Source organism: Bacillus sp. 0102A (genome assembly GCF_036765155.1).
GTDB classification, from domain to species: domain Bacteria; phylum Bacillota; class Bacilli; order Bacillales; family Bacillaceae; genus Bacillus; species Bacillus subtilis_G.
Map to the genome: position 1 here is coordinate 1 of NZ_JBAIZW010000001.1, position 114474 is coordinate 114474.

A 114474-nucleotide genomic window follows, 5' to 3' on the forward strand; every position below is an offset into this window, starting at 1 on the left:
AAAAAAAGCAATACAAAACGCTAGAGAAGATCTACACGATCTCTCTAGCGTTCAGCTTTTCAAGCATACGTTCAATTCCTTTGATTTGGTGGCGGCGAAGCATGTCAGCCGCCTGCTCCATTTGCAGTGTAAATAGAGCGTCTTTCAGCGTGCAGGCCAGCGGCACCGAGCAATGAATTTCCGCAAGCTTCCTCGACATCTCCAAATCGCTCAAACCTTGCTGAATTTTCCCCTGCTGCCCCTTGGGAAGAAGAGAAAGATTTTCTAATAAACGGTCAATCGTTTCGTATTCACGAATCAGTTTATAAGCTGTTTTTTCTCCAATTCCTTTAACGCCGGGATAGTTATCACTCGAATCACCCATAAGCGCTTTAATATCAATCAAAGCTTTCGGAAGAACGCCTGTTTCTTCATAAAAAGTCTCTTTTGTATAAACTTTATAATTTCCGATTCCTTTCTGGAGCAGGGCCACACTCACTTCATCCGTTAACAGCTGAAGTAAATCTCTGTCTCCTGTTACGATCGTAATGTCAGCTTCATTCGCATACAAAGCGGCAAGTGTTCCGATACAATCATCCGCTTCATACCCGGCAAAGCCAATATTCATGATACCAAGCTCAGCGGCCGCTTCCTTTGCCAAATCAAACTGCGGGATCAGCTCCACAGGCGGTGCGTTGCGGTTCGCCTTATAATCTTGGAACAAGTCATTTCGGTACGTTTTGCTTCCCATGTCCCAACAGCAGACGACGTGTGTCGGCTGGAATGTTTCCACCGCTGTAATCAAGTGCTTTAAAAATCCGTTGACACCGTTCGTCGGCACCCCGCTGTCATTTATCATAAAGTTGCGGTGCACGGCCGTGGCAAAAAACGCCCGAAATAACAGAGCCATGCCGTCAACAAGCAATAGTTTATTATGATTCATAAGATAACTCCCTTTTCTTTCATTCCTTCTATTTTACCATAAAGCAGTGCAAATAAAAAACAGCATCTCTTCGATTAGAGATACTGTTTTGTGTATCATCAGTCGTTGTGTCTTTTGTTGCTGGCGATCAGCTTTTCAGCTTCGCGTCCTGCGTAAGAGTCAAAATGGGTTTGAAATCCATTTTTCTTTTTGGCATTGTTATTCGCCTGTGCGTTTCTGTTTCCCAGCTTTGTTCTGCCCAACATGAATCCCCCCTTACGTCGGATACATATAGTATATGCTTTTACATGGGATTCACTCGCGACAGGATCATCCAGCTTACATACGGCTTACGTATTCTCTGACCATTTCTTTTGATACAAGGCGTCTTGTCGGCACGATGCCCTGTTTGGCAAGCTGATTCATTTGCTCGGTAACTTCATTAATCGCGTCTGTAGTAAAAGGCTCATCGTTTTTGCATTTTGAAACCGCTTCTTCAATGGCCATTTCACGCATGTTTTCAAGACGCATAAATGTTTTGATATGCTCGTGCTGTTTTGATGAATGTGCTGAAATTGCTTTATGTACCTCTGACATGAATACTTCATCTCGCTTTTTTCTATTTAGTCTATCATGACTTGAAATACAATCCAACTGAATTTTACATTTTTATTGTATGGTCTGATCTTTGCCAAGAGATGCACGCTTGGTATGCCTTTTCAATCTCTTTCGCATGTTCCCCTTCCGCATATCCTTCTACATACGTATCTTTTTGATCCTTTATTTGTTCCATTGCTTTTACAGCCATCTCTTCCTGTAAGCGACTGAGATGATCTGTGTAATGAGTGATAAGGCTTTCTTCTTCATTTCTCACCCAAGCCTCTGTGATTTTCGCGAGTTTCATCCGTACAGCTTCGATGAAGGCCGCTTTTCCTTTCTGTTCAAAAAACTGCTTCGGTGATTTGACTTCTTTTTGTTCCTGCTCGAAGGCGCGTTCATCTAAATCCGGTTCAACCTCCTTCAGCTGTATACCGTTGAAATGCTGATCACCCGCATACATGGAAAAATAACCATCTTCATTTAATGTTTTTTGAAAGCTTTCCAGCCATTCTTCGGCAATATGCCGCTCGATGAAACCGCTCATGCGAACATCAAGCGTTTTAATTTCCTGAACATATTCAAACTGATATTCATGTAAGGCGGTTTTCATCGCCTTAGCGACGTTCTTTTTCCAATCTCCATTCTGAAGCCCGGGATGAAATGCCGATTTTAATAGATCATTGGCAAAAAAGGATAATCGCTGTGTAATGTGATAAAGCTGCTCTTTGGTGTCTTTTTTTACTTTCTCAATGATGGTTTCCGAGTTCCTCCGTTTCTCGATCTCAGCTGCTGTCCGCTCAAATGACAGCATAAGGCGCTGTTTCTGCGCTTCCTTTTCTTCCTTTGATTGATGCTGGGACTGGTGAAGCTGGAAAACAGTTTCGCATAATTTCTCTGCTTCCGAACTGAGCTGTGCAGCTGACGTTTTTTTCACATCCACTTCGATAAAACAGTCTAAATGTTTTCTGACGTTCGGGAACTGGTTATAAAATGATTCCGGCTTTCCGAGCAGTTCCTCCTTGCTTGATACGGTAAAGAGCCGAGGATCATGAATTCCTTCTTTTACAAGCTCTGCGCTGACATAATCGTTCACTGTTTCAAGCTCTGTTTTATCTTTCGCAAGGTCTGCTGCATTAATAATGAAAAACATTTTATCCATACTGAGCGATTCTTTTACCAGACCAAGCTTTCGCAAAAATGAACGGTCCCCTTTCGAGAAGGAGTGCTGATAATAGGTTATATAAAAAAATGCATCGGCATCTTTAATATATTGGAACGCCAGCTCTGTATGCCGTTTATTCATGCTGCTTGCACCGGGCGTATCAACGATTGTAATCCCTTTTTCAGTGAGCGGGCACGTATAATAAACCGTTACCTCTTTCACAGCGCAGGCCGTTGTCTCCTCTGCCACATACGGCTTTAATTCAGACAGCGGAATCGTTAACTTCTTTTGTTCCTGTATATATGGCTGATGCTTTTCGTATGCAAGCAAGAAGTTATTGATCAATTTGATGTGTTCTTCCTGCAGCCGGCTTTTTTTGGCTGCCTTTTCCCACTTCTCTGTAAAAGAACTGCCTGTTGGCTCTTTTTGTATTCCGGTAAGCTGCAAAATGTCTGACGTTATGTCAGCCTCCGTCTTAAAGACCACATCCGCTGTTTTATTGATGTTGCCATTGGTTGGTTTTGTGATTTTGTTAATTGTGGCTGTGGTTGGCGTTGGTGAGGACGGAAGCACCCTTTCGCCGACAAGCGCATTTGCAAATGATGATTTCCCAGAGCTGAATCCTCCAAAAAGCGCAAGTGTAAATTTCTGTTCCTCAAGCCTTTTAATCCTTTCCCGAAAGGCTGAGATTTGCTTTGACAGCATGCTAATTTCGCCTAAAAGGTCAGACAATATGTGAAAGCGTTTGATCTGGTCGTGAAGCGGCAGTTCTTGCTCCATTATTTCTGGTTTTACATTTCGCTGCCGTGTCTGTTGACTTTGGTTTCGTTTCTGTTCCGGAGCCGCCACTGTTTTTTTCTTCGTTTTAAACCAGTCGGTGTTTATGTGCATTGGACATGCGGATTCCTCTTCCCAAATGGCCCGCATGCGATTGGCTTTCTCGCGGGCATTATTCTCTAAACGGTCCTGTTCTTGAAGAATGGCAAGTTTTTCTGATTCATGAATGAGCCGGTCATTGATCGTTTCCAAGTCTTTGGAAACACTCTCTTTCACCATCGCAGTAAGCGCCTTTATGATGTCTGCCGCTTCTCTTTTCGCCTCTTTGCGGATGAGCTCTGCCAAATCTTTTGTATATTGCAATACATATTCAGAAGAAAAAGCTGCACCATGCTTAACCGCGCGTTCTATGATGTCAGCTTCAAGCGGCGTGGAATAGGCCTGTATCAGCTTTTCACTTTCAGCTGTATGAACATGAAATGCCTTGGCGAGTTGATGGAACGTGTCTATTATGTGCCAATCCGCTTCGGCCTCTGTTCGTTTTGACACATCAGAGAAAAAAGCATTTCTTCTTCTATCTCTTTCCTGTGCAGTTTTTGCTTTCGAAAAGAAAAAACCGGTTTTAAAGGACGGCTCTCGCGATTCTAAAAATGCAGTTGCCAGTTCACGCATTTCAAAAGGCGTCAGGTTGGCGTTCTTTAAAATGCGATTGACTTCTTCCAGCATCCTGTTTTCTGCCTCGGTCGCTTGCTTTGCCGTCTCATCCAATTGATCACGCAGCGATTGGACCAGTTCAGCTTGTGTGTTAAGCTGTTCAGTAAAGCTGGGACCATCTGTTTCGTCTTTTAAAAGCATCTCCGTATGTTCGTTAAGCAGATTGCGGACTTTTTGTTCTGTTAAAGGCTGGAGATTGCTTTTTGATTGCTGTTCTATTCTTTTTAATTCTTCTCTTAGAGCCCCAATCTGATTGAACGGATGGTTTGGTTCTGTCACTGACGTAAAATAGAGCGCGTCCTTTGAAATGCCTTCATTGCAAAGCATCTCCTCTACCTGCGCTTTATAATCTTCAAAACGCGTTTCCGCCTCATCATGGCGGTCAATTTGATTAACGATAAAATACACATCGGGAATGCTTTCTCTTATCGACCTGAGAAACTTTACATTTTCCTCAGCGTGTACGTGATTATAGTGAACGACGTAAAACAGCGCATCCGCCTGATGGAGAATAGACGCTGCCGACAGAAAATGCGCATCATCTGTTGAGTCAATCCCAGGGGTATCAATGTACGCAACCCCGGCATCGATGTCAGTATATCGATCAAAAATTTCAACGCTTTCAATCTGCTCCCCATCTTTGCAATATTGCTGCACCTTGTCTTTCCGATAAGCCCCCTCCAGCTCAGCACATGCTCCATCTGTTGTATGAAGCCGAACACGCTTTTCCCCGTTTCTGATCACAACAAGGTTAGCGCTTGTCGGAATCGGGCTTGTGGGCAATATATTCTCCATTAACAAGCAGTTCAGCAGTGAGGATTTACCTGCCGAATAGTGCCCGGTAAACGCGATATAAACCTCTTCATCAGCCGCTTTGTTCATGACCGCAGCTAGTTTAGCAGCTCTTTGTTCATCTTGATTCTCGATAAATTGCTTATAAAGTTCCCCAGTTTTGTGCAAAAGCTCTTCTCTGTTATATTCTGTCATAATTCTGAACCCCTTTGTGCCGTTTCACTTGTGAATCTTTCGAAAGATCTGAATACATTCCCTTTCATTTTACACAAAAATGAGCCAAATTTCTTTAAGAGAATAGAAAAAAAGCCGCCATTACGGCAGCTTCTATAAAAGAAAATCTGCAACTTTGACAAGTTCCAGATTCATTAAACAGATCTATTAGAGATTCCTTTTAATACAAAACCAATTAATACACTATATGTACAAACCGCCCCAAGCAAAAACAGCATTGTCATTTGCTTCACCATCCTGATTGAGAATCTTTTTCAAATTCATTTTAACACGGGTGAGAATGATTTTCAATCTCTATTTTATACTGAATTCCTCTAATGCTTTGTCTTCTGCACGAATTCTGACGGTTAACAACACGGCATTGACAATGGAAAACACACACATGGTGACGTACGCTTGATACAGCAGCGGAATCAATAAAATTTCTAGTATAACAACGGTATAGTTTGGATGCTTCATCCATTTGTAAGGGCCTTTTTTTACAAGCTCAGCACCTGGAACGACAAGGATTTTCGTATTCCAATATGCTCCTAAGGAACAAAGTGCCCAATACCGTACTGCCTGCACGCTTAAAATAGCCGCAGCGATACCGATCCACCAGCTTGACGGCTGTTTGTTCATCAGCAGCACTTCTGCAGTTAAAGACAGGAAAAAAAGGATATGCATGATGATGATATACGGATAGTGGCTCTCACCGAATTCGATCGCCCCTTGTTTCTTTACCTTTTGTTCATTTTGTCTGGCTACTGCCATTTCAGCTGCTCTTTGAGCAATGAGAATAGCGATCAACAACCAAAACATGAGTCAAGCCCCCTTTTCCCAGCTGAATAACAGCAGCTCTGACGAAAATCCCGGCCCTAATGCGCCAATCAGTCCCCGTTCTGCTTCGTTTTTATGCCCGTTCAGCAGATGCTCTTTGATCACATACAATATTGTGGCTGAAGACATATTTCCGTGCTTTTGCAATACGCTTTGTGCAGATAAAAGCTTTTCTGCTGTCAGTTCAAGACTTTCGATGTATGCATCAATCACCTTTTTTCCGCCAGGATGTGCTAAAAAAACACTGATATCACTGAATAACAGCTGATGTTTGTCCAAAAAAATCTGTACATTTGTTTTGAGCCATTTTTCCACCAAAGTCGGAATATCTCTTGAGAAAATGACTTTGAAACCTTGATCAGTAAATTCCCAGCCCATGACATCTTCTGATTGTTTCATTAAAACGGATTGGGAATCCGTTATCCTCGGCACAAGTTTTAGTTTCGACATCGTGCGGTCCGCATTCTCTCCGCATAATAATGCTGCCGCAATGCCGTCCCCAAAAAGTGAGGTGCCGATCAGATTGCTTTTCGTTTTATCTTCCGGCTGGAATGTCAGGCTGCACAGCTCAGCAGCAATGACAAGCACAAAAGCCTCAGGGTATGCTGTACAGTATTCGGCTGCGCGCGCTAGTCCGCTGGCTCCTCCTGCACAGCCGAGACCCCAGAGCGGAATTCGCTTCGTATATGGAGAAAACGGAAGTTCATTCATGAGCCGCGCCTCGATGCTCGGTGTGGAAAGACCCGTGCTGGAGACGAAAAAAACAGCATCCACCTTCTCATAAGGAATGGCATCTTGAAAAAACGCAGGATGAGAGAGGCACTCTCTCACCGCTTCTCTGCTGTGTTTAAGTGTTTCTTCTATGTATATTTGATTTTTTTCTTCGAAGCTGTGGCCTTCTTTATACCATTCAATCGTCTTGACAAATTGTCTCGATTGAATTTGCCCGTTTTTAAAGGAGGTTAACAGCCGGTCAATATCTTTAAAGGAATGCTGAAACATGTAGCGGGCGAACTCAGCCGCTTTCTCTTGGTTTACATCGTACGCAGGAAGACTTGTTCCGACGGATAAAATAAACGCCATGTGATCACCTCTTTGCATACATTGTGCCGCAACCATCCTTTTTATATGCAAAAAACTCCGCCGCGGCGGAGTTTAGACTGCTGTTTTTCGCTCAGTGATATCAGCTTTTTGTTCTGTTTTTTTGGCTTTAGAAAATACGTTATATATAATATTCAAGACTACTGCAGTAAAGCTGCCGGCGACAATGCCGTTTGTTGTAAGAAGCGTTAAGGCACTCGGAAGCTGCTTAAAAATATCCGGCACAACTGTCACACCAAGACCCAGACCCACTGAGCAGGCAACAATCAGCAGATTTTCTTGTTTTGCAAAATCAATGCGGCTGAGCATTTTGATTCCGTAAGCGATCACCATCCCAAACATCGCCACCATTGCCCCGCCCAGAACAGCAGATGGAATGATGGTCGTGAAAGCAGCGATCTTCGGAAACAGCCCAAATGCCATTAAGATCACACCCGTGACAACAATTACGGCATTTTTCTTAATTCCTGTAAGCTGCACAAGTCCGACATTTTGAGAGAATGCCGTGTAAGGAAAAGCGTTAAAAATACCGCCCAGCAGCACAGCCAGTCCTTCAGCGCGATAGCCTTTAGACAAATCTTTCTCTGTCAGACTGCGGTTCGTTAAATCACCTAAAGCAAAGTAAACACCAGTTGATTCTACAAGACTGACAATGGCCACGATGGTCATCGTAATGATAGGCGCTGCGTGAAAAGACGGCGCTCCGAAGTAAAACGGCTGAATCATTTGAACAACTGCCGCGTCCGATACGTTATCAAATTGAACTTTCCCCATAAAATAAGCGATGAAAGTCCCGATCAAAATACCGATCAAAATCGAGATGGATTTGATAAAGCCTTTCGTAAAACGGTATAAAAGCACAATGACACCCAAAACGATAAAGGCGAGTGCAAGATTGGAAAGATCTCCGAAATCTGCACTTCCTTCTCCCCCGGCCATGTTATTCATGGCTACCGGCATAAGGGTAATACCGATAATCGTAACAACTGAGCCTGTCACGACCGGCGGAAAAAACGATACCAGCTTTCCAAAGAAAAATGAAATCAGAATGACAAGAATACCTGAAGCGATAATACTTCCGTAAACCGCGGAAACCCCGTATTCAGATCCAATCGCAATCATCGGCGATACAGCCGTAAATGTACAGCCAAGCACAACCGGAAGCCCGATTCCGAAAAATCGGTTGCTCCATACTTGCAAAAGTGTAGCCACACCGCACATAAAAATATCAATCGATACTAAGTAGGTCAACTGTTCGACAGTCAGCCCCATTGCTTTTCCGACAATCAGCGGAACAACAATGGCACCGGCATACATGGCGAGCACATGCTGTATTCCTAAAGACAGCGTTTTGCCGAATCCGTTTTTCATGAATGAACCTCCTGTACGAAGGACACTTTTCCTTCTTCTAAAGATTGAATTCTTGCCAAAGATTCCACTCTGTAGCCAAGGTTCACTAGTTCTACTCTCCCTTGTTGAAATGACTTTTCAATGACAATGCCAAGCCCCCCAATAGAAGCTCCCGCCTGCTTCACAATCGACACGAGCCCGTGCGCCGCTTGTCCATTTGCCAGAAAATCATCGATAATCAGCACATGATCCTGATCCGACAGGTGGGTTCCTGATACTGCGATTTGGCTTTCTGTTTGCTTCGTAAAGGAATATACAGACGCTGTCAGCAAGTTATCAGTGAGTGTTAAAGATTGATGCTTTCTGGCGAAGACAACCGGCACACCCAGCTGCAAGCCTGTCATCACAGCGGGAGCGATTCCGGATGATTCGATTGTCACAATTTTAGTAATACCGTCTTTTGCAAATCTCGCTGCAAATTCGTCACCGATTTTCTGCATAAGCAGCGGGTCGATTTGGTGATTCAAAAAAGAATCCACTTTCAATACCTGATCAGATAATACGACGCCTTCTTCCTTTATTTTCCGTTTCAGTGCTTCCATTCTGTCTTACCTCCGTTATGAGAATAAAAAAAGCATTGCCCGCTCAAAAAAAGAGCAAGCAATGCTGATATAACAAAAAACCGTACACATGCGGTCTCATTGCTCACTCATAGTCGGACATTTATGGTGCCCGGTAGAAACTTGCGTGCCATATCCACGCGATTATATGAGTGTTCCTATGATATTATAATAAATTATATCAAGATTCTAATCTCTTGCATAGACAAAAAAGCGAAATTCCCGAACTTTATTTTTATTTTCTGTTTAATCATTCGTCTTTTAAGTTTTTTGATCGTAAAAAGCCTGACGGCCGCGCCGCCAGGCTTTTGATTACGACAGATAGAGATTTGAATATTTGTTTGACAAATATTCAATCAAATAGCGTACATTCAATTCTTCCCCAGTTGCATCTTTAATAATCTCTAACGGCTTTTTCCGTTTTCCGTGAATGTGCACCTTTTCCGTCAGCCATTGTTTAATCGGATGGAATTCCCCTCTTTCCAAGAGGGTGTCAAATTCAGGAAGATCCTCAAGCATTTTTTGTTTCAGCTGGGCCGCATACATGTAGCCGAGCGCATAGGATGGGAAGTAGCCAAAATCTCCTCCTGCCCAATGGACATCCTGTAAAATCCCCTCTGCGTCCGTCTGCGGTGTAATCCCTAAATAATCTTGGTATTTTTGATTCCAAAGCGATGGCAGTTCTTCCACAGACACTTCATTGCTGAAAATCGCTTTTTCAATTTCATAACGGATGATAATATGAAGAGGATACGTCAATTCATCCGCTTCAACCCTGATGAATGAAGGCTTTGATTCGTTGATTGCCCGGACAAAATCATCCAGAGAAATGTCCTTGAACTGTTCAGGTGATGCTTCTTGAATCTTCTTATAGTACGGTGTCCAAAAATGCTTGTTACGGCCGATAAAATTCTCGTAAAATAATGATTGTGATTCATGGATTCCCATTGATGCGCCATCTGACAAGTTCGTGCCGCTCAGTGCTTCGTCAATATTTTGCTCGTATATGGCGTGACCGCACTCATGAATGGTGCCAAAAATCGCCGTACGGAAATCTTTTTCATCATATCTCGTCGTAACCCGGACGTCTCCGCGATTCATCGTGGTCGCAAACGGATGAACCGTTTCATCAAGCCGTCCCCCATCAAAATCGTAGCCAAGCTCCTGCAAAAAATACAAGCTGAGCTCTTTTTGTTTTTCTTTAGGGAACGCTTTTGAAATAAAGCTTGTATCCGGTTTATTTCCGGAAGCTGTCACTTGTTTAACAAGTGGAATAATCGCTTCTTTGAGCTCAGCAAACAGCTGATCAAGCACCTTTACCGTGACACCCGGTTCAAACAAATCAAGCAGTGCATCATAAGGATGCTCTTGATAACCCCAATATGTAATAAAACGTTTATTGAATTCAATCAGCTGCCCTAAATAAGGAGAAAACAAGCTAAAATCAGATTTTCCTTTCGCTTCTTCCCACGCGGTTTCTGCCTTTGAACATAGAATCACGTATTCCTTGTATTCAGCCTCAGGGATTTTTTTATTTTCTTCATACTCTTTTTTCGCCAGCTCCACTGCCTTTTTCGTATCTACAGCTAAGTCATCAAATCGTTCATACAGGGCATCAATAAGCTCCTTCATCCGATCTGATGTCTGGATATTAAATATATCTGTTGAAAGCTGGCCGATACTTTCGGCACGATCCTCTGAGCCGTTTTTTGGCGCACCTGTTCTGGAGTCCCAGTGCATTAACGCAACTGCTTCGCTATAATGGGCGATCCTTTTTAAAAGATCAAAAAATTCTTTTTTATATGTATGTATCTCCATAACCATTCCCTCCCTATTCTAGCCGTTCCATTACAGGCTAATGGAAGGGTGTATGAAAGTCAAATTGTTTATATAAGAGGCTGCCGGTATTTATGACGGCAGCCTTCTATGTTTAGTTGATCGTTATTTGATTTTTTGGCGGCGGTGTTTTCCGCTTTTTTTTATTAATTTTTTTATCCACCCACACTGTTGCCAGCGGGGTTAGCAACGAGGTGACAATCACGCTTGTCGCTATGATAGCAGTTGCTGATTCGGCAACTGGCGCAAACGAAGCATTCGCTTCCGCTAATGCGTACGGCACGGCTACAGCCGCACCCGCCGTAGAAGAAGCAGCCACGCCGGCGACACCGTCTCCCCGCGCGACAAAACGATCAAGCAAAAACAAGGAGCTGCCCGATAAAATGACGACAGAAACACCAATAAAAATCCCAAGCAGCCCTGATTGGATCAGCATTCCAAAATTCAAAGTATTGCCGAGCGAAAAGGCAAAAAACGGGATGATCGCCGGCACAACCTTGCTGAATAAATCTCTGAGCTCATGATCAAGATTTCCAAGTATACAGCCGAGCAAAAACGGGATGACCGTCGCTGCCAGCGTTTCCCACGGGAATGCCGCAAGCCCCGTTACACCAAACGTCACCATGGTCATAAAAGGCCCTGATTCTGTACTGATAAACGCGAAAGCCCCCGCATCCTCTTTTCTTCCCAAATGGTTCATGAGCGCCAAATACAGGCCGCCGTTCGTTTCATTCATCACCGCAACAATTGCTAAAACAGAAAGCCCTGCAAAAAAACCGGATTGTATGCCATTATCAGGAATAAATTGTGCTGCGATCACGCCGAGAAGTGCCGCAAATCCGATCTTCCCCAATAATAATGTGATTCCTTTCCTTGCAATATAGCCTGAAGAACGAAAATCAATCGTCGCCCCTACACAAAAGATAAAAACACCCAGTATCGGCAGCGTTCCGGTAATCAAAGCACCCGTAAACCCTCCAAAGAACTCCGCTGTTTCAGGCGCAAACGTATTGAGCGCCGCTCCCAGAAACAGCGGAATAATCATCATTCCTCCAGGTACCCGTTCAATTGTCGCTTTGATTTTCATATGTGGATTCTCCCATCTCCGGTTATGAAAAAACAATACCCTTACACTTGGAAAACAGCCTGCAAATCCTCTTTTGAACAGCTGTCCAGCTGGCTGCCGACACCAACGGCGCCTGCTCCGGCCTTGAGCCAATCCGGCACTTCAGACGGATGTATCCCGCCTGTTGGAATAAAGGTCACCTGCGGGAAAGGGCCTGCTAAATTTTTCATAAACGGGATGCCAAACACACCGCTTGGGAACAGCTTTAATGTAGTATAACCGGATGTCAGCGCTTCCATAATTTCGCTTGGTGTCAAAACACCGGGGATATAATGTGTCTTCCAAAACGAAAGATGTTCAGCGAGGTCAGGTGAAAAACCCGGACTGACAATAAATTGCGCACCAGCCTCGGCAGCTTCTCCCGCTTGCTGCGCAGTGATGACTGTGCCCGCGCCGATTAAGATATCTTCTCTGTCACGGAATGATTTGATAATATTCGATGCCCCGGGCGTCGTATAAGTCACTTCAACTGCACGAACCCCTTTATCTAGTAAGCTCTCAATCTGCTGACAGGCCCCCTGTTTATCCTTGGATCGAATGACTGCAATCAGCCTTGCTTCATTCAGACGGTTTTCAACGTTTTTGGACTCCATATTAATAATCCCCTTTCTTTTGGTAAACCGTTCTTTGAGCAGATAAAAACGCAGCTAATTTCTCCCTGGTCGGCAGGCCGTCCATATCCCCCGGTGCCTGCACTTGCAAAGCGCCAATCGCATTTCCTCTTTGAACCGCATCCTTGTACGGCAAACCGTCAAGGATGCCGCTGATCACACCGACTGCAAATCCGTCTCCGGCACCGACCGTATCAACCACCTGTTCAACCCGGAAGCCTTCTGCAAATCCTTCACTTTCCCATGTTTTAAAGTAAGCGCCTTCTTTTCCGAGTTTAATAGCAACAAAGCTGACACCTTTTTTCAGATAATAATCAGCAATACCTTCAGGTGTTTTTTCTCCGGTCAACAGCTCCCCCTCTGCGATTCCCGGGAAAAACCAATCTGCAAGCCCCGCCAGATCATTGATCGTTTGGGCCATCGTTGCTTGATCAGGCCAAAGCGAAGGCCTTAAATTGGGATCTAAGGATACCGTTTTCCCAGCATGTTTCAAATCCTTCATCACGTGGTAGGAAAAGTCTTTCATTTCAGCGGATAAGGCTGGGGGAATACCTGTCACATGCAAATGGCCCGCGCATTGAAAATAATCTCTCGGATATTCAGCAGTCGTTAGAGTGCTTGCAGCTGAGTGTTTCCTGTAATAGGAAACTTGCGGATCGCCTTCTTTCACTTTTGACTTCAGCAGCAGGCCGGTGGGATTTCCGTCCTGCGAGCGGATTACGCGGGACACATCCACTCCCTCTTTTTTAAGCTCCTGTAAAATAAATGTTCCGAGCTGATCATTGCCGATCTTGCTCATCCATCCCACCTGAAATCCAAGTCTGGCCAGGCCGCAAGCGACATTGCTTTCTGCTCCGGCCAGCCCTTTAGAAAAAGTGGATACTTCATGAAGGCCTCCGTACTCATTTGCATAAAACATGGCCATCGATTCCCCAAATGTCACCGCATCAAGCTTCATCTCTCCCAACCTCCTCTTCAGTTGAGGGCATCTAGGATTAAAGTGACTGTCTCATGATGACTTCCGCCTCTAATTCAATGGTTTGAGGCGCTCCCTTGTCACCTTCAATCCTTTTTAATACACGTTCCATCGCCGTCCTACCCATATCATGTGACGGCTGGGCGATCGTTGTAATGCCCGGACCGATCAGTTTATACCATTCAGTATCATCGAACCCTGCAATCCCTATATCTTGAGGGATGAGCAGGCCGAGCTCTTCCATACAGCTGATGATTTTCAGCATAATTAGGCCGTTCAAGGCCAGAATCGCTTTTTTTTGCTCCGGCATCTCCTTGTGAAAAGAACGAAGCGCCGCCTTAAGCTGCTCCTTGTTTTTTACGTCAATTTCATACATTCTTACAAGCCCGTTCACATTTTGAGCCGAAGCCATTTCCTTGTACACAGCTGCTCTTTCTGCACGAGGGCTGATAGATGAAATCGGTTCGCTAAACAGTGCGACATCAGTGTATCCTTTGCTGTAAATCTTCTGAAGTATCTCTTTTGTGATCCTTCTGTTGTCAGTTGTTACCGTATCCAGTTTCAGATCCGGAAGTTTCCGGTCAATTAATATCGTGGGAATTTGCTGCTCTGCAAAGGTGTGCAGTACATCCTTGTTTTCTCCCGTTGCGTTTAAAATCAGCCCTTCAACCGAATGGGCTTCAAGCTTTAGGAGCATTTCCCGCTCTTTTTCAGGACTATTATCTGTGTTGCACACCATAATGCTGTAGCCGTATTGATCACAAACCTCTTCGACTCCCCTGAAAGCTGCGACTGAAAAAGGATTTGTAATGTCAGCTACAACAAATCCGATTAATTTGCTTTTTTTTATTTTTAAACCCTGTGCCATTTTACTTGGCCGATAATTCAATTCTGCGATTGCCTTTTTAATGTTTTTCACTTTTTCAGGAGAAATCGCATCAATTTTTCCGTTGATATAGCGGGAAACTGTCGATTTCGAAACTCCTGCACATTCAGCTACATCTTTGATAGTCGTATGGCCTGTTGTTTTCTTTTTCATTCAAGTGCTCCTGTATCATCTTATATTTGAAACCGATCCCAAAACCGTTACAACACAAGAATACCATATTTTTAAAATTCGGAAAGAGTTTTTTCAAAAATGTGCCGATTAACAATTTTAACATTGACTCCTTTCACTATTTATCCTAAAATTTTCTTTGAAACCGTTACCAAAATATTTTCATTCAAGTGATGCTGAAATTTTAATCAAGGGGGAAACACAATGGAAAATCGTTATTCTGTACACCCTGAACAAGTCAAACGCTTTACAACAGATGAGCTTCGCAGTCATTTCTTAATGGATACTTTGTTTACGGAAAACAAACTTACGATGTATTACTCACACGAAGACCGGGTTGTCATCGGCGGAGCAGCTCCGGGGCAAAGTGAACTGAAGCTTGATGCCGGAGATTTCCTTAAAACAGACTTCTTTTTGGAACGGCGTGAAATCGGGATTATTAATGTTGGCCAGCCTGGCGCTGTCAGGGTTGGTGATGATGAATATGTGCTTCAAACAAAGGATTTTCTTTATATCGGAATGGGCAATCAGGATGTAACGTTTACAAGCCTGAACGGAGGCAAAGCTAAGTTTTACTTCGTCTCCGCTTGTGCTCATCAAAGCTATCCGACACAAAAAGCCGCTCTTTCCGAACTGACACCGGACCGCCTTGGCGATGAGGCAGCCTCTAATGTCAGAAGTCTGTACAAAGTCATTCATCAAGATGGCATTAAAAGCTGTCAGCTTATGATGGGAATTACGATGCTTGAACCAAACAACAACTGGAATACCATGCCGGCCCACGTCCATGACCGCCGGATGGAGGCTTACCTTTATCTTGATCTTGAGAAAGATTCGAAGGTGTTTCACTTCATGGGCCAGCCGGATGAAACGCGCCATCTTGTTGTCGGAAATGAACAGGCTGTCCTTTCTCCTGCCTGGTCTATTCACTCTGGCGCAGGAACTTCGAACTACAGCTTTGTGTGGGCGATGGCTGGAGAAAATTACACATTTACGGACATGGATGCCGTCCCGATGGATGGGCTGAAATAAGATGAGTTATCTACATGATACCTTTTCATTAGAAGGAAAAACAGCGCTGGTGACAGGCCCGGGAACAGGGATCGGTCAAGGAATTGCCAAAGCGCTGGCGGGGGCTGGCGCCGATATTATCGGCACATCACATAAAAGCAGCCTGACTGAAACACAACAGCTTGTGGAACAGGAAGGCCGTACCTTTACATCTTTTACATTGGACATGAGCAAGCCGGAAGCGATAAAGGATTCTGCAGCTGAGCTGTTTGAAAGCCGCCAAATCGACATCCTTATCAATAATGCCGGCATTATTCACCGGGAAAAAGCGGAACATTTCGCAGAAGAGAACTGGCATCACGTACTGAATGTCAATCTAAACAGCTTGTTTATTCTGACACAGCTGGCAGGCAGACACATGCTGAACAGAGGTTATGGAAAGGTTATTAACATCGCCTCCCTTCTGTCTTTTCAAGGAGGTATTCTCGTTCCTGCATATACGGCGAGCAAACACGCGGTTGCCGGTTTAACTAAATCATTTGCAAATGAGTGGGCAGCGTCCGGCGTTCAGGTTAACGCTATCGCCCCTGGTTATATTTCTACCGCCAATACACAGCCTATACGCGATGATGAAAAACGAAATGAAGAGATTTTAAAGAGAATTCCCGCCGGCCGCTGGGGCAAAGCGGATGATATCGGCGGGACAGCAGTCTTTCTGGCATCCCACGCTTCAGATTATGTAAATGGGCATATTTTGGCCGTTGACGGCGGCTGGCTGGCCCGCTGACAAAATAAAAAAGCTGACGAATACGATCGTCAGCTTTTTTCTATTACATCATTTTCGGTTCAACAGGCAAAACCTTTTTGACTTCATCAATGATTTGTTCATTTTCTCCGCCAGCGTAAATGTGGATCGAGCCGCTGTCTTGATTCGAACGGATCAGACGCCCGATGCCCTGCCGCACGCGTAATAACATATATGGCAGATCAACTTCTTCGAACGGATTTTTTTTTGCCCCGTTGCGTTTCGCTGTAAATACAGGATCATGAGGCGGGAATGGCAATGACCAAATGGTCACATTCTTTAATGCGTCACCGGGAATATCGAGTCCTTCCCATAAGTGAACCGAACATAGTACGGTTTCCTCTTTCTCTTGGAATTTCTCCACTAAGCCGCTGATTTCCTCATCGCCTTCAAAGTAAATCGGATACGGCAGCTCCCAAGCCGCCGACAGCTGCTTAAACTCGTTTAATTCCTCAAAAGAAGGGAAAAGCATCAGCGTTCTGCCTTTATAACGCTTGATCGTTTCAATCGTTTCAGCCGTTTTTTGTTCGGCTGTCATATCTGTTTTCGCATATAGATTAACGGTCATTTGCTCGTCATAATCATAAGGAGAATCAACGGTTAACGACAAATAATCGTGAATCCCCAGACTGTCAGCAATATAATCAAACGAACCGCCTTCTGACAGCGTAGCAGAAGAAAAGATATAAGGAATTTTCTTAGAAAACACTTTTTCGCCCAGCACTTCCGCTACCGTTCTCGGCATGACAACAAAGGTTGATTCTGCTTCCTTTTTCTCCAGCCAGCTGATCGCATCCTTTTGATATAGAGATAATGAATACGCCATTTGTTCAACATATTCTTCCACAACTGACAGCTCGTATTGATCAATCGTGTACATCTCAGACTCGAACACGAGAGCCTCACCGATTTTATCAAGCAAACGGCAAAGCTCGTCCGCCGCCTTTTTGACACGCTGGTCATTTTTTATTTCTAAACGGTGTGAACCAGCTACTTCTTTTGATTCTTCAGAGAGAACATAGAAAAATTCATCGTTTGCAGCAAGCGCATCTTCAATCAGTTCAGCAAACTCTTCTCTGATGTCATTTTGAAGCAAACGTTCCAAAAACAATTCAAGAGTAGACTGCTTCACTCTGTAGGTTAATGCTTTTTGTGCAGCAAACTCTAACAGATGCCCTTCATCAAATACAACTGCACTATGATCAGGCAAGAGCGGCAGCTGGCCCTCTCGTTTGCGCGATTCTTCCGTCCATACATGCTCCATATAAAAATCATGGGAACAAATGATCAAGTCGGTTGACTTACGGTAATAATCTCTGGAAAGCGTCAAACCGCATCTGTGTCTCATATCACAAGTCAGACAATCCTGAAACGAGTCGTAGCTTACTTCAGACCATTCTTCATTCGATAGATTAGCGTACTGCTTACGGTCGCCATACGGATAAAAGCGCTGCATCGCCTGTGATTCATGGACAAATGACGGTAACGACTCATAAAGATCCAGCCATTTATCATCATCAGATCGCTGCATCGTTTTTTCAAGCTTCTTTAAGCATAAATATTGCTCATGTGACTTCGACAGCCTTGTATCAATTTTCAGATCGAGATGCTCAGCCAGCTTTGAAATATCGCCCTCTTTTTTTACTAGCTGTTCGATTAATGTTTCATCAGCACAAGCGATAATGGCAGGTTTGCCGACATATCTAGCATAGCTGATCGCGAAAAGAAGATAAACCAGCGTTTTCCCCGTTCCCACTCCAGCTTCGGCAAACATGACTTTTTTCTCTTTAAACGCCCGCTCCAGCTGAAAAGCCATAAATACTTGCTCATCCCGAAGATCAAACCCTTTTTCGGGAAGGATATCGTAAAACACGTCACCAATCCAATTGTTCAATTCTTCATAAAAATTCTTTGTTTTCGTTAAAGAAAAAGGCAAACGTGATGTTGTCACCTAGTTCCAACCCCCAACTATTCAACATTCAGACCACCAATAATATCATTTCTCACTGATGAATACAATAAAAAAACTTGGCATTGCCAAGTTTTTTTGAAGCTTACTTTCGATTGATCACATGCGAAGATAAAAAAGGATGGTCTGTTGAATAAATATGTTCCACCGCTTTTTCTAAATCGTTTTGCGCATGGGAAATCACGGACGGAGACAAATCAGCTCCGAGTTCGTTTAGCTCGTTTGCTGTTGCGTCAAGCGCCCTTTGAATAAGATTAAAATGTTCGCTGTTCAGCATGAGATCACCTCTGATGGAAATAATCATCATTGTATGCGAACTTTTCATTTTATATACATGCTTCCCGCATGTTATCACCGAAACATGCGCAAACTACAATTGATATTCCGGCACCCGGATTATCCGTCTTATCAACAATATTCTATCAGGGAGTGATGTTGGCATGAGTTATAGAAACCGATTAGATCAGCATTCTGAACTGTTTCACCACAATTGGACGCGGCCTAAACGTTCTAAGTCTCAAGTAAACGGTCACACTGAAATGTCCCAAACCAACATTATTTTGAGAAGCAACGCGAAAGCGCACCGTTGGTAACGATAGAATATAGCTGAAAGACGAAAGAAGACGCATGCAAAGCGTCTTCTTTTTATTCGGTTTCTGTTTTCGTGCGCTGCGGCCTTACTTTTGACCAGTATTGATAATAATCCGTTTTAATAAATCCGTTAAAGAGCTTTCGTTTCTTCGTCGCTTTTCTGCCGTATGCTTCCTCAAAATTCTCATTTGATGTCAGCATATACACAGACCAGCTATCAAGCGGTTCGAATGCCTGTCCCATTTCTTTGTACATCTGCTCAACGGCTTTTTTCTCGCCGAGACGCTCTCCGTATGGCGGATTACCGACAATTACCCCAAACTCCAGATTTGTCGTGAAGTCTTTGACCTGCATCTGCTTAAACTCGATTAAATCTCCCAAGCCTGCTTCCTCTGCATTTTCTTTTGCGATTTGCACCATGCGGTGGTCTATGTCGCTTCCGAAAATGGTAAGCGGCTGGTCATAATTCGCCTTTTCTTCGACTTCAAGCCGTGCTTTGTCCCACAGCTCTTTGCCGATCCATTCCCAATCCTCCGAGGCAAAATCGCGGTTAAAACCCGGGGCGATGTTTTGGCCGATTAACGCGGCTTCGATCGCAATCGTACCGGAACCGCAAAAAGGATCAACAAACGGTCGGTTCGGGGTCCAATTTGTTAGTTGAACTAAAGCGGCAGCAAGTGTTTCTTTAATCGGCGCGCCGCCCTGATCGACACGGTATCCTCGTTTGTGGAGGCCTGTCCCTGAGGAATCGAGCGTTATAACCGCCTGATCTTTCAATAAAGAAATTTCGACCTTATACTCGGCACCTGTTTCTTCAATCCAGTCATTGGCTTTGCCGGACTGAACCTTGAGCTTTTCGACAATTGCTTTTTTGACGATCCGCTGACAGTCAGGAACGCTTGCAAGTGTTGATTTCACTGATTTTCCAATGACAGGGAATTTCCCGTTTTCAGGTATAAATGAGCGCCAGTTAATCGCTTTCGTTTTTTCAAACAGTTCATCAAATGTTTTCGCTTTAAAAGAAGCAACCTGAACCTTTATGCGGTCGGCTGTTCTAAGCCAAAGGTTTGCACGGCAAATGGCAAGCGCATCACCTTCAAAAATAATTTTTCCGTTATCAACCTTGCATTCGTATCCTAAGTCTCGTACTTCCTTTGCGACAACAGCTTCAATGCCCATCGGCGCCGTTGCAATTAGTGTATACTTCTTCATCGTATCACCCTGTCTTTTAAAGCTTTTCTCTTTTCAAGATAAAAGCTCTCCTTATACGGGAGAGCTTGTTTTCATCATTTTAAATGTAAGTGGTCTAACGTTCTGTAAGCCATGTTTTGTTCCGTCGTACTGCAAGCGGCTCATCACCTCGTACTCAGGCGGCAATCATCTATCTACAGAAAGTATTCTGTCCTTCTCTCCGTTGAATTCCGTTAAGAAGGTTCCCCTACCAAAATTTGGGTTTCTCGCTCGAGGGGTTTACCGCGTTCCACTCTCACCATTTCTAGTGAGACTTCGTCACTGTGGCACTTTCAAGGATACTCAGCCATATCCAAAGGACGTAGGCTTTTTTCCTGCCGTCGGCCTATCAAGGCTGCCCTAGCTTATGACTTCGCTAGGCACGAACACTACGGGCATCTCAGCACCGTGCGAGCATGGACTTTCCTCTACAGATTCAAGATCTGCAGCGATTACCCGAACGTTAAGAACATAAATTATTATATAACAACTGATTGTAATTTACAAGTGCCATTTTTTTCAAGCACGATCAATCATAAAGTTTGCTGCCAAAAACATGTTTTTCTAAGTTAGACAGCCGTTTTAAAATATCAAAGTTCGTTGTGTTAGATTGCACTGGCTGTTTTTTGCTGGCTTCTTCAAGCTGTTTTTTCAGCTGCAGATTTTCCTGCTGCAGTTCTTCAATTTCTTGATGGAAGGTTTCATAATCCTTAATAATCATATCTAAAAATTTGTCAACGTCTTCTTGCTTGTAGCCTCTAACGCCTGTTTTAAATTCTTTTTCCAAAATTTCTTTCGCAGAAAGCTTTACTTTATCAGCAAGCATCTTTTTCACCTCGTATCGTGAATCATCAACTATATTTTTTCAGAAATCTGTACGGTTGTCAAATTTCTCTTTCTTTGTTATGAGTAGCTGTCTTCCTCTACTGTCACTCTCAAGTCATCCATTGTAATAAAGTAAATGGGGTAGCCGTCCTGTTCGCGTCGCTTTTCCGCTGTCTCAAGCATATACTTTGGAGACCCTTCCATTTCCGAATCATATAAAAGCATAAGCGCATCTGATTTCTCAATGAAGAACTGATTTTTTTGTTTAAACTGAAGCGGGCTTTCATATGGCCTGTGAGTCAGGCTTTCTTCATAGTCAGCCTGTGTCAGAACAGCTTCATAAAGCTCTTTATTAGGTTCTTTCCAGTTCTTTTCCTGATCGTAAAAAGGGGTAATCACAGCTACCTTTAAATCAGGGTATTCCTCCTGCAGATCATAGGCAGCTTCAGCCGCCCAGAGTTCGGCTCCTAGCTGGCCCGAAATTAAAATCCATTCCAGTCCTTCATCTAAAAAAGCAATTAGCCGGTTCTTAATGACTTTTTTTATGTAATACAACGCTTTGTCATCCTGTTTAAAAATCCCGAGTTCAAATGGCTTGTATCCTGTTACTGCCAATACTTTCATTATTTCACCTGCTTTAAAAAATGGGGCTCCCCAGTGGGCCCCATTTTGATGTGCTGTTGTTTCCACCATCAAGCTGCACGTTTCCATACTAGTCGAAGAAAGGTCTTCTCGCTTGAAAATGTTGATGTGTAGCCGTATCAACGTTTGAGAAAGTGTGTGGAAAGTAGTGAACGTGCTGAAAATGCTGGTGATTTACGTTTGTTGTGTGCTGTGGGTGAATATGCGGCACGATAGTATTTGAAAACGTATGGTTTTCACAGCAATGAGTAGGATGGACAATCGGCGCCATCATGTGCGGTCTGCAGTGATGCATGATTAAATCCCCTTTCCATAAACTTTATTACAATACTAAGTTATGAAAAATAGGGGGTACATGTTCTGATGCAATGACCTATTTTAAAAGTGTGCAATTAAGCTGTCTTTAAAGTTTGAAAATACGAAAGCAATCAAAAAAACAACGACAAAGAACAAATAAAAAACACCCTTATACATACCAACTCTCCCTTTAAAAATAACTAACGTCATTTTACAGGATTCGCCGGTATTCTACAACAAAATCGATGTGAATCCAGCAAAAAAAATTCTTGGCGAAAGAAGTCGTCTAATGCGCTTTCCCGGGGAATATTTAAGAGGAATATTTCCTCTTCAGCCGCGCAATTCTCACATGCAGATTTTCAACTTCTTTTTCTGATAAAAACGCCTCATCGCTAAGTAATTGTTCTGCTATACGCAGGGCTTTTCCGAACTCTTTTTTCTTATGCTCAAAAAATTTCGCAAGCTCTATCACAGCTGTGTATCTGCACTTCTGATTTTGGGAACGGGACAGCTTTTCCCAAAGCGGCACTGCCTCCTCTAACCGGTTTTGTTTTTTGTACAGTAGTGATAAATCCAGCCGGGCCCTATCCTGACCCTCAAACGGCTTTTCTTTAAGCCTTTCCAGCTGTTTGACCGCTTGATCCGTTTCTTTATGGGCCATAAACCATTTCGCCATCGCATAAGCTTCACTGTGCTCTTTTGGCGCATGTGATTCAGAGAGAATTTTTTTAGACATATGAATGTACAATGAAATGAGCGATAGCACATCCATTTCATTATGATGCAGAACACCTTTTAGAAGATCCGGCTCTTGCGCCTTGATAAAATGAAAGTAAAGCATTGGCGCCAAGTAGCCCGGTGTATCTTCTTGCCTGCGGATGCCGAGCTCCTCTTTTTCAACCGTGCCAAGCGATACGCGGTCCATTTTGTGTTTCCACAAGCGTCTTGCTCCGTGCAACAGGTCAAAGTGGCCGAACTCCGGAAGTTCCGGAAGTCTGTCGCGGATCAATGTGTGCCTTGTTTTCACCTGCGGCCAATCAAAGGCTTTACCGTTGTAGGTCACGAGTGATGTAATGTCAACCTCGCTTAAAAAGCTTTGATACAAGGCGACTTCATTCCCCGGCTTGGGCAAGAGATGCTGTTTGACTGTCACTCGGTCTTCATATACTCTCGCATGCCCAAGCAAAGCGGCGCCGCCTCCAAGACCGGTTGTTTCCGTATCAAAGAAAAAGAGACTGTTTTTGTTATACCCTTTTGCTGACAAAGTATGCGACACGCAGCTTTGATTCCACAATGCAATCACTTCATCAAGTTCAGAAAAACGGTATAACCCATGCCGGTGAGAAAGCGGATATTCTATTTCTCTAATGAGGCAGTACTCATCTTCGAAGAAAAAAGGCTTCATGCCAAAAGCCTCCCACTCTTCTAAAAATGGAATTTCAGCATGGTTCTCAACGAGTTTGTTTTCTTGTTCGCCTTTTTCTATTTTATATTCCCCTTCATCAAGCACCATATGCTTTTTCATTCGCTGGAGTTTCCCTTTTAATGACATACTCGACCTCCTTCCTTTACGACATTTGATTCAGCAGCTGCAAAATTCTTTCCTTTGCTTTTATTCCTTCTATTTCGGTACCTATACAAGACGGACAGCCGTCATGACAAGGACATTGTTTAATAAGCTGTTTCGCCGCTTCGTTTATGTCTGAAAAACGTTTGTAGACTTCCTCCGCCAAACCGATACCGCCCGGATAATGATCGTACAAAAAGATGGTCGGCAATCCGGTATGGGCCGCTTTAATTTGAGAAACGACATGCACATCGTTTCGATCACACATGATATACACAGGGACAATATGCTGCAGCACATTCGAGATGCCAAGAAGGAGCTGTTCCAGCGTCTTTTCCCCGATATCTTCGTCTGCTGTTTTGATTTCGAGCCAAGCTGCACTTGTATGCAGTTCTTCTTCCGGCAAATGAATAGGGCCTGAGCCAATATTTTCAAAGGTGGTCATTTTAATTTTTTTAAAAATGGTCGGCAGAGCATTGACAGTGACGTCACCATAGTGCAATGACATACTGCTTTTTTCGTTCGTTTTATCAACTTCTAATACTTTCAGCTGAACTGCCAGATTAGCATCCGTGTAATACTCGACATCGACGTTTCTGACATAAGCCTTTTTATGGTCCCAATCAAGCTTCTCTACTTGATATTGCGTCCCTTCATGCAAATAAATCGCTTCATCATGTAAAAGCGTCATCGCGCTAAAACGATCCATTTCACCGATAATCCGCACATTTGCAATATCTGACTGATCAACAATGACGACATTTTCTTGTGAAGCGGAACGTAAACTGATATTTGATGCGGGGAACGATTCACTCGCCCAATGATACCGTTCGCCGTTGCGGTGAAGAACGGCCTCTTCCTGAAGGTACTCAAGAATATCACTTACATCCATCGGCCCAAACTCTTCATCAGCTCTAAAAGGAAGCTCATAAGCCGCACACTTTAAATGGTCTACTAAAATAATCAAATTCTCCGGATTGATTCTTGCAGATTCCGGCGAACGGTTAAAGAAGTATTCGGGATGCCGCACAATATATTGGTCAATCGGCGTTGAGTTGGCGACCATGATAATCAAAGACTCACCGTGCCTTCTGCCGGCTCGTCCCGCCTGCTGCCATGCACTTGCCACACTTCCAGGATAACCCGTCATCACACACACTTGCAGCTGGCCGATATCAACACCAAGCTCTAAGGCATTCGTACTGACCACTCCTAAAATCTCGCCTTCTCTCAGACCTCTTTCGATTTCTCTTCGCTCTTTTGGAAGATAGCCTCCCCGATAGCCTCTGATTGACTTTGTCCCAATCTCTTTTTTCACAAGCTCCTGAATATGGCTTAAAATAATTTCCACCCGGACTCTGCTTCTGGCAAAAACAATGGTCTGCACTTTGTTTTTCAGGAACTCTTTCGCCAGTTCATTCACTTCTGCTGTTGCGCTTTTTCTAATATTCAGCGGTTTGTTCACAATTGGCGGATTATAAAACACAAAGTGTTTCCGTCCGCTCGGGGCTCCGTTGTCATCAACCAGCCGCATCGGTTTTCCCGTCAGCTGCTCCCCCAATTCCTTCGGGTTGGCAATCGTTGCGGAAGTACAAATAAAAACCGGATCACTTCCGTAAAACCGGCAGATTCGCTTCAGCCGCCGGATCACATTCGCCACATGGCTCCCGAACACACCGCGATACGTATGAAGCTCATCGATGACGATATACTTAAGGTTTTCAAACAAACTGACCCATTTCGTATGATGCGGAAGAATGGCAGAATGAAGCATATCGGGGTTTGTAATGACAATATGGCCTGCTTTTCTCACCTTTTGCCTGATTGCCGGAGACGTATCCCCGTCATATGTAAAGCTTTTAATATCAATGCCCATTTCATCAATGATTTCATTTAGCTCGCTCTTTTGGTCTTGAGCCAGCGCTTTAGTCGGAAATAAATATAGCGCCCGATTTGTTTCGTCGCGGGCGATGGACTGCAACACTGGGAGGTTATAGCATAATGTTTTTCCTGATGCGGTTGGCGTTACGGTAACGATGCTTTCTCCTTTTTGCACATATTGAAAAGCGGAATATTGGTGGGTATATAGTTCATTAATGCCCCTTTTCGAAAGGGCTGCTTTTATTCTTTCGTCTATACTTTCAGGCACCGGCCTTGTTCTTGCTTCACGAGGCTCAATTTCATGCCAATTCACAACGTTTTCATTTCCTTTTAACTCAGAAATGAGCTCAGTCAGTGATTTCCTTTTCATTCTTTACACCTCTTTGTCAAATACAGTTTACCGAATATTTGTTTGCATGGCTAGGTGCAAATTTTATACAATCGAATAAAAAAAGCAAGGCATGCGCCCTGCTTATTTCGCTTTTATTGTGAGAAGCTTTGTTTCTCCTTTGAGGGCAGCGTTTTCGCCTGCCGGCACAATTGATCCTACAGCCTCACCATTCATGATAACGATCGGAATGACCGTGCTGCTCGCTTTTTCTTTAATTAATTCCAAGTCACACGTAATCAACGGATCACCGATCTTCACTTTATCCCCTTCTTTCATGTGGGCAGTAAATCCTTCTCCGTTCATATTGACTGTTTCCAGCCCGACATGAATTAAAAGTTCAATTCCCGATCGAGTCCGAATGCCCACGGCGTGTTTGGTGTGGAAAATCTGAATCACTTCACCTTCAACAGGTGAAACGATTTCACCGTTTGATGGTTCCACCGCTATTCCTTCCCCCATCATTTTCTGTGAAAAAACAGGGTCCGGCACATCAGTCAGGTCCATTACCGTACCATCTGCCGGAGAATAAATAACCTCTTCTGCCACTTTTTCCTGAGTTTTGCCCATTCCGAATAATTTTTTCAGCAATGTGTTTTCTCCCTTCTCATTCGCCTCAACCATTATCCCTTCAATCACCACTATTTAACCACACTTTCAATTTTGCTTCAATTTATAACAACATCTGGCACAGGCGCATAATCTGGTTAAAAAAGGCGGTGGCAAATTTGGAACTCTATGATGACAAAAAGAACGAACTTCAAAAGAAAGAAGAAATCATCGCGCAGGCAATGGACCATCTTTTTCAATCCTCAGCATTCGGCAACCTATTAAACGGATTTCAAAACTTGATCAACTCGAGTTTAAAGGATGTACAGACGACCATACGTGTCAGAGAAAGAGATACCGGGCTGTATGTCGATATCACGATTCCGGAGACGTTTCGAGATGGCGAGATCGTCGTTGATATTAAATCGAGGTATCTGCATGTAACTCTCCAAGAGAAACAAAAACAGCAAAATGAGGCCACTTTTACAAGCATGACCAGAACGGTTCAGCTGCCTTATGAAGTACACCAAGAAGATATGGAAACATCTTGGAACGAGCAGACAATGACACTTATCTTCCCAAAAAAGAAGCATGAATGAGTGATTCATTCATGCTTCTATCATTTAAAAAAGCTCGTAAATCCCTTTATTAAAGATCCGACCTGATTCATTGCACTCATCACTTGACCTGTCGTATCCATCATTTTATTAAAATCAAACTGCCCGTTGGCTTTTTTGAACTGCGACATGATACTTTGAAATTGTGAGGGCTGCTGCTGGTTAGGCCTTGGGATTGGATAAGGGTTGGAGAATACTGGAGGCTGCGTAGGCATCGGCTGGAGCGGAGAATGCGGCTGATAAAAATCCTGCTGTCCATAATGCTGCTGCGGCCAGTATTGTCCATGTGCTGCCTGCTGATAATATCCTTGCATTTGCTGAGGATAATAATAGTCCATTTGCCGAGGATAGCTTTGAGAACTCCTGTTCATTGCGATTCCCCCTAAACTCAACATGTTTCTCTTCTATATATGTATGAATGAAGTCTATTGGTTGTGTCACAGGTTCTGATTCGTGTTTGTCAAATTGTGTCGAAAGTTTAAATTTTTTAAAAACAGAAAAAAGTCGAATCATTATGGTACCATATTTTCAATACAGATGAGAGGGGATGCACCATAATGAACGTATCATACTTAAGCAAACGTTTTGCAGAAATGAAGAAATATGAAACAGACTGTATGAATAAACTGATGGACTTTGCCAAGTTCCTCTATATTCAAGGACATCTCAGCACAACTGAGTTTCGTAACAGTATGAAGGTTCTCGAAGCAAATGGAGCAGAAAGCCCGGCATATGAGTTGAATTAACGTCCGGCCCCCTATAACAAACTTAAAAGAAGACAGCCTTTACCGGCTGTCTTTTCTTGCAATTTCATCCTTTACCGCGTGCAATGTATAAAGGACTGACTCAGTGATGTCCTTGAATCGTTTTTTATGAATATGATGAACATATGATTGAAGGACCAGTTCCAGGAAATTGTCCTTTACGGTCTCAATTTGCTCTCTATGCACATATTTCGGACGGCGGGCTTTTACCAATTCAAGCGCCCCTTGCGCCCAGCGAGCCGCCAGATCATCATTCTCTTCAACTGCAGGCTTTATCGTCTCAAAAAAATCATATGAAAGATTCTTGTCTTTTCCTTCCTGGTATCGATCAGCGCCATTTTCAGCAGCTTCAATCATTTGCTCGGTCATTTCCAGCAATGTTTGTGATTGCAACATCCTTCACCTCAATGAATATCGTACCAAATTTCGCCCGCAAATTCAGCCGATGCGGTATACCTTTTCAAATGCATACCTGTGTTCAGGTGATTGATGCAGCTCATTTATACAAATATGAAGGTCCATGATTTCTTCTTCCAGCACACCCAGGCGATCGTTTTCCTTTTCCCGCATCTCAGCCTCCCATGCGTTTAAGGAATGGTTCAGGCTTTGGTCGGCTCGGGTTAATTCATCTTCTATATCAGAAAGCATACGGAGAATATCTGTCTTGCTTACGTAACCGGACATTCGTGTACCTCCCTTTCCTTGTCTCTCCCGGTTAAGATTCTTTGCTCTTCAGTCTCTTTCCTTCCTCATGACAAAACTAGAAGCAAATCGCCAAACAAACAGGTTTTCCACGGAAAGCTGAAGTTTTCGACAAAAACAACCGCAAAAATTGTATGATCCTCCCCCTTAATGCAAACGATACTTGTGAGGAGGTGCCGTATGAAAACCAGACCGAAAAAAGCCGGCCAGCAAAAAAAGACTGAATCAAAAGCAATCGATTCTTTAGATAAAAAATTAGGCGGCCCGAACCGCCCTTCTACGTAAGAAGCAAGGAAATTCCTTGCTTCTTTATTTTTTCAGCCAATGCTCGACCGCAAAAAGAGCATGAAGCTGGCGTTTTTTATGCAGATACCAGTCTGTCAATTCAATCTGCTTCGGCAATTCCTCACGTCTAAAGAACGCTTTCTTGATCTTTCCATGAAACCAATCCGTTTTCTTTCCGTCTAATGAGTGGATGAACTCAGGGTAACATGTCCTTAACATAGGAGATGTTCTTTTTGTGATCCCGATCATTTTTTCCATATCAAAACGGGATCCTGTGTGCGGCACTGTGTGCAAAAAGTGATAAAAAGAGGAGAATAATTCGGGGCTGAACAGCAATTGAGACAGCTGCTTTCCCAGCCTTATCCTTTCCTCTGTCTTTGAAAAGCGTTTCACTGAAATGCCGTAAAGAAACCCGTCTGAAGAAGGAAAAATAACGGTGTTAAAATGAAACCAGTCACTTAAATAAAAAGGAATCGTGTCAAAAACGTTCTTTTTAAACGAAGGATTTTGTATAATAGGTGTTTGGATAGTGTTTTGTTCATTTACAATGAGGGCATACATCAGCCGCTCCGTGTTTCGCTCATGCCAAAAATGGGCCCATTCTTCCGTCATAAATTGCGAGACGCCAAACACATGGAGATGATGGAACAGCGGTTTCCCGATTTTTTTTGACCAGTGGTACAAAAGAAGCTGCGGATAGGCATCCGAAAAAATAAGCCAGTTCGCTCTTTCATAGGCTAAAAAGAACCACTTTTGCTGTCTCTCACGGAGTCCAAGCTGAAACAGACTGCCTTTTAAGTCAGTCATTGACCAGCCGGCATTGCGAGAAACAAAAGATGCTAAGAGCGACCATTTGATTTCCGGATGACAGTCATAAAATGCTTTATATGCGTTCGTTCTTGAAATGTTATCTGCGTTTTTTGCTTTTGTCTGCCGTTCAATCCGGCTAAGAAGCTTTCTGATGGCCTGTTGTTCTTGCACGTACATTCACTTCCGTCACGAATAGTTTAATAAGGAGGATGAGAAAGTGATTCGGTATCCTAACGGAAAAACGTTTCAGCCGAAACATTCGGTTTCATCCCAAAACAGTCAGAAAAGGGCCCCGTCCTACAGTAATCGCGGAATGACCCTCGAAGATGACTTAAACGAAACGAATAAGTATTATCTGACAAACCAAATTGCCGTCATACACAAAAAGCCGACACCTGTTCAAATTGTAAATGTCCATTATCCAAAAAGAAGCGCCGCGGTGATTAAAGAAGCTTACTTTAAACAATCATCGACGACAGATTATAACGGGATTTACAAAGGGCGGTATATTGATTTTGAGGCGAAAGAAACGAAAAACAAGACCTCTTTCCCCCTGCAGAATTTTCATGACCATCAAATCGAGCATATGAAGCAGGTAATGGCTCAAGACGGCATTTGTTTTGTTATTATATCCGCTTTCGACCAGGTTTATTTTTTGGAAGCCGATAAACTGTTGGATTTCTGGGACAGAAAAGAAAAAAACGGCAGAAAATCAATTCGAAAAGATGAATTAGAGGAAGCGGCGTATCCGATTTCTCTTGGATACGCACCTAGAATTGATTATATTAGTATTATTGAACAGCTTTATTTTTCGCCGTCATCTAGTGCGAAAGGTTGATTAACGAAAGGTTGAGATGTGATGTCAGATCAATTTAACAGCCGTGAAGCTCGACGAAAAGCGAACAGCAAATCGAGTCCTTCACCGAAAAAAGGCAAGAAACGAAAAAAAGGCGGATGGTTTAAAAAGACCCTTTTTACTTTACTCATTCTGTTTGTTTTAGGTGTAGTCGGCGGTGCCGTCACATTTGCTGTCATGGTTTCCGATGCGCCAAAACTTGACGAAAACAAATTAAAGACGCCTTATTCTTCGACAATATATGATAGAAATGGAGAAGAGATCGCTGAATACGGCTCCGAAAAGCGGACCTACGTCTCAATAGATGAAATTCCTGATACTGTAAAAGAAGCTTTTATTGCGACAGAGGACGCCCGTTTTTATGAACACCACGGGATTGACCCTGTCCGTATCGGCGGCGCCGTAGTCGCCAACTTTACAGACGGTTTCGGAGCTGAAGGCGGAAGCACGATCACCCAGCAGGTCGTCAAGAACTCCCTTCTTTCTCATCAGAAGACGCTGAAACGGAAGGTACAGGAAGTGTGGCTTTCGATTCAGCTGGAGCGCAATTACTCTAAAGACGAAATTTTAGAAATGTATTTAAACCGGATTTATTTTTCTCCTAGAGCATATGGAATCGGAAAAGCGGCGGAGGAATTTTTCGGCGTCACAGATTTAAGCAAATTGACTGTGGAACAAGCGGCGACACTTGCGGGCATGCCGCAAAGCCCGACAACGTACAATCCCGTTAAAAACCCGGATAAAGCGGAAAAAAGGCGGAACATCGTACTCAGTCTGATGAAAAAGCAAGGATTTATTTCCGATTCTGAATATAATAAAACCAAAAATGTCGCGATGAAAGACGAAGGCGTTGTGTCACAAAAAGAATATGAAAAAAACAATTCAAACAAATACAGCGCGTTTGTTGAAGAAGTCATGAAAGAAATTGAAGAAAAATCTGATGTCAATCCAGGAACTGACGGATTAAAAATTTATACGACATTAGATACAAAAGCACAAGACAAACTAGATGAATTAATGGACGGAGACACCGTCGGATTTACTGAAGGCATGCAGGGCGGCGTTACCCTTCTCGATACAAAAAACGGAGAAGTCCGCGCGATTGGTGCTGGGCGCAATCAGCCTGTCGGAGGCTTTAACTATGCAACTCAAACTAAGGCACAGCCTGGTTCGACCATAAAGCCGATTTTAGACTACGGTCCAGTTATTGAAAACAAAAAATGGTCTACGTATGAACAAATTGATGACTCAGCTTATACGTATTCTGATGGAACACCGATCCGTAACTTTGACCGCAAATATAAAGAACTAATGTCTATGCGCCAAGCATTGGCACAGTCTCGTAACATTCCTGCTTTAAAAGCCTTCCAGGCAGCTGGTAAAGATGCTGCAGTAGACTTTGCAAATGGTCTTGGACTGGGATTAACAAAGGATAATGTATCTGAGGCCTACTCAATTGGCGGTTTTGGTGGAGACGATGGTGTTTCTCCTCTAACTATGGCAGGCGCATACAGCTCGTTTGGAAATAACGGAACGTATAACGACCCGCATTTTGTGAAGTCCATTGAATTCAACGATGGCACAAAGCTTGACTTAACACCGAAATCAAAATCAGCAATGAGCGATTATACTGCGTTTATGATTACAGATATGCTGAAAACAGCTGTTAAGACAGGTACTGGACAGCTTGCACAAGTACCTGGAGTAGAAGTAGCCGGTAAAACCGGGACTACAAACTTTGATGAAAGTGAAGTCCAAAAGTACAATATCGCAAGCGGCGGTGCCCGAGATTCTTGGTTCGTCGGTTACACACCGCAATATACAGCAGCCGTCTGGACGGGTATGGAAGAAAACGATGCTGGAAAGAAATCACTTTCTGCTGAAGAGCAAAAAGTCGCAAAACGAATCTTCGCCCAGCTCATTGCCGATGTCGATGACGGAAGCGGATCGTTTGAGAAGCCTGACAGCGTAGTTGAAGCCACTGTAGAAAAAGGCTCTAACCCGGCAAAACTGGCTGGGCCGAATACGCCAAGCGATAAAAAACTCACGGAGTACTTTGTCAAAGGCACTGCACCTTCCACTGTTTCTAAAACGTATGAAAAAGAAGAAACAGATAAACCGACTGGCTTAAACGTGAAATATGATAAAGACAACCAATCTCTGACATTAAGCTGGAAATATGACGGTGATGCCACCTTTGAAGTGAAGCAGTCTGTCGATGGCGGCAGCTACTCCGAGATTCAGAACAGTTCTGCAAAAGAAGCCGTCATATCCGGTGTGCAGCCTGGATCTGTGTATAAATTCCAAGTAACAGCCATCAGCGACGATGTCCGCAGCGATACAGCCGCCACTTCGTATGAAGTGCCGAAGGCTGAGGATGAAGAAGATAAAGACGACGAAGAGAAAACCGATGATGAAAAGCAAGATGATGAGAAGACTCAGGATGACACACAAACTGATGATTCACAAACAGATCAAGATCAGACAGATCAAGATCAAAAAGATGACTCAACAAACGACCAAGATAAAAAACAAGACAACCCGAACACCAATCCGTCCGACAACAGCAATCAAGACCAAACCAATGATAACAGCAACAATAACAACAATCAGAATAAGTCGGATGGTGATTCGAACTCAGATACAAATGATTCATCAGGCTCTGATACAAATAAGAACAAAACAGACAAACCTGACAAAACACAAACGAACTCATCATCCACAGAAAAAACAAACTAAACAAAAAGCCATCATCCTTTTGGGTGATGGCTTTTTCTTCGACATAAAAACCTCCCCCTTTTTAAGGGGAGGTTTTATCGATTCATCGCATGGTATTTATAAAAATGCTTTTTCATTTCAGCAAACAGCTCATCAAGCTGAATAAAGCAATGGTATTGAGTCGGCTTTAGAAGAATAAATTCTACTCGTTCAGGCCAATTGATTGGCTTCACGGGAAATGATTTTTCCGTCAGTTCTGGCCAATCGAGCGATTTTACCCGCTCACCCGCTGTCCAGTGAAACGAAGCAAGTAAACATACAATGCCCTTTAACATGTCGTTTTGGTCACATCTTGATTTCCGTGTTTGAAAGACTGGGAGAAGTGATTCTTTGATGTCTTCCCATACTTCAAATAAAAGCGGGACGTACTTGCCGCTGTCCTCCCATGGCAAAACGCCTTGAGACTCCATGCAGAGGTCAACATACACAGGGTTGATTCTCAAGGCTTCTGATATATCCAGGGAGTTCATCTGGCCAAGACTGCTTAAGTACTGCTCATAGGAAGCCAACACGTCTTTCGCTTGCGTCATCGTTTCACCAGTCCTTTTTTATCTCTCTTCTGCCCTTCTCTGCACAAAGACAGCAGCGGACATTCCGCACAGCGCGGAGACTGGGCCTTACAGTGATATCTGCCGAAGAAAATAAGCCGGTGATGGGTAACAGACCAGTCTTCTTTTGGCACCTTGCGCATCAGCGTCTTTTCCACTTCCAGCACCGAGTCTTTCCACCGGCAGATTCCCAAACGTTTGCTGACTCTCTCCACATGGGTGTCTACAGCAATGGCCGGCACGCCAAAGGCAACAGATACTACGACGTTGGCGGTCTTTCTTCCGACACCAGGCAGTTTGACAAGCTCATCGCGGTCTTTCGGCACTTCTCCGCCGTAATCTTCAATAATCATTTCACTCAATTTTTGGATGTTATTTGCCTTATTACGATACAAACCGATTGATTTAATATCCTGCTGAAGTTCTTCCAGCGAAACAGCCAGATAGTCTTCCGGCTGTTTATATTTTTGAAATAATGTTTTGGTCACCCTGTTTACAAGTGCATCTGTACATTGCGCAGATAAAGCGACTGCCACCACTAATTCAAAAGGATTGGAATGAACCAGTTCACACTCTGCGTGGGGAAACATGTCGCCTATCTTGTCCAAACAGAATTCAATTTGTTTTAGATTTAACACGATTGTCACCTTTTCACTTTATTGTTCAAGCCAATTGTAAAAAGGAACTTGCCTTTTATACTCTTTTTGTGGTTCAGTCTGCTTGGTTTGTACCCGCCGGAATTTCTGGCTGTGGATTTTTGCCTGCTCCACAGTTTTCAGCCCGTTTTTCTTCCACTCAAACAAAATCCGGTCAATGTAGCGGAAACTGAGTTTCCCTGACAGTACCGCCTCTTTTAAGGCGTGTTTGATCAGCTGTGCGTCATGCTGATCTTGATCCTGCCAAATGGCCAGTGTTTCACACTCTAAAGGTGATAACGGCCTTGCGAACTCTTCCTCAAAAATGGTATAAAGGCTTTTTTGTTCCCCTTCTGTTTTTCTTTCCTGCGTTTGATTCTGTGCAAGCTGTATATACTCGTACAGCTTGCCCCATAAAGGCTGAAGAGAATATTTCTCAAATTTGATACCGTTTTGGTCTTCACATTCTTCAATAAACAGAAAACCTTTTTGAATAAACATCCGCAATCTGTTTGTGCATTCTTCAACAGAAATTGACATCCCTTCTTGCAGCTGATTCGGTGTAGGAAAATAAGATCCTTTTTCTAAATGCATTTTAATTTTTAAGAGCAGAATAAGTTCTGTTTCGTTAAGCCCGAGCTGTTTATAATGCGTAAGCAGAAGATTAGGGATTGTTGACGTTCCCTGTTCATGCATATCAATAAATTGCTGTTTTTTCATCGTCACACCTCTTACTGTAAAGGATCATGTTTTCCCCTTTACTGTAAAAAGTCTCCCTTGCAGGAGACTCTTTTTCTTGTTTCATTTGAATGTATTATGGATATAGACGGTTTAACAGTCTTGGGAACGGAATGGTTTCACGAACGTGAGGCGCTCCGCTGATCCAAGCTACTGTCCGCTCTAATCCAAGGCCGAAGCCTGAATGAGGAACTGATCCATATTTTCTAAGTTCAGCATACCATTTATATGCGTCAGAATCCAGTCCATGTTCTTTAAGACGCGCTTCCAAAAGCTCCATATCGTGAATCCGTTCAGATCCGCCGATGATTTCTCCATATCCTTCCGGCGCAATCAGGTCAGCGCAGAGCACGACATCCTCGCGGTCAGAAGCCGGCTGCATATAGAATGGTTTTAAGGACGTCGGGTAGCGAGTGATGAAAACCGGTTTGTCATAGTGTTCCGCAATCGCTGTTTCATGAGGCGCCCCGAAGTCGTCTCCCCACTCGATATCGTCAAAGCCTTTTTCTTTTAGAAAATCAAGCGCTTCATCATAAGTGATTCTTGGGAACGGAGCTTTGATTTGCTCAAGTTTTGATGTGTCTCTTCCTAATGTGTTTAATTCAATTTTGCAATTCTTAAGCACGGATTGCACAATGAAAGAAACGTAATTTTCCTGCACTTGAAGGTTTTCTTCAAATTGTACAAACGCCATTTCCGGTTCGATCATCCAGAATTCGATCAAGTGGCGTTTTGTTTTAGATTTTTCCGCTCTGAATGTCGGCCCGAAGGAAAATACTTTTCCTAAAGCCATTGCCGCAGCTTCCATGTAGAGCTGGCCGCTTTGAGACAGGTAAGCATCTTCCTCAAAGTACTTTGTTGCAAAGAGCTCTGTTGTTCCTTCAGGTGCGCTTCCAGTCAGAATGGGCGGATCCACTTTTACGAAGCCTTCGTTATTAAAAAATTCATAAGTCGCGCGAATGATTTCATTACGGATTTTCATGGTGGCATGCTGGCGTTTTGAACGAAGCCATAAATGTCTGTGATCCATCAAGAATTCTGTGCCGTGTTCTTTTGGCGTAATTGGATAATCAGTCGCTTCGTGAATGACTTCGATACCTGTCACAGCTAGCTCATAACCTAGCGGAGAACGCTCGTCCTCTTTGACAATCCCTTTTATATAGAGTGACGTTTCCTGCGTCACTGATTTAGCTGTTTGGAAAATACTGTCTTCCACTTCCGCTTTGACTACGACACCTTGAATAAAGCCGGTACCGTCCCGCAGCTGCAAAAACGCGATTTTCCCGCTTGAACGCTTATTAGCGACCCAAGCTCCGATCGTTACTTCCTCACCTACGTGTTTGTACACTTGGTTGATTGTTGTTTTCAACATATTTCCCTCCAAAACAAGAAAGACATTCGGAAGCCCATTGCCCCTCGAACTCTTTTATCATCACTTTATTATACCCGCTCTTAACTAGCCGGGTCAATGCAGATAAAAAGCGGCTTTTCTGTCAGCCGCTTTTTGATCTGTTAGCTATGTTTTTCTACAAAACGTTTGATTCTCTCAACCGCTTTTTCAAGAAGTTCTAACGATGTTGCGTAAGAAAGGCGTACATTATCAGGAGAGCCAAATCCGGAGCCAGGAACAATCGCAACTTTTTCCTCCTCAAGAAGCGCTTTAACAAATTCGTCTACATCTTTGAAACCGCAAGTTTGAGCTGCTTCTTTTGCATTCGGGAACAAGTAAAAAGCACCTTCCGGCTTCACACAGCTGAACCCGGGGATCTCTAAAAGCTTTGCATAGATCGTGTTTAATCTATGTTCAAACGCTTCTCTCATTTCTTCCAGCGGCTCAGAAGGCCCGTTATAAGCAGCAATCGCTCCGTACTGTGCGATTGATGTCGGGTTTGACGTGCTGTGGCTTGCAAGGTTAGTCATTGCTTTAATAATGTCTTCAGCCCCCGCCGCATAACCGATTCTCCAGCCCGTCATGCTGTGTGACTTCGACACGCCGTTAATAATAACCGTTTGCTCTTTCAGGCTGTCAGACAGCTGTGCAATGGAAACGTGTTTCTTTCCGCTGTATGTAAGTTTTTCATAAATTTCGTCAGACACAATCAGGATGTCATGTTCAAGGCACACTTCACCGAGCGCCGCCAGTTCGTCTTCCGTATACATAACGCCAGTCGGGTTGCTTGGAGAATTGATGACGATCGCTTTTGTTTTTTCCGTGATCGCATATTTCAGCTGTTCAGGAGAAATTTTGAAATGATTTTCCTCAAGCCCTTCTACATAAACAGGCTTTCCGCCAGCGAGTTTCACCTGCTCCGGATAGCTCACCCAGTAAGGTGTTGGAATAATGACTTCATCTCCTTCATCCAAAATCACTTGGAAAAGGGTGTACAGAGCATGTTTGGCACCTGTGCAGACAATCATTTGAGACGGTTTGTATTCAATATTCTGGTCACGTTTAAATTTCTCTGCAATGCTGTTTTTGAGTTCAGCCAGACCACCTGAAGGCGTGTACTTCGTATGGCCTTCGTTCATAGAACGTACAGCGGCATCAATGATGTGCTGCGGTGTATTAAAGTCAGGTTCGCCTGCCCCTAGGCCGATAACATCATGGCCTGCCGCTTTCAGTTCTTTCGCTTTTGCTGTGATTGCCAGTGTGGTAGACGGTGTTAATGCGGATACTCTTTTTGCCAGTTTCAACTTGAACTCCCCCTAATTCGTCTTAAGGCGTCATATTTTTGAGAATCTTTCCAGTTGTAAAGTCCACATAACTTAAACTGTATTGACCTTCTTTGTCTAAGTACGTTACTTCCCAAAGCAGGACATTTCCCTCTCTTGCCAGATGAACCTCTTTTTGCTTTGAAACCAGCCCTTCATCCTGTATGATTTTCGCCGCTTTGTCTTCGGAGATTCCCTCTTTTGCTTCTTTTGAGAGAATTTTTGCTTTTTTATCGGCAGGAACCCAGACATATAGTTTGCTTCCTTTTTTGTCCGTTCCCTTTACAACATAATATTTTTCTTTTCCGACAAATGTTTCGACTTGATCAACGTTGGCGAGATCGGTTTCTTTTTTAGCTTCAGCAGCTGCTGCTTCGTGCCCCTCTTCCTTTTGTGCCATGGCTGATTTATAAATGCTTGCCGAGACAAGAAGTACTGCTAAAAAAATAATACCAAAAATGGCGGTAAATATTAATGCTTTTTTTCTCATCTTCTCACCTACGTACGATAAATGGTAAAAACGGCTTGGTTTTTGTTTTCTTCATCCAGCGCAAGGCCGAACATCAGATTATCTCTTTTCAGTGTCCGATTCAGTGTGTCTACAATTTTATAAAGGTCATCAGAATGCTCTACATTAATTGTTGAAAGAATCTCGATTTTGCTTTCCATTTTTTCATCCTCCAGTTTGAACAAATATTGTTAGTCATACTCCATTTCAGGACACGCCATACTAGTATCACAGAGCGGCAAAACCGCTTTTAAATAAAACACCATCCTACTCCCACACCGCAAAAGCCGCTTTATGCGGCTTTTATTCATTTTCCCCTGCAACGTAAGCCTCAAGCTCGCTGTCAGTCATTTCGGATACGTAAGTTGTCGGCAGGGCATCAAGAAACAGCCGGCCATAACCTGCCGTTTTAATCCGTCTGTCCAATATGACAATCGTCCCTTTGTCTCCCGCTGTCCGCAGCAAGCGGCCGATTCCTTGTCTGAAGGTCAGCACAGCTTCCGGAAGTGATACTGATTGAAACGGATTCCGCCCTTGTTTTCGGGCAAGCTCGCATTTCGCAGCATGAAGCGGATGATCAGGGGACCGGAATGGAAGCCTTGCGATCATTACCGTTGTCAGCTCATCACCAGGAAAATCAACGCCTTCCCAAAAGTGATTTGTACCAAGCAAGATCGCCTGATTGGATGTTTTAAAAGTTTTCATCAGTTTGCCTGGACTTCCGCCTGAAATTCCTTGCGCCAAGAGCTGAATGCCGGAAGTACTCATCGCTTGCTTCAGTTCCTGATGAACCTTTTTCAGCATATCATGAGACGTAAACAGCACAAGGATTTTGGGCTGTTTTTCCTTTGCCATCAGTTCAATATAACGGGCCGTATCCTGTATAAATTCAGTTTGCCCTGTATCTTGGATTGATTTCATTTCTTTTGGAATCATCACCCGCATACGCTCATCGTAAGAAAAAGGCGACTCAATTCTCAATGTTCGCGGGAAAAAGTCATCCAGTCCCAGACGTTCAATCATAAATTGAAATGAATCTTCGACAGTAAGGGTTGCAGATGTCAGCACCACACTGTTTTTGCGCGCAAAAAACTGATCAGCGAGGAGTTCACCAGGTTCAAGCGGCTGTGCGTAAATGGCTACTGCGTTTTTTGCTCCCTTTGCGTCTATTTCAACCCAAACCGCTTCATCATCATCAGACTCAAAGAACAGCTTCTGCAACGTTAGACAGTAATGCTGCAAGCCTTTCATGACTCTTTGATATTCATCGGCTAAAAAAGCGGTTTTGCTCTTCATACTCGTCAGATGTTTTTCCATCAGAGCCGACTGTGCCTCAAAAAGCTGCTGCAAATGTGTCAGCATGGAACAAAGCCTCTCTGCTCCATCCGTTAAAATAGGCCAGCTTTTATCTTGGCTTTCTTTGTTCACCTTATAGACTAGACGGTTTAAGTCTTCTTTAGGTTTTCTTCGTTTTACAAAAGAATGCACAGAGCTGAAGAAAGCGTCACTTTCTGCTTGGATGTGCTGAATCCACTCTTCCAATTCGAAAAAAGAATCAACGGGCAGGCTGTTTCGCTGAAATAGCTGTCTCATCTTTTTTAGAAGCCCCTGTTCCTTCAGAGTGCCGATTCTGTTCAATTTAGAATGCAATTCTATATATGTGGCTCTTTTTCCTAAATGTTCGCTCGCCGCACGTTCAAAATGATGGGCTTCATCGATAATAAATGTGCCGCTTTCAGGGAGTCTTTTTTTCTGGCTGCCTTCATCGGTCAGCAAAAGGGAATGGTTGGTAATCACCAAATCGGAACGCATGGCAATCTCCTTGGCACGCTCATAAAAGCCGGTCACACTTTCATGGCGACTTCTTTTATAGGAGCCATCGTCATAAGCCAATCTGTCCCACAGCAATTTTCCGCCTGAAGGCAGATTCAGTTCAGCTACATCTCCTGTGTTTGTCTCAGTCAGCCAAACGAGGAGCTGTGCCTTTGTCAATACGGCATCATAATTATCATCTTCTTCATGAAGCACCTGCTCGAATTTATACAGGCATAAATAATGCGATTGTCCTTTTAAAATCGCCGCTGTTACCGGAAATGGAAACAGATCTTGGACAATCGGCAAATCCTTTGTCAAAATCTGCTGCTGTAAAAGCGTTGAATACGTGCTGATAATGACCGGTTTTTTTGATTTCTTGGCAAAAAGCGCAGCCGGAATGAGGTAGCCAATCGTTTTTCCGATTCCCGGAGGAGCTTCAATCAGCGCATGCTCACGATTTGCAAACGCTTCAGCCACCTCTTTCATCATCATCATTTGGCCGTCTCTTTTTTCATAACCGGGCATTAACGCAGACAGCGCTTTTTCATTGCCCGCTTCCCAATTTTCCATCTCAAATGAGAAGTTCCCGTCTTCATTGACACGTTCATCGATCGATTCAGGTTCTCTGACAGAAAAGGAAGAAAAGCGCGCATAGCCGGGTATTTCGGTATGTTTGTTTTCATAAATGAACATATCCAACAAATGCGTCAGATCACTGATAAAATGCTGCGAAAGTCTTCTTAACTGTTTTAATGTCGGATCAGGAAGCTGCCGCAGCTTTTCAAGGATTTCCAAAAAAATAAGCCCTGTCACTTCAGCGTCGCTGTCAGCCCGGTGCGGCTGATCATGCCGCAGTTGAAGCTCCTCGCTTAATTCGGTCAGCTTATACCCTTCAAACCCTGGAAAAACAATACGGGAGAGTTCGACAGTATCCAGCACTTCACAATCTGGGAGCTGAAAGCCCGCCTTATGTAACTCATACTTGACAAATCCAAGGTCGAAATGGATATTGTGGGCGACAAAATAAGCGCCGTCAAGCAAATGAAACACTTCCTCAGCGACAGCCTCAAACGGCTGTTCATGCTCTACCATTTGATTGGAGATTCCTGTAAGCTGCTCAATGAAAGCAGGAATGGATTTATTTGGATTAATGTATTTTGAAAACCGCTCAGTAATTTGTCCATTTTCAATTACAACCGCTGCGATTTGTATGATTTTATCGCCTTTCTTCGGCGAATTCCCTGTTGTTTCTACATCTATAACAACGAACCGTTGCTTATTCATTAAAATGGACACCTCAATTCTTGCATACGACAAAAGTGTAACACGTTTTGTACGGAAATGGAGCGGCAAAACCGTTTTACTCTCAAAATCTTAAAAGAAAACCCCCGATAAAGGGGGCTTTTCTTCTACAACATTGTACGGGCTGGTTCGTTCCCCAGCATTTGTTCAATTTTGTTTTGATCATTCAGAACAGCCACTTTTGGCTCGTGGCTTGCCGCTTCTTGATCAGACATCATTTTGTAGGAAATGATAATAACCTTATCTCCTACCTGCACAAGGCGTGCGGCTGCACCGTTTAAGCAGATGACGCCGCTTCCGCGTTCACCAGGAATAATATACGTTTCCAGACGCGCTCCATTATTATTATTCACAATTTGCACTTTTTCATTAGGAAGCATTCCCACTGCATCAATAAGATCTTCATCAATTGTAATGCTTCCCACATAGTTCAGATTTGCTTCCGTAACGGTTGCCCTGTGAAGCTTGCCGCTCATCATCGTACGATACATATTATATTCTCTCCATTTCTCGAATATCAATAATGATATTATCTATTAAACGCGCTTTTGAAAAAGCAACTGCAACAGCCAGAATGACCTTTCCTTCCATTTTGTCCGCAGGCTCGAGTTTCGGATAGGAATAAAGCTCCACATAGTCAATGGTGCCGCTTGTCGTTTCAATGATTTCTTTCGCAGCTTTTATCACCGCTTCAGGGTCTCTTTCGCCGGCTCTGATCAGCTCCGCACTTGTTTGAAGGGCCCGATACAGCTTAGGCGCTTCTTTTCTTTCCTCAGCAGTTAAGTATACATTGCGGGAGCTTTTGGCTAAGCCGTCTTCCTCTCTGACTGTATCGACAGCAACCAGTTCAATATCCATGAAGAAATCGCTGATTAAGCCATCAACAACCGCCACCTGCTGTGCATCCTTTAAACCGAAATAGGCGCGGGTCGGCTGCATAAGATTGAACAGCTTCGTCAGTACAATTGCAACACCGTCAAAATGTCCTTCTCTTGAGCGTCCGCATAAAACATCCGTTCGTCTTTCGACGTGAATCGTGACATTCTTCTCGCCAGGATACATATCATGGGCACTAGGCGTAAAAAGAATATCGACTCCTGCGTTATCTGCAAGGCCCGCATCCCGCTCAATATCGCGCGGATATGCCTCAAAATCTTCATTAGGACCGAATTGCGCAGGATTCACAAAAATACTCATAACGACGGCGTCATTTTCTTGTCTTGCTTTGTCTGCCAAGGTTAAATGCCCTTCATGCAGAAAGCCCATCGTCGGAACAAATCCGATTGACTTCCCCTCTGACTGGTATTGTCTTATGGCTTCTTTCAGCTGTGAAATATCTGTAATCTGTCTCATCTTATTTTCCTCCGTACAAGCCGTCCAGCACTGTTTGATTCATTTGAAAGGAATGCTTTTGTTCAGGGAAAGCACGATATCTTACATCCTGGACATATCCGTTGATTGCTGTTTCGATTGTTTCGTCAATTCGCGTATACTGCTTTACAAATTTAGGTGTTCTCTCTACACCGTGGCCGATAATATCATGATAAACGAGAACTTGTCCGTCCGCTTTCACACCGGCACCGATTCCGATGACCGGTATGCTTAGCATCTCGGCAATTTTGGCTGTGAGTTCTGCAGGCACACATTCCAGCACAAGCATCATTGCTCCTGCCTCTTCGCATTTTATACTGTCTTCTATTAATTTTTTGGCGCTTTGTTCGTCTTTGCCCTGTACTTTATATCCACCCAATACACCGACTGACTGCGGTGTCAGGCCTAAATGACTGACTACCGGAATGCCCCCAAGCGTCAATGCGCGAATGGATTCAAACACGCCTTCTCCGCCTTCAAGCTTCAGTGCGTCAGCTCTGCTTTCCTGAACGATAGCCGCTGCATTTTTCAGCGTATCCTCCTTGGACAGGTGATAAGACATAAACGGCATATCCGTTACGATAAATGTATTTGGCGCGCCCCTTTTAACGGCTTTTGTATGATGGATCATGTCCGCAACTGTCACGCCGACAGTTGAATCAAGTCCGAGGACGACCATTCCGAGTGAATCACCGACTAAAATCATGTCAACTCCCGCTTGTTCAGCAAGCTTAGCTGCCGGATAATCATAAGCAGTCAGCATCACAATCGGTTCTTCAGTCTGCTTCATTTTTAGAAAATCGAGTTTTGTTTTCATGTTTTCTCCTCCTCATGTTTAGAGGAGATGAGCTGCCGTTTTCTTATACAAGCCAAAAAACCTTCCGTTACACGAGAAGGATTCTTCACTTTCTAAAGTTCGGCGAGTTTCATCCCTCTGTCCCAGTCCTTTTTTGGATCAAGGCAGACTGCTGCAATGTCAATCTATTTTTATAATAGGTGCAGTTCGCAGGCGATACTGCCCAATGGAAGTATACCAAAATCAACGGTCTTGTACCAACACATTAACCTAATTCTATATCGGCAGAATAGATTTTTTTAATGTCTTCCTTCGTTTCTAAAAGAAGAACACCTTCATCATCTATACCTAACGCCTTCCCGTAAAATGTTCCATTTAATGTTCTGGCCCTCATATTAGTGCCGATTCCCAGTGCGTAGCTTTCCCATAAAAGCTTAATCGGCGTAAAACCGTGCGTCATATAATCCCGGTATCGTTTTTCAAAGGAAAGCAAGATATGCTGGATGACACCGGCCCGGTCAATTTTTTCTCCGGCGGCTTGGCTGAGGCTTGTCGCAATGTCCTTCAGGTCATCTGGAAAATCATCCGACTGCTGATTGACGTTAATGCCGATCCCGATGATGACCGAACGTACCCGGTCTTCCTCGGCCTGCATTTCTGTTAAGACGCCGACTGTTTTTTTTCCGTTAATCAAAATATCGTTAGGCCATTTTATATCCGTTTGGATGCCTGCTGCCTCTTCTATTCCCTGCACAACAGCTACTGCAGCAAGTAATGTGAGCTGCGGTGTTTTTTGGAGCGGAATGTCAGGCCGTAAAATCAGGCTCATCCAAATACCGTTTCCCTCTTGGGAATGCCACACCCTTGACATTCGCCCTCTGCCGGCTGTTTGTTTGTCAGCCACCACGAGAGTGCCCTCTGCTGCGTTATTATTTGCAAGCTCATGCGCCGTTTTTTGCGTGCTTGATAGAACGTCATGATAAATAAGGTGCTGGCCCATCACTTCCGTTTTCAGTCCGAAGCGAATTTCACTTTCACTGAGTTTCCCGGGCTTTTTGATGAGACGATATCCTTTTCTCCTAACAGCTTCTACTTCATAGCCCTCTTTCCGAAGCTCTTCAATATGCTTCCACACAGCAGTTCTGGAACAGCCGAGGGCGTCACTGATTTTTTGGCCGGAAATAAATTCATTTCCAGCCTGAGAAAATAATTCAATAAGATCTTTTCTTAATGTTGACCGCATGTCTTCAGCCACTCCTCTATGTGCTTCTTTTGATTGGAGAGCTTTCCCGTCAAAACAGCCTGCTCAATCCGCTGTAATTCTTCCGACACCCATTGTCCGGCAGGCCGGTTTCGCAGCGCAAGCAAATCCTTACCCGTGATATCAAGATCCTTAAGGCTTTTAATCGGCAGGCTTTGATAAGCGTTTTGGATGTCCTTCAATTTTTCTTCATCTAGTTTTTCGTTTTGCCGAAGCTGTGATATTTTGGCCGCTGAAAGAAGTGCTTTTTCCCCAGCCTTGTACATTGAGATAGCGTCAAGGCTCTGGCCAAACGTATAGGCAATGTGAATGGCTTCCTTCATTACTTTTCCCGGAAGCTTCCATGCTTTCAGGAAAAGCGGCGCATCTTTCAAATCTATTTCAAGATCAATTAAAAGCGCAGCCCAAAGCTCCTCACGGGATGTTAAAGAGTAAAACGAAAACTCACTCGCCACAAGCAGGTTCTCTCGTTTATGATAAAAACCAGGCAGTTCTTCGTACAACCCCGTTTGAATGAGTGTTTGAAGCGCCTGGCGGGACGCTCTTCCCTTTAGCAGTTTCTCGAACTCTATTGTTTTTCGTTCAACTGAAACATGGGTTAAGAGTGTTTTTTCCTTCGTGATCGCTTCTTCTGTTTCTAGTGAAAGCGTAAAGCCAAGCTGGCTCATAAAACGTACGGCTCTCAGCATGCGAAGCGCATCCTCTTGAAATCTGTCCTTGGGCCTTCCGACGGTTCGAATCAGCTTCTGATCAATATCTTTCTTGCCGCCAAAATAATCAAGCACTTGACCTTCCGCTGTCATGGCCATCGCGTTAATCGTCAAATCCCTGCGTTTCAAATCCTCTTCTAATGATGTGATAAAGTTCACTTCTGAAGGTCTTCTATAATCCTCATACTCTGATTCAGTCCGGAATGTCGTGACTTCATAGGTTTCATCTTCCCAGAGCACAATAATGGTCCCGTGCTCTTTTCCTACATCAACCGTCCGCTGAAACAGCCGTTCTACTTGATCCGGTGCCGCATCAGTCGCAATATCGACATCTCCGATCGTTCGTTTCATATAGCTGTCTCGAACTGCGCCTCCCACAAAATAAGCCTGGTGGCCCGCTTCAATTAAGGTGCGGAGCACGGGAAGCGCTTTGATAAAAACTTGTTCCATATGATCACTCCGGTTCTGCTAAATCGGCATAAATCTGTTCATACTGGCTGACAATTTTTTGTGAAGAAAAATCATTTTTTAGCATTTCCATTGCCGCCTTTGTAAAACCCTTGCTTAGCTGTTCATCTTCTAAAATACGCATCGCGCAGGCTGTTGCGGCTGCAACGTCGCCGACATCCACCAAAAACCCGCTCACACTGTTTTTAATAACCTCCGGGATACCGCCAGTGTTTGTTCCGATACAAGGCACTCCGCAAGCCATCGCTTCAAGCAGGACAAGTCCGAAGCTTTCTTTTTCGGACAGCAGCAGTTTCAGATCGCTAATAGAATAAAGCTCCTCAACACGGTCTTGATTTCCAAGCATTAAGACTTGGTTTTCCAATCCATATTTTCTGACAAGCTCACAGGCCGTCGACTTCTCCGGGCCGTCCCCGACTAAAAGCAGCTTGGCTTTCGTTTTGCCGGCGATATTCCGGAACACGCGGATGACATCCTGCACGCGTTTGACCTTTCTGAAGTTGGACACATGGATGACGACTTTTTCGTCTGGTAAAATACCATGTTTCTCTTTAATCGCCGCATTGTTTTTCTTCAAATACACGCGCTCATCTATAAAGTTATAAATCGTTTCGATTTTTTTCTCCGGTTTAATTAAATCGTACGTTTCAGCTGCAAGCGCTGAGGAGACAGCAGTCACCCTGTCTGATGCCTCAATGGCAAAACGGATAAGATCTTTTAGAGACGGGTCATAGCCTAGCACCGTAATATCCGTGCCGTGCAAAGTTGTCACAATGCCGATATTGCGTTTCAGCATCTGCTTTGCTAGATAGGCGCAAACCGCATGCGGGAGAGCGTAGTGAGCATGTATAATGTCTAAATTCTCCCGTTCCGCCACCTCAGCAATTTTGCTTGCCAATGCCAAATCATACGGCGGATACTTAAAAACAGCATATTGATTAACCTCAACCTCATGAAAATGAATATTGGGGTGATATGTATTCAGTCTAAACGGGATGCTTGATGTGATAAAATGGATTTCATGTCCTTTTTCAGCAAGCTGCTTCCCCAGTTCTGTCGCAATGATACCTGAGCCTCCGACGCTCGGATAACATGTGATCCCTATTTTTAGTTTTTTCATTGTTCGCCCCCAAGCACATCATGATCGAGCAACAGCATCCGTTTGGAAAAGAAACCCTCGGCATACTCCACACCCGCTTCTTTACCGTAAAGCTTTTCTCTCGCTTCAACGATCTCGATATAGCCATTCGTCAGAGGAGTTGAAACTGAACCCTTTGACGGTATAAACTGGCTTTTGTAGGCATTGAGGCTTTGTTTCTTGGCCTCTATTGTATCCGATATATCAATGACAAAATCAGGCTGATGAAAACCATTTATCATATAGTAGTAAACCTTGCTTATTTTATGCGCGGGAAGGCTCTTTTCATCTTTATATTTATGGATTCCTGCGGAAAAGATTGCTTCTTCCACCAGTGCGGCGGCATTGCCGTGATCCGGATGGCGATCCTTTTTATATGGCATAAAGACTGCTTTTGGCCGACAGGTTCTGATCACACTGACAATCGCCCGAATGGCCTGATCACTCATCATCAGGCCGCGGTCTGGAAGCGTTAGCTGCATTCTTTTTTCTGCGCCTAATATACGGGCTGCTTCAGCTGCTTCTTCTTTACGTAAACTGACCGTTCCGTTTGAAGAGAGTTCCGCCTCGGTCAAATCGCATATCATTACTTTTTTTCCTTGTTTGACAAACTTTGCGATTGTGCCGCCCATTCCGATCTCGACATCATCACTGTGGGCGCCAAAAGCAAGAACGTCAGCATTATACATTCGGCTCTTCTCCCCGAAGAAGATTGCGGAATTCGAAAACACCTTCATCAAGTGTGCGGACTAAAATCTCCGCGGTCCCCATATTTGTGGCGAGCGGAATGGAATACACATCACATAACCGGATTAATGCCGAGACATCCGGTTCATGCGGCTGCGCAGTCAGCGGGTCGCGCAAAAAGATGACTAGATCGAGTGCATTGGCCGCGATCAGTGCCCCAATTTGCTGGTCCCCCCCTAAAGGGCCGGATTGAAAACGTTCAATTTGGAGACCTGTCGCCTCTTGAATTTTCAATCCCGTTGTTCCGGTTGCGTATAGATCGTGCTGCCTCAAAATATTCTGATAGGCAGTCGTGAATTGAACCATGTCCTGTTTTTTCTTGTCATGCGCGATTAAAGCAATTTTCATCATTTATCCCCCTGTCTATTCAATAATATTTTCTAATCCGTACACAAGCTGGTCAATCTTCATGACTTGTTCAACTGACAGTTTGACGCCTGACATGAAAGAAGCGCGATTATAGGAATCGTGGCGGATCTGAAGCGTTTGGCCATCCATGCCGAACATGACTTCCTGATGTGCGATCAGCCCTGGGAGACGGACGCTGTGCAATCGAATACCGTTTTGCTCCGCTCCTCTCGCTCCTGGGAGAATTTCTTTTTCATCGGGATGTCCTTGCTGTTTGCCTTTACGGACTTCTGAAATCATTTCCGCTGTTTTAAGCGCAGTTCCGCTTGGTGCGTCAAGCTTCTGGTCATGGTGAAGCTCAATAATTTCAACATCCTCAAAGTAGTTGGCGGCCATTTTTGAAAATTTCATCATCAGCACCGCACCAAGCGCAAAGTTTGGAGCGATGATGGCTCCGATACCCTTCTCTTCTGTTAGAGACTTTAGCTCGTTTAAATCATCTTCTGAGAAACCGGTTGTTCCGACAACCGGACGAACGCCGTATTCTAATGCAATGTTTGTATGTACTTTCCCAATTTCAGGCGTTGTTAAATCAATTAAGACATCCGGCTGTGTTTCTGTAAAGCAGGCATGGATGTCTGTATAAATCAGAGCATCTGACTCAACAGGCATCACATCTGATAGTTTTTGCTGGTCGTATGTATGATCGATGGCTCCAACAAGGTCAAAATAAGGTGTGCGTTCCGCCAATTTAACAGCTTCCTGCCCCATTCTTCCACGCGGCCCTGCAATGACTACTTTAATTGTTTCGTTTGACATCATGATCTCCTCTACTTTCCTTCTTCTATTCTAGTCCAGCGATCTTTATCTCTCGTATTAAATTTATACATCACTCGGTCGTGGGCTTCCTCTAATGAAATATCAAGTGAGTTGGCTAAACAAACCAACACAAACAGCACGTCGCCCATTTCCTCTTCCATGCTTTTATCATCTTCAGTCGCTTTTTTTGGTTTTTCTCCATAACGATGATTGACTTCTCTGGCAAGCTCGCCCAGTTCTTCAGTCAGCCTTGCCATCATGGCAAGCGGGCTGAAATATCCTTCTTTAAATTGGCCAATGTAACGGTCTACCTCAGCCTGTATGTCTTTCATTGTTTTCTCACTCACTGCACGAAACCTCCTATCATCCTCTTACATGTTAGCTAATTCAGATACGTTTGACAAATGTTTAAGCACGTTTGCTGTTTTCTTTTTCATCCACTATAATATAAACGCTATCCAATGGAAGGAAAAGGGGTTTTGTGTGATGCTTGGAGAAATTAGATTAAAAAACATATTTTTCATTTTAATCGGAGCGGCAATTTTTTCATTCGGCTTGGTTCATTTCAATATGCAGAACAATCTGGCTGAGGGCGGTTTTACAGGTATTACACTTTTACTTTATGCCCTTTTCCATATCAGCCCCTCTATCTCGAACCTGGTTTTGAACATCCCGATCTTTTTTATCGGCTGGCGTTTACTTGGCAGGACTATGTTTGTTTATACCCTTGTTGGCACTGTCGCCTTGTCTTTGTTCCTCAGCATCTTTCAGCGATATGAAATACACATGCCTCTTCAGCATGATTTAGCGCTCGCTGCTTTATTTGCCGGCGTGTTTATCGGAGCCGGATTAGGAATTATATTTAAGTTCGGCGGAACGACAGGCGGAGTTGATATTATCGCCCGTTTGGTCAATAAGTATTTTGGGATTCCGATGGGCAGAACGATGTTTGCTTTCGATGCCTGTGTCATCATTTTGTCTTTGCTTACTTATCTCTCCTATAAAGAAGCGATGTATACCCTGGTGGCTGTATTTGTAGCTGCAAAACTCATTGATTTTATTCAGGAAGGCGGATACACTGCTAAAGGCGCTACGATCATCTCATCGAAAAACGACCGGATTCAGAAAAAGATTCTTGAAGAAATGGAACGAGGCGTCACCATTTTGAAAGGACAGGGTTCCTATACAAAAGAGGATATAGATGTCCTTTATTGTGTGGTGCCGAAAAACGAATTGGTAATGCTGAAAAGTGTGATTAACTCCGTTGATCCTCATGCCTTTGTGGCGGTAAGCGATGTCCACGATGTGCTCGGAGAAGGATTTACGCTTGATGAAAATAAAAATCCGCTTCCCCGCTGACATTTAATTATAAAAAGGCGGCTGCCGCCGCCTCAGATTGTTGACAAAATCCTAAAACGACTTTCGTTTTAGGATTTTGTCATCTTTTCAGCGTGATTGAAAACCTTTGAAGTCTAGGAAGGACGAGCATTGTAGCAGGCTTCCGCAGGATGCGGTGACAGCGGCGTCTGAGCAGGACGCTCTAGCTTTTAGCCGCTGATCTTTTTTTACGCGAGCACCAACGCGCAGGACTGACAACGAATGCGAGGGTTTGCCGACACGCTGAGGCAGCTACCGCCCCTCATGCTTATTTAGGGTAGTCCCGTTTTTTCAGCTTGTTTTTTTCCGCTTTGTACTTTCTGTAGCCGACATAAGTGAGAGCAGTAATAATGATACTGCCGGTTGTGATGATCACCCAGAGCAAAGACGGATCAGCATCATCCTCTTCCACCCTGTCAAATACGTTTTTCAGATCATGCTGAAGAAGGGATAGCCGTTCAAGCTTCGTGCTCTCGGTCATTTGCTGAAATTCCTCTTGCTCAATGACTTCTATATGTTTTCCGACTGTTTCAAGCTGATCCTCTGATACATCGATTGTAAGACTGGGATAAATCAAATCATATAAACTGAGAAATTCATTCCATTTTTCATGAAAGCTCGTGCTTTCATTTTTTTGAACATCCTGCTTCAGTTCAGCAAATGCTTCCATAATTGGTTTTTCCAGTGAGCCCCAAAGCGGAACGGATCGATTCTCAACCGCATCCACCAGCATTCTGAATTGCGCGGCTGCTCTGAGTTTTTGTATATCTGATGTATCAGTCTGCTTTAAGCTCCGTACCATATCGTTATAGCCCAGTGTGATTTGACGGATTTGGGCTCCGGTTAGCATGAGGTCTTGCTGTTTTTTTTCAGCGGATTTTAATGTTTTTTCAAAATAATCCAGGACTTGCAGCGCCTCTTCATATTTCGACTGGCGGGTCATTTGAAAGACTGTATCGGATAAATCATTCAATTCTTCGAGGCTTCCCCGCTCTGCAGCCTTGGCATTTCCATTATAAAAAATAAGAGCAATCAACAAACAGATCGTCAGCTTTCGTTTCATGCAGGTCCCTCCCACTCTCTCTCCTTACAGAATATGAAGAAAGGGACAAGGATAGACCAAGATTGTCTTTACATTAGGTCAAGCTTTGTTTGCTTTTTTGAAACCACTAAAAAGTAAGCCAGCCCGATTGAAAAGATGCTGAGCCAGAATGTTCCGTACCCTATATCTGTCATATAATCAGAAAGCATAGAGTATTGCGGCATCATGTCAAACAAGTAATCAATGACATCGTTATGCAGCGTCCAGACTGCAGCAATTGCAAGATGCCAAAAAGAAAAACGAAAATACGGACTGTACAATACGCCTTGGACCGCCATTGCAAAATGCGAGGCAATCAGCATATAGCCCTCCCACGTCAAGTCACCTGTTACAGCCAGCACAAGAAAATTCATAGCGACCGCCCATAGACCGTACTTTACGAGGGTGACTAGCGCAAGCGCCTCAAAGAGCGGAGCGTTCCGTTTCATGATAAAGGCGAGCAGCACAAACAGAAAGAAAAATGTTGCTGTCGGACTGTCCGGAACAAAAACCAGGAAACGGACCGGTGTCTCCAGAAGCTGCGGCAAGTACCAATAGTACCCGTAAACCGTTCCCAGAAAATTAATGGCTAAGACAAGGATCAGCAGCAGACGCTGTCCTAATACATATTGAAACCATTTCACATCATATCAACTCTCAGTCTGTAAAAAATAAGGTGTCCATATAAAAAAGCTGACGCCGGGTCAGCTTTTGATATTCAAAGTATATCCTTCCATTACACCATTTACAATATGTTATTTTGCGGTTGTTTCCGAAATAAATTTCGCAAGTTCTTCGAGCTGCTTATCATTCCCTTTAAACACACCCGCCGGCATTTGGCCTTTCCCTTCGACAGCGATTTTTTTGATTTCTTCCGGTTTCAGTCCAGTGTCCACTAATGAAGGCCCGGCCGCTCCCCCTTGAAGGTTATCCCCATGGCAAGAAATACAGCCCTGCTCCTTAAAAATCTTATATCCTTCCGCATTGGTGTCAATGTCGGCTTCTTTTGTGATTTTCCCCTGTTCTTCTGCCTTGGCCCAGTCGTGAGTCGCAACTGACTGCCACGTCAAAAATACAGCAGCGGAAATGGCCAGAAGCATCATACCGACAGCAACAGGACGCTTCCAAGGCCTTCTTTCCGTTCCTCTGTCAAGGAACGGCGCCAAAAGCAGGGCGCCAAAAGCGAGCCCCGGCATAATCATGGCGCCGACCACGGTAAAGCTCCCGGCGGCGTATTCATATTTCAACAGCTGGTATAAGAATAGAAAATACCAATCCGGCAGCGGAATATAACCTGTATCAGTCGGGTCCGCCATCCGCTCCAAAGGCGGCTGATGCACAATCGTCAAAACAAGAAAACCGATCAGAAAGACAGCGCCAACCATCCATTCCTTCAACAAGAAATTCGGCCAGAAAGCCTCTGTTTTCCCGGGATACTCCGAATAATCCTTCGGTATATTCGGCTTTTTTTCAGCCGGTATCCTTGAGTCGCCTACAAATTTCATCCCTTTGCCCCGGTGCATGTCATCCCCTCCCTTTTATTCGCAGATCAAGAGTTTAAAGCGGTCCTGAAATCCCCTGCTTTCGGATCATAATAAAATGTGCAGCCATCAGCCCGAACAATGCGGCAGGAAGAAAGAATACATGGATCGCAAAAAACCTAGTCAGCGTTTGGGCGCCTACAATATCCGGGTGCCCCGCAAGGAGTGTTTTGACTTGCGTCCCGATCAAAGGCGTGGCTTCAGCGATCTGCAGCCCGACTTTTGTTGCGAACAGAGCCTTCATGTCCCAAGGCAGCAAGTAGCCTGTAAAGCCAAGCCCGAGCATGACAAAAAAGATCAGCACACCGACAATCCAGTTCAGCTCGCGCGGCTTTTTATACGCCCCTTGGAAAAAGACCCTCAGCGTATGTAAAAACATCATCACAATGACCAGGCTCGCACCCCAGTGGTGCATCCCCCTGACAATCTGGCCGAATGCCACTTCATTTTGCAAATAATATACCGATTCCCAGGCATTTTTAATATCAGGCACATAGTACATCGTTAAAAACATTCCAGATAACACTTGGATAACGGTTACAAAAAACGTCAGTCCCCCAAAGCAATACACAAACGCAGAGAAATGATGGGCGGGATTTACATGTTCCGGTACTTCGTGATCGGCAATATCCCTCCACATCGGTGTAATATCAAGCCGCTCATCTACCCAGTCATAAATTTTGTTCAGCATGTCACCCTTCCCCCTTAGGCTTTGCTTTTCCAAGATACAGGAAGCCGTCTTTTACTTCTTGCTCATAATGATCAAGAGGCGCTAGCGGCGGCGTGCCCGGGACATTGGTGCCGTCCTTTTCATAGAGTCCGTAATGGCATGGACAAAAGAATTTATTCGGATTTTTAGGATCACTATTCCAGTTCACCGTACATCCTAAATGTTTGCAAATTGGCGAAAGCGCTACAATTTCATCCCCATTTTTGAAGACCCAGGCTGATCTTGACTCTTCTGACTCATACCAGGCATCGACTTGATTAATTTTGAAATCAAAGCGCTGCGGCTCTTTTGTCAGCTCATCTACGCTGACAACCTGAACCATATCCTGCTTTCCTGTCGATTTTAATACCGGGTCGAGTGCAAAGCGAACCATAGGCATGAGCATACTAGCCGCCATAAAACCCCCTACGCCTGTAAGCGTATAATTTAAAAATTGACGTCTGGATATATCATGTTTTCCGCCCATCTTTTCTCCCCCCTCTAGGTCACCCCTGCAAACTGACTAAAATAGAAAATATTGCAATAACTCTAGACATCCTCATAATATATGAATCTCTCAGCAAGGTCAATATAACCAAAATATTGTTCATGAGGAAATGTAAGTGTTTTTACAGAGTGCCCCATAACTGTAACAAAACGTTCAAAATTTCAGCAGTGCGTTCATCTAATATTTTTCTTTTTAAAGGATCTTTCAAATGCTCTAACGGAACAGACGGTGTCACAATAATTTCGCCTAATGCATCCTCACTTTTCCAATTTTCGTCAGCCGTGAGCAGAACAACATGCGGAAATTCTTGTATGAGTTCTTCCCGCAAGTCCTGAAGTCCTTGAACGGTTTTTTCATTTCTATCAACATATGTATAAGGGGGCAGTAAATATACCCGTCCCTTTAACTGCCTTTCCAGTTCTTCTGACAAAAGCTGCGTAAATTCGCCTTTCTCGGCCGCCAGTTTGAAATTAGCGCCTACTTTAATGTTAATTAATGGAATGACAGCGGTATCAATGTAATCTTTAGCTTGTAAATAATCCTTGGCATCAGTGATTCTCCATCTCATCGTTCTCTCCTCCTTTACAACAACAAGCCTTGCAATACGCTGCAAGGCTGTTCATATTATGTGAGCTGATTCAATTGGCGCGATAATTGTTCAAACGCTTCTTTATCATGACGATCTAGCGCGTCATCAATATCTTTTAATAATTTTTCTCTTTGGAACGTAGAAATAGCGTGCTCCAGAATTTGTTCAGCCAACCCCTGATCTTTTTTGTTCTCAAACAGATCCTTCGGAATATGCGGGTTGGACTCCAGCACCGCCGCATACTCAGGTGAGCTGTAAGCTGAACGGAAGTTAAGCTGGATAAACAAATCCTGCTGTTTATTTAATCTAATATCATGAAAAGATTTTTCCGCGTCGGTTGTCATGACATTCTCTTTATAGAACCGAAACGGAACTTCTTCAACACAATGTGTTGACATAATAATGCCTCTCGGGCAAAATTCCGCTTGTTCCACAAAATGAACCTTCTCCATGAGAGAATCATGGCTCATTAAGTAGTTCAAGATCCAAACGCACTCTCGGCGCTTTAACTGATAATGGTTTAAAAACCAACGGATAAAATCTTTTTTCTCATTGACAGAAACAGGGGTCTGCATGTAATTCCCTCCTCTATCGTTCGTATAATCTATATACTTATATGTTCCACATGAATGGTGGGTATTCCTGCTTATCTAGAAAATTCGTCCTCGATTCGCAAAATTGTTTCTTCCAGCTCTTCATTGGCTCCGTCAATTCCAAGAACCTTTTTCAAAAGCGGCAGCGCTTCTTTTTGAAGGCCTTCTTCTAACAAGAAGCTTCCGTATTCATATAAGAAATCTCTGTCATCCCGGTAGTGAAGAAAGGCAGCCTCAAAGGATTGTTTTGCTTTCTCGTAATGCTCCAATTCGGTATATGCGCTTGCAAGATACCAGTTGTATTTCGGATCTTCTTCTCCGTAGCCGCGCACCTCTTGAATAAGATCAATGATCAGTTCATAATCCTCTTCTTTATGATACACGGCAAGCAGTGTATGAAGTGCTTCGACGAAGCCCGGATCAAGCGCAAGCGCCTCCTGGAGCAGCTTTTTCCCATCTTCTGACTTCCCGATTTTTAAGGCTATTTTTGCAGCATAGAGGAAAAGTTCTTTGTTATATTCATCATAACTGATACCCTCTTTTGCCGTTTGTAATGCCTCTTCATACATTCCTTCAGCTTCATAGCTTTTCGAAAGCGGCATATAAAGTGAAGAATAAGACGGATCAAGCCCCTTTAAATCAGACAGCTGCTTAATCGCTGTTTTAACAAACCCCGCCTGTAAGGCTGTAAACCCATAGCCGAAAATCGTATTAGGATCAGGATTCTCATTAGCAGCTTTCTCGTACCACGGAATGGCATCCTCAAATTCACCTGAGGCACTTAACGATTCTGCCAGTCTTTGATGGACATTAACGCCACCGATCTCACTCTGCTCCTCAGCCGTTGTTTTAAAATATTGAACCGCTTTTGCATAGGCTCCCTGAGTAAAGTAAAGTTCACCCAGTGCGAAATCAATAATGGGTTCATTGGCCAAAATGGACTTTGCTTGTAAAAGCTTTTGTTCACTGACTTCGAATAACCCCTGCATCTGATAAAGATCCGCCATAAGCAGCAAACTTTCCGGATATGATGGATCTGTTTCCGGAATGGTTTCCAGCACAGCGAGGGCTTTTTCTTCTTCGTCAATATCTATTAAAAGTTCAGCATAAAAATTCGTCAGTTCTGTTTCATTCGGATATAAATCATGTAAGTCACTGATCAGTGTAATCGCTTTTTCTACATTGCCCCACTCGTAATACAGCTGGGCTGCGATGGCTTTATCTTCATCATGGAGCTGTTTTTCGGCTTTTGACAGAGTATTGAGGCCTTTTTCTGTTTCACCTGCTTCAACTAATTTTATGGCTTCTTGAATCAATGTATTCAAATCGGACCGGTCCTTTCTTTTCCTATACAACATCAACCATACAAAAAACTTTATTTGTTCGGGTTAATCTTATCATAATTCAGACGATTGCCCCCGGCAAATAAGATGCTTGCTGTACGGCAGGGAATTATTGAGTCTTTTTAGTTTACCAAAAGATCTTGAGATAGAAAATGAAAAAAGGAAGATCGCCCTCTGTACAGTAAAGCAGCGCTCTGACCTGCCGGCTTGTAAGTAAAGCAAATCCCCCCTTATCGTTTTTCTTTTCCCTCTATAAGACAAGCTATGTTTTTTTCCCTCGCATTATGATTCTTACAGTCATTCTGCACAGAAAATCCTGAAGCAAAAACTTCAGGATTTGTTTGATAGCTTATTTACATGCTCGAAGAAGGTTGGATAAGAAACATGAATGGCATCTGTCTGCTCAATTTCAGTCGGCTCCTCCGATATACAGGAAGCGATGCCAAGCATCATTCCGATCCGATGATCTCCATGACTGGATACTGTTGCGCCGCCTTTTAGTGTTTGTTTGCCATAAATCTTCATTCCATCTGCTGTCGGTTCAATCTCAGCACCAAGCTTACGAAGCTCGGAAACCACAGTGTCAATGCGGTTTGTTTCTTTTACTTTAAGCTCTGCCGCATCCTTAATAACGGTGGTTCCTTCCGCCTGAGTCGCAAGAAGCGCGATGATAGGGATTTCATCAATTAAACGCGGAATAATATTTCCTCCGATTTCAACCGCTTTTAGAGATGACGTTTCTATGACCAAATCTCCGTAAGGCTCCGCACTGCTGTCAGCAGACGGTTTGATGTCAAGTTTTGCCCCCATGTTTTGAAGGACGTCAATGATACCTGTCCGAGTCGGATTTAAACCTACGTTTTTCAGTACAATGCTGCTGTTTGGAACCATTGCACCCGCAGCAAGGAAAAACGCCGCTGAAGAAATGTCCCCAGGAACAAAAATATCTGTAGCTGTCAGTTTCTGGCCTCCTGCAATAGAAACGCTCGTTTGATCTTCAGAAAGTTTAACCCCAAAAGCAGAAAGCATCCGCTCAGTGTGGTCACGAGATTTATGAGGCTCTGTGACCGTTGTTGTACCCTCAGCTTGCAGTCCGGCCAGCAAAACAGCCGATTTAATTTGCGCGCTTGCAACAGGTGAGACAAAATCAATCCCTTTTAATGAAGCGCCGCTCACTGACAGGGGTGTAAATTCTCCGCCGGATCTGCCGTCGATTTTAGCCCCCATTTGTTTCAAAGGCTCAGTTACACGTTTCATAGGACGCTTTGCAATGCTCTCATCTCCAGCTACCGCACTGTAAAATGGACGACCCGCCAAAATTCCGAGCATCAGGCGAATCGTTGTGCCTGAATTTCCGACGTCTAAAAAGCTTTCTGGCTCGCTCAGGGAATCGATTCCTTTTCCGTAAATCACTACATCGCTGCCGTTTTGCTCGATTTGAACACCCATTTTTCTAAAGCAATCGATCGTGCTCAGGCAATCCGCTCCCGGCAGAAAGTTTTTAACAGTTGTTGTGCCTTTCGCCAGCGCCCCAAACATGACGGAGCGGTGAGAAATGGATTTATCACCGGGAATCTGTATTTCTCCGTTTAAAGCCTGCACCTTTTCTCTTTTCATTATTTTCCACCTCAATCAGCATAAAAAGTTTCATATTCCGCCCGGGCTTCAATGCAATGTTCAGCCCGTTTGCGGTCGTCATCAGACTGAAAACTGATCCTTAAAATCCCGTTAATATCTTCTCGTGTTTCAATTATGCGGATATTCGTAATACTGATGCGCTCCGCAGCTAATATAGCCGTTATCTCGGAAATCACACCCGGATGGTCGGGAACATCCACATATAAATCATAAAATGCAGGGATCGCACCCTTCTGCCGAAGCGGCAGCCCGTCGCGATAATCCTTAGCGTTTTTAAAATAACGAAATAGATTTTCCGCATCTTCTTGTTCTACATATGTCCGGATCGTCTCGATTTCTCGAATCCACTCATCAAAACGATCCAAGATTTTATCTTTATTATGTAATAGAATATCCCGCCACATTGCCGGGCTGCTCGATGCAATCCTCGTAATATCCCTGAATCCGCCGGCAGCAAAACGCTTAACAAGCGGATAAAGCTCTTCCGAATGATGGGTTTGGTGAACAAGGCTTGCTGCGACAATATGCGGAAAATGACTGATCACGCTTGTCACGCCATCATGCTCTTCCGGTGACATTTCCACAAAATGGGCATTCGTCCCGTTCAGCAGGTTTTTTAACTGTTCTACCGCTTGTCTTTCCGTTTTATGCCCTGGCGTTAAAATATAAAATGCATTTTCAAACAGGAACTCCTTCGCAGCAGCCACTCCTGATTTGTGTGACCCCGCCATCGGATGCCCTCCGACAAATTGATAGCGGCTAGGCAGCACTTGATCAGCATAATGAACCACTTTTTGCTTTGTGCTTCCTACGTCGGTAATCAAAAGCTGGTGTTCAATTCCTGAATGAGCCAGCTCATCAAGCATAAGCAGCGTTTGCGCGACAGGTGTCGCAATGATCACTGTAGCTGCCTCTTTCGCACCCCTAATAAACGAATCAGCACGCTCGTCAATCACACCTAATTTTAAAGCGGCTACCGCCTGTTCATCAGAAATGTCGATCCCGATAATCCGTTTGCCGGGATGCTTTTTTTTGATCGCTAACGCAATCGAACCGCCTATCAATCCGAGACCGGCGAGCAATATTGTGTCTTTCATTCGATTCATACGTCATCACCTGGTTTATAGACTAAAGAGGTGAGATTTAATCACCTCTTATAAAATTTCAGCTAAAATTGCAAGGATTTCTTCATTTTGCTCTTTTGTTCCGATCGTTATCCGGAGTGATGTCGGGAAACCTAATGCATTTCCTGACCGGACAATATAGCCTTTTTCCAGGAGAGCCTGAAACAGTTCATCGGAAGGACGGTTAAAGTCTATTAACACAAAATTTGTTTCTGAAGGGTAGCACTTTAAACCATGAGTCTGAGCAAAATCATAATATTGCTGAAGGCCTGCTTTATTTTGCTCGACACAGGACGCAATAAACGCTTGGTCATCAAGCGCTGCGATCGCCGCAGCCTGACCTAGACGGCTCGTGTTAAACGGCTCTCTTGCCGGCTCAATCTGGCGAATCAAATTCTCGTCAGCAATTCCGTATCCGACTCTGAGCGCTGCCAGGCCGTAAGCCTTTGAAAATGTGCGCAATATCATTAGATTGGAATAGTTGCTTAAGAGCGGCACGGTTTCCGGGTAATCCTCTGCTGTTACATATTCATAATATGCTTCGTCAAGCACAACGAGGACACGAGAAGGCACGCGCTCCAGAAATGCGAGTAATTCCCCTTCTGATGTATAAGTGCCAGTCGGGTTATTCGGGCTGCATATCCAAACCACTTGTGTCTGTTCGTCAATTGCTTCAAGCATGGCGTCTACATCATGTGAGCCGTCAGGACGAAGTGCGATTTCACGAACTTCAGCACCTTCAATGACCGCATTGTGTTTATATTGCGGAAAAGTCGGTGCAGCAGTTATCGTGTTGGTTTTCTCGTTTAAAAATGCCCGGCAGATGATCTGAATGATTTCATCTGAACCGTTGCCGAAAATAAGCGATGTTTCGCTGACATTGAGGTGCTCACTGAGCCTTGTCCGCAAAGCGGCGCTATACCCATCGGGGTAAAGGGCAAGCTGTTGAATCTCATGATGAAGAGCCTCTTTTGCCGCTTCTGAACAGCCGTAAGGGTTCTCGTTTGAAGCTAGCTTCACGACTTTATCCAAGCCATATTCTGATTTCACTGCTTCAATCGGCTTACCAGGCTGATAAGGCTTCAGCTGTTTTAAATGTTCTTTGATACGCAAATCCAGTCACCTCTTTAAACTGTACAAGCCGCCAAACGCCGTTGCGTAATCTTCAAACTCCTGCAGCGCTTGATCTCTCGTTTCAGCGCTGATGAGCCGGTCCTTTAGTTCTTCTATTTTTCTGACGAGCGCACTTCCCACTACGACACCGTCACAAATTTTATTCATCTTTATAACCTGTTCGCGGTTTGAAATACCGAATCCTACAGCAACCGGAACAGTACTGAGATCCTTCACTGCCCGGATGAACGGATAGACGGATGAATTGAACTCATTGCGGACACCGGTCACACCTAGAGAAGATACACAGTAGACGAAGCCCTCGGCTTGTTCAATAATGGTTTTCAAACGGCTTTCGCTTGTCGGCGCAACCAAAGAAATATACGTCACCTCATGATTTTTGCATTCCGCTTGGAGGCTGGCGCTTTCTTCTAATGGCAGATCCGGAACAAGCAGACCGTCAATATGATTTTCCCGCAGTAAAGCGAAAAAGTATTCTTTGTTCAATTGTAACACAGGATTATAATACGTAAAGAGGATAATCGGAATATTCACTCCGTTTTTTTTCATTTTTCCGCCTAATTCGATTGCCTTTACGATATTCATTCCATGATCAAGCGCCCGCTTTGAAGCTCTCTGGATCACCGGACCGTCTGCAAGCGGGTCTGAGTATGGAACACCAAGCTCCAATGCCGTGGCACCTGCTTTTTGGAGAGACTTCGCCAGTTCAATCGAAACCTCAGGCAATGGATCACCCGCTGTAATAAACGGGATAAACAATTTTTCTGGCGCTTGAAGGTTTAATTTAAACATGCGCTTTCACCTCTTCTTCCAATACACTCATTAATGTGTTGACATCCTTATCTCCCCGTCCTGATAAACAGACAAGAATGATTTGATTGCGATCCATCTCTTTGGTGAGTTTGAATGCTTTCGCTAACGCATGGGCAGATTCAATCGCCGGCAAAATTCCTTCTTTTTCTGATAAGAGTTTTAATGCATCCACCGCTTCTTCGTCTGTGATACTGTCATAAGTGACACGGCCGCTCTTATGCAAATAAGCGTGCTCCGGACCGATTCCAGGGTAGTCGAGTCCTGCTGAAATAGAGTAAGGCTCAATAATCTGCCCGAACTCATCTTGAATGAGATAAGTCAATGAACCGTGAATAACGCCTACGGTTCCTTTCGAGATAGTAGCGGCATGAAGAGGAGTATCAATTCCTTTTCCGGCTGCTTCAGCACCGATCAGTTCAACGTCTTCATCTAAAAACGACTGAAACATACCCATCGCATTGCTTCCTCCGCCTACACACGCCACTACTTTATCAGGCAGAGCGCCTTCAATGCGTTTCAGCTGATCCTTCGCTTCTTCTCCGATCATTTTTTGAAATTCACGAACCACTTGCGGATAAGGGTGCGGGCCGACAACTGATCCAATCATGTAAAAATGATCCTCGCAATGTTGAACCCAGTACCGAATCGCCTCATTTGTGGCATCCTTCAATGTGCCGTTTCCGCTTGTTACAGGCACAACTTCCGCTCCAAGCAGCTTCATGCGGAAAACGTTCAGAGACTGGCGAGCAACATCCTCCTCGCCCATAAACACAGTGCAGGAAAAGCCGAATTTAGCTGCGACTGTCGCTGCGGCAACACCGTGTTGACCAGCGCCGGTTTCTGCAATGATTTTCGTTTTTCCCATTTTCTTAGCGAGCAGCGCTTGACCTAACGCATTATTGATTTTATGAGACCCTGTATGGTTCAAATCTTCTCGTTTCAAATAAATTTTCGCACCGCCTAAATACTCAGTAACACGATCAGCGAATGTGAGCGCAGTCGGCCTACCGGAATAGTCATTTAACAGCTTGTAATATTCATTTTGAAAAACAGGATCATCCTTGATTTCTTTAAATGCGGTTTCAATTTCTTTTAACGGCTGCATCAGTGTTTCCGGAACAAACTTTCCGCCAAAATCGCCGTATCTGCCTATTTCATTTGGATATGGATACATATTGATTCATCCTTTCTTCTAAAAGCCTCATCAGATTCTGATCTTTTTGTCCGTTTTTTTCGATTCCGCTGGCTAGGTCAATTCCTGCCGGATGATATTTCAATAGGTCTGTGATGGTATCAGGATTCACGCCGCCTGCGATAAAACAGCGTTTGCCTATATCCGCCTGCTGGTATTCCGGCACACAATCCCACGAAAAAGCAACACCAGTACCGCCTCTTGCCCCTTTGACAGATGAATCAATCACAAAGCCGTCCACATCACCTTTAAAGCGGGCTATTTCTTGAGTTGTGTTCTCATGATGGTGAAGCGCCTTCCATATTTCACAATCTGTCAGCATGCGAAGCGCCTCGGCATCCTCAGGTTCCTCATCACCGTGAAGCTGAATGACGTCGAGATTCAAGTCTTCGGCAATGCGTGACATTATCTCTATCGATTCATTAACAAAAACCCCTGCAACCTGTTTTTCGACACGAACTTGACTCAGCCACTTTTTCACATCTTGCGGAGATACTTTTCGTTTGCTTTCAGCAAAAATAAAGCCCAGATAATCAGCCTGTGAGTCCGCTGCAAACTGCAAATCCTGCAATGACCGTATGCCGCAATATTTTAATGCCGGCTTCTTCACATCCTCACTCCCCAAACAAAGCATAGATTGCTTTTTGCTGTGATGTTTGTCTCATCAATGATTCACCGATAAGCACAGCTCGTGCCCCTTGTTCTTTGACGAATGTTAAGTGTTCTAAAGAACCGATCCCGCTTTCGCTGACTAGAAGTGATTCTTTCGGAACTAGAGATGCGATTTGTTCTGTCTGTTTTATAGAGGTTTCAAATGTTTTTAAGTTTCGATTGTTGATGCCGAGAATATCAGGTGTGAACACTTTCAATATTTGTTCAAGCGTTGATGCATCATGAACCTCCACTAACACGTCCAGCTGCTTTTCACCTGCTTCCAGATACAGTTCGTGAAGTTGGAAAGGATCAAGCACCTCACCGATTAACAATATGGCATCCGCTCCGATTCTTTTTGATTCCTCCACTTGTAGAGAATCAATAATAAAATCTTTTCTAAGTACAGGTATTGAAACAGCACGCTTCACGTCTGATAAATAGCTGTTTTCCCCTTGAAAAAACGGGGTGTCAGTTAAAACGGAAAGCGCATCTGCCATCGCAGTTTGATAGTCTTTTGCAATCCGCTCAGGGACAAAATCCTTTTTAATAAGCCCCTTAGACGGCGAAGCTTTCTTCACTTCGGCAATCAACCCGATAAACCGATTCGGGCTTGCCAGCGCCTCTTTAAATGAACGTTTTTCGAAAGGCTGCTCTTCCGGCAGGACCAGTGTTTTTACTTCTTCTTTCTTTTGTTTGATGATGTTTTCAAGCATAGATCTCTTCCTCTTTCTGCTTTAGTCGTTCGAGCTGCGCGGCTGCGCCTCCGCTTGTAATCGTCTCTAACGCGAGCTCCGTACCTTCCTTCAATGAGGCGGTAATCCCCGCCGTGTATATCGCAGCCCCTGCATTAAAAGCAGTAATAGATACAGCGGAACTGCTGCTTTTATTTTCAAAAATATTCTGAATGAGACAGGCACTCTCTTTCGGTGACTGCACCTGTAAATCTTCAAGTCTGCCATTTGTGAAACCGAAATCTTCGGGTGATACGGTATATTCCCGGCGCTCCCCGTCCTTTAATTCAATTACATCAGTCGGTGCTGTAATGGAAAGCTCATCTAAACCGTCACGGCTTGCTACGAACAGGACGTGCTTCGGCTGAAACGGCTCCAGCGCGCTTGCCATTAGTCCCGCTTTTTCAGCGGAATAGACTCCGATCACCTGACGCTTCGCCTGTAAAGGATTGCTGAGCGGTCCGAGCAGATTAAATACCGTTCTAAAACCTAGTTCTTTTCTTGTACCGGCTACATGTTTCATAGACGAATGATAAAGCGGGGCAAAGAGAAAACCCATATTGTTCGTTTCAATGCTGCTTTTAACCTTCTCGGGAGTAGTTTGAATCGGAACCTCTAACTCCTCTAGTACATCAGCGCTTCCGCTTTTAGAAGAGACAGAGCGATTGCCGTGCTTAGCAATTTTCGCACCGGCTGCAGAGGCAACAATTGCCGATGCTGTTGAGATATTAAAAGTGGAAACACCATCTCCTCCTGTACCGCATGTATCAACTACATCAGGAAATCCATCGACTGCAAGAGCTCGCGCCCGCATCGCATTCACAAAACCTGTAAGCTCTGCTGGCGTTTCTCCCCGATGGGCAAGAATAGACAATATACCGCCCATTTCAGAAGGAGCCATTTCCGCTGTCATCATCATATTCATCAGTGCTTCAGCCTCACCGGCAGTAAGTGTTTTTCCGTCAACGCACAATTGTAGAAATTTGTTCATCAGCTTTATCCTCCTTGCTATGGAACATGTCTTCTGCAATATGAATCGTTTTCAGCAGCGCACCCGCTTTATTGCAGCTTTCTTCATATTCGGTTTCCGGAACAGAATCCGCAACAATACCAGCTCCTGCCTGTATCGATGCAACACCGTTCTTTACACTCATGGTGCGAATCGTAATACAAGAATCGATATTCCCGTCAAATCCGATGTAGGCGATACAGCCGCCGTATGTCTCTCTCGGCGTGGGCTCAAGCTCTTGCAAAAGCTGCATGGCACGGATTTTTGGAGCGCCTGTTAAAGTTCCCGCCGGGAAAGCGGACATCAGTGCATCGACAGGATGAACACCTTCTTTCAAGCGGCCTGTAACAACTGAGATAATGTGCATAACATGCGAAAAGGAGACAATTTTGGTGAACTCCGGTACAGAAACAGATCCGTATTCTGCTACTCTGCCGACATCGTTTCGGGCAAGATCAACGAGCATGTAGTGCTCCGCTTTTTCTTTATCATCCTTCATCAGCTCAGCTTTGAGTTTTTCATCTTCCTCTTTGTCTGCGCCTCGTTTTCTCGTTCCGGCAATCGGATGGATTTCCAAGTGCCCGTCCTGAACGTGGATTAACCGTTCTGGAGAGCTGCCGACTATTTCTCTGTCTTGGAGTTTCATATAATACATATACGGAGAAGGATTGACGATCCTAAGCACTCGGTATAATTCAAAGGCCTCTGCTTTTATCGGAATCTCAAATTTCTGTGACAAAACGCCTTGGAAGATATCGCCCGCTTTTATATATTCTTTGATCTTCTCTACATCAGCCATAAAAGCCGATTTTTCATAATTCGAAGACACGGTTTCAAAGCTGGGTGTCTGATATGAATCAGCAGATAGAAACAGCTCTTTTATGTTTTTTTGATTCATCATTTTTTCAATGAGATCTTGGAGCTCCTGATGATGTTGATGAAACACATCGATTTTTTCGTTTTCTGTTTCTTGCCCATTGAGTCTCGCATATTGGATAAAGTGGACATTTTTGGTTTCATGATCATACGCAATTATGGTCCGGCAAACAAAGAGCATACACTTTTCCAATCCCGTTTCCTTTGTGTGCGGAGAAACAGAAGGCTCAATCAGCGGGATCATATCATAGCTTAGGTATCCGACAGCTCCGCCTACAAAAGGAATACCCAGCTCCGGCGTTTTGATTTTGTAGGTGGTATTCATCCAGTTCAGCACTTCTTTTAGTTCGTTTCCTGTGTATAGAGATCTGCCGTCCTGAGCAACAGCTGTAAAACGGCTCTGCTCTTCTTTTAGCGTGAGAAATGGATTCAGGCCGATAAACGAATATCTTGACCAATTGGATGTTTCATCTTTGCTTTCAAGAAGATATGTAATCTCCCTGTCGAGCTTCTCTATTATTTGAATGGGTGTCAGCGTATCGACTGTGAAGGTCTCCACAATCGGTATGGTGTGGCAGGACAAGCTGTCCTCTAAAAATGCAGAAATGTTTGATTGGAAATTCATTACTCTCACTCCTTTTGGCAAGGAGAATGAGAAGATGGCATGAGGGGATAAAACGATATAACAAATAAACCCAAAAGAAAGGCTTCTTTTGGGTAGAATAAACATACATGTCTCAGCTCAACTAAACTCATTCTCTGCTACCCTATTCTCTGACTCAACTCATTTAATCGCTTTATACACGCTCTTGTGTATTTCTAAGCTGTTCCTATCGTATTACAATTCAGTATTTTTTGTCAATGATAAATCGGGTCTTAATACGACGGCTTTTTCTAAATATACATGTCTGATCTGATCCTGAGGAACATCTGTCTGGACGGTCATCATGACTCTTATGCACTTTTTCAGACCGCCGGCCACATCCATTTCCTGCATACATGTTACCGGCACATACTGCCAGCCTGAAAGCTCACGAACAGCTTTTGCCGGAAAAACGGAGTGCAAATCAGGTGTCGCCGAAAGAAGCATTTGAACAACATCTTCGGGCTTTGTTTTGTTTTCTTCTATGATTTTCTCTAACAGCTGTTTTGTTTTTTGTAAAATTTCTTCTTCAGTATCCCGTCCAACTGTAGTTGCTCCGCGAATTCCGCGAATCATCATGATGTTACCTCCAATCGCCATTTGTTCAGCCAGCTCTCTAGTTCATTTCTGGAAAATGTGCGATCAGCAACTTTTCCTAATTCGTTGAGCACGATAAACTGAATCATCCCGCCGCGGGTTTTCTTATCATTCATCATACGATCTAAAAGAACTGAAGATTCCGCCTCTTTTTTGATTCGACTTGGATACCCCAAGCTTTTTAGCCAGCTGACCAAACGTTTTCTGTCCATTTCACAGCCCGCTGTCTTTTCGCTTAAATATAAAGCAAACTGCATCCCGAGGGCTACGGCATCACCGTGAGTGATCTGCCCGTATCCATATTCCGCCTCAACGGCATGGCCGAGCGTATGTCCGAAGTTTAAGTAAGCTCTTATCCCCTCTTCTTTTTCATCCTGCTGAACAACAGACGCTTTAATTGAAATGCCTTTAAAAATCATATCATTCAGATGATCACTTGTAATATCGTGCAATGAATGGATATTCAGCAGCTCTTCCAGAAACGCTTTGTCATAGATAAAAGCGTGTTTAATCACTTCTGCCATCCCAGACCGAAGCTCCTTTTCGGACAGAGAACGAAGGAAGTCTGTATCGTAGAGCACGGCTTTCGGCTGATAAAACGCACCGATTAGATTTTTTCCGAGCGGATGATTCACGGCCACTTTTCCTCCGACGGCGCTGTCATGCGCTAAAAGCGTCGTAGGCATTTGAATGAAATCAATGCCGCGCATAAAAGTAGCAGCCACAAAACCGGCAAGATCTCCTACAACACCGCCACCGAATGCGATGATGCATGAGGAGCGATCCATATGAAAACGAATCGCTTCACTCTGCAGTTTTGTGTACATGTCCATAGATTTCGCCTGCTCTCCGCTCGGCACCGTCACTTTTTTCACAGGCCATTTTTCTTCCAGCAAATGAAGCATTTCATCACCATACAGGCGATCCACCTCTTCATCAGTGACAAGCATAATCCGTGTTAAAGGCCTATTTAAAGAGGTTAATAGTTCACAAACCTCTTTTCTGATGCCTTGTCCGATAAAAACAGGATACGACGAGGAAGCGGTTTGAACATGCAGTGTTCTCATTAAAATTCCCTCGACAGTTTTCTCATATTCTCCACATTTTCTCTAATGCGGTCGATTTGATCTAAGCCGAATTGTTCAACGACTGCGTTCGCAATTTCCCATGCGACAGCGGCTTCAGCTACTACACTTGCCGCAGGCACTGCACAGCTGTCTGAACGTTCAATGCTGGCAGAAAATGGTTCTTTTGTTTCGATATCCACGCTTTTCAGCGGTTTATACAAAGTCGGAATCGGCTTCATGACCCCGCGGACAACAATCGGCATTCCTGTTGTCATGCCGCCTTCCAGTCCTCCAAGTCTGTTTGTAGCGCGAGTATATCCCTTTTCTTCGTCCCAAATGATCTCATCATGAACTTCGCTTCCATTTCTGCCGGCCGCCTCAAATCCGATGCCGAATTCAACACCTTTAAATGCGTTAATTGACAGTACAGCAGCAGCAAGCTTGCTGTCCAGCTTGCGGTCATAATGGACATAGCTGCCCACGCCTACTGGCATTCCCTCGACAATGACTTCTACAATTCCGCCGATGGAATCGCCGTTTGCCTTCGCTTCATCAATGGCAGCCATCATTTTGTTGCCTGCTTCTTCATCGTAGCATCTGACCGGAGACTCCTCCGTGACACGCTGCAGGTCATCAATTGACGTATATTCTGTTTTCTCAGCTTTAACTGCGCCAATTTGCAATACATGGCCCGCCACCTTAATGCCCAGCTCAGAAAGAACCTTTTTAGCGACAGCTCCTGCCGCCACTCTGACAGTTGTTTCCCTTGCTGAAGAGCGCTCCAGCACATTTCTCATATCGCGATGATTATATTTAATCGCACCGTTTAAGTCAGCGTGACCCGGTCTCGGTCTGGAAATTTGACGCTTCATTTCCTTTTCTTCATCCTCTGTAATCGGATCCGGACCCATGATTTTAGTCCAATGTTTCCAGTCGTTGTTTTCTACTGCGAGAGCAATTGGTGAACCGAGCGTGCGGGCATGGCGCACCCCGCTCATAATTTTGGCCTGGTCTTTTTCAATCTGCATGCGACGGCCGCGGCCGTGGCCTTTTTGGCGTCTGGCAAGCTCAAAATTGATATCTTCCTCCGTTATGTAAAGCCCGGCAGGCACACCTTCAATAATGGTCGTCAGTTGGGGGCCGTGTGATTCTCCGGCTGTTAAATATCTCATGACTTCTTCTCCCTTCATCGCATTAACGCTTTTAAGTAAAACTACTATAACATATTTTTCAGCAAAAAGTCAGTCTATCTTTTTTGATAAAAAAATGTATCAGCTGAAACCAGGCCGAATTTCTCAGGATTGAAGATTTGCTCGGTGCTGCCGACAAAAAGAATCCCATTCTTTTTCAGGCTCTGTGCCATTTTTGAATAAAGCTCTTCCTTTGCGCTTTCTGTAAAATAAATCAATACATTGCGGCACACGATTAAGTCAAATTCTTGTTCATAGCGGTCCGCCAGCAGATTGTGCTTTTTGAATGTAATATTGTTTTTGATTTCCGGCTTTACTTCATAACTTCTATTTGCATGCTGAGTAAAATAACGATCCTTCACAGATGTTGGCACTTCCTGTAAAGACCGCTCCTGATACACGCCTTTTTTCGCTTTCTCCAATGCTTTTTCATCAATATCAGTCGCCAGAATCTGAAAGCCGGGAAGACCTTTTTGCTGATTCAAAAGCATGGCAAGCGTATAAGGCTCCTCACCCGTTGAGCAGGCGGCACTCCATATCTTTAAAGGCTTAGAATGCTTGATTAACGGCAGAATAGCAGTCTCAAGCACTTCCCATCTTTTATAATTACGATAAAATTCTGAAACATTAATCGTCATTCTGTCCAGTGTTTCATTTAAGAGCGCTTGATCCTTTTCCAAGGCCGCCGCAAAATCCTTAAAGCTTTGAAACCCCTTTTTCTCATAAAGCGACGTCAGCCTTCTCTTCATTTGTGCTTCTTTATATAAAGTTAAATCAACACCGGTTAATTGTTTCCATTTTGTTATAAATAAGCTGTATGTATCCATCTCTACTCTCCCAGTCTCGCTGTCTTTTTGTCCTAGTATAGCTTGTTTTCTCAGAAAATTGTATTGTTTCAATAAAAAAATCAGCTTTTCAGCTGATTTTAGATCATTGGGAAGGCAGGAATCTGATAAACATTGCCATTAACCCCTTATTTACTTAATGTAAACCTTTACAAAAGAAAACGAAAACCGGCGTCATTACATAGTACCGGCCCTGCTACTTATTTTCATAATGATTAATAGATCCAGCCTGCCATGAGCTGTTGATATGATACTAATTCTTCATTCTTAAAGAAAATGTTAATCTCGCGTTCAGCACTTTCGAGAGAATCAGAGCCGTGGATGATGTTTTTTCCGACAAACATGCCATAATCTCCACGAATTGTGCCAGGCAAAGCTTCTTTAGGATTTGTCTTTCCGATCAGCTGTCGTGTCACTTCAATGACATTTTCGCCTTCCCAAACCATTGCGAATACAGGTCCTGAAGTAATAAACTCAACGAGCTCTCCGAAGAAAGGCTTGCCTTGATGTTCGGCGTAGTGTTTCTCAGCTATTTGTTCAGTCACTCTCATTAACTTGGCACCAGATAATTGTAAGCCTTTACGTTCGAATCTCGACAAAATATCACCAATGAGCTGACGTTGGACACCGTCTGGTTTCACCATAATAAAAGTCTTTTCCATCACATTCTCCACCCCATCATTATGTATGTATAGGCTTTCACACTGCACACCGAAATCGTAACATCTTTCTGACAATTAATCAATCCGGGGCGGAGAAATTTCTCAATATCTACAAAATTAAAATTTTCTTTTTCCGATATATTTTGCGATGGCCGAAAGAGACGAACGTGCACGCCCTCTCGGAAGCGTGTTTAATTTCTGGAAAGCTTTCTGCAGATACATTTCGCTTACTGCCATAGATGCTTCAATTGCATCTGTTTTTTTCATTTCTTCAATGATCGGCTCAAGCTGTTCCTGCGTTGTCTCGGTGTTAATCAATTTAAGCTGATTTTTTAATGCTGGATTTTTCAGGGCGTACAGCACTGGCAATGTAACATTTCCTTGAAGTAAATCTCCTCCAACAGGTTTGCCCAGCTCTTCTTCCGTTGAAGTAAAATCAAGAATATCATCAATGATTTGATAAGACATGCCGACGTAATACCCAAACCAGTACAGCGCCTTATGAATCTTTTCATCAGCGCCGGACGCAATGGCCCCGAGCTGGCAGCTGACCGCGATCAGGAGCGCCGTTTTTCTTTTGATGCGGCGGAGATATGTTCTGAGGTTTTGTTCCATGTTGTATTTGTCTTTGATCTGCTCGATTTCCCCAAGACAAACTTCAACAATCGTCTGCGACAAAATCCTATGAGCTTTCGGTTCGTTAATTCTCGTCATCATTTCAAGAGATCCCGCAAGCATATAATCACCTGTGTACATCGCAATGCGATTGTCCCACTTTGCTTTGATTGTCGGCTTCCCTCTGCGAAGCTCCGCATCGTCAATGACATCATCATGAACCAAAGATGCCATGTGAATCATTTCCAAAGTGACGGCGACATATTTAATCTTATTAATGTCATAATCGCCAAACATGCCGGAAAGCAGCACGAAAACAGGGCGAATACGCTTCCCTCCCGCCTGCAGCAGATGAAGACCCGCCTCGCTTAAAAGCGGGTAATCGGAACGTACGGTCTGTTCAAGTTCTCTTTCAATTACATCAATATCGTCATTTAAAAAAGAGTAGGCCATTTTAAATTTCATATCATTCACCCAAACATCTGTGTTTTCATTTCCATCCGATATGCGTGGCAGCGACTCCGCCAGTAAACGAATGATATTTGACATTTTTCAAGCCCGCCTCTTCAAACAGGCCCGCCAGTTCTTTCATTCCAGGGAATTCTCTGGCTGATTCTTGCAGCCAAGAATATTCTTTATAGCTCTTCGCAAACAATTTCCCGAAAAACGGCATAATATACTTAAAGTACATAAAGTAAGCCTGTCTGAATCCGAACGTTTCCGGCTGGGACGTTTCCAGACATACCACCTGGCCGCCCGGCTTCACCACACGTCTCATCTCTTTCAGTACGGTCAAGTAATCAGGAACATTGCGCAGTCCGAAGCCAATGGTCACATAATCAAATGTATCATCATCAAAGGGAAGCTCCATCGCATTTCCGTGCAGCAGTTCAATTTGGCTGAATCCGCCGTCTTTTACTTTCTGCTGGCCGACACTCAGCATATTTTCACTGAAGTCCAAGCCCTTGATCTCACCGCTTTTACCGGCTGCTTTTGCAAGAGCGATCGTCCAGTCAGCCGTTCCGCAGCAGACATCAAGTGCCTTGGCGCCTTCTTTTACATTCATGATGCGCATCGTTTTGTCGCGCCATTTTTTATGCTGCTGAAAACTGATGACAGAGTTCATTTGGTCGTAGTTTTTATATATTTTTTCAAATACTCCGTGTACGCGCTGTTCTTTTGAGTCCTGCATAATGGTTTACCCTTCTTCCACTTTCTGGTGATAGGTTTGGTCTTGGCTGATTGTCTTCAGGCGGTTTAATAAAATATGCTGAATAGGTGAATTTAGAGGCAGAAGTGACTCAATGCTGTTTTTCGCTTTTTTAAAACAATCTTCTAATATCTCTTCTTTTGTTTTTCCCAGCTGTATAAAACTGCCGATCACATCCAGAAATGTATCATTCCCGTTCATAAGCCGCTTAAATACAAAAAAATCACTCGACAGCTCTTTCCAGCGCGGGAGGTTGAAGTGTTCCGCCACCCGATGGAATAAAGCCGACTCAACAATGCCGACACTTTCGAAAAAATCGTGTTCATCCTTGAAAGAACGGTCATATAGCCGAATTTTGTGTTCATTGATTTCTTTGATAGCTGTAGCAAGCGTCCGAATCATGTAGATATCCTTCATTTCAGATAGTAAAGAGTAGTACAGCCCGCTGAAATAATCGCCTGCGAGAACAGTCAATTGGCGGTTTTTGTTTTCGTCTCGTTTTATGACTCTGGCTGTCGTCACTTCATCATGGGTATCAAGGGCGCTTTGTACAAGCATCGCTGTTACAATATAATTTTCTCTGTCATTGTTTTTTATGTCGGCTTCTTCAAATAAAGCATGAAAAAGAAGAAGCTTATCCTCATCAATTTTCGGCGCAGAAATATGCTTCGCTAAATAAGGATGAGACAGCTTTTGTTTTAATTTTGTGTTCAGATTGGCTAAAGTTCCGTAGATGTCTTGCAAAAATATCACCCTTGTCCCCAAATTCACATTTATTTCTTAATCTATGTATGAGTTTTATCTTTTCATTCACTTACGCATGTATCATTATAGCATAAAAAAAAGAAATTGGCTGTATCCTCCCGCTGTTTGCGAGCATTTGCTTTTAACAGCGGGGACAGCCAGCTTATTTTTTTTCGCTTTTCATTTCTCCGTATGCGGTTTGAATGAGTGCCTCTCCTCTGATTTTAATGGCCGAAGTATGCTCTGTAAACTGAGCGATGATTACTTCTCCCTTGTCGAGTTTTTCGGAATGGTGAAACTTTGTATCGGTTCCTCTTGTCAGGCCGATCACATTCACTCCGTCTTCAACCGCTTTAATGATGACAAAATCACTTGAATGCTTTTCGTTCATTTCTAGCACCCTCTATCTTTATTAGTCCTGGCGTTTAATATGTTCCAATACTTCGGCACGGGCAGCTGCATCATCTTTAAAAATGCCTCTGACAGCTGAAGTGACGGTTTTTGCACCCGGTTTTCTCACACCGCGCATCGTCATGCACATGTGTTCTGCTTCAACCACTACCATGACGCCGTACGGGTCAAGCGTTTCTACGATGCTTTCCGCAATTGTAGATGTGATGCGCTCCTGAAGCTGCGGACGCTTTGCAACGGCTTCAACGGCACGCGCCAATTTACTGAGCCCTGTGACCTTTCCGCCTCGCGGTATATATGCAACGTGTGCTTTTCCATAAAAGGGAACAAGGTGATGCTCACACATAGAATGAAACGCGATATCTTTTACAAGAACAAGCTCCTCATGGTTTTCACCGAAGATAGTCTGGAAATGTTCTTTTGGGTCTTCATTCAAGCCGGAGAATACTTCGGCGTACATCTTTGCGACTCTTTTCGGAGTATCAAGAAGCCCTTCTCTGTTCGGGTCTTCTCCGATCGCTTCTAAAATTTGACGAACAGCTTGTTCGATTTGCTCTTTATTAACTTCTTTCATGTTCTATGTCCTCCACCAATGAATACATTTAATTTCGATTCTAGCACACATGCCCCGCTAAAAGCAAAGTGAATGCCCTGTCAGGAAGCCCATGCCCTTGAAATATGAAAAGCCCCTTGGAAAGGGGCTTTTCTGTGAAGAAATAAAGTGTATGTAAGCTAGATGCATACACGATCTATATTCACAATTATTTTCCGGCAACTGCGTCTTTAAGCGCTTTACCTGGTTTGAAAGCAGGTACTTTGCTCGCTGGAATTTCGATTTCTTCACCTGTTTGAGGGTTGCGTCCTTTACGTGCAGAACGTTCACGCACCTCGAAGTTACCAAAACCGATCAGTTGAATTTTATCACCGTTTTTAAGTGCATCTAAGATCGTATCAAAAACAGAGTCAACTGCTTTTGTAGCGTCTTTTTTAGACAATTCGCTTGCTTCTGCAACCGCATTGATAAGTTCTGTTTTGTTCATGCCTTTCACCTCCTCCCAAAAGGAATACATTCAGTTCGTTTATTATCATTTCTTCACAGTTCAGTCTGATTCTAAACCTGGCCCAGAAAAAAATCAGAGCAGGCAAGAGAAAGACAATTAAACGGCTTTTTAAGAAAAACTGCACTCTGAGGAATGTTTGTCCAACAAAGTGAAGAATTTCTGTATGTAGAGTAACACATATAAAAAGCCATATCAAGCATTTTAAAGCGTCAATCCCTTGCTCGTCAAGGATTTAACGTGATTTACCGAACAAATATTCCTTTTTTTGCTTTTTTCATCCTATTCTTTGATCCTTTTCCATTATTAAGAGCAAAGAAAAAAGACCTCCCATTCTATAAAGAGGTCTTCCGGTATTACAGGATGATGGCGATTAAGCCGCCAGAGCCTTCGTTTATAATTCTTTCTAACGTTTCTTTTAATTTATACCGCGCGTTTTCAGGCATTAATGACAGCTTTGCCTGAATCCCTTCTCTCACAATTGAGCTCAGTGATCTTCCGAAGATATCGGAGTTCCAGATGGAGAGCGGATCATCCTCAAAGTCCTGCATTAAATAGCGTACAAGCTCTTCGCTTTGTTTTTCCGTTCCGATAATCGGCGCGAATTCGCTTTCGACGTCTACTTTGATCATATGGATCGATGGTGCGACAGCTTTTAGCCTCACACCGAATCGTGAGCCCTGTCTTATAATTTCCGGCTCATCGAGACTCATATCAGTTAAAGCAGGCGCTGCAATGCCGTATCCCGTCTGTTTGACCATTTTTAAGGCATCAGACACTTGATCATATTCTGTTTTCGCATGGGCAAAGTCTTGCATGAGTTCAAGCAGATGGTCTCTTCCTCTGATTTCAACACCCACCACTTCTTTCAAGATTTGATCATATAAGTGGTCCGGCGCGTACAAATCGATTTCTGCGACCCCTTGACCCAGCTCAATTCCGGCTAATCCGGCACTTTCAATAAATTCAAACTCGCTGAATTGGCCGACAACCCTGTCTACGTCCCGAAGCCGCTTAATATCCTTAACAGTTTCCTTCACGGATTCCTGGTAGCTTTCACGCAGCCAATGGTTTTCTTTTAGCACCATTACCCAGCTTGGGAGGTTGACATTTACCTCAAGCACCGGAAACTCGTAGAGGGCTTCTCTGAGCACACTCAGCACATCTGATTCCCGCATGCTTTCCACGCTCATTGCCAAAACCGGGATATCATATTTTTCGCTTAAATTCTGGCGCATGGCTTCTGTTTCCGGATGATACGGCCTGACTGAGTTGATGACCATAATAAAGGGTTTGCCAACCTCTTTCAGCTCTTCAATGACTCTTTCTTCAGCCTCTATATAGTCACTTCTGGCGATATCACCAATGGTGCCGTCTGTTGTAATGACAACTCCGATGGTCGAGTGTTCTTGAATGACTTTTCGCGTGCCAATTTCAGCAGCCTCATGAAATGGGATCGGTTCTTCGTACCAAGGCGTGTTAATCATCCGCGGCCCGTTTTCATCTTCATATCCTTTAGCGCCGGGTACTGTGTAGCCTACACAATCTACTAATCTTATATTGACATCGAGTCCGTCTGACACGTGAACAGACATCGCCTGATTCGGAACAAATTTAGGCTCTGTAGTCATAATCGTTTTGCCGGCCGCGCTCTGCGGCAACTCATCCTGCGCACGGGCCCGGTCTGCTTCGTTACTGATATTCGGGAGCACCACAAGCTCCATGAATTTTTTAATGAACGTGGATTTTCCTGTACGGACAGCACCTACGACTCCTAAGTATATATCGCCTCCTGTTCGTTCAGCGATATCCTTGAAAATATCGACCTTTTCCAAGTGAATCCCTCCCGGACTTCCTATCCTTATCAATTTTATTAAGCTCTTTCAATCAAACACAGGACACTATATGTGTATGACGTTGTCCTATTTCAATATGACATCTTTAGAAAATTTCCCATCCTCAATCTATTAAAGTATAAAAAAACCTTTCTCCCTATTTGTATGCAAGGGAGAAAGGTTCATTCCTTTTTCATATCATTTTCTAAAAAAACAGGTTCCTGTTTGTCATTTACCGTATATTTCACAGAAAACGCCGGGACGAAGGGCGTTTCTTGCCAAATCATATCCTGAATTTCAGATCCGGGCTTAAACGTTTTTTTGCTTTTTTTGAGCCAAGAAGCCAGCTCAGCCCGGTAATCGGCATATATTTCTCCGTCTCCGTCAATCATAAGCGGCAAGGAATTCCCTGAGATTGGGCTTGTCACTGTAAGAGAGCTTCCAACCCCTAGCTTCTTCTCATCAAGTGTAAATAAATCACGTGACAGCACATCCTGATAAGGCGGATATTGATGCTCCTGGCGGTACATTTGGACACGCAATTTCACATCGCGGATTTTTTCAGCCATCTTTAGATCAATCAATTTAACAGTCGGATCGTTCTCTACGTCAACAAGCACGTATTGATAGTCTCCTCCGCTTTCATATGCCGTGCTTGGAGGTTCGGCCATATACCTCGGCGCTAAACGGTTAAAGTCTATCGGATATTTTTGATACAGCGGTGTCGACATATCTTTTGTTTGAATGGGAAGCAGTCCTCCATTTGCCTGTTGGAATTCATCAACAGCAGACTGGACCTGCTCTAACTGGTCCTGATAAGGAATGGCATGTCCACTGCTTTTCCGCTCATTTGGATATAAACAGCCTGATAAAAACACGACTGCCGCAAAAATCATAGCGCACTTCAGTTTACCCATACAGCACTTCCTTTTACAGCTTTATTCATTGACAGGACCGCTGAATACCACGACAAACACAATAATTCCCGATATGAGCATACACATGTAAGCAAACGATGAAACCGCAATCTTCAGAAAACGATTCCGAAACTTAAACCGGCTTAAATAGATGGACGCTACAGCCAGAAACATCAGACCCATGGACCCCAGTGCAAACCACATTTTCATCAATGCCAGACTCAATGACCTGCGCCTCCCTAATATGTATGATGTAAGCGTTATATTTCATTTTAATATACAGCGCCGGTAAAGATCAACCAGATTTTCCATCCTTTGATAGAACAAAAAACTGAAGCAAAGAGGGGGACCTTCGCTTCAGTCAAATTGACTATATTCACCTGCACGTTTAAGAAACACTCTCTTGGACTTCGATGCTATAGTATGCGACTTGGCATTCAGATGCATCCTCTATTGCCTAAATCAGCAAAATGTTTCAGGAGATCCCAAGACTTGGGTATTCTACTGTTTTTCGGGCTTTCGTTCAATTAAGATATGCGGCCGTCAATACAATTGACACTTTTACTTCACTTGATTTTCAAACGTATTTACCAGATCCTCCATCTCGTGGGTTTTCCCTCTCGCCATTAAAGATTCAACAGCAGTTTCCACTTTTTGTCCGTTAAATAGAACTTGATGGAGTGCTTCTGTAATCGGCATTTTCACATCATATTTCTCCGAAAGCTGGTAAGCCGCTTTTGTCGTACGGACGCCTTCGACTACCATTCCCATCTCTTCAAGCACGTCTTTCAGCTTGTACCCTTTTCCGAGCAAATTGCCGGCACGCCAGTTTCTGGAATGAACACTTGTGCATGTCACAATCAGATCGCCCACTCCTGTCAATCCAGAAAACGTCAGGGGATTCCCGCCCATTTTCGTTCCGAGTCTCGCGATTTCGGCAAGTCCGCGTGTAATCAAAGCAGCTTTGGCATTGTCGCCATACCCTAAACCGTCTGTAATTCCTGCGGCAAGGGCAATGATATTTTTTAAAGCCCCGCCGATCTCAACTCCGATAATGTCAGGGTTTGTGTACACCCGGAAATTGTGATTAATAAATAAATCCTGCACCTCTTCTGCTGCCCGCATGCTTTTTGAAGATGAAGTAACGGTCGTCGGATGGCGCAGCCCCACTTCTTCCGCATGGCTCGGGCCAGAAAGGACAACAACATCTTTTCTGACATCGCTTGGGAGCTCGTCTTCCATAATCTCAGAAATGCGAAGGAGCGAATCAGGCTCTATTCCCTTGCTGACATGAACAAAGACTGCCTTTTTCGTGATAAAAGGCACAGCCTGTCTCAGCACTTCCCGAATCGCTTTTGTCGGAACCGCAACAATAATGAAATCTGCATCCGAAACAGCTTTCCCGATATCCGTTGTAGCCTCTATTGATTCCGGCAGCTTGACGTTCGGCAAATAATCCTTATTTTCATGCTGATCATTGATTTGATCAATTAGATCTGCACGGTGCCCCCACATGGTTACATTTTGATGATTGTCGGCTAACACTAAAGCCAGTGCCGTCCCCCAGCTTCCCGCTCCGAGCATAGTGACTTTTTTCATATTTGCTTCACACCTTTTTATTTTCTAGCTCTTGCAAAAATTTTGATTGGTGTCCCTTCAAAATCGAACGCATCTCTGATTCGATTTTCTAAAAAGCGTTCGTACGAGAAATGCATTAATTCAGGATCGTTTACAAACACAACGAAACTCGGCGGTTTTACCGCCACTTGGGTCGCATAATAAATCTTCAAACGTGAACCGTTATGAGTCGGCGTCGGGTTCATTGCCACAGCGTCCATGATGACATCATTTAAGACATTCGTTTGAACCCGCAGTGAATGATTTTCACTCGCTTTGATAATCGCAGGCATCAGCGTATGAATCCGTTTTTTCGTTAAGGCTGACATGAATAAGATTGGCGCATAATTAAGAAATTGAAAATGGTCACGGATATTTTCTTCAAATTCTTTCATCGTGCTTTCATCTTTGTCAACAGCATCCCATTTGTTTACGACGATCACGACAGCTTTGCCCGCTTCGTGTGCATAACCGGCGATGCGCTTATCCTGTTCAATAATGCCTTCTTCGCCGTCCAGCACAACCGCAACGACTTCTGAGCGGTCGATTGCTTTCAGCGCCCGCAGTACACTGTACTTTTCAGTCGTTTCATAGACTTTCCCTTTTTTTCGCATGCCGGCAGTATCAACAATGACAAACTCCTGCTGGTTGTACGTAAATGCCGTATCAACAGCATCTCGTGTCGTTCCTGCCACGTTGCTCACAATGACGCGCTCTTCGCCGAGCATCGCGTTCACTAGCGAGGACTTTCCGACGTTCGGGCGTCCGATCAGGCAGAATTGAACCACTTCTTCATCGTATTTCGTTTCAGGAATGTTTTTAAAATGCTCTGCAACGGCATCCAGCAAATCACCTAATCCGAGTCCGTGTGTTCCCGAAATTGGATACGGCTCGCCAAAGCCAAGCGAATAAAAATCGTAAATATCCGCTCTCATTTCTGTGTTATCCAGTTTATTAACTGCCAAAACAACTGGCTTTTTCGTGCGGTACAAAATTTTCGCTACTTCTTCATCAGCAGCAGTCACGCCTTCACGGCCGTTCACCATAAAGATAATGACATCCGCTTCATCCATGGCGATTTCAGCCTGCTGGCGAATCTGCGCTAAGAACGGCTCATCACCGATATCAATACCGCCAGTATCAATTAAATTAAAATCATAATTCAGCCACTCAGCCGAGCTGTATATCCGATCCCTTGTCACACCAGGGGTATCTTCTACTATTGAAATTCTTTCTCCCGCAATCCGGTTAAAGATTGTGGATTTTCCTACATTTGGTCTCCCGACAATGGCTACGACAGGTTTACCCATAGTACCCTTCCTTTCGATCCAGCCGCTTTCATTTTTACATAAATTTTCAACCGGTTATTAAAATCATTTCATTCACTTTTATGAAAAGAAACCCTTCAGAGGAAGGGCTTAACTCATTTATTATATCAGTTTTTACTGGGATCACAACTATTCTTAAAAATGTTTCACGATCAAATACAAGTCATCTCCAATTCTGTGCGCTATTCCATCAAGGATCGCCTCAAGATTTTTAGCGAAAAGCTCCATCTCCTTTTTGTCATTGCAAAAAAAGACAGGAGCTCCCCCCGCAGCCCGGTTTCGGTTCGTCGTAATCACAGACAAAATCATTTTCGTAAGAGATTCGCTCATTCTATCACCTTATTCTGGTTCTTGATAAATTCCGTCGGCATTCTGATCGCGTTTTCCAAAGTTGGAACATTGCTGATAATCTGAACAGCTGTTTCGGGGTGATTAATTTGCGGAAGAACAAAAACTGCCACTCTCCCGTCATTTAAATCGCGTTTTGCAATTGGAGTGAGAGACGGCTCGCCCGAATCCCGATAAACCCCGAGTACATTCGAAACATCAAATAAAATGGCCTGGCGCTGCCCTAAGTTGGCAATCGTCGCTGCTGAATTAAAGTTTTTTGGCGTTAAAATAAATCCCATGCCGTGCTTTAAAATCAGCTCCTGTTTTTCCGGAAGCCCAATATTCATCATATAAATATTATCAACAAACAGTCCCGGACCGTCAAAGTACGGCTTTATGTACTCGATATCTACAATATCCTTCAACACACTGCCCGACATAAATTTCATTGCCAGCAAGAAACAAACAATAGCCGCTATGACTGCAGCCCAAATGGATAAAAGCACATACGCAGAGGTTGTCAAAAGAGCTGTAAAGATCACGATATAATTTCTGCTTTCAAACGCAATCGCAATTCCCTCAATATATGTGCTTCCCCTTGAGACAAGTTCATACGAATCCATTTGCGTCAGTGTGTTCCGCTCCATATTTCGAACATCTCTAAATTGCGTCGCTGCCAATGTTAAAAACGTGATGGCCGTAAATTCCTCCTGCAAAAGCGCCGGCATAATAATGGCCCCTAAACCAGCCGCAATCAGCCCTAGTGCAATGTGAATGACTTTCCCATGAACATAGGTCGGATACTGGCGGTAATCCGTTTTCAGCATATAAAGCCGTGTCGCGACCCCGGCAATGACCCCAGCAATAATTGGATAAATGTAATCACTCATGACATTTTGGTAGCTCCTTTATTTGATCTTTTGCTCTTTTGACCAATCTGGCTTGCCAGCTGTTCGTATTTCGATATGCCAAACAGCAATATAATACCTGCGGAACACGTATTCAGCCATTGAAAGCCACCGACAGCCAAAGCCCCGGCCAGCTTCTGAATCACAAACGAATACACCAGTTCGCCTTGGCACATCCCTAGCACAAATAATGTAAGCTGTTTCGGGAACTCCCTTTCAACCGAAGCTGTCAAAAGCACTAATAATATTACGGCAGCCCACTCAGGTTTTATGATAAACCAAACTGGATCATATAATGCAAAAAGATAAACAAACGCATACCCGGCAATAAGCATCAGATAGACCATGAGATAACGAAAACGATACATTCTCAAATACCCTGCATAGACACACCCGCAGAAAAAAAACATCATATAAGCAGTATTTAAGGAAAAATATAAAGTGATGTCATGTATGCTTAGAATCATATTAGTCAAAATAAAGACAGAGACGGCAAATCGCCTTTTCGTCTTTTCAAAAATAAAGGTCGTCAGGACCCACAGAAACCACATTGACCAATAGTAATAAAATTGTTCCATTTTGCTTCCTCCATACTCCCAGTATGGAGTCCGAGCGCTTTTTTTAAACAATCCACCTCACAATAAGGAGTATGATCATGGGAAAAGACAGACAGGAAAAAAAACTCAAAGCTTCTGGCAGAGTCGAATCAGATCGCGACCAGTCCATTCACTATGACGGAGCAACAAGCCTTGAACAAAATGGAAAATTCAAAAAGCGAAAATCATAATGCAAAAGCCCAAAACTCATAAGGTTTTGGGCTTTTTATCATTCATCGCACACTATAGCTGGACGTATCAATCCCTCTCTCTGTGAGCCAGTGATGGGTTTCACCTTTGATCACAAGAGGTGTCTTTTGCAAATCAGTAACCGTTCTGGCGCCCAGTACGGTCATAATCATTTTTAATTCGTCAAGGATCAGCTGAACCTCCTCAAGCAGTCCTTCCTCTCCGCTTTCAGTCAGCGCTTTTAAAAAGTGTCCTGCCATTCCGGTGCAAGAGGCCCCCAGCGCTATTGCCTTTGCCACATCAAGCGCATCCTGCAGGCCTCCGGACGCCATCATTGTGCTTGCGGGAAACGCAGAGTGGATTTCCGCCAAACTTGCTGCTGTCGAAATGCCCCACGAGTTAAAAAAGGTGATTTGCCGATGTCTTCGGAGATTTTCGATTTTCGAGAAATTCGTGCCCCCGTAACCGCCGATATCTACAGCTGCAGCACCAGCTTCATAAAGCTTCCCTGCTGATTCTTTGCTCATACCGAAGCCGACCTCTTTCACAATGACCGGCACACTGACCTGACTGCAAATTTGTTCAATACGGTCCAGAGCTCCGCTAAAGCTTCTGTCTCCTTCAGGCATCACAATTTCCTGAATCACATTCAAGTGAATCTGCAGCGCGTCTGCTCCAATCATTTCCACTGCTTCCTTTGCCTGATCAGCTGTCGCCTCGCTTCCCAAGTTGGCAAAAATCAGTCCGTTTGGGTTTTCTTTTCGAACGATTTCATACGAAAAACGCTCTGAGGGATCTTTTAATGCTGACATTTGGGATCCGACAGCAAGAGGTATACCGGCCTGACGAGCCGCTCGTGCAAGTGATTGATTAATATCATATGTAAGTTGTCCGCCGCCGCCAGTCATTGCATTGATAAAAATCGGCGAACTGCTTGAAAGTTCGCCGATTTTTGTGGAAATATCTACTTGTTCTAATGCAAGATCGGGCAGACTGGCATGAACAAACGTAATATCATCAAGACCCGTGTCCCGCTTTTGTCCAGTGGACAGGGCATGATTGATGTGTTGTTTTTTCCGTTCTGCTCGAGTCACGTTTATCACCAATTATTTTAGTTTATTCAGCTTATCTCCGATCAAATCACCAAGCTGGAAGCCAGTGCTTGTTTCTTCCTTCGCCTGATATTGACGGTAATCTTCCTGATCGGCTTTAGGCGCTTCTTCAAGTTCACGCATACTTAATGAAATGCGCTCCTCATTTTCATTCACATCAAGAACCTTCACTTTTACAGTCTGTCCTTCTTCAAGGACTTCATGCGGCGTGCCGATGTGTTTATTGGAAATTTGAGAAATATGAACGAGACCTTCAACACCCGGAAAAATTTCAACAAAGGCTCCGAAGCTTACAAGACGCTGCACAGTTCCTTCAAGCACGTCGCCTGGTTTCACTTTCTCGCCGATTTGGCTCCACGGTCCAGGCAGTGTGTCTTTGATAGATAAAGAAATACGTTCATTATCACGGTCAACCGATAATACTTTCACTTTTACTTCTTGTCCCTCTTCAACAACGTCAGACGGCTTCTCCACATGGGAGTGGGAAAGCTGCGAAATGTGTACAAGTCCATCGATACCGCCGATATCAACAAACGCACCAAAATCAGTCAGGCGCTGCACTTTGCCATCAAGTACACTTCCAACTTCGAGAGACTGAAGAAGTTCTTGTTTTTTATTTACTTGCTCACTTTCAACAACGGCACGGTGTGAAAGGATCACGCGGTTTTTATCACGGTCAAGCTCTACAACGAGCAGAGACAGTGTTTTTCCTTTATAATCAGTAAAATCTTCAACGAAATGCGCTTCAACAAGTGATGCCGGAATAAAACCGCGAACGCCGATATCAACGACAAGTCCGCCTTTCACGACATCTTTAACTTCAGCTTCAAACACTTCTTTTGTTTCAAATTTTTTCTCAAGGTCTTCCCAAGCGCGGTCTGCATCAACAGCACGTTTAGATAAAATCAAAGCATCGTCTTCCACTTTTGTTACTTTCAGGTCAAGCTCGTCGTCTACTTTTACAACATCCGATGCTTTCTCTACATGAAGACTTGATAATTCACTGATTGGAATAATGCCGGACTGTTTGACATTGATAATTTCAACATCCACATGCTTATCCTCTACCTTTGTCACAATCCCTTTAACTACATCTCCAACCTCTGGCACTTGAACATCAATTTGATTCATTTCCTCTGTCATTTGAATAACCTCCTTGGTCCAAACCTACACAGCTTAATTAAAACGGTTTAAAAGCTGGACATATAACATGCCCGCTTTTAGCCGAATATGTATTAAAGAATCATCCAAAAAAGTTTTTTGAATGATCAATAAAAAGTTTTATTAGTATTAACTTCTAATAAAAGGACAGGTTTGTCAAGCAATAACATTCTTTCTTGGCTGAAAAAATCCAAAAAAGTGGCATTCGCTATAATCAGCGGGACTTTTGCTCCACTGCCTTGAGGATTTTAGCAGCTACCTCTTGAATGGAAAGAGATGTCGTATCGATTTCAAGAGCGTCTTCTGCTTTGCGCAACGGTGATACTTCGCGCTCTGAATCAAGCTTGTCTCTTCTTGCAATTTCCTCAATCAATGTCTCATAGTTGACATCGTAGCCTTTTTTCACGTTTTCTTCATAACGGCGTTTCGCTCTTTCCTCAACAGAAGCCAAAAGAAAGATTTTCACTTCAGCATTCGGCAGCACGTGAGTCCCGATATCACGTCCATCCATGACGACGCCGCCTTTTTCCCCAAGTTGCTGCTGGCGTTTTACCATTTCTCCCCTGACGCTTCTGTGCTTTGCTGCTATTGAAACTTGGTTGCTGACTTCGTCTGTTCGGATCGCCTCAGTTACATCGGTGCCGTTAACGAGCACTTTTTGTCCTACTTCTGTTGTCATCAGTTCAATGTTTGTCCGCTTTAGCAGCTCAGCCAGTTTTTCTTCATTTGCCAGGTCAATGTTTTCTTGCAAAGCCGTGTACGTTATCGCCCGATACATCGCTCCTGTATCAATATATATGTACGATTTCTTCTCAGCCACAATTTTGGCAACGGTGCTTTTCCCCGCAGCTGCCGGGCCGTCAATTGCAATCGATAATTTCTTTTCCATAATTCCTCTCCTTGCTCTTTTCTCCTCTATGGATTGTATCACGAACTTTATGAAAAAGGGTGGAAAATTGATGAATAATTAACGTTTGAAGGTTTCAATCCTATTGTTCTCCTCCATTTTATCCACCCCTTCATATTGAATCACTTTTGATACATAAGGCTCAATATGCTCATAGTGAAAAAGAATCTGGACACCAAGTAAAATGATGGCCTGAATAAACAATAATTTGATCAGCAGCCGTTCAAATGTTTTCATCGGAGCACCTCCATCAACAAATAGTATGGAAGTGTTTGCCGATGTTTATTCCATCCGTGCCTTTCTTCTCTTATTTAACTGGCGCCGGATGCAATATTGAAGCAGAAACTGCTGGTCACTCGCTGAGATTCCCGTATACTCAAGGGTCATTTTATGCTTCCCTGTTTTCGGATCATCAAAGACTCGTCTGACAACGGCTTCTGTTTCTATTTGACGTATATTTTCATTTTCAGAAAGACTGATAATCAGGCGCAATGATTCTCCGGATTGAAAGGAATGGCCATCGGCTAAAATTAAGGCGATGCCGCCCGCGCTGATATTATAGGAAAGTGTGCTGAACTCTTCCTCAGCTGCCGGCTGCATTCGCACATCCAATACCGCATCAGTTCTCACATACTGGCGGCGCTGGATCCGTTTCACCTTTTCACGGGGAGGCACTTCAAGACAGATCATTTGAAGTTTGTCCTTCACTTTACCTTTTATACGGCTTGTAAAGCGGTAAGGAACTTCGTCTTTGCCCACAAACTCTACCGTTACTTCCATATCGTTATGCAAAATCACAGTTCGCCCTGTAGCTACATCCACCGGGTACGCGATCAAAAGCTCATTGTTTTCGGTGCTTACAGCTTTACTCTTCGCTTTTTTCAATTCATTTTCTTCTATATATTCTAAATGTACATTTTCCCCAATCTCGATCATTAACTTCACTCTTTCGTATTCAATATGCTCACATTTTTATTAAAGCACGTTATGAAAAAAAGGAAAAGACATTTAGTCCTTTCCTCCTGTTTTTATAGGTCTTTATATATAGGTTCGGCATTTTTTAATTTTTCAACCTTTTCTTCCGAACCATCACTGGCATTTATATACATTCTGAATGTGTCATTTTCAATTGTCCCGAGCATTTCATAGCATAACACTTCTTGGCCAAGTTCATTTGTAATCAAAGCAAGCCTTGTTTCTCTTACTTGTACATTTTTATTTAATTTCGATTTCGCTTCTGCCTCAGTAATGGCCGGCTTAGGTATATTTCTTTTTCTGTGGGATGTTAGGAAGTCCCTTGCTGAAAAGCCGACAACCTCACCGTCATCCAAAGCCACTTTCATGCGAATTGCTTCCGGGTACATCCGGATTTTATTTTCAACAGGAACATATGAAAATACGCCGATTTTATCATATTGGGCACTTTCATCAATTTCCAAATCATCTGTTTCAAATCCGTTTTTCTTTAAAAAGGCGAGCGCGCGGTTCGACCCGTCATTCAAACTGAATTTCTGATTCTTCACTTTTCTGTTTTGGATCAAATATACCGGATGCCCGCCCTTTCTCGTAATATCCATATAAATCGCTGCTTTATGGTCTGGGTCTTTCATGCTGACGCTATATACGTCGCGGTTTGTTTTTTTTCCGCTTTTCACCACTTTAATTGAATAATTGTCATCCGGAGCAAAACGCTCAGCAATTTGTTTTGCTTCCTGTTCGGAAATTTGTTTTCCTTTAAGATGGCTGAAGCCCTTCTCTTCTTTTTTGGTGCTGGTGAAACTCGGGCCAAGGTCTGTTCCGGTGGAGAATGCACCGACATTTTTTTCGACGGTTTTAAAGCTGTTGATAATCGTATTATCGCTTTGTTTTTCGTCAGAAGCCAGTGCCATCTCTACGTCCATCCAGCGAAGGTTTTTGCTCATAACAAGGTGCTGAACATGACGCAATTCATTTTGTATATCTTCGGATTGCTGATATAGCTTATTTAGTGATGTATACTCTTTTTTATCTAGCGGCTTTTGCTCCAAATCTCTGACTGACGTTTTATAACTGAAATCGCCGATCTTTGATAATAACTCTTCTGTTTTGTTAAACGGCATTAATGTAAGCGGCAGCTGACTGACACTGTTATGGGCTTCAGATGTAATCCTCCACACATCTACCAATGCAGGTGACAGTGATTTTTGGCTGTTCATGGCGAGTGTTGTTCCGATTTTATCGTGAAGCTGATCCATCTGATAGGTAAGTTCATGGAACGCCCGCTGGTAGTTATTTTCAGCATGAAGAAGAACTGCGTCTTTTTCCTGGTGCTCTTTGTATCCCCAGTAGCTTGTACCGACAATTGCAATACCGAGCAACGCGATTAAAATACCTCTGATCATTTATCACACCTCATTTTTATGCTTTCTTATGTCCTGCTACTCACAGAAAATGTGTTTTCCGATTCTCTTGATCTGCGGGCGTCCCCAAATCCATGCGCTGGTCGCTGTATCCGGATTAAAGTAGTACAGTGCTTCCTCGGTTGGATCCCAGCCATTAATGGCATCCAGCACTGCTTCTCTTGCCGTTTCATTCGGCTGCATATAGATTTGCCCGTCAGCCACTGCTGTAAAAGCAAGCGGTTCAAAAATAATACCAGCTACTGAATTTGGAAATAACGGACTGTTCAAACGGTTCAAAATAACTGCCGCAACGGCAACCTGACCCTCGTACGGTTCTCCCCGTGCTTCCCCGTAAACCGCTTGAGAAAGCAGCCGAATATCATTGTTGGAAAATCCGCCAGGCATGTTAGCTGCGACCGCGTCCTGTTTTCTTGTTTTTGCAGGTGTGTTGTTTTGCTGTTTATCCGCTTTAGGCTGCTGCGTTGTTTTTTCCGCAGGCTGTTTCTGCCGCGCTTCTGCTTGCTGTCTTGCTTTTTGTGTTGCTGCTTTTGACGGTTTCGTCTGATGCTTCAGCGGAATTTTTCCGTAATGCGTGAACGTATTCCCTTTTTGAAGCTGTTCCATGACATATTCACGATAGTATTTAGATTTAGATATTAGGGTTTGCTTTGTTTTAGCCCCTACAAGGCCATCAACCTCTTTTAACCCGAATTGATCCTGAAAATTTCGAACTGCCCAGTACGTTCCCCATCCATAAACCCCGTCAATTTTTCCGTTATAGTATCCATTATATTGAAGGCGTGCTTGGAGTTCGATCACATCGTCTCCTGTAGCCCCTCTTTGAATGACCTGATTGGAAAAGGCAGAGATGGTTTCAGTATTGATAAACGTCGTTATTGTAAAGGAAAAAAGGATGAGACATGCCATAATCGTTCCTTTGGACTTCATCTTTTCAAGCCTCCTACAGCAAATTTTTGAGTGTAATCGTATTTTCTGTAACGAGGTTATTTTTATACACTCTTTCCTTGTTATCCCTCAGAACATAAATCTCATTTGATAAATCGGCACACAAAAAGCCGCACGGTTCTGTGCGGCTTCTATACTTGCATCATATTGACGGAACGGGCTTTTTTCGCTTTGCGCAAACCAAACCACCATAAAAACAACATAAATGGAAACATATAATAAATCCAATTGCTGAGTGCTGTCAGAATAAAATCATACGATCCATGCAAAAGTGACGGAACAGCTAAAGAAAGAATAAGCCACTTCACACGCGCCTTATGAGCGGAAAAACGGGCTTTCCCAAGGTAAAATCCCATAATAACACCTATCAAGGCATGGCATGAAACTGGCAGCAGCGCCCTAACAAACGCATGCTCCACACCGTGGCCGATTAAGTAAAGAATATTTTCGAGAGTTGCAAAACCGAGCGATACACTGGCCCCGTACACAATCCCGTCATAATGCTCATCAAAGTGGGCGTGCGGGTATACACTGACCATCAGAATAAACCATTTCAGTGATTCCTCCAAAAACCCTGAAGTCAAAAAAGAAACGAAAAAGCTTCCGCCTCCCACATTTTCTTTTTCAAGCACGTACTGGATAAACATTGTGGGAAATACAAGAACAACTCCCAGAAAAAACGACCGAAGCACCATATGTACAGGTTCATTATCATACTGATCTTTTAAATAAAAATAACTTAACAGCGCGATGCCGGGAGCGATTCCTGCAGAGATGATTGCAAACATCAGGCAACCTCTTTCCTTTATATTCCTAAGTCTATCCTACCATGTTGTTTGTGATTTTACATCTGTCTGAACTTAAAAAAACAAAAAGAGCATACGAATTCTTCATATGCTCCCCTCTTTAATAATTTTCTCTTTTGGCGATTTCCGCTGCGATATGTCCCCCGTGAAATCTGCCGTTTTCAATAAATATTTCATTTGCATTGTTCCCGGCAACAATGACCCCGGCAATAAAAATGCCTTCAACGTTAGTTTCCATCGTTTCTTCATTAAAAAATGGACGTCCTGTTTCTTGATCAATTTTAACACCCATTTTTTCAAGAAATTGATGATCGGGATGATAGCCTGTCATGGCAAATACAAAATCATTTTTAATGGTAATGAGTTCCTTCTCGCCGGAGCGGAATACCACTTCATCCTCGGTGATTTTTTCGACACAAGCCCCAAATTCCATGCGGATTGTCCCGTTTCTGACGAGCGACTCAAATTCAGGCAGGATCCACGGCTTAATGCTTGGCGAATACTCATTGCCCCTGTATAAGACTGTGACACGCGCTCCAGATTTCACGAGTTCAAGCGCAGCGTCTACGCTTGAATTTTTGCCGCCAATGACGACGACATCTTTATCAAAGTACGGATGGCCTTCTTTAAAATAATGGAATACTTTTGGCAAATCCTCACCGGGTACGTTCATATAGTTTGGGTGATCATAATAGCCTGTTGCAATAATACAATACGGTGTCGTGTAAGTCTCTTTTGACGTCTCTATAACAAATGAATTGTTTTCCGCTTTCGTGACTCTATGCACCATTTCAAACGCATTGACACGGATGTTTTTCCGTTTGACAACTTCCCGGTAATACGACAAAGCCTGAATTCTGACAGGTTTTCTGTTTTCCGTAATAAATGCCACGTCTCCAATTTCAAGCTTTTCACTTGAGCTGAAAAAGGTTTGATGCGTCGGATAATTGTAAATGCTGTTAACGACATTGCCTTTTTCGATGACGAGGGCATCAATGCCAATTTGTTTTAGGTGAATGGCAGCAGATAGTCCACAAGGTCCTCCACCAATAATTATTGCTTTTTCTTGAATCATTTCCGTCAACTCCTGCGATTGGCATTTCACTTCATATTTTTATATTTCCGAATAAAAAAATCTCCTATTTTATCATAGGAGATTTTTTATTTTTATGCAAATTATCAACTTATATCCAGCCTCTAAAGCGCGAAGCTTCAGCCATTTTGCGAACACCGACCATATAAGCAGCGAGCCTCATGTCAATTCTTCGGTTTTTAGCCATTTCATAAATATTGTTAAATGATTTGATCATCATTTTTTCTAATTTCTCTTCTACCTCTTCTTCACTCCAGTAGAAGCCTTGGTTATTCTGAACCCATTCAAAATATGAAACCGTTACGCCACCGGCGCTTGCCAGTACGTCTGGCACAAGCAGAATGTCCCGGTCTGAAAGAATTTTTGTTCCTTCAAGCGTTGTTGGCCCGTTTGCCGCTTCAACGACAATTCCAGCCCGGATATTATGGGCATTTTCTTCTGTAATTTGATTTTCAATTGCGGCAGGAACAAGGATATCACAATCCAGCTCCAGCAGCTCCTGGTTCGTAATAGTATCGTTGAAAAGCTTTGTTACGGTACCGAAGCTGTCGCGGCGGTCGAGTAAGTAATCGATATCGAGGCCTTCCGGATCATAAAGTCCGCCATACGCATCTGAGATGCCGACAACCTTTGCTCCCGCATCATGCATAAATTTAGCTAAATAGCTTCCCGCGTTTCCGAAGCCTTGAACAACGACACGCGCACCATTAATATCGATGCCTTTTTTCTTTGCCGCTTCTTTAATACAGATCGTTACGCCTTTTGCTGTCGCAGATTCTCTCCCGTGAGATCCGCCAAGCACAAGCGGCTTGCCCGTAATAAATCCAGGCGAATTAAATTCATCAATTCTTGAATACTCATCCATCATCCAAGCCATGATTTGTGAGTTTGTAAATACATCCGGTGCCGGCACGTCTTTTGTCGGGCCGACAATTTGGCTGATTGCTCTGACATACCCTCTGCTCAGACGCTCCAGCTCTCTAAACGACATATCCCTTGGATCACAAACAATTCCGCCTTTACCACCGCCATATGGAAGATCAATTATGCCGCATTTTAAACTCATCCAAATAGAAAGCGCCTTCACCTCTTTTTCTGTTACGTTCGGGTGAAAACGTATCCCGCCCTTCGTCGGACCGACAGAGTCATTGTGCTGCGCACGATAACCTGTGAAAATCTGTACTGAACCGTCGTCCATACGAACAGGTATTTTTACCGTTAATAATCTCATCGGCTCCTTTAACAGTTCGTAGACTTCTTCGGGATATCCTAATTTTTCCAGAGCCTTATGTATTACGGTTTGGGTTGATTTTAATACATCAAGTTTGTCCTCTTCTGTATGACCGGTGTTTCGATCGGCTGCCATTTGAGTTAACCTCCTAGAATCTTCTGTTTCTCACATGCTCCCTTTCAGAGAATAGTATACACCTTCATATGATCTATGCATAGAATAAACGTTATGTTTTTCCATGTTTTTTAACTCAAAAAAAACTGCTGTGAAATCAGCAGTTTTCCGTTGCATTTTTATAAAAAATGAGTCTGTATCGTCTCAACAGCATTATCGTCCATAATAAGCTTACCATACTCTTGCAAGCGATAAATCGTTAAAGTTGTCGGATTGCCGTATTCAGCCAGAACCGACACAACTCCCTCAGCCGTATGTGACCCCAGGTCTTCAAGGCTTAAAAAGTACTGTCCCTCATAGTGGTAGACAGTCCCCCCTGTGATACCGATTCGCTGTAAGCTTTCTGAAAGCTGAATGATATCTTCAAAGGAATGGAATTGATAAATGATGTCCGCGCTTTCATCAAGCTTGACTTGCATTTCGATGTAATCATCATCATACTCATCGTCTTCGGAATCTGCTTCTTGGTTCTTTGTTACGATCACAACCATCCCTTGTGCTTGGAGAGAATACACTTCCACTGCAATCGGTCCATTCGCTTCAAAGCCGAGCTCTGTATTAGCTTCATTCATCATATCTTTAAATAACTGGTGGACTTTAAATGAGTCCTTCCAGAGGTCTTCTTTTGTCAATCCCCGGTCTGTCAAATCATCGAGGGTTAAAAAGATTTTAATCTTATTATAATTCAGACGCTCAAGCCGCATAACGTTCCCTCCTGCCTCTACTTGCACACAAATCATATAACACATTATATGAGATGATGAGTCATAGGTTCTTAATTGTTATCAGTTTACACTGAGTTCACTAGTAAGACAAGCACAATGCAGTTTTTATTGCCTTATTGATTTTTGCTTTTGAGAAGTTATTCTGGCGCGCAAAGAGTTACAATATGTGTTTCTGGCTCAGCACCTAAACGAAGAGGCACTTTTGTCGTGCCATATCCGTTGCTGATCAGATACGCCGCATGTTTAACAATACCTGTTTTTCCAAGCTCATATGGGCCGAATTTCCCAAACCTGATCTGACCTCCATGGGTATGTCCGCTGAATATCGCATCAATACCGTCGGTTTCATTGATTTGTTCGTGGATTTCCGGGTTATGGCAAACCAGAATATTCAGCTGGCTTTTGTCGAGCTCTTTAATGGCTTCCTCATAATGATCCATCTCCATCTTGATATCATCAACTCCCGCAATCGCAATCGTATGCCCATTGTGCGAAAACGAAACTGATTCATTCCTCAGGCTGATGACACCGTACGCTTTGAATATCGAATACAGTTGATGCTGTCTGACTTCATAATCATTATTTCCCCACACAAACACGACAGGGACCCCAATATTTGAGAGCCGTTTGATGTTTTCCTCGATTCTCGTACTGGGCACCCCGCCCTCGGCTAAATCACCGCCGATAATAACCAGGTGAGGGGCATGACTACGCGCTTTTTTTAAAAGGTCTTGATCGATGGAACGTTTATGAATGTCCGAAATAAAAAAGATTGTAAGAGGCAATTTGCCCTTCATTTTTGATAAAAGAAACGTATGTGTTTTCAAATGGTTGCCTTTTGCTGTTGAATACATTTTTGCCGTCATAGCCGCTGCGGCAACAGTTAGCACACCGGCAATTTTCACTGATAGCTTCATAAAAACTCTCCATTCTTTTTAGAACTTACCAATAAGACGGACAATAAAAAAAAGACGTTTCTATCGTTTGAGAAAACGCCCCATTTTATTTACTTTCAAAATATAGATTAATATCATATTTGTGCTTCATCATTTGAAAAACAGACTCTCTCGCCTTCCATTTATCCGGCTGCGGCCAAAGATCAGTGCTCTTCTGAATAATTTCGCATCTCAGTTTATGGAAATCGCCCTCAGCTTTATCTTCCTTTTTCTTAAAATAAAATGAAGTGCAGTATGCAAAAGCGGTGGCCATCATCCAAAATAAATAAAAGGTACGGCTTAGCATTTCTTGAAGAACGAGCTGAGGCGCCGGGCTTTTGATCATGATCATAAGACATAATAAACCCAAGCAAATGAGTGAAGCCCATCGCCATCTGCGGCATTGCGCTGCATAATTTTCAAATTTTTGTTTTCGTTTCACCAACGCTTGGAGCATCTGTTTGGTCGGCGCATCTGTAAACTGATCGAGCTGATTCCATAAGGATTCCATACGCTTCACACCTTGTCCATTTTCATTGCTACAATATATGAGCGTGAATTAAAAAAAATGCCCTATTCATTCATCAAGGGGGATGTCCAAAACTTGTCCGGTGTATACATCGTTTCCATTCAAATGATTATACGCACGGATTTTTTCTTCTCCCGACCGGCTTTTATAATATTTCATGGAAATGCGGTACAGCGTTTCTTTCTTTTGGACGGTGTGCTTAACTACGCGTTTCGCCTTAGATTGAACTGGTTCTGCCGGCTGCTGTTCTTTTTGGGCTGCTGTTTGTTGGGAAGAGGAAGCAGCCGCGGCGGTTGCTTCCTCCTTATTTTCTGAGTCTTCTGTTTCCGCTAAAGCAGGCTGTTTTTTATCAGTTGTTGTTTTTGCCGGCTCTTTAGCCTTTGTATTCTCAGACTTTTTTTTGGACGCTTGCTGCAGTGCAGTCTCTTTGGTGTCGTCCTCTTTGATGTCTTTTTTACCCTCTGATCTCGGTACAACCTCATATTTGCTTTGGCTGCTGTCGATAAAAACATCTTCATAATCGTCACGGTGATCCGGGTGGTTTTTTAGATAAAATAAACTGACTAAAACGATAACCGGCACAAATACAAATAATACAGCGAGCACAGTGAATAATGGCGTTTTTGTTTTACCTTGCTTTTTTTTCTGTTCTCTTTGATTTTTTACAGATTGTCTTGTCGGAAGGCTTTCTCCATCATCATCGAAATATTCGTCCGCCAAGGCGGCGTTTTGATCTTCATAAAGATTCTGGTTTTTTCTTCGCTCTACTCTCGACATGTTCGTCATGTTTATCCCTCCTCACATGTTCAAAACGAATCTGACAGGCAAACACGGCATCAATGATAAAATGCGCCGTCATCGGAACAAATAAGTTACCGGTCCATTCATACATCAGTCCGAGCAAAAAGCTGATTGCTGTCACCATGATAAATAACAGCCATTTTGACAAATACCGAAAATGAAGAACGGCAAATACAAGGCTGGCCGCCCATAAACCGATATGAGTCTGCAGCACTCCTCTGAATAACATTTCTTCCGCGAAAGCAATCAGAAGCGTTAAAAATATAATATGAGGGATTGACCTCTTACTGAATATTTTTTTATTGATTCCCCCGTCATCATATAGATGGGGCGGGCACCATTTCATCACTAGCATATCAGCTAAAATCACAATAACAGCAATAGAAACACCGTACCATATGATTCGCATATCGCTAATATCCCAGAGTTTTAGTACGTCTCTGACATCCTTAAAAAAGAACAATCCTGCTGCAGCTGCGGCGATGAGGATCAAAAGCTGCGTCAAATATAACTGCTTCAGCATATCACGGTCTGACATTTGCTGAATGAAATCCTTTTGCTGTTTCAGTCCAGTTCACCTACAGTCTGCAAGCTGAATATTCGGTGCAATTCCGAACTCCAGCTGTCTAATGAAGCCTTTTTATTCCGTTCTTCTTTTTGTTCATACAAGGATAGATCGAAACCGCAATGAGAACAGCACGGGAGGTTTCCGTCCTCAGGATCGTATGATTCATCAAAATAGGTTAACAGCGATTGTCTTATACAGCCATCACGCTGAAGCAGCAAAGATACACGGCGAACTTTTTCCAGCTTAAGTTCCATGCGATAAGAAATCTCCCGCTTCACCAGTTCAATTGATGTTTTGCCCTGCATAAAGAGATGTATTATCATACGGCCTTGGGTCTCTCCGATATCATATTGCATTAATAAGTCACGCAACCTTCTCTCATCCCGCTCCTCCGTCTCCTCAAGCACACGGATCACATTGGCGATTTCTTCAGCTGTAACACTCTCCATTTGGATAATCTGCTCCTGGAGTTCAAAATCCCCTGGCGCCCGCAGCAAAATGCTGACACTCGGTTTTCCATCGCGTCCCGCTCTGCCGATTTCCTGCATAAAAGCTTCAGCCGTTTGCGGGAGGTGAAAATGGATCACATATCTGATATCAGGTTTATCGACACCCATTCCAAACGCATTCGTACAACATATCACATCAAGCTGGTTATGAATAAACTGCTGCTGAATTAAAATCCTGTCGCCAGATTCCATACCGCCATGGTAAAAGTCGGCTCTGCTGCTCGTTTTGCTTTTAATTTCACCCGCTAATTCCTCAGCCCATTTCCTTGTCGGACAATAAACAATTCCCGGACCTTGCAGGTTTTCAACCAGCTGAATGACCCTATCTATTTTTTCGACAGTATCAGCCGCATGTTCAACCCTGAGCGCGATATTTGGACGATTGACTGAGTTGAGATGCCGTTCGGCATGCTGCAGCTCAAGCAGGTCTGTGACATCTTGCAGCGTAGCCTTTGTAGCTGTAGCGGTCAATGCCAGAACCGGCGGGTGCCCAAGTTTTTTTCTCAGCTGTCCAAGCTTTGAATAGTCAGGCCTGAAGTCATGCCCCCATTCAGTTATACAATGCGCCTCATCAATAACAAATAGGCTGATCGAGACGCTTTTCAATTTCTCCAATACATATGGGGACTGCAAAGCCTCAGGAGACAAGTATAAAAATTTATAGCGATGAATATGATCTAAAACGAATTGTCTCTGCTGCATGCTAAGCATGCTGTTCAAAGCTGCCGCACGCTTTTCGCCCCGCGCCTTCAGCTGCTGTACCTGATCCTCCATTAAGGAAAGCAATGGAGAAACGATTAATACCATGCCGTCATGCATATAGCCAGGCAGCTGGTAGCAAAGCGATTTTCCTCCCCCAGTCGGGAGCATCGCAATGGTATCCTTCCCGCTAAGTATGCTTCTAATAATGTCCTCCTGCCCTTTTTTAAAGGAAGTAAAACCAAAAAACTGATATAACGTTTGCTGTAATTTAGTCATATTGCTGCACCTGCTTTGTCAATGCCAATCTGATTTGAAAATAGCTGAACCGCTGTTCCATCCCGTCGCGAATTTGTTTGATTTTGTTCGTTCGCATCCGTTTGGAAAACTCTGCAATTTTGAGCTGGTCTTCCGCTGATACATAGTCATCTATCTTAAACGCAGGCTCGTGGAGAGAAATCTCGACAATATGGTCTTCGATCGTCGCTGTTTTCAGCTTTCTGATTTCTGCAATTCGCTGTATCGGGATCCCTTGTTTGACCATCTGCCATGTTTTTCTCGTTGACTCTGTCAGGGCATTCTCAACATGCACATCAGAGAGGAGGTCCTTTAACAGAGAATGTTCACATTCCGGAAGAGAATGTATAAAATAATGTACGGAAGCCCAAAACATGATATAAACATACCATTCATCTTCTTTCAGCGTGTCAGCAAGCTGTCTGCTCGTATAGCCGATCCTATCGTGCGAGGTTAAAGAGTAGACAAAAATTTTCGCTTCTTTGTCATCAATCTTATACAAATGCTCCTCCAGCATGGCAAAAAAGCTGCGTGCCATCTCTATATGATCCGTATGGCGGGAGAGGTATTTCTTTACCCAGTGAAGCGTCTTATAATCCTTTGTGACAGGGATATACTGCCTGCTCCCTTGCAGTTTATTAGATAAGACCTGCACAAGCAGGGAAAGCCTTCTCCACAGCACACCGGCAGCCTGCTGGTAATAAGCGCCGTGGCAATGAACAGGCCAAGGCCGTTGATTGAGAGCATGACTCAATGCCGCTGCGCCGCTGGCTGTCACTTTATATGTATCTGTTTCAGCCATTGGTTCGAGACATGAATGCTGTTCGAGCTTGGTGATTGACGCTAAAATATCGCTTCTCGAACATTTCGGCGCCATTCCAAAATATTTTGCAGTCTGAAACAAGCCGGCGTCTTGAATGGTTTGTGACGATCTTTTGCCTTTGAACAGGTGAAAAACAGCGCTTCCCGAACGTTCTCCGTTTATTTTGCAAAGGCAATCGAGAACCATAATATCGAAGTAATTTAATGACAACCTATCCACCCACATTCTTCCTGACAAAAATCGTTGATTTGCTCTTTTTATTTTAACAGATTTTAAACAGAAATCGACGTTTAAAGTCATCGTTAGGGGGGATGTTATGTAGATAACCCCTTATGTGATAAGCATTCTCAATCATTTTTCTGTTGAAATGTGGCAGCAACATCATTACAATAAGTAAGAGGAATAGGTGTTAAATTGATTAAATATAAAGATTGATCCATTTGTTCCACCAAGAACAATCTGGGAGGTTTTATTCATGGCAAAGTACACAATCGTAGACAAAGATACATGTATTGCATGCGGCGCTTGCGGAGCTGCTGCACCAGACATTTACGATTACGATGATGAAGGCATCGCGTTCGTAACGCTTGATGAAAACAAAGGCGTTGTTGAAGTTCCTGAGGTACTGGAAGAAGATATGATTGACGCATTTGAAGGATGTCCTACTGATTCCATCAAAGTGGCGGATGAGCCATTTGAAGGCGACCCGCTTAAATTTGAATAGAAGTATGGAAAAAGCTCCCCTGCGGGAGCTTTTTATATTTTAATGGATATGAGCGCTTCGCTGCTGTTCAATCCATGGCTTCAACTTGACGAAAATAAGTGAGAAAACAATCGTAATCACAATGCCTTTTATGATGTTAAACGGTAGAATACCAGCGACGACCGCTGTTTTCAGCGCGCTGTCGGATAATGCCGGCGAATGTAAAAACCACGTGTAAGCCGGAAGAATCAGTACATAATTTAAAATACTCATCAAAACGGTCATCGCTGCAGTTCCCAGAAGCAGACTGACAGCCATCCCCTTTGCTGAGCTCAGCTTTTTAAATAAGAAAGCAGTCGGCAAGATAAAGAGTGTTCCTGCGATAAAATTCGCAGTCTGCCCGACAGGAACTCCGGCCATGCTTCCCTGAATGATATATTGAAGAACGTTTTTTACCGCTTCGACGGCAATTCCCGCCAAAGGACCGTAAATCAGAATGGCAATAATAGCGGGCACGTCGCTAAAATCAATTTTCAAATAATCCGGAAGCCCCGGAAACGGGAAATTTAACAGCATCAAAACAAATGCAATGCTGCTCAGCATACTGATCACAACTAATTTTTTCACTTTCACTTCACTCTCTCCTTTTCGATCACATCTTACTCGAAAACGGAAAGGTTCTTTTCCAGCCAATAAAAAAACCGCTTCATCTAAAAAAAGCGGGGTTTCGAAAATTAGGCTAGGCAAAGAAACGTTTGAGAAATAAATTTCAAAACGCTTATGAACCTCCATCTTCTCCCATCCAGACTGTACTGTCGGCTCCGGAATCTCACCGAATCCTGCTGTAAAAAACAGCTCGCGGGCTTAGAGCCATAGGCTCATCACCGCCGGTAGGGAATTTCACCCTGCCCCGAAGATTGATCATATGAATTTAGTTCCATTATAAACGATAACTTGTTGCCTGTATAGAGAATTGCTTCAAATTATAAATAATACCCAAAAGCTGTGAAAACATTGATTTTCAAGCTTTCCTTTTACCCTTTACTGCGTCAATACACGTTGACACTCTATTGAGAATATGTTAAATTATCAGATATTTAGTTTGTCAATTTAGGAGGAAATCTAACGATGTTTCGAGTATTGGTCTCAGACAAAATGAGCAACGACGGCTTACAGCCACTTATTGAATCAGACTTTATTGAAATCGTTCAAAAAAACGCAGCAGATGCAGAGGATGAATTACATACTTTTGATGCTCTTTTGGTGCGAAGCGCAACAAAAGTAACAGAAGACCTTTTCAACAAAATGACTTCTTTAAAAATTGTCGGAAGAGCCGGTGTCGGTGTAGATAATATCGATATTGACGAGGCGACTAAACACGGCGTCATCGTAATTAACGCTCCAAACGGCAACACCATTTCGACAGCTGAGCATACATTTGCGATGATCTCTTCTTTAATGAGACACATTCCTCAGGCTAATATCTCCGTGAAATCCAGAGAGTGGAACCGCACGGCTTATGTCGGTTCAGAGCTTTACGGGAAAACGCTTGGGATTGTTGGATTAGGCCGAATCGGAAGCGAAATCGCACAACGTGCGAGAGCGTTCGGTATGACCGTTCACGTTTTTGATCCTTTCTTAACTGAAGATAGAGCGAAAAAAATCGGTGTAAACAGCCGTACATTTGAAGAAGTGCTTGAAAGCGCGGATATTATTACTGTTCACACGCCTTTAACAAAAGAAACAAAAGGCTTGTTGAACAAAGAAACGATTGCAAAAACGAAAAAAGGTGTTCGCTTAATTAACTGCGCGCGAGGCGGTATTATCGATGAAGCTGCACTTCTCGAAGCTTTGGAAAGCGGGCATGTTGCCGGAGCGGCGCTTGACGTTTTTGAAGTTGAACCGCCTGTGGACAATAAACTCGTTGATCATCCATTAGTCATTGCAACTCCTCACTTGGGAGCATCGACTAAAGAAGCACAGCTGAATGTCGCGGCTCAAGTGTCAGAAGAAGTTCTGCAGTTCGCAAAAGGTCTTCCTGTCATGTCAGCTATCAACCTGCCAGCCATGACAAAAGATGAATTCGCTAAGATTAAGCCTTACCATCAAATCGCAGGAAAAATTGGCAGCCTAGTATCCCAATGCATGAAAGAGCCGGTACAGGATGTTGCCATTCAGTATGAAGGCACAATTGCTAAACTTGAAACATCGTTCATTACAAAAAGCCTTCTGTCAGGCTTTTTAAAACCGCGCGTTGACTCAACTGTTAACGAAGTCAATGCCGGCGGTGTCGCAAAAGAACGTGGCATCAGCTTCAGTGAAAAAATTTCCTCTTCTGAATCTGGATACGATAACTGCATCAGCGTAAAAGTAACGGGAGACCGCAGCACCTTTACTGTGACGGCTACGTATATCCCTCATTTCGGAGAACGTATTGTCGAGATCAACGGCTTTAATATCGATTTTTATCCGACAGGTCACTTGGTATATATCCAGCATCAGGATACAACAGGTGTCATCGGTCGAGTAGGACGTATTCTCGGAGATAACGATATTAACATAGCAACCATGCAGGTTGGCCGTAAAGAAAAAGGCGGAGAAGCCATCATGATGCTTTCCTTTGACAGACATTTGGAAGATAAAATCGTGAAAGAACTAACAGAAGTTCCCGATATTGTATCTGTTAAGCTCATTGATCTTCCATAAATCAAAAAAACTCAAGCTGTATAGCTTGAGTTTTTTATTGTTTTATTTTCGTATGTTTTTGTGCAAAATGTCTAAGACACTCCTCAGCTCAGAAACAGGTATTTGACCAGGTGCCGAGGCCTCTTCTCCGGCGCCAAAAGTACAAGCTGATCCAAAAACCTCGCCGCTCAGTCTGCTGATCAGTCCTGTTGCAGCCATAGACATTGTAATGATTGGACGATTTGCATATTTTGTTTTCATTGTATACGTTGCATCAAGCAGCGTTAAGAGATCTCCTGTATCATTCGGCATGACAGCCATTTTTGGAATATGCGCCCCTAAATCCTGCATTTTTCGAAGTCTCGAAAGAATTTCATCTTTCGCAGGCGTTTTCTCAAAATCATGATTTGACATCACCACATAGACATTATGTTCTTCTGCCAGCGATACTAACGCTTTCACATTTGCATCTCCTGAAAATAATTCAATGTCAATAAGATCGATGTCTTTTGTCTGGACTACCGCTTCCAGCAAGGCAATATATGAGCTTTCATCCATTTCCATGCTGCCGCCTTCTTTATGGGTTCTGAAGGTGAATAGAAACAGTTTGTCAGCTAAAGACTCCCGAAGCTTAGAAATCATCTGTGTGACAGCTTCACTGTCGTTTGCTTTTTCAAATACGTCGACTCGCCACTCCACAATGTCCGGATCCAGTAATTTTACAGCTTCTGCTTCGTTCAAAATTTGTTTTTCCGTTTTTCCCATCAACGGGATGATGATTTTCGGCATTCCTTCTCCGATGGGAACTCCTTTGATTGTTAACACGTTCACTCATCTCAAATCCTTTCAATCGTTACCTTGTTTTATTATACACGCACAACTATTTTTTGAAAATTTCTATTATATGAAAGGCAACTAAAAAAGACCCTGAGGGCCACTTTTAGTTTAAAGAGATCGGGTTTGGAGCAGCAGGTACCGGAATAGCACCTGATACGTCATACCTGCCGATTTTTTTTGTTCTGGTTTCCGTAAAGGTCACCTTTGTAAAACCAAATTCCTTTGCTGTTAAAAGAAGTCCTTCAAGCATTAAGATACCAGCAATAGAATCGTCAACTTCTGAGTCTTTTGAGAAGTGGATATATAAGTGTTTCTTTTTCTTCGTTACAGATTTGACAGCTCCCGCTTGAAAAAGAGGTGTTGTTTCTTGTTGGTTGCTCGATTCCATTTCCTTAATCGCTTCTTTTACCGTATCAAATGTTTTTTCTGATGGTACGAGAAAGTCTTGTCCTTGTTTATTTCGGTACAAGTAGTAGGCTCTTTTCGACTGTTTGGGAATCGAAATTTCCGTAAAAGTGCCATATGAGCCAATACGGATGCCACTATCGTTTTGATCCGATAAAAATTTGATTTTTTCATAAGGACTCCATTTTAAAGATTCTTTCAGCAATTTTTTTAACAGTGTATCATCTTTTACAGAAAAAGCCTGAACCGGCTGATGGACTCGTATACTTAATTCCTTCTGGTTTGGTTTTTCCTTTACCTCTATTTCATCTATGAAGGATGGGATCGTAATGGCATGATCCAAAATACCCAGTTCACTGCTTTCAAACAACATCTCCTGTATCGTTTGGTCTTCGTTTGTTTTTTTGATGCTAAGAGGTATAATTGCGGATGTTTCAGCATCAGCAATCGCTACAGTGATGTAATTGTTCTGTTCCTTTTCAGAAACAACATACGATGTCTGATCCAGGGATGATGCAGCCTTTGGGCTGTCTGCTGTCTCAGTTTTCGTCACAGCGTTCTCTTGGGACGCTTCTTTTTGTGGAGGTTGTGCCTGATCAAAGAATTGAGGAGAAATAATGAAGGCGATATAAACCGCAATTGCAGTGGCACACGCGGGGCCAATCCACCTAACAGCTGGCTTTTTTTTGATTTTTGCCATCGTCAGCCGCTTGTAAATATCTTGGGGCGAACGATGGTCTTTAACTGCCGGAAGTTGACTTAACAACTCCTTTATCTGCTCTTCGTTCCAATCTGACTTCATCATCCATTAGCTCCTCCCTCAAAAGCTCCATATGTTTCCGAAGTACTTTGAGCCCTCTGTGTTGGGTCGTTTTGACTTTGCTTTCCGAGAAGCGCAGAGCATTGGCTGTTTCCTGTATTGAATATCCCTGAATAAACCGCAAGATAATCACAGCTCTTTGATCGATCGTACATTGATCAAGCGCAGCATAAATTTCCCGGACGTTTTCATGTTGAACCGCAAGTTCATCCGGAAGCAATTGCTGATCTCTGACATCCTGTGTATCCCAATCAAATGTGCCGAGTATACGCTGTCTGATCGTCTGCTGTTTACGGAACCAGTCTATCGCAACATGGCGCGCGACAGACAAAAGCCATGTTTTTTCACTGCTTCTTCCTTCAAACGTATGATAAGAATGTAATACCCGGATATAAACCTCCTGAAGAAGATCTTCAGCCTGGTTTTTATCCTTTACCATATAAAATAAAAACTGGTACAAATCTTGATGATAAGTATCATATAACAATTGAAAGGTTTCTTCCATTTGAAACCCCTCCGTTCACTTTTTTGTCGTATTAATAGCTTGAAAAGTTACATTACAACTATATTACGAGAAACTGGAATTTGGAAGGGAATTTATATTAACATATCCTTAAATTTTATTAATATTGGCTTTTAAAAAAACACCCGCTAAAGTCAGCGGGTGTTTCTTATGGAACAAGATTCTTCGGCAAATTCAGACTCGATTTTGTGGTTTTGTCGGAATATAAAATGTAAATGTCGTTCCTTTATCCATTCGGCTGTGCACCGTAATTGACCCGTTGTGGGCCTCCACGATATTTTTAACAATAGCCAGCCCTAGTCCGGTTCCTGCTCTGCCTCTTGTCCTCGCTTTATCTGCCTTATAGAACCGCTCAAAGATAAAAGGGAGATCTTCTTCCGGTATACCGGATCCAGAGTCTTTGATATCGATTTTCAATCCATCCTTCACAGAATGGACTTCAATAGAAACACTGCCGCCGGATGAAGTATGCCGCAGCGCGTTATCGACCAAATTGGTAAATACCTGCTCCATCTTGTCTTCATCAAACATAAATTCCTCTTCTATGAGAGAAACGTCTTGATGTAAAGCAATATTTTTTTCTTTAGCAACGCCGGAAAATTTCCGGATGATCTTGTCTAAAAATTCATTAACATTGATTTTTTCATAATGCAAGCCTGTATGGCCTGATTCCATTCGGGCTAAATCAAGCAGATCGTTGACTAAGCGGCCCATTCGCAGCGATTCATCATAAATGATTTGAGCAATTTCTTTTCGGTCTTCTTCAGAGCTTGCAATGTCATCGACAATCGCTTCACTGTATCCCTGAAGCATGGAAATCGGTGTTCTCAACTCATGACTGACATTTGCGATAAAATCCTCACGCAGCTTATCAAGGCGTCGTTCTTCCGTCATATCGCGCAGCACGGCAACCGCTCCTCTGACATGCGCTTCCGCATAAAGCGGCGACATCAAAAGCACCCATGATCTGCCCTGCAGCGTCATTTCTATCATTTGTTCTTTTTCAGTGCTGACAGCATTTTGGAACAGCTCTTTTGCTTCAGGCGGAAGGTTATCCCCTTCTTTAATATTCATGTTCTGCTCATAATACCAAGCTTGAAGAAAACGTTCAGCCGGCGGGTTTGTCACAAGAATCGTACCGTCAATATTAATGGTAATGACCCCGTCAGCCATACTGCTCAAAATATTAGAAAGCTGTTCTTTTTCTTGATTGAGCGCATTAATATGAAAGTTAAGCTGCCGCCCCATTTGATTAAAAGCAGTTGCCAGTTCACCGATTTCATCCTGAGTTAAAATTGGGATTTTTGTATCGAACTTGCCCTTTGCCAAGTCCTGTGCGCCCTCTCTCATTTTTCGAAGCGGATACGTGACCCTGCTTGATAAGAAGAAAGCAAAAAACGTGGTCAGTACAATCGCAATCCCCGCGGCCAGAAAAATATAGCGGGTCGTGTGTTTTGTTGTATCTTTAACGGCAAGCAAAGACTGGGATAAAAAGACCATGCCTTTCTTTCCGTCTTTTTCATACGGGACACCTACAATCAGACGCTCATTATCCGTGTCTGTATCGCTCAGCCCCGTTCGTTTGCTTACTTTTTTATGATCTTGGAGAGCTTCATTTAAGTCATTGTCATGCTGTATTTGCTCAACCGTAATAGACGACAGGCGATTTTTATCATTCGGAGAATACCAATACTGTTTCTCATCTTGAATGATTGCAATGCTTGTTAAGTTATCAGCGAGCTCCCAAGTGATTGATCTTGCCAGCGCCTGGTCCTCGTGATTTTCTAAGATGACAGCAACTTTATTCGCAAGCTGAGTTAAATCATTCTCGGCTTCTTCCACATGGTAATTTTCAATAAACTCCAACAAAAGAACCGTTAAAATAAATAATACGATCAAAACGAGTGAAAGGATCGTAAACCACAGCTTGCCTACTACGCTTTTCCAAAATTTCATTCAGCGCCTACCTCAAATTTATAGCCTACACCCCATACGGTGACAATTTTTTTCGCAGCTTCCGGGGATACCTTGTTCAGCTTCTCTCGCAGGCGTTTAACATGAGTGTCCACTGTCCGCAGATCACCAAAAAACTCATATTGCCACACTTCTTTGAGAAGCTTTTCCCGATCATACACTTTGTCAGGAGTTTTCGCTAAGAAGTGTAGGAGCTCATACTCTTTCGGCGTCAGGCTTACTTCTGTTCCATCCGCCGTTACGCGGTGGGCATCATGGTCAATGGACAGATGTGAAAACACAAGCACATTTTTCGTCGGTGTATTGGCGTTGATATAAGAGGTTTGGGATGCTCTTCTCAAAAGGGCCTTTACCCGCAGCACGACTTCTCTCGGGCTGAACGGCTTGACGATATAATCATCTGTTCCCGCTTCAAACCCCTGCACCCGATTTGTTTCTTCTCCTTTTGCGGTCAGCATGATGATTGGTGTCGCTTTTTTTTCCCGAAGTTGCCGGCACACTTCAATTCCATCAGTCCCCGGCATCATCAGATCAAGCAAAATCAAGTCATAGTTGGCTTCAAGTCCTTTGGCAATGGCTTCATCACCATTTTCCGCTTCGTCTATGACATAATTTTCACGTTCCAGATACATTCTTAAAAGGCGGCGAATTCTGGCTTCGTCATCAACTACTAATATTTTGGTTTCGTTCGTTTGGTCCATCGTTTTCCCCCTGCTTTCCTTCTGTTACTTTCATTTTATCAAATCGTGAGAAAGTTTGAGAACTGTGTCGCTTTCTTAGGACTAAGCATAAGAATGAAGTCCGGCAAGCACTAGATTTACGAATATTAAATTAAACATAATAATAGCAAAACCGATTACGGCCAGCCATGCTGACTTCTCACCGTGCCAGCCTCTTGACAGTCTTAAATGCAAATACGCGGCATAAAACAAAAAGGTGATCAGCGCCCATACTTCCTTCGGGTCCCAGCCCCAAAATCTGGTCCACGCGAGCTGAGCCCAAATCATTGCAAAGATCAGCGCGCCGAGCGTAAAGATCGGAAACCCGATTGATACGGCCCTGTACCCAACCTCATCCACCAGATCAAGATTGACGTTTTTCACAAGCGGATGTAAAAGGGCACTGATTCTTTTTCTGATAATCAGACGAAGCGCGCCGTACAAAACCAGCCCTGCGCCAAATGACCAAATGACAGTGTTCACCTTTCTGCCTGAGAAAAGAGCAGGAAGCTCAACAAGCGGCTCCATTTTCTCCTCGGTCAAAAGCTCTCCCTGATGCGGGCCGACAAGCGCAGGCATTTCGTACACCATCACGCTTTTTTCCTTATTTTTATCCACCCAGTTGAACTCCGCCTCATAGCCTGCAAGACGAAATGCTGATGTGATCAAAATAAAAGCGACGGTTGTGACAAGGATAAACATAATCGCTTCAAGCCAGAAGGTTTTTTTGCTGCGTTTTGTCTGGTCTACATGCTTTAAAAGAAAAATGACACCTGCGACAAAGCTGATGGCAAGTATAGCTTGCCCAAGCGCGGCCGTTGTTACGTGAATATACAGCCAATTGCTCTGTAGGGACGGAATTAATGGCGAGATATCCGTCGGAAACATGCTGGCGTATGCAATCAGCAATAAAGCGATTGACAACGTAAACAAGCCTAATGAAGGCAATCTGTAGATAAAATAAAGAATAATAAACGCTAAAACGAGCATCATGCCAAACGCGGTGGTGAATTCAAACATATTGCTGACAGGCGCATGGCCGCTGGCAGCCCACCTTGTGCTGAAATATCCAAGGTGGCAAAGAAAACCGATAATAGAAAGAGTGATTCCAATGTTGGCCCATCGGTTTGGCTTGCCCTTTTGATCTTTATTTCCTCGTATGGCCCCGCCGAAAATCGGGACAGCGATTAAATACACAAGAAAGGCCGCATATAAAAAATTTCCGCTCAGCTCTGCCATGTCATCACTCCCTTTTCGCCTATTTCTGTGTTTTGATTCATTCTTTTTGGTCCGCCGGTTCAGTCAGTCCGGAATCAGCCAATACAAATGCTAAATCCTTCTTCAGGCCATACCAGTTTTTATTGGTATGCGCCGCCACCATAACTGCCCCGTCCTGTGAGCGCAGCCAAATTCTTCGGTGCTGCCAGTACATTCCTTGAATGACACCGATCATAAAAATAGCTCCGCCGACGGCAAGCACCCAAAGTGTCAGATCCTTTCTGACTGTAAGTCCGGTAATGCTTTTCGTTTCGACATGGTCAAATTTCAGCTTGTATTTATTGCTGCCGGAGCCTTCGATTGTTTCTTGGATGGCGACAAAGCTCTTTTCACCCTTCGGTTTGTCTGGTGTTATGACATTAAAGACAAAAGCCGGATTGTTAGGGATCTTTGTTTTCGTGCTCGGTTCCCCGTCCTGATTAAAATAGAAGTCGGGCAAGTAGCTGGCGATTTCAATTTTGTAACCGTTGCCAAGATCATAAACCGAATTTGGATCCAAAAGGTTGATCTTCATGCTCCCAAAGGATTTTTTCGTTTTTTTGTCTATAAGCTGAAACACCATTTGATCAAGCTGATTCTCTTTATAATCCACCTGGTAAACGGAAAAAGAATCAAAACGCAGCGGCTGATTGACACGGATATCCTCTTCTGATATTTTTTTCAGTTTTGGCTTCTCACCGTAAACAATTTTTCCTTCTCTCTTGTAGAGTACGGCATCTGTTTGAAAGTTCTTTGCCACTTTCCCGTCCCCGACTCTGTCAATGGCATCTGCGAATACCTTTTTTTCCGTTTTACTGTTATAGGTCTCTACGCTGAATTGATTGTTTTTTAAATAATATTTACCGTCTGTTCCCGGTATTGCCGCGGTCTCGCCTTCTCTGACCCAAAGCGTCTCATCAACGTACATGCCAGGCACAAATCTCAGCATCGCACCAATCAGAAAGATAATCAATCCAATGTGGTTGACATACGGGCCCCAGCGGGAAAAACGCCCTTTTTCGGCAAGAATGCTTCCCTCTTTTTCTCTGATTCTATAATGCTTTTTCTTTAAGAGAGCTACAACCTTTTCTTTTACTTCCCCATCCAATCCAGTATCCGTTTCACTGAACAAGCGCTGCCTTCTTAAAAAAGCAGGACTCCTTTTGACACCTTGTTTCTTTAACGCCCTGTACAACGGAATGACCCGATCGAGGCTGCAAATCACGAGTGAAATGCCGATCGAGGCGATAAGCAGCAAATACCACCAAGAACCATATAAATGATGAAATCCGAGCAAATAATAAAGCTGACCAAATGTGCCGTACTGCTCTTTGTAATAGGTGTCAGCCTGTGCGCCCGGCGGCAAATAGGCTTCTTGGGGAAAAATGGTGCCGAACGCTGATGCAGCAAGGGTTATCATGATCAGCCAGATTCCAACCTTAACCGAAGAAAAGAAATTCCAAATTTTATCAATAATCGTTTTGTTATAAGTTTGTGAACGCCTTGCGCTTCCGTCATATCTCATATCAGCAAGCGGAGGCTGAGTGACTTGGAGAGCTCTTCCGCACGATTCACATAGAACGGTTCCGACCGGGTTTACATGTCCGCATTCACATTTGACTTGCTTCATTCCGAAGTCTCTCCGGGTTTTATCAGATTCATATAATCATGGATCATGCTTTCTGTCATAGTGCCGGTCACCACCTTGACAACTTTTCCTTCCGGATTGATTAAAAAGGTTGTCGGAAGCGGAGATACGTCATAGGCCTCAAGCACTTGGCGATCTGTATCCAGAACAACCGGGAAATTGACTCCGTAGGATTTCATAAAATTATGTACTGCTATCTTTGACTCCCCAACATTTACCGCGACAACTTCAATACCTTTGTCTTTAAAATGCTTATATTGGTTCGCCATATAAGGAAATTCTTTTTTGCACGGTTCACACCATGTACCCCAGAAATTCAAAAAAACACCTTTCCCTTTTAAATCACTGAGCTTGATACGCTTCCCATTCGTATCTTCAAGGACAAAATTCGGTGCGTCGGACCCTTCGGATATGCTCTCTTTGCCGGCAAATACAGCATTGTAAATCGTATAGCCAAGCGCGCAGATTAAAACGAGAAGGATGCCGGTCCGAATGAATAAACGCCTTTTTTTCTTCATTGTCCACTGCCCCCTTCCCCCTATTGCAGATCCATTCAATTATATCATTGCACATTCATTTCACATTTCTTACTTTTTGAAGGTTATGTGAAATTTAGAAAGCGTTTTTACCGTGCTCCGCCAGCGCTCTGAGTCTTTTGACTTCATGCGGCGTAAGTTCTCTGGCATCTCCCGTGTGCAAGCCTCGCAGGTTTAAAAACGCGTATTCTTCGCGCTTCAGCTTGATTACCTCATGCCCGATCGCTTCGAACATGCGCCGCACCTGTCTGTTGCGTCCTTCATGAATTGTCAGCTGAATAATGCTTGTCTGCTTTTTCTTATCCAAAGACAGAAGCTTCGCTTTAGCAGGCGCCGTTTTGCCTTCTTCCAGCATAATTCCGCGCTCCATCTTTCTGAGCAGCTCTTTAGGCGGAATGCCTTTCACCTTCGCCACGTATGTTTTGTCTATTTCATATTTAGGATGCATCAGCTTATTGGCAAACTCGCCGTCATTGGTTAAAAGCAAAAGACCGCTCGTATCATAATCCAAACGCCCGATCGGATAAATGCGCTGCGGGACTTCTTTAAAAAAGTCCGTCACGACTTTGCGTCCTTTGTCATCTTGGGCTGCAGAAATAACGCCTCTTGGTTTATATAAGAGAAAGTAAACCGGCTCTTCGCGTTCAACCTTTAACCCGTTTACCTCAACCTGATCAGAACCGGTGACCTTAACACCAAGCTCTGTTACTACTTTGCCGTTCACCTTTACTTTTCCTTCTTTAATCAGCTCTTCTGCCTTTCTGCGCGATGCAAATCCGGCATGAGCAATCACTTTTTGCAGTCTTTCCATGTCTTTCACCTCAAGTATTATCTTACTTTTTTCGACCTGAACAAACAAGCTTTTTCAGACTGTATGCGCCCAATCTAAAAAAACGCCGTTTTCAGGCGCCCCCAAATAATAACGTAACGATGATGATAGATGCAACTACACCGATTAAATCAGCAAGAAGTCCCACCTTTAATGCATCACCCATTTTTTTAATGCCGACTGCCCCGAAGTACACAGTCAGCACATAAAGCGTTGTATCCGTTGACCCCTGCATAACGGATGCCAGTCTGCCGATGAAGGAGTCCGGCCCGTAAACTGCAATTATATCGGTTGTCATACCGAGTGCAGCCGTACCGGAGATCGGGCGGATCAGGGCAAGCGGAACCACCTCAGCGGGTATACCGATAGCGGAGAAAACCGGTTTTAAAAGGTCCATTATAAAATCAAGCGCGCCTGATGATCTGAAAACAGTAATGGCGACAAGCATTCCGACTAAGTAAGGGATAATGGAAAAGGCGATCTCTATCCCTTCTTTTCCGCCTTCGACAAATGATTCATATGTGGGAACCTTTTTGATTGTTCCATAAAGAAGAATGCCGGCAATAATGATCGGAATCATGGCTAAAGACAGCCAATTAATGATTTCCATCCGCTCACCTTCCCTTCTTTTTGCGGCGGTAATAAAAATACCTGTCAATGATAATGGCGCCGATTCCAGAAATGAGGGTCGCCAAAATACTTGGTCCGACGATATCTGTCGGTGTTTTGGAGGAATAAGCCATTCGGACAGCGATTACGGTTGTTGGAATGAGAGTGATGCAGGACGTATTGACAGCTAAAAAAGTAATCATCGACCGGCTTGCTTCCGATCGGTTTCCATTCAGCTTTTTCATTTGCTCCATTGCTTTAATGCCCAGCGGAGTTGCCGCATTCCCAAGGCCGAAGAAGTTCGCCATGAGATTAGATAAAATGTAGCCCATCGCCGGGTGATCCGGAGGGATATCCGGGAACAGCTTAGATATAAAAGGCCTGCACATCCGGCTGAAAATATCCAAAAGCCCTGACTGCTCGGCTATTTTCATTAAGCCAAGCCAGAAAACAAGCACGCTCATCAGCCCGAATGAGATCGTAACGGCTTCCTTTGCCCCCTTAAACACAGCTTCATTTACATCTTGCAAGGTTCCGTTGCACATCGCAAAAACAAGTCCGATCACAGTTAAGCTGACCCATATTATATTGACCATTTTGCCCCGCCAGCCGCATTCAGAAAGATTGATTTGAACGTTTCAAAAAATTGTTTCTTCGGTTTTTGATTTCGTTCATTTTCATAATAGATCGGCACATTTGCGATGGTTTCATCGTTAAACATGATCTTCATGTGCCCTACGATGTCGGGAATCTTTGAGGCATCTTTTTCCCATGCTTTTTTCGGTTTAAGCAGCGTGGTTTGAATGTTGACTTCTTCTTTTTCCTCTTCAGTCAGCAAATAGGTGATGTCCCGTTTAATAAAAGCCTTAGATTCATAAAATGTGCCATTCAGCTTTGGAATGTCCCCTTTTTTCGCGATTAAATAGGTTTGATAATGATTAAACACATAGTTAAACATTTTCATATGATCATCCCAATCGTCAGGATCATTGATGGTCACGGCTATCAGGTCAATGCCATCTTTTGTGGCTGTTGAGACCAGTGTCCGTTTTGCAAGTTTTGTATAGCCTGTTTTTCCTCCTGTGCTGTATCGATATAACATCGTCAGCAGTTTATTTTTGTTTTTCCAAACGCTTTCCATCGTTTCTGCTTTGTAGACTTTTGTGCCTGAAATTTTTTGATAGTCTTTCAGCTTCATAGCGTATTTGGTTAAAATGGCCATATCAAAGGCTGTTGAATAATGGTTTTTGTGGTCGTCCAATCCGTGCGGGTTTTGAAAACGGGTATTCTCCATGCCAAGCTGCTCGGCTTTTTGATTCATCATATAAATAAATCCATCGAGACTTCCGCCGACATGTTCAGCAATCGCAACAGCGGCGTCGTTTCCTGATCTCAGCATGAGGCCGTACACAAGATCTTTTAGTTTCACTTTTTGGCCTTCTGTTAAATAAATGGCAGAGCCTTCTGTTCTGACAGCATTTGCCGAAACCGTCACCGTTTCATCCATTTTGCCGGATTCGATGGCGAGAACAGCCGTCATGATTTTTGTGATGCTTGCAATCCGCCTTTTTTCATGCTCGCTCTTGGCAAATAACACTCTGCCTGACGCTCCATCAATGACAATCGCACTTTTTGCACTGACATCTATAGCAGCATGTGCTGTGTTCACATTTACATTTGCAAAAAGAAAAGAAATCATAACCATGAATACTGCTTTTTTGAAAATGCGCATGTTTGCTCACGTCCTTGTGGTGGTTTGTACAAGTTTATGCGCATGTCCACCAGTTATGAATACCAATTATAGATCTGCAGGCAAACATAAAAAAACTCTCCCTGAAAAAGGGAGAGTAAACGTTATCTGATTGGCGCCATGCTTGATCCGGACGCTTCGTAATGAGCCAGCTCTTCTCTCATTCTCAGAAAGGCTGCGCTCAGCGGCAATAATAATTGCTCAAGCGACGCAGGAACAGCATGGTAAAACTCAATTGCGCTGACCCCGGTATAAGACGCCCGGCTATTTTCACACCACGTGTCCTTTTTCGGCATAAAGAACTCTTCAATGCATTGGTGATACACCTTGTAAAGTGTTTTTCCCGCTCTGGCTTCTTGAAAAGGCTCCTGCATCAGGAGACGGCGGCACGCTTCTGCGCCTCCTTCACAATATACTGTCATTCTTCTCAGAGTGCTCAGCACATCACAGCAGTATCCTTTCTCAATAGGCAATTCAGCCTGCAAGGACGCAAGCGTTGTTTGGTTTAGGTAATCGTTAACAGTATTGACAACCATTGATAAGAATTCGCCTGTTTTTTGAGTCTGCGCTCGCACAATCGAATGTCCCATTTCGTTTGGTATCTTCCCCTCATGTCTTTGTCTCTCACA

At 43.5% G+C, this 114474-nt stretch carries 125 protein-coding genes, 1 other RNA gene and 2 riboswitches (1 of these 128 only partly in view); of the genes, 12 read left to right on the forward strand and 114 right to left on the reverse strand.

The window, feature by feature from the left end; genetic code table 11:
• Nucleotides 1-31: 31 nt before the first annotated feature.
• The 14 genes from exnP to kdgR all read right to left on the reverse strand — a co-directional run bounded on the left by exnP (nt 32) and on the right by kdgR (nt 14658).
• Nucleotides 32-922, reverse strand: a complete 891-nt coding sequence (gene exnP / locus V6D41_RS00005) for a 5'-3' exonuclease ExnP (protein ID WP_333516875.1) — start codon at nt 920-922, stop codon at nt 32-34.
• A 98-nt stretch (nt 923-1020) separates the two neighbouring features.
• Complete coding sequence (locus V6D41_RS00010) at nt 1021-1167, reverse strand: hypothetical protein (RefSeq protein ID WP_003230761.1); 147 nt, start codon at nt 1165-1167, stop codon at nt 1021-1023.
• A 73-nt stretch (nt 1168-1240) separates the two neighbouring features.
• Nucleotides 1241-1498, reverse strand: coding sequence for a YpbS family protein (locus V6D41_RS00015; RefSeq protein WP_289347565.1), 258 nt, complete (start codon nt 1496-1498; stop codon nt 1241-1243).
• A gap of 64 nt (nt 1499-1562) precedes the next feature.
• Nucleotides 1563-5141 (reverse strand): dynamin family protein, encoded by a 3579-nt coding sequence (locus tag V6D41_RS00020; RefSeq protein ID WP_333516876.1) that lies wholly within the window; start codon nt 5139-5141, stop codon nt 1563-1565.
• Between the two features lie 173 nt (nt 5142-5314).
• Nucleotides 5315-5404 carry a Fur-regulated basic protein FbpC gene (gene fbpC, locus V6D41_RS00025; RefSeq protein WP_141113371.1) on the reverse strand — a complete coding sequence of 30 codons (90 nt, stop codon included), beginning with the start codon at nt 5402-5404 and terminating at the stop codon, nt 5315-5317.
• A gap of 70 nt (nt 5405-5474) precedes the next feature.
• Nucleotides 5475-5981, reverse strand: coding sequence for an isoprenylcysteine carboxyl methyltransferase family protein (locus V6D41_RS00030; RefSeq protein WP_333516877.1), 507 nt, complete (start codon nt 5979-5981; stop codon nt 5475-5477).
• 3 nt (nt 5982-5984) lie between these two features.
• Nucleotides 5985-7082: a type III polyketide synthase gene (locus tag V6D41_RS00035; RefSeq protein WP_333516878.1), complete on the reverse strand. Its 1098-nt coding sequence runs from the start codon at nt 7080-7082 to the stop codon at nt 5985-5987.
• A gap of 72 nt (nt 7083-7154) precedes the next feature.
• Nucleotides 7155-8471 (reverse strand): xanthine permease PbuX, encoded by a 1317-nt coding sequence (gene pbuX / locus V6D41_RS00040; RefSeq protein ID WP_333516879.1) that lies wholly within the window; start codon nt 8469-8471, stop codon nt 7155-7157.
• Nucleotides 8468-9052 (reverse strand): xanthine phosphoribosyltransferase, encoded by a 585-nt coding sequence (gene xpt / locus V6D41_RS00045; RefSeq protein WP_333516880.1) that lies wholly within the window; start codon nt 9050-9052, stop codon nt 8468-8470. Before xpt ends, pbuX begins: the two co-directional genes overlap by 4 nt.
• A 90-nt stretch (nt 9053-9142) precedes the next feature.
• Nucleotides 9143-9242, reverse strand: a riboswitch (purine riboswitch).
• A gap of 140 nt (nt 9243-9382) precedes the next feature.
• A complete protein-coding gene (ypwA, locus tag V6D41_RS00050; protein ID WP_333516881.1) occupies nt 9383-10888 on the reverse strand; it encodes a carboxypeptidase in 1506 nt (501 codons plus the stop codon).
• Between the two features lie 112 nt (nt 10889-11000).
• Nucleotides 11001-11993 carry a 2-keto-3-deoxygluconate transporter gene (gene kdgT / locus V6D41_RS00055; RefSeq protein WP_333516882.1) on the reverse strand — a complete coding sequence of 331 codons (993 nt, stop codon included), beginning with the start codon at nt 11991-11993 and terminating at the stop codon, nt 11001-11003.
• 41 nt (nt 11994-12034) lie between these two features.
• Nucleotides 12035-12625, reverse strand: a complete 591-nt coding sequence (eda, locus tag V6D41_RS00060) for a bifunctional 4-hydroxy-2-oxoglutarate aldolase/2-dehydro-3-deoxy-phosphogluconate aldolase (protein WP_333516883.1) — start codon at nt 12623-12625, stop codon at nt 12035-12037.
• A 1-nt stretch (nt 12626) separates the two neighbouring features.
• Nucleotides 12627-13601, reverse strand: coding sequence for a 2-dehydro-3-deoxygluconokinase (kdgK, locus tag V6D41_RS00065; RefSeq protein ID WP_333516884.1), 975 nt, complete (start codon nt 13599-13601; stop codon nt 12627-12629).
• A gap of 37 nt (nt 13602-13638) precedes the next feature.
• A complete protein-coding gene (gene kdgR, locus V6D41_RS00070) occupies nt 13639-14658 on the reverse strand; it encodes a pectin utilization transcriptional regulator KdgR (RefSeq protein WP_333516885.1) in 1020 nt (339 codons plus the stop codon).
• A 222-nt stretch (nt 14659-14880) separates the two neighbouring features.
• Here kdgR and kduI point away from each other — a divergent pair, with 222 nt between their 5' ends.
• Both kduI and kduD read left to right on the forward strand, forming a co-directional pair.
• On the forward strand, nt 14881-15708 hold the full coding sequence (kduI, locus tag V6D41_RS00075) for a 5-dehydro-4-deoxy-D-glucuronate isomerase (protein ID WP_333516886.1): 828 nt from the start codon (nt 14881-14883) through the stop codon (nt 15706-15708).
• A gap of 1 nt (nt 15709) precedes the next feature.
• Entirely contained in the window at nt 15710-16474 is a 765-nt protein-coding gene (gene kduD / locus V6D41_RS00080) for a 2-dehydro-3-deoxy-D-gluconate 5-dehydrogenase KduD (protein WP_333516887.1), read from the forward strand.
• 43 nt (nt 16475-16517) lie between these two features.
• Here kduD and V6D41_RS00085 read toward each other — a convergent pair whose 3' ends face one another.
• Together V6D41_RS00085 and V6D41_RS00090 are read right to left on the reverse strand one after the other, a co-directional pair.
• The gene (locus tag V6D41_RS00085; protein ID WP_333516888.1) at nt 16518-18443 is read right to left on the reverse strand and encodes an ATP-dependent DNA helicase; all 1926 of its coding nucleotides are present in this window, start codon (nt 18441-18443) and stop codon (nt 16518-16520) included.
• Nucleotides 18444-18546: 103 nt separating this feature from the next.
• Nucleotides 18547-18738 carry a hypothetical protein gene (locus tag V6D41_RS00090; RefSeq protein ID WP_148961925.1) on the reverse strand — a complete coding sequence of 64 codons (192 nt, stop codon included), beginning with the start codon at nt 18736-18738 and terminating at the stop codon, nt 18547-18549.
• Nucleotides 18739-18901: 163 nt separating this feature from the next.
• On the opposite strand from V6D41_RS00090, the gene V6D41_RS00095 reads away from it, so the two are divergent.
• The gene (locus tag V6D41_RS00095; RefSeq protein WP_010327933.1) at nt 18902-19054 is read left to right on the forward strand and encodes a YpzG family protein; all 153 of its coding nucleotides are present in this window, start codon (nt 18902-18904) and stop codon (nt 19052-19054) included.
• A gap of 52 nt (nt 19055-19106) precedes the next feature.
• Here the strand turns inward: V6D41_RS00095 and V6D41_RS00100 are convergent, their stop codons facing one another.
• The 9 genes from V6D41_RS00100 to V6D41_RS00140 form a co-directional block, all read right to left on the reverse strand.
• The gene (locus tag V6D41_RS00100) at nt 19107-20264 is read right to left on the reverse strand and encodes a THUMP domain-containing class I SAM-dependent RNA methyltransferase (protein ID WP_333516889.1); all 1158 of its coding nucleotides are present in this window, start codon (nt 20262-20264) and stop codon (nt 19107-19109) included.
• A gap of 100 nt (nt 20265-20364) precedes the next feature.
• An RNA gene (gene rnpB, locus V6D41_RS00105) (RNase P RNA component class B) lies at nt 20365-20746 on the reverse strand.
• Between the two features lie 65 nt (nt 20747-20811).
• Nucleotides 20812-21108 carry a cell division regulator GpsB gene (gpsB, locus tag V6D41_RS00110; protein WP_003225629.1) on the reverse strand — a complete coding sequence of 99 codons (297 nt, stop codon included), beginning with the start codon at nt 21106-21108 and terminating at the stop codon, nt 20812-20814.
• A gap of 77 nt (nt 21109-21185) precedes the next feature.
• Nucleotides 21186-21731, reverse strand: a complete 546-nt coding sequence (locus V6D41_RS00115) for a DUF1273 domain-containing protein (RefSeq protein ID WP_333516890.1) — start codon at nt 21729-21731, stop codon at nt 21186-21188.
• 88 nt (nt 21732-21819) lie between these two features.
• Nucleotides 21820-22044 (reverse strand): spore coat protein CotD, encoded by a 225-nt coding sequence (cotD, locus tag V6D41_RS00120; protein ID WP_087990497.1) that lies wholly within the window; start codon nt 22042-22044, stop codon nt 21820-21822.
• An 83-nt stretch (nt 22045-22127) separates the two neighbouring features.
• Nucleotides 22128-22256 (reverse strand): hypothetical protein, encoded by a 129-nt coding sequence (locus tag V6D41_RS00125; protein ID WP_003230707.1) that lies wholly within the window; start codon nt 22254-22256, stop codon nt 22128-22130.
• Between the two features lie 100 nt (nt 22257-22356).
• Nucleotides 22357-23598 carry a ribonuclease H-like domain-containing protein gene (locus tag V6D41_RS00130; RefSeq protein WP_333516891.1) on the reverse strand — a complete coding sequence of 414 codons (1242 nt, stop codon included), beginning with the start codon at nt 23596-23598 and terminating at the stop codon, nt 22357-22359.
• 16 nt (nt 23599-23614) lie between these two features.
• On the reverse strand, nt 23615-25864 hold the full coding sequence (gene mrfA / locus V6D41_RS00135) for an ATP-dependent helicase MrfA (protein WP_333516892.1): 2250 nt from the start codon (nt 25862-25864) through the stop codon (nt 23615-23617).
• 102 nt (nt 25865-25966) lie between these two features.
• The gene (locus tag V6D41_RS00140; protein WP_333516893.1) at nt 25967-26473 is read right to left on the reverse strand and encodes a PTS sugar transporter subunit IIA; all 507 of its coding nucleotides are present in this window, start codon (nt 26471-26473) and stop codon (nt 25967-25969) included.
• 137 nt (nt 26474-26610) lie between these two features.
• Between V6D41_RS00140 and V6D41_RS00145 the strand changes: the two genes are divergently transcribed.
• Nucleotides 26611-27030 carry an Hsp20/alpha crystallin family protein gene (locus V6D41_RS00145; RefSeq protein ID WP_333516894.1) on the forward strand — a complete coding sequence of 140 codons (420 nt, stop codon included), beginning with the start codon at nt 26611-26613 and terminating at the stop codon, nt 27028-27030.
• A gap of 20 nt (nt 27031-27050) precedes the next feature.
• Here the strand turns inward: V6D41_RS00145 and V6D41_RS00150 are convergent, their stop codons facing one another.
• Complete coding sequence (locus V6D41_RS00150) at nt 27051-27419, reverse strand: YppG family protein (protein ID WP_148961509.1); 369 nt, start codon at nt 27417-27419, stop codon at nt 27051-27053.
• Nucleotides 27420-27605: 186 nt separating this feature from the next.
• Between V6D41_RS00150 and V6D41_RS00155 the strand changes: the two genes are divergently transcribed.
• The gene (locus tag V6D41_RS00155) at nt 27606-27794 is read left to right on the forward strand and encodes a YppF family protein (protein WP_003225611.1); all 189 of its coding nucleotides are present in this window, start codon (nt 27606-27608) and stop codon (nt 27792-27794) included.
• A gap of 39 nt (nt 27795-27833) precedes the next feature.
• On the opposite strand, the gene V6D41_RS00160 is transcribed toward V6D41_RS00155, so the two are convergent.
• Both V6D41_RS00160 and V6D41_RS00165 read right to left on the reverse strand, forming a co-directional pair.
• A complete protein-coding gene (locus V6D41_RS00160) occupies nt 27834-28205 on the reverse strand; it encodes a YppE family protein (protein WP_148961924.1) in 372 nt (123 codons plus the stop codon).
• Nucleotides 28206-28250: 45 nt separating this feature from the next.
• Nucleotides 28251-28496, reverse strand: a complete 246-nt coding sequence (locus V6D41_RS00165) for a DUF5446 family protein (protein WP_148961508.1) — start codon at nt 28494-28496, stop codon at nt 28251-28253.
• Between the two features lie 198 nt (nt 28497-28694).
• Between V6D41_RS00165 and sspM the strand changes: the two genes are divergently transcribed.
• Nucleotides 28695-28799 (forward strand): acid-soluble spore protein SspM, encoded by a 105-nt coding sequence (gene sspM / locus V6D41_RS00170; protein ID WP_003225606.1) that lies wholly within the window; start codon nt 28695-28697, stop codon nt 28797-28799.
• A gap of 24 nt (nt 28800-28823) precedes the next feature.
• On the opposite strand, the gene V6D41_RS00175 is transcribed toward sspM, so the two are convergent.
• Nucleotides 28824-29786 (reverse strand): DUF2515 domain-containing protein, encoded by a 963-nt coding sequence (locus tag V6D41_RS00175; RefSeq protein WP_333516895.1) that lies wholly within the window; start codon nt 29784-29786, stop codon nt 28824-28826.
• Nucleotides 29787-29826: 40 nt separating this feature from the next.
• Between V6D41_RS00175 and recU the strand changes: the two genes are divergently transcribed.
• The gene (gene recU / locus V6D41_RS00180; RefSeq protein ID WP_087990504.1) at nt 29827-30447 is read left to right on the forward strand and encodes a Holliday junction resolvase RecU; all 621 of its coding nucleotides are present in this window, start codon (nt 29827-29829) and stop codon (nt 30445-30447) included.
• A gap of 21 nt (nt 30448-30468) precedes the next feature.
• Nucleotides 30469-33204, forward strand: a complete 2736-nt coding sequence (locus V6D41_RS00185) for a PBP1A family penicillin-binding protein (RefSeq protein WP_333516896.1) — start codon at nt 30469-30471, stop codon at nt 33202-33204.
• A 74-nt stretch (nt 33205-33278) separates the two neighbouring features.
• Here V6D41_RS00185 and V6D41_RS00190 read toward each other — a convergent pair whose 3' ends face one another.
• From V6D41_RS00190 to V6D41_RS00275, 18 genes are all read right to left on the reverse strand, one after another.
• A complete protein-coding gene (locus V6D41_RS00190; protein WP_333516897.1) occupies nt 33279-33773 on the reverse strand; it encodes a YpoC family protein in 495 nt (164 codons plus the stop codon).
• Nucleotides 33770-34429: an endonuclease III gene (nth, locus tag V6D41_RS00195; protein ID WP_333516898.1), complete on the reverse strand. Its 660-nt coding sequence runs from the start codon at nt 34427-34429 to the stop codon at nt 33770-33772. Before nth ends, V6D41_RS00190 begins: the two co-directional genes overlap by 4 nt.
• 18 nt (nt 34430-34447) lie before the next feature.
• The gene (dnaD, locus tag V6D41_RS00200) at nt 34448-35146 is read right to left on the reverse strand and encodes a DNA replication protein DnaD (protein WP_333516899.1); all 699 of its coding nucleotides are present in this window, start codon (nt 35144-35146) and stop codon (nt 34448-34450) included.
• Between the two features lie 94 nt (nt 35147-35240).
• Nucleotides 35241-36533 carry an asparagine--tRNA ligase gene (asnS, locus tag V6D41_RS00205; protein WP_333516900.1) on the reverse strand — a complete coding sequence of 431 codons (1293 nt, stop codon included), beginning with the start codon at nt 36531-36533 and terminating at the stop codon, nt 35241-35243.
• 143 nt (nt 36534-36676) lie between these two features.
• Entirely contained in the window at nt 36677-37858 is a 1182-nt protein-coding gene (gene aspB, locus V6D41_RS00210) for an aspartate transaminase AspB (protein WP_148961502.1), read from the reverse strand.
• Between the two features lie 22 nt (nt 37859-37880).
• Complete coding sequence (gene tseB / locus V6D41_RS00215; RefSeq protein WP_087990510.1) at nt 37881-38366, reverse strand: cell wall elongation/penicillin-binding protein regulator TseB; 486 nt, start codon at nt 38364-38366, stop codon at nt 37881-37883.
• Nucleotides 38367-38374: 8 nt separating this feature from the next.
• Nucleotides 38375-38545 (reverse strand): YpmA family protein, encoded by a 171-nt coding sequence (locus V6D41_RS00220; protein ID WP_003225588.1) that lies wholly within the window; start codon nt 38543-38545, stop codon nt 38375-38377.
• Between the two features lie 142 nt (nt 38546-38687).
• Nucleotides 38688-41483: an ATP-dependent DNA helicase DinG gene (dinG, locus tag V6D41_RS00225; protein WP_333516901.1), complete on the reverse strand. Its 2796-nt coding sequence runs from the start codon at nt 41481-41483 to the stop codon at nt 38688-38690.
• 125 nt (nt 41484-41608) lie between these two features.
• Entirely contained in the window at nt 41609-41992 is a 384-nt protein-coding gene (panD, locus tag V6D41_RS00230; RefSeq protein WP_148961499.1) for an aspartate 1-decarboxylase, read from the reverse strand.
• A gap of 1 nt (nt 41993) precedes the next feature.
• A complete protein-coding gene (panC, locus tag V6D41_RS00235; protein WP_333516902.1) occupies nt 41994-42854 on the reverse strand; it encodes a pantoate--beta-alanine ligase in 861 nt (286 codons plus the stop codon).
• Nucleotide 42855: 1 nt separating this feature from the next.
• A complete protein-coding gene (gene panB, locus V6D41_RS00240) occupies nt 42856-43689 on the reverse strand; it encodes a 3-methyl-2-oxobutanoate hydroxymethyltransferase (protein ID WP_333516903.1) in 834 nt (277 codons plus the stop codon).
• Nucleotides 43690-43933: 244 nt separating this feature from the next.
• The gene (locus V6D41_RS00245) at nt 43934-44911 is read right to left on the reverse strand and encodes a biotin--[acetyl-CoA-carboxylase] ligase (protein WP_148961496.1); all 978 of its coding nucleotides are present in this window, start codon (nt 44909-44911) and stop codon (nt 43934-43936) included.
• A complete protein-coding gene (locus tag V6D41_RS00250) occupies nt 44896-46089 on the reverse strand; it encodes a CCA tRNA nucleotidyltransferase (protein WP_333516904.1) in 1194 nt (397 codons plus the stop codon). Before V6D41_RS00250 ends, V6D41_RS00245 begins: the two co-directional genes overlap by 16 nt.
• Before the next feature lie 4 nt (nt 46090-46093).
• A complete protein-coding gene (gene bshA, locus V6D41_RS00255; RefSeq protein WP_333516905.1) occupies nt 46094-47227 on the reverse strand; it encodes an N-acetyl-alpha-D-glucosaminyl L-malate synthase BshA in 1134 nt (377 codons plus the stop codon).
• On the reverse strand, nt 47224-47934 hold the full coding sequence (gene bshB1 / locus V6D41_RS00260; RefSeq protein ID WP_333516906.1) for a bacillithiol biosynthesis deacetylase BshB1: 711 nt from the start codon (nt 47932-47934) through the stop codon (nt 47224-47226). Before bshB1 ends, bshA begins: the two co-directional genes overlap by 4 nt.
• Nucleotides 47927-48340, reverse strand: a complete 414-nt coding sequence (gene mgsA, locus V6D41_RS00265) for a methylglyoxal synthase (protein ID WP_333516907.1) — start codon at nt 48338-48340, stop codon at nt 47927-47929. Before mgsA ends, bshB1 begins: the two co-directional genes overlap by 8 nt.
• 15 nt (nt 48341-48355) lie before the next feature.
• The gene (dapB, locus tag V6D41_RS00270; RefSeq protein ID WP_333516908.1) at nt 48356-49159 is read right to left on the reverse strand and encodes a 4-hydroxy-tetrahydrodipicolinate reductase; all 804 of its coding nucleotides are present in this window, start codon (nt 49157-49159) and stop codon (nt 48356-48358) included.
• 11 nt (nt 49160-49170) lie between these two features.
• A complete protein-coding gene (locus V6D41_RS00275; RefSeq protein WP_039074303.1) occupies nt 49171-49506 on the reverse strand; it encodes a nucleotide pyrophosphohydrolase in 336 nt (111 codons plus the stop codon).
• 139 nt (nt 49507-49645) lie between these two features.
• Here V6D41_RS00275 and V6D41_RS00280 point away from each other — a divergent pair, with 139 nt between their 5' ends.
• Entirely contained in the window at nt 49646-50518 is an 873-nt protein-coding gene (locus V6D41_RS00280) for a YitT family protein (RefSeq protein ID WP_087990521.1), read from the forward strand.
• A 286-nt stretch (nt 50519-50804) separates the two neighbouring features.
• Here V6D41_RS00280 and ypjB read toward each other — a convergent pair whose 3' ends face one another.
• From ypjB to V6D41_RS00460, 36 genes are all read right to left on the reverse strand, one after another.
• Complete coding sequence (gene ypjB, locus V6D41_RS00285; protein WP_333516909.1) at nt 50805-51599, reverse strand: sporulation protein YpjB; 795 nt, start codon at nt 51597-51599, stop codon at nt 50805-50807.
• Nucleotides 51600-51667: 68 nt separating this feature from the next.
• Nucleotides 51668-52261 (reverse strand): DUF1405 domain-containing protein, encoded by a 594-nt coding sequence (locus V6D41_RS00290; RefSeq protein ID WP_333516910.1) that lies wholly within the window; start codon nt 52259-52261, stop codon nt 51668-51670.
• A gap of 111 nt (nt 52262-52372) precedes the next feature.
• On the reverse strand, nt 52373-53140 hold the full coding sequence (locus V6D41_RS00295) for a menaquinol-cytochrome c reductase cytochrome b/c subunit (RefSeq protein WP_087990523.1): 768 nt from the start codon (nt 53138-53140) through the stop codon (nt 52373-52375).
• A gap of 34 nt (nt 53141-53174) precedes the next feature.
• Nucleotides 53175-53849, reverse strand: a complete 675-nt coding sequence (gene qcrB, locus V6D41_RS00300) for a menaquinol-cytochrome c reductase cytochrome b subunit (protein WP_003225560.1) — start codon at nt 53847-53849, stop codon at nt 53175-53177.
• A 1-nt stretch (nt 53850) separates the two neighbouring features.
• On the reverse strand, nt 53851-54354 hold the full coding sequence (locus V6D41_RS00305) for a ubiquinol-cytochrome c reductase iron-sulfur subunit (protein ID WP_003230627.1): 504 nt from the start codon (nt 54352-54354) through the stop codon (nt 53851-53853).
• 142 nt (nt 54355-54496) lie between these two features.
• Nucleotides 54497-54943 (reverse strand): YpiF family protein, encoded by a 447-nt coding sequence (locus V6D41_RS00310; protein WP_333516911.1) that lies wholly within the window; start codon nt 54941-54943, stop codon nt 54497-54499.
• Nucleotides 54944-54999: 56 nt separating this feature from the next.
• The gene (locus tag V6D41_RS00315) at nt 55000-55539 is read right to left on the reverse strand and encodes a ReoY family proteolytic degradation factor (protein WP_003225551.1); all 540 of its coding nucleotides are present in this window, start codon (nt 55537-55539) and stop codon (nt 55000-55002) included.
• 71 nt (nt 55540-55610) lie between these two features.
• Nucleotides 55611-56882, reverse strand: coding sequence for a tetratricopeptide repeat protein (locus tag V6D41_RS00320; protein WP_333516912.1), 1272 nt, complete (start codon nt 56880-56882; stop codon nt 55611-55613).
• Between the two features lie 348 nt (nt 56883-57230).
• Nucleotides 57231-58517: a 3-phosphoshikimate 1-carboxyvinyltransferase gene (aroA, locus tag V6D41_RS00325; RefSeq protein WP_333516913.1), complete on the reverse strand. Its 1287-nt coding sequence runs from the start codon at nt 58515-58517 to the stop codon at nt 57231-57233.
• A gap of 11 nt (nt 58518-58528) precedes the next feature.
• A complete protein-coding gene (locus tag V6D41_RS00330) occupies nt 58529-59644 on the reverse strand; it encodes a prephenate dehydrogenase (protein ID WP_333516914.1) in 1116 nt (371 codons plus the stop codon).
• A 48-nt stretch (nt 59645-59692) separates the two neighbouring features.
• Complete coding sequence (gene hisC, locus V6D41_RS00335; protein WP_148961485.1) at nt 59693-60775, reverse strand: histidinol-phosphate transaminase; 1083 nt, start codon at nt 60773-60775, stop codon at nt 59693-59695.
• Between the two features lie 6 nt (nt 60776-60781).
• The gene (gene trpA, locus V6D41_RS00340) at nt 60782-61588 is read right to left on the reverse strand and encodes a tryptophan synthase subunit alpha (protein WP_333516915.1); all 807 of its coding nucleotides are present in this window, start codon (nt 61586-61588) and stop codon (nt 60782-60784) included.
• Nucleotides 61581-62783, reverse strand: a complete 1203-nt coding sequence (gene trpB / locus V6D41_RS00345) for a tryptophan synthase subunit beta (protein ID WP_333516916.1) — start codon at nt 62781-62783, stop codon at nt 61581-61583. The genes trpA and trpB overlap by 8 nt, the downstream gene beginning before the upstream one ends.
• Nucleotides 62764-63411, reverse strand: coding sequence for a phosphoribosylanthranilate isomerase (locus V6D41_RS00350; RefSeq protein WP_333516917.1), 648 nt, complete (start codon nt 63409-63411; stop codon nt 62764-62766). Before V6D41_RS00350 ends, trpB begins: the two co-directional genes overlap by 20 nt.
• A gap of 4 nt (nt 63412-63415) precedes the next feature.
• On the reverse strand, nt 63416-64168 hold the full coding sequence (trpC, locus tag V6D41_RS00355; RefSeq protein WP_148961481.1) for an indole-3-glycerol phosphate synthase TrpC: 753 nt from the start codon (nt 64166-64168) through the stop codon (nt 63416-63418).
• A complete protein-coding gene (gene trpD, locus V6D41_RS00360; protein WP_333516918.1) occupies nt 64161-65177 on the reverse strand; it encodes an anthranilate phosphoribosyltransferase in 1017 nt (338 codons plus the stop codon). The genes trpC and trpD overlap by 8 nt, the downstream gene beginning before the upstream one ends.
• Nucleotides 65149-66696 carry an anthranilate synthase component I gene (gene trpE, locus V6D41_RS00365; RefSeq protein WP_333516919.1) on the reverse strand — a complete coding sequence of 516 codons (1548 nt, stop codon included), beginning with the start codon at nt 66694-66696 and terminating at the stop codon, nt 65149-65151. Before trpE ends, trpD begins: the two co-directional genes overlap by 29 nt.
• A gap of 213 nt (nt 66697-66909) precedes the next feature.
• Nucleotides 66910-67293 (reverse strand): chorismate mutase, encoded by a 384-nt coding sequence (gene aroH, locus V6D41_RS00370; RefSeq protein ID WP_087990536.1) that lies wholly within the window; start codon nt 67291-67293, stop codon nt 66910-66912.
• A complete protein-coding gene (aroB, locus tag V6D41_RS00375; RefSeq protein WP_333516920.1) occupies nt 67290-68378 on the reverse strand; it encodes a 3-dehydroquinate synthase in 1089 nt (362 codons plus the stop codon). Before aroB ends, aroH begins: the two co-directional genes overlap by 4 nt.
• Nucleotides 68378-69550 (reverse strand): chorismate synthase, encoded by a 1173-nt coding sequence (gene aroC / locus V6D41_RS00380; protein ID WP_333516921.1) that lies wholly within the window; start codon nt 69548-69550, stop codon nt 68378-68380. The genes aroB and aroC overlap by 1 nt, the downstream gene beginning before the upstream one ends.
• A gap of 74 nt (nt 69551-69624) precedes the next feature.
• Complete coding sequence (locus V6D41_RS00385; RefSeq protein ID WP_333516922.1) at nt 69625-70395, reverse strand: protein-glutamate O-methyltransferase; 771 nt, start codon at nt 70393-70395, stop codon at nt 69625-69627.
• A 233-nt stretch (nt 70396-70628) separates the two neighbouring features.
• Nucleotides 70629-71078, reverse strand: coding sequence for a nucleoside-diphosphate kinase (gene ndk, locus V6D41_RS00390; RefSeq protein WP_087990540.1), 450 nt, complete (start codon nt 71076-71078; stop codon nt 70629-70631).
• A 114-nt stretch (nt 71079-71192) separates the two neighbouring features.
• Entirely contained in the window at nt 71193-72155 is a 963-nt protein-coding gene (gene hepT / locus V6D41_RS00395) for a heptaprenyl diphosphate synthase component II (RefSeq protein ID WP_333517411.1), read from the reverse strand.
• A gap of 25 nt (nt 72156-72180) precedes the next feature.
• Nucleotides 72181-72882 (reverse strand): demethylmenaquinone methyltransferase, encoded by a 702-nt coding sequence (menG, locus tag V6D41_RS00400; protein WP_087990542.1) that lies wholly within the window; start codon nt 72880-72882, stop codon nt 72181-72183.
• A 6-nt stretch (nt 72883-72888) separates the two neighbouring features.
• On the reverse strand, nt 72889-73644 hold the full coding sequence (gene hepS / locus V6D41_RS00405) for a heptaprenyl diphosphate synthase component 1 (protein ID WP_333516923.1): 756 nt from the start codon (nt 73642-73644) through the stop codon (nt 72889-72891).
• Nucleotides 73645-73807: 163 nt separating this feature from the next.
• On the reverse strand, nt 73808-74035 hold the full coding sequence (gene mtrB / locus V6D41_RS00410) for a trp RNA-binding attenuation protein MtrB (protein ID WP_087990544.1): 228 nt from the start codon (nt 74033-74035) through the stop codon (nt 73808-73810).
• Between the two features lie 21 nt (nt 74036-74056).
• On the reverse strand, nt 74057-74629 hold the full coding sequence (gene folE, locus V6D41_RS00415; protein WP_087990545.1) for a GTP cyclohydrolase I FolE: 573 nt from the start codon (nt 74627-74629) through the stop codon (nt 74057-74059).
• 187 nt (nt 74630-74816) lie between these two features.
• Nucleotides 74817-75095 (reverse strand): non-specific DNA-binding protein Hbs, encoded by a 279-nt coding sequence (gene hbs, locus V6D41_RS00420; RefSeq protein ID WP_003153447.1) that lies wholly within the window; start codon nt 75093-75095, stop codon nt 74817-74819.
• Between the two features lie 374 nt (nt 75096-75469).
• Nucleotides 75470-76948, reverse strand: a complete 1479-nt coding sequence (spoIVA, locus tag V6D41_RS00425) for a stage IV sporulation protein A (RefSeq protein WP_333516924.1) — start codon at nt 76946-76948, stop codon at nt 75470-75472.
• Between the two features lie 182 nt (nt 76949-77130).
• Complete coding sequence (locus V6D41_RS00430) at nt 77131-77865, reverse strand: hypothetical protein (RefSeq protein WP_333516925.1); 735 nt, start codon at nt 77863-77865, stop codon at nt 77131-77133.
• Between the two features lie 21 nt (nt 77866-77886).
• A complete protein-coding gene (locus V6D41_RS00435; RefSeq protein ID WP_087990548.1) occupies nt 77887-78090 on the reverse strand; it encodes a DUF2768 domain-containing protein in 204 nt (67 codons plus the stop codon).
• A 336-nt stretch (nt 78091-78426) separates the two neighbouring features.
• Nucleotides 78427-79464, reverse strand: coding sequence for an NAD(P)H-dependent glycerol-3-phosphate dehydrogenase (locus V6D41_RS00440; RefSeq protein WP_333516926.1), 1038 nt, complete (start codon nt 79462-79464; stop codon nt 78427-78429).
• Nucleotides 79465-79481: 17 nt separating this feature from the next.
• Complete coding sequence (gene der, locus V6D41_RS00445; protein ID WP_148961470.1) at nt 79482-80792, reverse strand: ribosome biogenesis GTPase Der; 1311 nt, start codon at nt 80790-80792, stop codon at nt 79482-79484.
• A gap of 153 nt (nt 80793-80945) precedes the next feature.
• Complete coding sequence (locus V6D41_RS00450; protein WP_333516927.1) at nt 80946-81140, reverse strand: capping complex subunit for YIEGIA; 195 nt, start codon at nt 81138-81140, stop codon at nt 80946-80948.
• Nucleotides 81137-82030, reverse strand: a complete 894-nt coding sequence (locus V6D41_RS00455) for a YIEGIA family protein (RefSeq protein WP_148961469.1) — start codon at nt 82028-82030, stop codon at nt 81137-81139. Before V6D41_RS00455 ends, V6D41_RS00450 begins: the two co-directional genes overlap by 4 nt.
• Entirely contained in the window at nt 82027-82626 is a 600-nt protein-coding gene (locus tag V6D41_RS00460) for a YphA family membrane protein (protein WP_148961468.1), read from the reverse strand. The genes V6D41_RS00455 and V6D41_RS00460 overlap by 4 nt, the downstream gene beginning before the upstream one ends.
• Nucleotides 82627-82703: 77 nt before the next feature.
• On the opposite strand from V6D41_RS00460, the gene V6D41_RS00465 reads away from it, so the two are divergent.
• Nucleotides 82704-82835: a YpzI family protein gene (locus V6D41_RS00465; RefSeq protein ID WP_010334754.1), complete on the forward strand. Its 132-nt coding sequence runs from the start codon at nt 82704-82706 to the stop codon at nt 82833-82835.
• 42 nt (nt 82836-82877) lie between these two features.
• Here V6D41_RS00465 and fni read toward each other — a convergent pair whose 3' ends face one another.
• The 17 genes from fni to V6D41_RS00550 form a co-directional block, all read right to left on the reverse strand.
• Entirely contained in the window at nt 82878-83927 is a 1050-nt protein-coding gene (gene fni / locus V6D41_RS00470; protein ID WP_333516928.1) for a type 2 isopentenyl-diphosphate Delta-isomerase, read from the reverse strand.
• A 12-nt stretch (nt 83928-83939) separates the two neighbouring features.
• Nucleotides 83940-85088, reverse strand: a complete 1149-nt coding sequence (gene rpsA / locus V6D41_RS00475; RefSeq protein ID WP_087990555.1) for a 30S ribosomal protein S1 — start codon at nt 85086-85088, stop codon at nt 83940-83942.
• A gap of 232 nt (nt 85089-85320) precedes the next feature.
• A complete protein-coding gene (cmk, locus tag V6D41_RS00480; RefSeq protein WP_333516929.1) occupies nt 85321-85995 on the reverse strand; it encodes a (d)CMP kinase in 675 nt (224 codons plus the stop codon).
• 78 nt (nt 85996-86073) lie between these two features.
• On the reverse strand, nt 86074-86250 hold the full coding sequence (locus V6D41_RS00485; protein WP_333516930.1) for a YpfB family protein: 177 nt from the start codon (nt 86248-86250) through the stop codon (nt 86074-86076).
• A 45-nt stretch (nt 86251-86295) separates the two neighbouring features.
• On the reverse strand, nt 86296-86949 hold the full coding sequence (locus tag V6D41_RS00490; RefSeq protein WP_333516931.1) for a flagellar brake protein: 654 nt from the start codon (nt 86947-86949) through the stop codon (nt 86296-86298).
• A gap of 92 nt (nt 86950-87041) precedes the next feature.
• Nucleotides 87042-88394, reverse strand: coding sequence for a germination protein YpeB (gene ypeB / locus V6D41_RS00495; protein WP_087990559.1), 1353 nt, complete (start codon nt 88392-88394; stop codon nt 87042-87044).
• Nucleotides 88395-88430: 36 nt separating this feature from the next.
• A complete protein-coding gene (sleB, locus tag V6D41_RS00500) occupies nt 88431-89342 on the reverse strand; it encodes a spore cortex-lytic enzyme (protein WP_333516932.1) in 912 nt (303 codons plus the stop codon).
• Nucleotides 89343-89491: 149 nt separating this feature from the next.
• Nucleotides 89492-90148 (reverse strand): glutamic-type intramembrane protease PrsW, encoded by a 657-nt coding sequence (gene prsW / locus V6D41_RS00505; protein WP_087990561.1) that lies wholly within the window; start codon nt 90146-90148, stop codon nt 89492-89494.
• Between the two features lie 118 nt (nt 90149-90266).
• The gene (locus tag V6D41_RS00510) at nt 90267-91241 is read right to left on the reverse strand and encodes a YpdA family putative bacillithiol disulfide reductase (RefSeq protein ID WP_333516933.1); all 975 of its coding nucleotides are present in this window, start codon (nt 91239-91241) and stop codon (nt 90267-90269) included.
• A 109-nt stretch (nt 91242-91350) separates the two neighbouring features.
• Nucleotides 91351-92625, reverse strand: a complete 1275-nt coding sequence (gudB, locus tag V6D41_RS00515; protein ID WP_087990563.1) for an NAD-specific glutamate dehydrogenase — start codon at nt 92623-92625, stop codon at nt 91351-91353.
• Between the two features lie 158 nt (nt 92626-92783).
• Entirely contained in the window at nt 92784-93368 is a 585-nt protein-coding gene (locus V6D41_RS00520) for a genetic competence negative regulator (protein WP_148961461.1), read from the reverse strand.
• A gap of 158 nt (nt 93369-93526) precedes the next feature.
• Nucleotides 93527-94306, reverse strand: coding sequence for a metallophosphoesterase (locus tag V6D41_RS00525; protein ID WP_333516934.1), 780 nt, complete (start codon nt 94304-94306; stop codon nt 93527-93529).
• A gap of 85 nt (nt 94307-94391) precedes the next feature.
• The gene (locus tag V6D41_RS00530) at nt 94392-94835 is read right to left on the reverse strand and encodes a YpbF family protein (protein WP_087990566.1); all 444 of its coding nucleotides are present in this window, start codon (nt 94833-94835) and stop codon (nt 94392-94394) included.
• Between the two features lie 66 nt (nt 94836-94901).
• Nucleotides 94902-95639 carry a LysM peptidoglycan-binding domain-containing protein gene (locus V6D41_RS00535; protein ID WP_333516935.1) on the reverse strand — a complete coding sequence of 246 codons (738 nt, stop codon included), beginning with the start codon at nt 95637-95639 and terminating at the stop codon, nt 94902-94904.
• A complete protein-coding gene (locus tag V6D41_RS00540) occupies nt 95590-96192 on the reverse strand; it encodes a CPBP family intramembrane glutamic endopeptidase (protein WP_333516936.1) in 603 nt (200 codons plus the stop codon). Before V6D41_RS00540 ends, V6D41_RS00535 begins: the two co-directional genes overlap by 50 nt.
• 26 nt (nt 96193-96218) lie before the next feature.
• Nucleotides 96219-97709, reverse strand: coding sequence for a RecQ family ATP-dependent DNA helicase (locus tag V6D41_RS00545; protein ID WP_333516937.1), 1491 nt, complete (start codon nt 97707-97709; stop codon nt 96219-96221).
• Nucleotides 97702-98760 carry a helix-turn-helix domain-containing protein gene (locus tag V6D41_RS00550; protein WP_333517412.1) on the reverse strand — a complete coding sequence of 353 codons (1059 nt, stop codon included), beginning with the start codon at nt 98758-98760 and terminating at the stop codon, nt 97702-97704. The genes V6D41_RS00545 and V6D41_RS00550 overlap by 8 nt, the downstream gene beginning before the upstream one ends.
• A gap of 265 nt (nt 98761-99025) precedes the next feature.
• Here V6D41_RS00550 and V6D41_RS00555 point away from each other — a divergent pair, with 265 nt between their 5' ends.
• Nucleotides 99026-99274 (forward strand): ferredoxin, encoded by a 249-nt coding sequence (locus V6D41_RS00555; protein WP_003225461.1) that lies wholly within the window; start codon nt 99026-99028, stop codon nt 99272-99274.
• Nucleotides 99275-99313: 39 nt separating this feature from the next.
• Here the strand turns inward: V6D41_RS00555 and fmnP are convergent, their stop codons facing one another.
• Complete coding sequence (gene fmnP / locus V6D41_RS00560) at nt 99314-99886, reverse strand: riboflavin transporter FmnP (RefSeq protein ID WP_333516938.1); 573 nt, start codon at nt 99884-99886, stop codon at nt 99314-99316.
• Nucleotides 99887-100039: 153 nt separating this feature from the next.
• Nucleotides 100040-100175, reverse strand: a riboswitch (FMN riboswitch).
• 206 nt (nt 100176-100381) lie between these two features.
• On the opposite strand from fmnP, the gene serA reads away from it, so the two are divergent.
• On the forward strand, nt 100382-101959 hold the full coding sequence (gene serA / locus V6D41_RS00565; RefSeq protein ID WP_148961456.1) for a phosphoglycerate dehydrogenase: 1578 nt from the start codon (nt 100382-100384) through the stop codon (nt 101957-101959).
• A 42-nt stretch (nt 101960-102001) separates the two neighbouring features.
• Here serA and aroD read toward each other — a convergent pair whose 3' ends face one another.
• The 13 genes from aroD to V6D41_RS00630 form a co-directional block, all read right to left on the reverse strand.
• Nucleotides 102002-102769: a type I 3-dehydroquinate dehydratase gene (gene aroD / locus V6D41_RS00570; protein ID WP_333516939.1), complete on the reverse strand. Its 768-nt coding sequence runs from the start codon at nt 102767-102769 to the stop codon at nt 102002-102004.
• 109 nt (nt 102770-102878) lie between these two features.
• On the reverse strand, nt 102879-103985 hold the full coding sequence (locus V6D41_RS00575; RefSeq protein WP_333516940.1) for a GerMN domain-containing protein: 1107 nt from the start codon (nt 103983-103985) through the stop codon (nt 102879-102881).
• Nucleotides 103921-104505 (reverse strand): RNA polymerase sigma factor SigX, encoded by a 585-nt coding sequence (gene sigX, locus V6D41_RS00580; protein WP_148961453.1) that lies wholly within the window; start codon nt 104503-104505, stop codon nt 103921-103923. Before sigX ends, V6D41_RS00575 begins: the two co-directional genes overlap by 65 nt.
• Before the next feature lie 192 nt (nt 104506-104697).
• Nucleotides 104698-106479, reverse strand: a complete 1782-nt coding sequence (resE, locus tag V6D41_RS00585) for a sensor histidine kinase ResE (RefSeq protein WP_333516941.1) — start codon at nt 106477-106479, stop codon at nt 104698-104700.
• Nucleotides 106476-107198, reverse strand: a complete 723-nt coding sequence (resD, locus tag V6D41_RS00590) for a DNA-binding response regulator ResD (protein ID WP_148961451.1) — start codon at nt 107196-107198, stop codon at nt 106476-106478. Before resD ends, resE begins: the two co-directional genes overlap by 4 nt.
• A gap of 81 nt (nt 107199-107279) precedes the next feature.
• The gene (gene resC, locus V6D41_RS00595) at nt 107280-108455 is read right to left on the reverse strand and encodes a cytochrome c biogenesis protein ResC (protein WP_087990575.1); all 1176 of its coding nucleotides are present in this window, start codon (nt 108453-108455) and stop codon (nt 107280-107282) included.
• A gap of 37 nt (nt 108456-108492) precedes the next feature.
• Nucleotides 108493-110103, reverse strand: a complete 1611-nt coding sequence (gene resB / locus V6D41_RS00600; protein WP_333516942.1) for a cytochrome c biogenesis protein ResB — start codon at nt 110101-110103, stop codon at nt 108493-108495.
• Complete coding sequence (gene resA / locus V6D41_RS00605) at nt 110100-110639, reverse strand: thiol-disulfide oxidoreductase ResA (protein ID WP_333516943.1); 540 nt, start codon at nt 110637-110639, stop codon at nt 110100-110102. The genes resB and resA overlap by 4 nt, the downstream gene beginning before the upstream one ends.
• Nucleotides 110640-110733: 94 nt before the next feature.
• Nucleotides 110734-111468, reverse strand: coding sequence for a 23S rRNA pseudouridine(2605) synthase RluB (gene rluB / locus V6D41_RS00610; RefSeq protein WP_087990578.1), 735 nt, complete (start codon nt 111466-111468; stop codon nt 110734-110736).
• Nucleotides 111469-111559: 91 nt separating this feature from the next.
• On the reverse strand, nt 111560-112096 hold the full coding sequence (gene spmB, locus V6D41_RS00615) for a spore maturation protein SpmB (protein ID WP_087990579.1): 537 nt from the start codon (nt 112094-112096) through the stop codon (nt 111560-111562).
• 4 nt (nt 112097-112100) lie between these two features.
• A complete protein-coding gene (gene spmA, locus V6D41_RS00620; protein WP_024121904.1) occupies nt 112101-112691 on the reverse strand; it encodes a spore maturation protein SpmA in 591 nt (196 codons plus the stop codon).
• Nucleotides 112679-113827, reverse strand: coding sequence for a D-alanyl-D-alanine carboxypeptidase family protein (locus V6D41_RS00625; protein WP_333516944.1), 1149 nt, complete (start codon nt 113825-113827; stop codon nt 112679-112681). Before V6D41_RS00625 ends, spmA begins: the two co-directional genes overlap by 13 nt.
• A gap of 122 nt (nt 113828-113949) precedes the next feature.
• Nucleotides 113950-114474 carry the 3' portion of a YpuI family protein gene (locus V6D41_RS00630; RefSeq protein ID WP_148961448.1) on the reverse strand. It continues 15 nt past the right edge of the window, so the window shows 525 of its 540 coding nt (coding positions 16-540); its start codon lies beyond the right edge, outside the window; the stop codon is at nt 113950-113952.

Bases quoted from the DNA above. Each gene is read 5' to 3' on its own strand.
- exnP (WP_333516875.1), bottom strand. From the start codon at position 922: ATGAATCATAATAAACTATTGCTTGTTGACGGCATGGCTCTGTTATTT.
- V6D41_RS00010 (WP_003230761.1), bottom strand. From the start codon at position 1,167: ATGTTGGGCAGAACAAAGCTGGGAAACAGAAACGCACAGGCGAATAAC.
- V6D41_RS00015 (WP_289347565.1), bottom strand. From the start codon at position 1,498: ATGTCAGAGGTACATAAAGCAATTTCAGCACATTCATCAAAACAGCAC.
- V6D41_RS00020 (WP_333516876.1), bottom strand. From the start codon at position 5,141: ATGACAGAATATAACAGAGAAGAGCTTTTGCACAAAACTGGGGAACTT.
- fbpC (WP_141113371.1), bottom strand. From the start codon at position 5,404: ATGACAATGCTGTTTTTGCTTGGGGCGGTTTGTACATATAGTGTATTA.
- V6D41_RS00030 (WP_333516877.1), bottom strand. From the start codon at position 5,981: ATGTTTTGGTTGTTGATCGCTATTCTCATTGCTCAAAGAGCAGCTGAA.
- V6D41_RS00035 (WP_333516878.1), bottom strand. From the start codon at position 7,082: ATGGCGTTTATTTTATCCGTCGGAACAAGTCTTCCTGCGTACGATGTA.
- pbuX (WP_333516879.1), bottom strand. From the start codon at position 8,471: ATGAAAAACGGATTCGGCAAAACGCTGTCTTTAGGAATACAGCATGTG.
- xpt (WP_333516880.1), bottom strand. From the start codon at position 9,052: ATGGAAGCACTGAAACGGAAAATAAAGGAAGAAGGCGTCGTATTATCT.
- ypwA (WP_333516881.1), bottom strand. From the start codon at position 10,888: ATGGAGATACATACATATAAAAAAGAATTTTTTGATCTTTTAAAAAGG.
- kdgT (WP_333516882.1), bottom strand. From the start codon at position 11,993: ATGAAAATCAAAGCGACAATTGAACGGGTACCTGGAGGAATGATGATT.
- eda (WP_333516883.1), bottom strand. From the start codon at position 12,625: ATGGAGTCCAAAAACGTTGAAAACCGTCTGAATGAAGCAAGGCTGATT.
- kdgK (WP_333516884.1), bottom strand. From the start codon at position 13,601: ATGAAGCTTGATGCGGTGACATTTGGGGAATCGATGGCCATGTTTTAT.
- kdgR (WP_333516885.1), bottom strand. From the start codon at position 14,658: ATGAAAAAGAAAACAACAGGCCATACGACTATCAAAGATGTAGCTGAA.
- kduI (WP_333516886.1), top strand. From the start codon at position 14,881: ATGGAAAATCGTTATTCTGTACACCCTGAACAAGTCAAACGCTTTACA.
- kduD (WP_333516887.1), top strand. From the start codon at position 15,710: ATGAGTTATCTACATGATACCTTTTCATTAGAAGGAAAAACAGCGCTG.
- V6D41_RS00090 (WP_148961925.1), bottom strand. From the start codon at position 18,738: ATGCTGAACAGCGAACATTTTAATCTTATTCAAAGGGCGCTTGACGCA.
- V6D41_RS00095 (WP_010327933.1), top strand. From the start codon at position 18,902: ATGAGTTATAGAAACCGATTAGATCAGCATTCTGAACTGTTTCACCAC.
- V6D41_RS00100 (WP_333516889.1), bottom strand. From the start codon at position 20,264: ATGAAGAAGTATACACTAATTGCAACGGCGCCGATGGGCATTGAAGCT.
- gpsB (WP_003225629.1), bottom strand. From the start codon at position 21,108: ATGCTTGCTGATAAAGTAAAGCTTTCTGCGAAAGAAATTTTGGAAAAA.
- V6D41_RS00115 (WP_333516890.1), bottom strand. From the start codon at position 21,731: ATGAAAGTATTGGCAGTAACAGGATACAAGCCATTTGAACTCGGGATT.
- cotD (WP_087990497.1), bottom strand. From the start codon at position 22,044: ATGCATCACTGCAGACCGCACATGATGGCGCCGATTGTCCATCCTACT.
- V6D41_RS00125 (WP_003230707.1), bottom strand. From the start codon at position 22,256: ATGACGTTAGTTATTTTTAAAGGGAGAGTTGGTATGTATAAGGGTGTT.
- V6D41_RS00130 (WP_333516891.1), bottom strand. From the start codon at position 23,598: ATGTCATTAAAAGGGAAACTCCAGCGAATGAAAAAGCATATGGTGCTT.
- mrfA (WP_333516892.1), bottom strand. From the start codon at position 25,864: ATGAAAAGGAAATCACTGACTGAGCTCATTTCTGAGTTAAAAGGAAAT.
- V6D41_RS00150 (WP_148961509.1), bottom strand. From the start codon at position 27,419: ATGAACAGGAGTTCTCAAAGCTATCCTCGGCAAATGGACTATTATTAT.
- V6D41_RS00155 (WP_003225611.1), top strand. From the start codon at position 27,606: ATGAACGTATCATACTTAAGCAAACGTTTTGCAGAAATGAAGAAATAT.
- V6D41_RS00165 (WP_148961508.1), bottom strand. From the start codon at position 28,496: ATGTCCGGTTACGTAAGCAAGACAGATATTCTCCGTATGCTTTCTGAT.
- sspM (WP_003225606.1), top strand. From the start codon at position 28,695: ATGAAAACCAGACCGAAAAAAGCCGGCCAGCAAAAAAAGACTGAATCA.
- V6D41_RS00175 (WP_333516895.1), bottom strand. From the start codon at position 29,786: ATGTACGTGCAAGAACAACAGGCCATCAGAAAGCTTCTTAGCCGGATT.
- V6D41_RS00185 (WP_333516896.1), top strand. From the start codon at position 30,469: ATGTCAGATCAATTTAACAGCCGTGAAGCTCGACGAAAAGCGAACAGC.
- V6D41_RS00190 (WP_333516897.1), bottom strand. From the start codon at position 33,773: ATGACGCAAGCGAAAGACGTGTTGGCTTCCTATGAGCAGTACTTAAGC.
- dnaD (WP_333516899.1), bottom strand. From the start codon at position 35,146: ATGAAAAAACAGCAATTTATTGATATGCATGAACAGGGAACGTCAACA.
- tseB (WP_087990510.1), bottom strand. From the start codon at position 38,366: ATGAGAAAAAAAGCATTAATATTTACCGCCATTTTTGGTATTATTTTT.
- V6D41_RS00220 (WP_003225588.1), bottom strand. From the start codon at position 38,545: ATGGAAAGCAAAATCGAGATTCTTTCAACAATTAATGTAGAGCATTCT.
- dinG (WP_333516901.1), bottom strand. From the start codon at position 41,483: ATGAATAAGCAACGGTTCGTTGTTATAGATGTAGAAACAACAGGGAAT.
- panD (WP_148961499.1), bottom strand. From the start codon at position 41,992: ATGTATCGTACGATGATGAGCGGCAAGCTTCACAGGGCAACCGTTACG.
- panC (WP_333516902.1), bottom strand. From the start codon at position 42,854: ATGAGACAGATTACAGATATTTCACAGCTGAAAGAAGCCATAAGACAA.
- panB (WP_333516903.1), bottom strand. From the start codon at position 43,689: ATGAAAACAAAACTCGATTTTCTAAAAATGAAGCAGACTGAAGAACCG.
- V6D41_RS00245 (WP_148961496.1), bottom strand. From the start codon at position 44,911: ATGCGGTCAACATTAAGAAAAGATCTTATTGAATTATTTTCTCAGGCT.
- V6D41_RS00250 (WP_333516904.1), bottom strand. From the start codon at position 46,089: ATGGAACAAGTTTTTATCAAAGCGCTTCCCGTGCTCCGCACCTTAATT.
- bshA (WP_333516905.1), bottom strand. From the start codon at position 47,227: ATGAAAAAACTAAAAATAGGGATCACATGTTATCCGAGCGTCGGAGGC.
- bshB1 (WP_333516906.1), bottom strand. From the start codon at position 47,934: ATGTATAATGCTGACGTTCTTGCTTTTGGCGCCCACAGTGATGATGTC.
- mgsA (WP_333516907.1), bottom strand. From the start codon at position 48,340: ATGAAAATTGCTTTAATCGCGCATGACAAGAAAAAACAGGACATGGTT.
- dapB (WP_333516908.1), bottom strand. From the start codon at position 49,159: ATGTCAAACGAAACAATTAAAGTAGTCATTGCAGGGCCGCGTGGAAGA.
- V6D41_RS00280 (WP_087990521.1), top strand. From the start codon at position 49,646: ATGCTTGGAGAAATTAGATTAAAAAACATATTTTTCATTTTAATCGGA.
- ypjB (WP_333516909.1), bottom strand. From the start codon at position 51,599: ATGAAACGAAAGCTGACGATCTGTTTGTTGATTGCTCTTATTTTTTAT.
- V6D41_RS00295 (WP_087990523.1), bottom strand. From the start codon at position 53,140: ATGCACCGGGGCAAAGGGATGAAATTTGTAGGCGACTCAAGGATACCG.
- qcrB (WP_003225560.1), bottom strand. From the start codon at position 53,849: ATGCTGAACAAAATTTATGACTGGGTAGATGAGCGGCTTGATATTACA.
- V6D41_RS00305 (WP_003230627.1), bottom strand. From the start codon at position 54,354: ATGGGCGGAAAACATGATATATCCAGACGTCAATTTTTAAATTATACG.
- V6D41_RS00310 (WP_333516911.1), bottom strand. From the start codon at position 54,943: ATGAGATGGAGAATCACTGATGCCAAGGATTATTTACAAGCTAAAGAT.
- V6D41_RS00315 (WP_003225551.1), bottom strand. From the start codon at position 55,539: ATGCAGACCCCTGTTTCTGTCAATGAGAAAAAAGATTTTATCCGTTGG.
- aroA (WP_333516913.1), bottom strand. From the start codon at position 58,517: ATGAAAAGAGAAAAGGTGCAGGCTTTAAACGGAGAAATACAGATTCCC.
- V6D41_RS00330 (WP_333516914.1), bottom strand. From the start codon at position 59,644: ATGAATCGAATGAAAGACACAATATTGCTCGCCGGTCTCGGATTGATA.
- trpA (WP_333516915.1), bottom strand. From the start codon at position 61,588: ATGTTTAAATTAAACCTTCAAGCGCCAGAAAAATTGTTTATCCCGTTT.
- trpB (WP_333516916.1), bottom strand. From the start codon at position 62,783: ATGTATCCATATCCAAATGAAATAGGCAGATACGGCGATTTTGGCGGA.
- trpC (WP_148961481.1), bottom strand. From the start codon at position 64,168: ATGCTTGAAAACATCATCAAACAAAAGAAAGAAGAAGTAAAAACACTG.
- trpD (WP_333516918.1), bottom strand. From the start codon at position 65,177: ATGAACAAATTTCTACAATTGTGCGTTGACGGAAAAACACTTACTGCC.
- trpE (WP_333516919.1), bottom strand. From the start codon at position 66,696: ATGAATTTCCAATCAAACATTTCTGCATTTTTAGAGGACAGCTTGTCC.
- aroH (WP_087990536.1), bottom strand. From the start codon at position 67,293: ATGATGATTCGCGGAATTCGCGGAGCAACTACAGTTGGACGGGATACT.
- aroB (WP_333516920.1), bottom strand. From the start codon at position 68,378: ATGAGAACACTGCATGTTCAAACCGCTTCCTCGTCGTATCCTGTTTTT.
- aroC (WP_333516921.1), bottom strand. From the start codon at position 69,550: ATGAGATATTTAACAGCCGGAGAATCACACGGCCCCCAACTGACGACC.
- V6D41_RS00385 (WP_333516922.1), bottom strand. From the start codon at position 70,395: ATGGATACATACAGCTTATTTATAACAAAATGGAAACAATTAACCGGT.
- hepT (WP_333517411.1), bottom strand. From the start codon at position 72,155: ATGAAATTTAAAATGGCCTACTCTTTTTTAAATGACGATATTGATGTA.
- menG (WP_087990542.1), bottom strand. From the start codon at position 72,882: ATGCAGGACTCAAAAGAACAGCGCGTACACGGAGTATTTGAAAAAATA.
- mtrB (WP_087990544.1), bottom strand. From the start codon at position 74,035: ATGAACGAAAAGCATTCAAGTGATTTTGTCATCATTAAAGCGGTTGAA.
- folE (WP_087990545.1), bottom strand. From the start codon at position 74,629: ATGAAAGAAGTTAATAAAGAGCAAATCGAACAAGCTGTTCGTCAAATT.
- hbs (WP_003153447.1), bottom strand. From the start codon at position 75,095: ATGAACAAAACAGAACTTATCAATGCGGTTGCAGAAGCAAGCGAATTG.
- V6D41_RS00430 (WP_333516925.1), bottom strand. From the start codon at position 77,865: ATGGGTAAACTGAAGTGCGCTATGATTTTTGCGGCAGTCGTGTTTTTA.
- V6D41_RS00440 (WP_333516926.1), bottom strand. From the start codon at position 79,464: ATGAAAAAAGTCACTATGCTCGGAGCGGGAAGCTGGGGGACGGCACTG.
- der (WP_148961470.1), bottom strand. From the start codon at position 80,792: ATGGGTAAACCTGTCGTAGCCATTGTCGGGAGACCAAATGTAGGAAAA.
- V6D41_RS00450 (WP_333516927.1), bottom strand. From the start codon at position 81,140: ATGAGCGAATCTCTTACGAAAATGATTTTGTCTGTGATTACGACGAAC.
- V6D41_RS00455 (WP_148961469.1), bottom strand. From the start codon at position 82,030: ATGAGTGATTACATTTATCCAATTATTGCTGGGGTCATTGCCGGGGTC.
- V6D41_RS00460 (WP_148961468.1), bottom strand. From the start codon at position 82,626: ATGGAACAATTTTATTACTATTGGTCAATGTGGTTTCTGTGGGTCCTG.
- V6D41_RS00465 (WP_010334754.1), top strand. From the start codon at position 82,704: ATGGGAAAAGACAGACAGGAAAAAAAACTCAAAGCTTCTGGCAGAGTC.
- rpsA (WP_087990555.1), bottom strand. From the start codon at position 85,088: ATGACAGAGGAAATGAATCAAATTGATGTTCAAGTGCCAGAGGTTGGA.
- cmk (WP_333516929.1), bottom strand. From the start codon at position 85,995: ATGGAAAAGAAATTATCGATTGCAATTGACGGCCCGGCAGCTGCGGGG.
- V6D41_RS00485 (WP_333516930.1), bottom strand. From the start codon at position 86,250: ATGAAAACATTTGAACGGCTGCTGATCAAATTATTGTTTATTCAGGCC.
- V6D41_RS00490 (WP_333516931.1), bottom strand. From the start codon at position 86,949: ATGATCGAGATTGGGGAAAATGTACATTTAGAATATATAGAAGAAAAT.
- ypeB (WP_087990559.1), bottom strand. From the start codon at position 88,394: ATGATCAGAGGTATTTTAATCGCGTTGCTCGGTATTGCAATTGTCGGT.
- sleB (WP_333516932.1), bottom strand. From the start codon at position 89,342: ATGAAGTCCAAAGGAACGATTATGGCATGTCTCATCCTTTTTTCCTTT.
- prsW (WP_087990561.1), bottom strand. From the start codon at position 90,148: ATGTTTGCAATCATCTCTGCAGGAATCGCTCCCGGCATCGCGCTGTTA.
- V6D41_RS00510 (WP_333516933.1), bottom strand. From the start codon at position 91,241: ATGATTCAAGAAAAAGCAATAATTATTGGTGGAGGACCTTGTGGACTA.
- gudB (WP_087990563.1), bottom strand. From the start codon at position 92,625: ATGGCAGCCGATCGAAACACCGGTCATACAGAAGAGGACAAACTTGAT.
- V6D41_RS00520 (WP_148961461.1), bottom strand. From the start codon at position 93,368: ATGCGGCTTGAGCGTCTGAATTATAATAAGATTAAAATCTTTTTAACC.
- V6D41_RS00525 (WP_333516934.1), bottom strand. From the start codon at position 94,306: ATGAAGCTATCAGTGAAAATTGCCGGTGTGCTAACTGTTGCCGCAGCG.
- V6D41_RS00530 (WP_087990566.1), bottom strand. From the start codon at position 94,835: ATGGAATCCTTATGGAATCAGCTCGATCAGTTTACAGATGCGCCGACC.
- V6D41_RS00535 (WP_333516935.1), bottom strand. From the start codon at position 95,639: ATGACGAACATGTCGAGAGTAGAGCGAAGAAAAAACCAGAATCTTTAT.
- V6D41_RS00540 (WP_333516936.1), bottom strand. From the start codon at position 96,192: ATGTCAGACCGTGATATGCTGAAGCAGTTATATTTGACGCAGCTTTTG.
- V6D41_RS00545 (WP_333516937.1), bottom strand. From the start codon at position 97,709: ATGACTAAATTACAGCAAACGTTATATCAGTTTTTTGGTTTTACTTCC.
- V6D41_RS00555 (WP_003225461.1), top strand. From the start codon at position 99,026: ATGGCAAAGTACACAATCGTAGACAAAGATACATGTATTGCATGCGGC.
- serA (WP_148961456.1), top strand. From the start codon at position 100,382: ATGTTTCGAGTATTGGTCTCAGACAAAATGAGCAACGACGGCTTACAG.
- V6D41_RS00575 (WP_333516940.1), bottom strand. From the start codon at position 103,985: ATGATGAAGTCAGATTGGAACGAAGAGCAGATAAAGGAGTTGTTAAGT.
- sigX (WP_148961453.1), bottom strand. From the start codon at position 104,505: ATGGAAGAAACCTTTCAATTGTTATATGATACTTATCATCAAGATTTG.
- resE (WP_333516941.1), bottom strand. From the start codon at position 106,479: ATGAAATTTTGGAAAAGCGTAGTAGGCAAGCTGTGGTTTACGATCCTT.
- resD (WP_148961451.1), bottom strand. From the start codon at position 107,198: ATGGACCAAACGAACGAAACCAAAATATTAGTAGTTGATGACGAAGCC.
- resC (WP_087990575.1), bottom strand. From the start codon at position 108,455: ATGGCAGAGCTGAGCGGAAATTTTTTATATGCGGCCTTTCTTGTGTAT.
- resB (WP_333516942.1), bottom strand. From the start codon at position 110,103: ATGAAGCAAGTCAAATGTGAATGCGGACATGTAAACCCGGTCGGAACC.
- resA (WP_333516943.1), bottom strand. From the start codon at position 110,639: ATGAAGAAAAAAAGGCGTTTATTCATTCGGACCGGCATCCTTCTCGTT.
- rluB (WP_087990578.1), bottom strand. From the start codon at position 111,468: ATGGAAAGACTGCAAAAAGTGATTGCTCATGCCGGATTTGCATCGCGC.
- spmB (WP_087990579.1), bottom strand. From the start codon at position 112,096: ATGGAAATCATTAATTGGCTGTCTTTAGCCATGATTCCGATCATTATT.
- spmA (WP_024121904.1), bottom strand. From the start codon at position 112,691: ATGGTCAATATAATATGGGTCAGCTTAACTGTGATCGGACTTGTTTTT.
- V6D41_RS00625 (WP_333516944.1), bottom strand. From the start codon at position 113,827: ATGCGCATTTTCAAAAAAGCAGTATTCATGGTTATGATTTCTTTTCTT.